At 44.1% G+C, this 115,343-nt stretch carries 105 protein-coding genes, 1 tRNA gene and 1 pseudogene (1 of these 107 cut by a window edge); 63 read left to right on the forward strand and 44 right to left on the reverse strand.

Annotation, left to right across the window (positions count from 1 at the left end; genetic code table 11):
* Positions 1 to 274: 274 nt before the first annotated feature.
* Positions 275 to 727, reverse strand: a complete 453-nt coding sequence (locus GMES_RS10735; protein WP_006992702.1) for an Lrp/AsnC family transcriptional regulator — start codon at positions 725 to 727, stop codon at positions 275 to 277.
* A 117-nt stretch (positions 728 to 844) separates the two neighbouring features.
* Here GMES_RS10735 and GMES_RS10740 point away from each other — a divergent pair, with 117 nt between their 5' ends.
* A complete protein-coding gene (locus GMES_RS10740; RefSeq protein WP_006992703.1) occupies positions 845 to 1,438 on the forward strand; it encodes a LysE family translocator in 594 nt (197 codons plus the stop codon).
* Positions 1,439 to 1,573: 135 nt separating this feature from the next.
* On the opposite strand, the gene GMES_RS10745 is transcribed toward GMES_RS10740, so the two are convergent.
* The 4 genes from GMES_RS10745 to GMES_RS10760 all read right to left on the reverse strand — a co-directional run bounded on the left by GMES_RS10745 (position 1,574) and on the right by GMES_RS10760 (position 6,053).
* On the reverse strand, positions 1,574 to 1,912 hold the full coding sequence (locus GMES_RS10745; protein WP_006992704.1) for an FKBP-type peptidyl-prolyl cis-trans isomerase: 339 nt from the start codon (positions 1,910 to 1,912) through the stop codon (positions 1,574 to 1,576).
* Positions 1,913 to 2,096: 184 nt separating this feature from the next.
* Positions 2,097 to 2,552, reverse strand: coding sequence for a hypothetical protein (locus tag GMES_RS10750; protein ID WP_006992705.1), 456 nt, complete (start codon positions 2,550 to 2,552; stop codon positions 2,097 to 2,099).
* Positions 2,553 to 2,868: 316 nt separating this feature from the next.
* The gene (locus tag GMES_RS10755; RefSeq protein WP_006992706.1) at positions 2,869 to 3,390 is read right to left on the reverse strand and encodes a hypothetical protein; all 522 of its coding nucleotides are present in this window, start codon (positions 3,388 to 3,390) and stop codon (positions 2,869 to 2,871) included.
* Complete coding sequence (locus GMES_RS10760) at positions 3,378 to 6,053, reverse strand: reprolysin-like metallopeptidase (protein ID WP_006992707.1); 2,676 nt, start codon at positions 6,051 to 6,053, stop codon at positions 3,378 to 3,380. Before GMES_RS10760 ends, GMES_RS10755 begins: the two co-directional genes overlap by 13 nt.
* Before the next feature lie 466 nt (positions 6,054 to 6,519).
* Between GMES_RS10760 and GMES_RS10765 the strand changes: the two genes are divergently transcribed.
* Complete coding sequence (locus GMES_RS10765) at positions 6,520 to 7,209, forward strand: DUF2982 domain-containing protein (RefSeq protein ID WP_006992709.1); 690 nt, start codon at positions 6,520 to 6,522, stop codon at positions 7,207 to 7,209.
* A 39-nt stretch (positions 7,210 to 7,248) separates the two neighbouring features.
* On the opposite strand, the gene GMES_RS10770 is transcribed toward GMES_RS10765, so the two are convergent.
* Positions 7,249 to 10,353, reverse strand: a complete 3,105-nt coding sequence (locus tag GMES_RS10770) for a hybrid sensor histidine kinase/response regulator (RefSeq protein ID WP_006992710.1) — start codon at positions 10,351 to 10,353, stop codon at positions 7,249 to 7,251.
* 192 nt (positions 10,354 to 10,545) lie between these two features.
* On the opposite strand from GMES_RS10770, the gene GMES_RS10775 reads away from it, so the two are divergent.
* The 4 genes from GMES_RS10775 to GMES_RS10790 all read left to right on the forward strand — a co-directional run bounded on the left by GMES_RS10775 (position 10,546) and on the right by GMES_RS10790 (position 16,910).
* Entirely contained in the window at positions 10,546 to 11,661 is a 1,116-nt protein-coding gene (locus GMES_RS10775) for a PQQ-dependent sugar dehydrogenase (protein WP_006992711.1), read from the forward strand.
* 82 nt (positions 11,662 to 11,743) lie between these two features.
* The gene (parC, locus tag GMES_RS10780; protein WP_006992712.1) at positions 11,744 to 14,056 is read left to right on the forward strand and encodes a DNA topoisomerase IV subunit A; all 2,313 of its coding nucleotides are present in this window, start codon (positions 11,744 to 11,746) and stop codon (positions 14,054 to 14,056) included.
* 62 nt (positions 14,057 to 14,118) lie between these two features.
* Positions 14,119 to 15,783 (forward strand): carboxylesterase/lipase family protein, encoded by a 1,665-nt coding sequence (locus tag GMES_RS10785; protein ID WP_006992713.1) that lies wholly within the window; start codon positions 14,119 to 14,121, stop codon positions 15,781 to 15,783.
* Between the two features lie 8 nt (positions 15,784 to 15,791).
* Positions 15,792 to 16,910: a M14 family metallopeptidase gene (locus GMES_RS10790; RefSeq protein WP_006992714.1), complete on the forward strand. Its 1,119-nt coding sequence runs from the start codon at positions 15,792 to 15,794 to the stop codon at positions 16,908 to 16,910.
* A 50-nt stretch (positions 16,911 to 16,960) separates the two neighbouring features.
* Here the strand turns inward: GMES_RS10790 and GMES_RS10795 are convergent, their stop codons facing one another.
* Together GMES_RS10795 and GMES_RS10800 are read right to left on the reverse strand one after the other, a co-directional pair.
* Positions 16,961 to 17,440, reverse strand: coding sequence for an Lrp/AsnC family transcriptional regulator (locus GMES_RS10795; protein ID WP_039987215.1), 480 nt, complete (start codon positions 17,438 to 17,440; stop codon positions 16,961 to 16,963).
* Between the two features lie 235 nt (positions 17,441 to 17,675).
* Positions 17,676 to 18,974 carry a peptidoglycan DD-metalloendopeptidase family protein gene (locus tag GMES_RS10800; protein WP_006992716.1) on the reverse strand — a complete coding sequence of 433 codons (1,299 nt, stop codon included), beginning with the start codon at positions 18,972 to 18,974 and terminating at the stop codon, positions 17,676 to 17,678.
* A 210-nt stretch (positions 18,975 to 19,184) separates the two neighbouring features.
* Between GMES_RS10800 and tyrS the strand changes: the two genes are divergently transcribed.
* On the forward strand, positions 19,185 to 20,384 hold the full coding sequence (gene tyrS / locus GMES_RS10805; protein WP_006992717.1) for a tyrosine--tRNA ligase: 1,200 nt from the start codon (positions 19,185 to 19,187) through the stop codon (positions 20,382 to 20,384).
* Between the two features lie 43 nt (positions 20,385 to 20,427).
* Here the strand turns inward: tyrS and GMES_RS10810 are convergent, their stop codons facing one another.
* The 6 genes from GMES_RS10810 to GMES_RS10835 form a co-directional block, all read right to left on the reverse strand.
* Positions 20,428 to 20,844 carry a DUF2721 domain-containing protein gene (locus GMES_RS10810; RefSeq protein ID WP_006992718.1) on the reverse strand — a complete coding sequence of 139 codons (417 nt, stop codon included), beginning with the start codon at positions 20,842 to 20,844 and terminating at the stop codon, positions 20,428 to 20,430.
* Between the two features lie 81 nt (positions 20,845 to 20,925).
* The gene (locus GMES_RS10815; RefSeq protein WP_006992719.1) at positions 20,926 to 21,369 is read right to left on the reverse strand and encodes a hypothetical protein; all 444 of its coding nucleotides are present in this window, start codon (positions 21,367 to 21,369) and stop codon (positions 20,926 to 20,928) included.
* A gap of 178 nt (positions 21,370 to 21,547) precedes the next feature.
* Entirely contained in the window at positions 21,548 to 22,513 is a 966-nt protein-coding gene (locus GMES_RS10820; protein WP_006992720.1) for a cobalamin biosynthesis protein CobD/CbiB, read from the reverse strand.
* A gap of 12 nt (positions 22,514 to 22,525) precedes the next feature.
* Complete coding sequence (locus GMES_RS10825; protein WP_006992721.1) at positions 22,526 to 23,233, reverse strand: 5'-methylthioadenosine/adenosylhomocysteine nucleosidase; 708 nt, start codon at positions 23,231 to 23,233, stop codon at positions 22,526 to 22,528.
* Positions 23,234 to 23,505: 272 nt separating this feature from the next.
* The gene (locus tag GMES_RS10830) at positions 23,506 to 24,672 is read right to left on the reverse strand and encodes a DcaP family trimeric outer membrane transporter (RefSeq protein WP_006992723.1); all 1,167 of its coding nucleotides are present in this window, start codon (positions 24,670 to 24,672) and stop codon (positions 23,506 to 23,508) included.
* A gap of 182 nt (positions 24,673 to 24,854) precedes the next feature.
* Positions 24,855 to 25,370, reverse strand: coding sequence for a hypothetical protein (locus GMES_RS10835; protein ID WP_039987218.1), 516 nt, complete (start codon positions 25,368 to 25,370; stop codon positions 24,855 to 24,857).
* Between the two features lies 1 nt (position 25,371).
* Between GMES_RS10835 and acs the strand changes: the two genes are divergently transcribed.
* On the forward strand, positions 25,372 to 27,312 hold the full coding sequence (gene acs, locus GMES_RS10840) for an acetate--CoA ligase (protein ID WP_006992725.1): 1,941 nt from the start codon (positions 25,372 to 25,374) through the stop codon (positions 27,310 to 27,312).
* A 20-nt stretch (positions 27,313 to 27,332) separates the two neighbouring features.
* Positions 27,333 to 27,992 (forward strand): response regulator transcription factor, encoded by a 660-nt coding sequence (locus GMES_RS10845; RefSeq protein WP_039987219.1) that lies wholly within the window; start codon positions 27,333 to 27,335, stop codon positions 27,990 to 27,992.
* Here GMES_RS10845 and GMES_RS10850 read toward each other — a convergent pair.
* Positions 27,940 to 31,377 carry a PAS domain-containing hybrid sensor histidine kinase/response regulator gene (locus tag GMES_RS10850; RefSeq protein ID WP_006992726.1) on the reverse strand — a complete coding sequence of 1,146 codons (3,438 nt, stop codon included), beginning with the start codon at positions 31,375 to 31,377 and terminating at the stop codon, positions 27,940 to 27,942. The genes GMES_RS10845 and GMES_RS10850 overlap by 53 nt on opposite strands.
* Before the next feature lie 181 nt (positions 31,378 to 31,558).
* Between GMES_RS10850 and GMES_RS10855 the strand changes: the two genes are divergently transcribed.
* The 7 genes and pseudogenes from GMES_RS10855 to GMES_RS10885 all read left to right on the forward strand — a co-directional run bounded on the left by GMES_RS10855 (position 31,559) and on the right by GMES_RS10885 (position 40,821).
* Complete coding sequence (locus GMES_RS10855) at positions 31,559 to 31,825, forward strand: DUF4212 domain-containing protein (protein WP_006992727.1); 267 nt, start codon at positions 31,559 to 31,561, stop codon at positions 31,823 to 31,825.
* 10 nt (positions 31,826 to 31,835) lie between these two features.
* Complete coding sequence (locus GMES_RS10860) at positions 31,836 to 33,557, forward strand: sodium:solute symporter family protein (protein ID WP_006992728.1); 1,722 nt, start codon at positions 31,836 to 31,838, stop codon at positions 33,555 to 33,557.
* 195 nt (positions 33,558 to 33,752) lie between these two features.
* Positions 33,753 to 34,889, forward strand: a complete 1,137-nt coding sequence (locus GMES_RS10865; protein WP_006992729.1) for an FIST signal transduction protein — start codon at positions 33,753 to 33,755, stop codon at positions 34,887 to 34,889.
* A 144-nt stretch (positions 34,890 to 35,033) separates the two neighbouring features.
* Positions 35,034 to 36,773: pseudogene (locus GMES_RS10870) on the forward strand (putative bifunctional diguanylate cyclase/phosphodiesterase).
* Between the two features lie 177 nt (positions 36,774 to 36,950).
* On the forward strand, positions 36,951 to 38,786 hold the full coding sequence (locus tag GMES_RS10875) for a DUF294 nucleotidyltransferase-like domain-containing protein (RefSeq protein ID WP_006992731.1): 1,836 nt from the start codon (positions 36,951 to 36,953) through the stop codon (positions 38,784 to 38,786).
* 32 nt (positions 38,787 to 38,818) lie between these two features.
* Complete coding sequence (locus GMES_RS10880; protein ID WP_006992732.1) at positions 38,819 to 39,493, forward strand: exonuclease domain-containing protein; 675 nt, start codon at positions 38,819 to 38,821, stop codon at positions 39,491 to 39,493.
* Between the two features lie 149 nt (positions 39,494 to 39,642).
* Positions 39,643 to 40,821, forward strand: a complete 1,179-nt coding sequence (locus GMES_RS10885; RefSeq protein ID WP_006992733.1) for a tetratricopeptide repeat protein — start codon at positions 39,643 to 39,645, stop codon at positions 40,819 to 40,821.
* Between the two features lie 60 nt (positions 40,822 to 40,881).
* On the opposite strand, the gene GMES_RS10890 is transcribed toward GMES_RS10885, so the two are convergent.
* From GMES_RS10890 to GMES_RS10910, 5 genes are all read right to left on the reverse strand, one after another.
* Complete coding sequence (locus tag GMES_RS10890; protein ID WP_006992734.1) at positions 40,882 to 41,721, reverse strand: 2OG-Fe(II) oxygenase family protein; 840 nt, start codon at positions 41,719 to 41,721, stop codon at positions 40,882 to 40,884.
* 66 nt (positions 41,722 to 41,787) lie between these two features.
* Positions 41,788 to 42,996 carry a NupC/NupG family nucleoside CNT transporter gene (locus GMES_RS10895; protein WP_006992735.1) on the reverse strand — a complete coding sequence of 403 codons (1,209 nt, stop codon included), beginning with the start codon at positions 42,994 to 42,996 and terminating at the stop codon, positions 41,788 to 41,790.
* A gap of 45 nt (positions 42,997 to 43,041) precedes the next feature.
* Positions 43,042 to 43,665 carry a uridine kinase gene (udk, locus tag GMES_RS10900; RefSeq protein ID WP_006992736.1) on the reverse strand — a complete coding sequence of 208 codons (624 nt, stop codon included), beginning with the start codon at positions 43,663 to 43,665 and terminating at the stop codon, positions 43,042 to 43,044.
* A gap of 363 nt (positions 43,666 to 44,028) precedes the next feature.
* Positions 44,029 to 44,964, reverse strand: coding sequence for a hypothetical protein (locus GMES_RS10905; protein ID WP_006992737.1), 936 nt, complete (start codon positions 44,962 to 44,964; stop codon positions 44,029 to 44,031).
* Positions 44,954 to 45,853: a PhnD/SsuA/transferrin family substrate-binding protein gene (locus GMES_RS10910; protein ID WP_226990286.1), complete on the reverse strand. Its 900-nt coding sequence runs from the start codon at positions 45,851 to 45,853 to the stop codon at positions 44,954 to 44,956. Before GMES_RS10910 ends, GMES_RS10905 begins: the two co-directional genes overlap by 11 nt.
* Positions 45,854 to 46,240: 387 nt before the next feature.
* On the opposite strand from GMES_RS10910, the gene GMES_RS10915 reads away from it, so the two are divergent.
* On the forward strand, positions 46,241 to 49,405 hold the full coding sequence (locus GMES_RS10915; RefSeq protein ID WP_006992739.1) for a TonB-dependent receptor: 3,165 nt from the start codon (positions 46,241 to 46,243) through the stop codon (positions 49,403 to 49,405).
* A gap of 70 nt (positions 49,406 to 49,475) precedes the next feature.
* Complete coding sequence (locus GMES_RS10920) at positions 49,476 to 50,651, forward strand: endonuclease/exonuclease/phosphatase family protein (protein WP_006992740.1); 1,176 nt, start codon at positions 49,476 to 49,478, stop codon at positions 50,649 to 50,651.
* Between the two features lie 115 nt (positions 50,652 to 50,766).
* Here GMES_RS10920 and argR read toward each other — a convergent pair whose 3' ends face one another.
* Positions 50,767 to 51,231, reverse strand: coding sequence for a transcriptional regulator ArgR (gene argR / locus GMES_RS10925; protein WP_006992741.1), 465 nt, complete (start codon positions 51,229 to 51,231; stop codon positions 50,767 to 50,769).
* A 165-nt stretch (positions 51,232 to 51,396) separates the two neighbouring features.
* Here argR and mdh point away from each other — a divergent pair, with 165 nt between their 5' ends.
* Entirely contained in the window at positions 51,397 to 52,332 is a 936-nt protein-coding gene (mdh, locus tag GMES_RS10930) for a malate dehydrogenase (protein WP_006992742.1), read from the forward strand.
* Positions 52,333 to 52,425: 93 nt separating this feature from the next.
* Here mdh and GMES_RS10935 read toward each other — a convergent pair whose 3' ends face one another.
* Complete coding sequence (locus tag GMES_RS10935) at positions 52,426 to 53,031, reverse strand: DUF2726 domain-containing protein (RefSeq protein ID WP_006992743.1); 606 nt, start codon at positions 53,029 to 53,031, stop codon at positions 52,426 to 52,428.
* A gap of 227 nt (positions 53,032 to 53,258) precedes the next feature.
* On the reverse strand, positions 53,259 to 53,651 hold the full coding sequence (locus GMES_RS10940) for a hypothetical protein (RefSeq protein WP_033186557.1): 393 nt from the start codon (positions 53,649 to 53,651) through the stop codon (positions 53,259 to 53,261).
* A 119-nt stretch (positions 53,652 to 53,770) separates the two neighbouring features.
* On the opposite strand from GMES_RS10940, the gene GMES_RS10945 reads away from it, so the two are divergent.
* Positions 53,771 to 54,292: a DUF2937 family protein gene (locus GMES_RS10945; RefSeq protein WP_006992745.1), complete on the forward strand. Its 522-nt coding sequence runs from the start codon at positions 53,771 to 53,773 to the stop codon at positions 54,290 to 54,292.
* A 149-nt stretch (positions 54,293 to 54,441) separates the two neighbouring features.
* On the opposite strand, the gene GMES_RS10950 is transcribed toward GMES_RS10945, so the two are convergent.
* The 3 genes from GMES_RS10950 to GMES_RS10960 all read right to left on the reverse strand — a co-directional run bounded on the left by GMES_RS10950 (position 54,442) and on the right by GMES_RS10960 (position 57,003).
* The gene (locus GMES_RS10950; RefSeq protein WP_006992746.1) at positions 54,442 to 55,506 is read right to left on the reverse strand and encodes an EF-hand domain-containing protein; all 1,065 of its coding nucleotides are present in this window, start codon (positions 55,504 to 55,506) and stop codon (positions 54,442 to 54,444) included.
* 339 nt (positions 55,507 to 55,845) lie between these two features.
* Positions 55,846 to 56,190: an iron-sulfur cluster insertion protein ErpA gene (gene erpA, locus GMES_RS10955; RefSeq protein WP_006992748.1), complete on the reverse strand. Its 345-nt coding sequence runs from the start codon at positions 56,188 to 56,190 to the stop codon at positions 55,846 to 55,848.
* A 114-nt stretch (positions 56,191 to 56,304) separates the two neighbouring features.
* Entirely contained in the window at positions 56,305 to 57,003 is a 699-nt protein-coding gene (locus GMES_RS10960; RefSeq protein ID WP_006992749.1) for a DUF6776 family protein, read from the reverse strand.
* A gap of 112 nt (positions 57,004 to 57,115) precedes the next feature.
* Here GMES_RS10960 and GMES_RS10965 point away from each other — a divergent pair, with 112 nt between their 5' ends.
* From GMES_RS10965 to GMES_RS10980, 5 genes are all read left to right on the forward strand, one after another.
* A complete protein-coding gene (locus GMES_RS10965; protein WP_006992750.1) occupies positions 57,116 to 58,795 on the forward strand; it encodes a chloride channel protein in 1,680 nt (559 codons plus the stop codon).
* Between the two features lie 39 nt (positions 58,796 to 58,834).
* On the forward strand, positions 58,835 to 59,263 hold the full coding sequence (locus GMES_RS10970) for a CopD family protein (RefSeq protein ID WP_006992751.1): 429 nt from the start codon (positions 58,835 to 58,837) through the stop codon (positions 59,261 to 59,263).
* A 230-nt stretch (positions 59,264 to 59,493) separates the two neighbouring features.
* The gene (locus GMES_RS22680) at positions 59,494 to 59,670 is read left to right on the forward strand and encodes a hypothetical protein (RefSeq protein WP_006992752.1); all 177 of its coding nucleotides are present in this window, start codon (positions 59,494 to 59,496) and stop codon (positions 59,668 to 59,670) included.
* A 196-nt stretch (positions 59,671 to 59,866) separates the two neighbouring features.
* Positions 59,867 to 60,421 (forward strand): GTP cyclohydrolase I FolE, encoded by a 555-nt coding sequence (gene folE / locus GMES_RS10975; RefSeq protein WP_006992753.1) that lies wholly within the window; start codon positions 59,867 to 59,869, stop codon positions 60,419 to 60,421.
* 230 nt (positions 60,422 to 60,651) lie between these two features.
* Entirely contained in the window at positions 60,652 to 61,641 is a 990-nt protein-coding gene (locus GMES_RS10980; protein ID WP_153811075.1) for a 5'-methylthioadenosine/S-adenosylhomocysteine nucleosidase family protein, read from the forward strand.
* Positions 61,642 to 61,715: 74 nt separating this feature from the next.
* On the opposite strand, the gene GMES_RS10985 is transcribed toward GMES_RS10980, so the two are convergent.
* Positions 61,716 to 62,450 carry a YebC/PmpR family DNA-binding transcriptional regulator gene (locus GMES_RS10985; RefSeq protein ID WP_006992755.1) on the reverse strand — a complete coding sequence of 245 codons (735 nt, stop codon included), beginning with the start codon at positions 62,448 to 62,450 and terminating at the stop codon, positions 61,716 to 61,718.
* Positions 62,451 to 62,558: 108 nt separating this feature from the next.
* On the reverse strand, positions 62,559 to 63,665 hold the full coding sequence (gene zapE / locus GMES_RS10990) for a cell division protein ZapE (protein ID WP_006992756.1): 1,107 nt from the start codon (positions 63,663 to 63,665) through the stop codon (positions 62,559 to 62,561).
* A gap of 243 nt (positions 63,666 to 63,908) precedes the next feature.
* Between zapE and GMES_RS10995 the strand changes: the two genes are divergently transcribed.
* The 3 genes from GMES_RS10995 (at position 63,909) to GMES_RS11005 (ending at position 66,977) form a co-directional block, all read left to right on the forward strand.
* Complete coding sequence (locus GMES_RS10995; protein WP_006992757.1) at positions 63,909 to 64,349, forward strand: ZapG family protein; 441 nt, start codon at positions 63,909 to 63,911, stop codon at positions 64,347 to 64,349.
* Between the two features lie 93 nt (positions 64,350 to 64,442).
* Positions 64,443 to 65,813, forward strand: a complete 1,371-nt coding sequence (locus GMES_RS11000) for a DegQ family serine endoprotease (RefSeq protein ID WP_006992758.1) — start codon at positions 64,443 to 64,445, stop codon at positions 65,811 to 65,813.
* A gap of 102 nt (positions 65,814 to 65,915) precedes the next feature.
* Positions 65,916 to 66,977, forward strand: coding sequence for a trypsin-like peptidase domain-containing protein (locus tag GMES_RS11005; RefSeq protein ID WP_006992759.1), 1,062 nt, complete (start codon positions 65,916 to 65,918; stop codon positions 66,975 to 66,977).
* Between the two features lie 91 nt (positions 66,978 to 67,068).
* Here GMES_RS11005 and murA read toward each other — a convergent pair whose 3' ends face one another.
* From murA to GMES_RS11040, 7 genes are all read right to left on the reverse strand, one after another.
* Positions 67,069 to 68,328 carry a UDP-N-acetylglucosamine 1-carboxyvinyltransferase gene (gene murA / locus GMES_RS11010; protein ID WP_006992760.1) on the reverse strand — a complete coding sequence of 420 codons (1,260 nt, stop codon included), beginning with the start codon at positions 68,326 to 68,328 and terminating at the stop codon, positions 67,069 to 67,071.
* 69 nt (positions 68,329 to 68,397) lie between these two features.
* Positions 68,398 to 68,655, reverse strand: coding sequence for a BolA family protein (locus GMES_RS11015; protein ID WP_006992761.1), 258 nt, complete (start codon positions 68,653 to 68,655; stop codon positions 68,398 to 68,400).
* A 27-nt stretch (positions 68,656 to 68,682) separates the two neighbouring features.
* Entirely contained in the window at positions 68,683 to 69,015 is a 333-nt protein-coding gene (locus tag GMES_RS11020) for an STAS domain-containing protein (protein ID WP_039987226.1), read from the reverse strand.
* Positions 69,016 to 69,657 carry an MlaC/ttg2D family ABC transporter substrate-binding protein gene (locus tag GMES_RS11025; protein WP_006992763.1) on the reverse strand — a complete coding sequence of 214 codons (642 nt, stop codon included), beginning with the start codon at positions 69,655 to 69,657 and terminating at the stop codon, positions 69,016 to 69,018.
* Between the two features lie 31 nt (positions 69,658 to 69,688).
* On the reverse strand, positions 69,689 to 70,153 hold the full coding sequence (gene mlaD / locus GMES_RS11030; RefSeq protein WP_006992764.1) for an outer membrane lipid asymmetry maintenance protein MlaD: 465 nt from the start codon (positions 70,151 to 70,153) through the stop codon (positions 69,689 to 69,691).
* Between the two features lie 13 nt (positions 70,154 to 70,166).
* Entirely contained in the window at positions 70,167 to 70,946 is a 780-nt protein-coding gene (gene mlaE, locus GMES_RS11035; RefSeq protein WP_006992765.1) for a lipid asymmetry maintenance ABC transporter permease subunit MlaE, read from the reverse strand.
* Positions 70,947 to 71,744 carry an ATP-binding cassette domain-containing protein gene (locus GMES_RS11040; protein ID WP_006992766.1) on the reverse strand — a complete coding sequence of 266 codons (798 nt, stop codon included), beginning with the start codon at positions 71,742 to 71,744 and terminating at the stop codon, positions 70,947 to 70,949.
* 320 nt (positions 71,745 to 72,064) lie between these two features.
* Here GMES_RS11040 and GMES_RS11045 point away from each other — a divergent pair, with 320 nt between their 5' ends.
* The 11 genes from GMES_RS11045 (at position 72,065) to GMES_RS11095 (ending at position 79,917) form a co-directional block, all read left to right on the forward strand.
* Positions 72,065 to 73,027, forward strand: a complete 963-nt coding sequence (locus GMES_RS11045) for a calcium/sodium antiporter (protein WP_033186546.1) — start codon at positions 72,065 to 72,067, stop codon at positions 73,025 to 73,027.
* A gap of 6 nt (positions 73,028 to 73,033) precedes the next feature.
* A complete protein-coding gene (locus tag GMES_RS11050) occupies positions 73,034 to 74,005 on the forward strand; it encodes a KpsF/GutQ family sugar-phosphate isomerase (RefSeq protein WP_006992769.1) in 972 nt (323 codons plus the stop codon).
* The gene (gene kdsC / locus GMES_RS11055) at positions 74,005 to 74,559 is read left to right on the forward strand and encodes a 3-deoxy-manno-octulosonate-8-phosphatase KdsC (RefSeq protein WP_006992770.1); all 555 of its coding nucleotides are present in this window, start codon (positions 74,005 to 74,007) and stop codon (positions 74,557 to 74,559) included. The genes GMES_RS11050 and kdsC overlap by 1 nt, the downstream gene beginning before the upstream one ends.
* Positions 74,556 to 75,119: an LPS export ABC transporter periplasmic protein LptC gene (gene lptC / locus GMES_RS11060; RefSeq protein WP_006992771.1), complete on the forward strand. Its 564-nt coding sequence runs from the start codon at positions 74,556 to 74,558 to the stop codon at positions 75,117 to 75,119. Before kdsC ends, lptC begins: the two co-directional genes overlap by 4 nt.
* Before the next feature lie 40 nt (positions 75,120 to 75,159).
* Positions 75,160 to 75,681 (forward strand): lipopolysaccharide transport periplasmic protein LptA, encoded by a 522-nt coding sequence (gene lptA / locus GMES_RS11065; protein WP_006992772.1) that lies wholly within the window; start codon positions 75,160 to 75,162, stop codon positions 75,679 to 75,681.
* On the forward strand, positions 75,681 to 76,406 hold the full coding sequence (lptB, locus tag GMES_RS11070) for an LPS export ABC transporter ATP-binding protein (protein WP_006992773.1): 726 nt from the start codon (positions 75,681 to 75,683) through the stop codon (positions 76,404 to 76,406). The genes lptA and lptB overlap by 1 nt, the downstream gene beginning before the upstream one ends.
* Positions 76,407 to 76,528: 122 nt before the next feature.
* Entirely contained in the window at positions 76,529 to 78,022 is a 1,494-nt protein-coding gene (locus tag GMES_RS11075) for an RNA polymerase factor sigma-54 (protein ID WP_006992774.1), read from the forward strand.
* A 25-nt stretch (positions 78,023 to 78,047) separates the two neighbouring features.
* Positions 78,048 to 78,335 carry a ribosome hibernation promoting factor gene (gene hpf / locus GMES_RS11080; protein WP_006992775.1) on the forward strand — a complete coding sequence of 96 codons (288 nt, stop codon included), beginning with the start codon at positions 78,048 to 78,050 and terminating at the stop codon, positions 78,333 to 78,335.
* A 15-nt stretch (positions 78,336 to 78,350) separates the two neighbouring features.
* Positions 78,351 to 78,794 (forward strand): PTS IIA-like nitrogen regulatory protein PtsN, encoded by a 444-nt coding sequence (gene ptsN / locus GMES_RS11085; protein ID WP_006992776.1) that lies wholly within the window; start codon positions 78,351 to 78,353, stop codon positions 78,792 to 78,794.
* 2 nt (positions 78,795 to 78,796) lie between these two features.
* Entirely contained in the window at positions 78,797 to 79,642 is an 846-nt protein-coding gene (rapZ, locus tag GMES_RS11090) for an RNase adapter RapZ (protein WP_006992777.1), read from the forward strand.
* Positions 79,639 to 79,917 carry an HPr family phosphocarrier protein gene (locus GMES_RS11095; RefSeq protein WP_006992778.1) on the forward strand — a complete coding sequence of 93 codons (279 nt, stop codon included), beginning with the start codon at positions 79,639 to 79,641 and terminating at the stop codon, positions 79,915 to 79,917. Before rapZ ends, GMES_RS11095 begins: the two co-directional genes overlap by 4 nt.
* A 108-nt stretch (positions 79,918 to 80,025) precedes the next feature.
* On the opposite strand, the gene GMES_RS11100 is transcribed toward GMES_RS11095, so the two are convergent.
* From GMES_RS11100 to GMES_RS11120, 5 genes are all read right to left on the reverse strand, one after another.
* The gene (locus GMES_RS11100) at positions 80,026 to 80,796 is read right to left on the reverse strand and encodes a DNA/RNA non-specific endonuclease (protein WP_006992779.1); all 771 of its coding nucleotides are present in this window, start codon (positions 80,794 to 80,796) and stop codon (positions 80,026 to 80,028) included.
* 136 nt (positions 80,797 to 80,932) lie between these two features.
* Positions 80,933 to 81,772: an FAD:protein FMN transferase gene (locus GMES_RS11105; RefSeq protein WP_006992780.1), complete on the reverse strand. Its 840-nt coding sequence runs from the start codon at positions 81,770 to 81,772 to the stop codon at positions 80,933 to 80,935.
* A 145-nt stretch (positions 81,773 to 81,917) separates the two neighbouring features.
* The gene (locus GMES_RS11110) at positions 81,918 to 83,216 is read right to left on the reverse strand and encodes a DUF3570 domain-containing protein (RefSeq protein WP_006992781.1); all 1,299 of its coding nucleotides are present in this window, start codon (positions 83,214 to 83,216) and stop codon (positions 81,918 to 81,920) included.
* Positions 83,207 to 83,446: a DUF4266 domain-containing protein gene (locus GMES_RS11115; protein WP_006992782.1), complete on the reverse strand. Its 240-nt coding sequence runs from the start codon at positions 83,444 to 83,446 to the stop codon at positions 83,207 to 83,209. The genes GMES_RS11110 and GMES_RS11115 overlap by 10 nt, the downstream gene beginning before the upstream one ends.
* 4 nt (positions 83,447 to 83,450) lie before the next feature.
* Positions 83,451 to 83,933, reverse strand: coding sequence for a TlpA disulfide reductase family protein (locus GMES_RS11120; protein ID WP_006992783.1), 483 nt, complete (start codon positions 83,931 to 83,933; stop codon positions 83,451 to 83,453).
* 260 nt (positions 83,934 to 84,193) lie between these two features.
* Here GMES_RS11120 and GMES_RS11125 point away from each other — a divergent pair, with 260 nt between their 5' ends.
* Positions 84,194 to 85,315: a M28 family metallopeptidase gene (locus GMES_RS11125; RefSeq protein ID WP_006992784.1), complete on the forward strand. Its 1,122-nt coding sequence runs from the start codon at positions 84,194 to 84,196 to the stop codon at positions 85,313 to 85,315.
* A gap of 90 nt (positions 85,316 to 85,405) precedes the next feature.
* Here the strand turns inward: GMES_RS11125 and GMES_RS11130 are convergent, their stop codons facing one another.
* Positions 85,406 to 85,981, reverse strand: coding sequence for a GbsR/MarR family transcriptional regulator (locus GMES_RS11130; protein WP_006992785.1), 576 nt, complete (start codon positions 85,979 to 85,981; stop codon positions 85,406 to 85,408).
* 419 nt (positions 85,982 to 86,400) lie between these two features.
* Between GMES_RS11130 and GMES_RS11135 the strand changes: the two genes are divergently transcribed.
* The 3 genes from GMES_RS11135 to GMES_RS11145 all read left to right on the forward strand — a co-directional run bounded on the left by GMES_RS11135 (position 86,401) and on the right by GMES_RS11145 (position 88,041).
* On the forward strand, positions 86,401 to 86,964 hold the full coding sequence (locus GMES_RS11135; protein ID WP_006992787.1) for a lipocalin family protein: 564 nt from the start codon (positions 86,401 to 86,403) through the stop codon (positions 86,962 to 86,964).
* 91 nt (positions 86,965 to 87,055) lie between these two features.
* A complete protein-coding gene (locus tag GMES_RS11140) occupies positions 87,056 to 87,577 on the forward strand; it encodes a ParB N-terminal domain-containing protein (RefSeq protein WP_006992788.1) in 522 nt (173 codons plus the stop codon).
* A 125-nt stretch (positions 87,578 to 87,702) separates the two neighbouring features.
* Positions 87,703 to 88,041 carry a zinc ribbon domain-containing protein YjdM gene (locus tag GMES_RS11145; protein ID WP_006992790.1) on the forward strand — a complete coding sequence of 113 codons (339 nt, stop codon included), beginning with the start codon at positions 87,703 to 87,705 and terminating at the stop codon, positions 88,039 to 88,041.
* 71 nt (positions 88,042 to 88,112) lie between these two features.
* On the opposite strand, the gene GMES_RS11150 is transcribed toward GMES_RS11145, so the two are convergent.
* On the reverse strand, positions 88,113 to 89,867 hold the full coding sequence (locus tag GMES_RS11150) for a bifunctional lysophospholipid acyltransferase family protein/GNAT family N-acetyltransferase (protein ID WP_006992791.1): 1,755 nt from the start codon (positions 89,865 to 89,867) through the stop codon (positions 88,113 to 88,115).
* A gap of 188 nt (positions 89,868 to 90,055) precedes the next feature.
* On the opposite strand from GMES_RS11150, the gene pyrC reads away from it, so the two are divergent.
* The 5 genes from pyrC to dbpA all read left to right on the forward strand — a co-directional run bounded on the left by pyrC (position 90,056) and on the right by dbpA (position 94,993).
* Entirely contained in the window at positions 90,056 to 91,090 is a 1,035-nt protein-coding gene (gene pyrC / locus GMES_RS11155; protein WP_006992792.1) for a dihydroorotase, read from the forward strand.
* Positions 91,091 to 91,131: 41 nt separating this feature from the next.
* Positions 91,132 to 91,914, forward strand: a complete 783-nt coding sequence (locus GMES_RS11160) for a substrate-binding periplasmic protein (RefSeq protein WP_226990287.1) — start codon at positions 91,132 to 91,134, stop codon at positions 91,912 to 91,914.
* Between the two features lie 188 nt (positions 91,915 to 92,102).
* Positions 92,103 to 92,831 (forward strand): substrate-binding periplasmic protein, encoded by a 729-nt coding sequence (locus GMES_RS11165; protein ID WP_006992794.1) that lies wholly within the window; start codon positions 92,103 to 92,105, stop codon positions 92,829 to 92,831.
* A 64-nt stretch (positions 92,832 to 92,895) separates the two neighbouring features.
* Positions 92,896 to 93,585 (forward strand): crotonase/enoyl-CoA hydratase family protein, encoded by a 690-nt coding sequence (locus GMES_RS11170; RefSeq protein WP_006992795.1) that lies wholly within the window; start codon positions 92,896 to 92,898, stop codon positions 93,583 to 93,585.
* A gap of 28 nt (positions 93,586 to 93,613) precedes the next feature.
* The gene (gene dbpA / locus GMES_RS11175; protein WP_006992796.1) at positions 93,614 to 94,993 is read left to right on the forward strand and encodes an ATP-dependent RNA helicase DbpA; all 1,380 of its coding nucleotides are present in this window, start codon (positions 93,614 to 93,616) and stop codon (positions 94,991 to 94,993) included.
* An 81-nt stretch (positions 94,994 to 95,074) separates the two neighbouring features.
* Here dbpA and GMES_RS11180 read toward each other — a convergent pair whose 3' ends face one another.
* On the reverse strand, positions 95,075 to 95,413 hold the full coding sequence (locus GMES_RS11180; protein ID WP_006992797.1) for a PilZ domain-containing protein: 339 nt from the start codon (positions 95,411 to 95,413) through the stop codon (positions 95,075 to 95,077).
* Positions 95,414 to 95,562: 149 nt separating this feature from the next.
* The gene (locus GMES_RS11185) at positions 95,563 to 96,351 is read right to left on the reverse strand and encodes a class I SAM-dependent methyltransferase (protein WP_006992798.1); all 789 of its coding nucleotides are present in this window, start codon (positions 96,349 to 96,351) and stop codon (positions 95,563 to 95,565) included.
* 277 nt (positions 96,352 to 96,628) lie between these two features.
* Between GMES_RS11185 and GMES_RS11190 the strand changes: the two genes are divergently transcribed.
* The 15 genes from GMES_RS11190 to GMES_RS11260 form a co-directional block, all read left to right on the forward strand.
* Positions 96,629 to 97,249: an RraA family protein gene (locus GMES_RS11190; RefSeq protein ID WP_006992799.1), complete on the forward strand. Its 621-nt coding sequence runs from the start codon at positions 96,629 to 96,631 to the stop codon at positions 97,247 to 97,249.
* A gap of 22 nt (positions 97,250 to 97,271) precedes the next feature.
* Positions 97,272 to 99,113 carry an ABC transporter ATP-binding protein gene (locus tag GMES_RS11195; protein WP_006992800.1) on the forward strand — a complete coding sequence of 614 codons (1,842 nt, stop codon included), beginning with the start codon at positions 97,272 to 97,274 and terminating at the stop codon, positions 99,111 to 99,113.
* Between the two features lie 200 nt (positions 99,114 to 99,313).
* A tRNA-Trp gene (locus GMES_RS11200) sits at positions 99,314 to 99,390 on the forward strand.
* Positions 99,391 to 99,645: 255 nt separating this feature from the next.
* Positions 99,646 to 100,023, forward strand: a complete 378-nt coding sequence (secE, locus tag GMES_RS11205; protein WP_006992801.1) for a preprotein translocase subunit SecE — start codon at positions 99,646 to 99,648, stop codon at positions 100,021 to 100,023.
* Positions 100,024 to 100,025: 2 nt separating this feature from the next.
* Complete coding sequence (gene nusG, locus GMES_RS11210; protein WP_006992802.1) at positions 100,026 to 100,598, forward strand: transcription termination/antitermination protein NusG; 573 nt, start codon at positions 100,026 to 100,028, stop codon at positions 100,596 to 100,598.
* A 284-nt stretch (positions 100,599 to 100,882) separates the two neighbouring features.
* Positions 100,883 to 101,311, forward strand: a complete 429-nt coding sequence (gene rplK / locus GMES_RS11215; RefSeq protein ID WP_006992803.1) for a 50S ribosomal protein L11 — start codon at positions 100,883 to 100,885, stop codon at positions 101,309 to 101,311.
* Between the two features lie 3 nt (positions 101,312 to 101,314).
* The gene (rplA, locus tag GMES_RS11220; RefSeq protein ID WP_006992804.1) at positions 101,315 to 102,016 is read left to right on the forward strand and encodes a 50S ribosomal protein L1; all 702 of its coding nucleotides are present in this window, start codon (positions 101,315 to 101,317) and stop codon (positions 102,014 to 102,016) included.
* A gap of 364 nt (positions 102,017 to 102,380) precedes the next feature.
* Positions 102,381 to 102,899, forward strand: a complete 519-nt coding sequence (gene rplJ, locus GMES_RS11225; protein WP_006992805.1) for a 50S ribosomal protein L10 — start codon at positions 102,381 to 102,383, stop codon at positions 102,897 to 102,899.
* Positions 102,900 to 102,954: 55 nt separating this feature from the next.
* Positions 102,955 to 103,326: a 50S ribosomal protein L7/L12 gene (rplL, locus tag GMES_RS11230; RefSeq protein WP_006992806.1), complete on the forward strand. Its 372-nt coding sequence runs from the start codon at positions 102,955 to 102,957 to the stop codon at positions 103,324 to 103,326.
* Between the two features lie 277 nt (positions 103,327 to 103,603).
* The gene (rpoB, locus tag GMES_RS11235; protein WP_006992807.1) at positions 103,604 to 107,632 is read left to right on the forward strand and encodes a DNA-directed RNA polymerase subunit beta; all 4,029 of its coding nucleotides are present in this window, start codon (positions 103,604 to 103,606) and stop codon (positions 107,630 to 107,632) included.
* Between the two features lie 90 nt (positions 107,633 to 107,722).
* Positions 107,723 to 111,910 carry a DNA-directed RNA polymerase subunit beta' gene (gene rpoC, locus GMES_RS11240; RefSeq protein ID WP_006992808.1) on the forward strand — a complete coding sequence of 1,396 codons (4,188 nt, stop codon included), beginning with the start codon at positions 107,723 to 107,725 and terminating at the stop codon, positions 111,908 to 111,910.
* Between the two features lie 209 nt (positions 111,911 to 112,119).
* On the forward strand, positions 112,120 to 112,494 hold the full coding sequence (gene rpsL / locus GMES_RS11245) for a 30S ribosomal protein S12 (protein ID WP_006992809.1): 375 nt from the start codon (positions 112,120 to 112,122) through the stop codon (positions 112,492 to 112,494).
* A 76-nt stretch (positions 112,495 to 112,570) separates the two neighbouring features.
* Positions 112,571 to 113,041 carry a 30S ribosomal protein S7 gene (gene rpsG / locus GMES_RS11250; RefSeq protein WP_011573499.1) on the forward strand — a complete coding sequence of 157 codons (471 nt, stop codon included), beginning with the start codon at positions 112,571 to 112,573 and terminating at the stop codon, positions 113,039 to 113,041.
* Between the two features lie 12 nt (positions 113,042 to 113,053).
* A complete protein-coding gene (fusA, locus tag GMES_RS11255) occupies positions 113,054 to 115,159 on the forward strand; it encodes an elongation factor G (RefSeq protein ID WP_006992811.1) in 2,106 nt (701 codons plus the stop codon).
* A 63-nt stretch (positions 115,160 to 115,222) separates the two neighbouring features.
* The coding region annotated (locus tag GMES_RS11260) for a GTP-binding protein (protein ID WP_039987240.1) crosses the window boundary (this coding region is incomplete at its 3' end): on the forward strand, positions 115,223 to 115,343 show 121 of its 270 nt. 149 nt of the annotated region lie beyond the right edge of the window.

Raw genomic sequence — 115,343 nt, forward strand, 5'->3', positions numbered from 1 at the left:
AACGCAGCGCTTATTAATACTAATTATTTGCTGTAATTGGTATAAGCGTTATATCACTGCAAAACTATTGTTTCACGCTAAGTTAAGGCGGGTATTTCGAAACTACGCAAACGCCAATTTATACGCTTACTCATGCTTGTAAGTGTACAATACTACCCTAGAACATAGCGTGCAAAGCTTCCATCAATTTAGGCCATTTTACGTGTTAATTGATAAGCCTACCTTACCCGCTGTTGTTGTTATACCTGCCGCCAATATGAACGAAACGATTAAACTAGGCGCGCTGATCTTTTGGCGAGTCCATAACAACATGAGTGGTGATGGTACTGACTTGAGGCAAAGTGCCCAGAATATCAGTGTGGAAGGATTTGTAAGTTTTCAAATTGGTTGTTTCTACGCGTAAAATGTACTCGAAAGAGCCTGTGACATTGTGGCACTCTTTTACCTCGTCAGCGCTTGCGATCGCCTGCTCAAAAGCATCTTGTGAGCCCTTAGTGTGTTTCCCCAAGCCAACCGTAACGTACGCGATAAAGCCGTTGCCGAGTAGTTCACTGTCTAAAATAGCGCGATAGCCTTTGATCACACCGCTATTTTCAAGCTCTTGTACTCGGCGTAAACACGCCGAGGCGGACAGGCCAATTTTGTCTGCAAGCTCAGTATTAGCGATCCTTCCTTGCTGGCTAAGTTCATGCAATATTCGTTCGTTATACTTATCTTTTGGATTCATTTGTTGTGCTCTTGCATGGTTTTACGCTGTTTATAGCGCAGTAATTTCAGTCATATCTCTTTATAATTGCACAATTAGCTTTTCGGTAAAACTACCTCTAATAGGGACCAAAATTTAATGACGTTTGACATTCTCACCGCGCTTATGCTATTTGCACTTGTATCTTCAATTACGCCCGGGCCGAACAACTTAATGTTGATGGCATCAGGCGCCAACTATGGCGTTAAGCGTTCACTGCCTCATATGTTCGGTGTGTCACTGGGATTTACCTTAATGGTGGCGCTGGTAGGGTTAGGGATCATGCAACTATTTGATATGTTTCCTGTTACTTACCAAATTTTAAAAGTGTTGAGTGTCACTTATTTGCTCTACTTAGCTTATAAAATTGCCACGGCTTCGAACGCTAAACAGAACAATACAACTGATGCAAAGCCGATGACCTTTTTTCAAGCGGTGCTGTTCCAATGGGTGAACCCCAAAGCGTGGACGATGGCATTAACGGCTATTAGCGTATATGCACCATCGAAAAGCGTGCTAGCTGTAGTGATGGTTTCAAGTGTTTTTGGTGCGGTGAACTTCCCCTGCATTAGCACCTGGACAATTTTAGGCCAAAAAATACAAGGCTTTTTGACGGATGATAAGCGCCTTAGGGTGTTCAACTTCACTATGGCAGGTCTGTTGGTAATATCTCTTTATCCTATATTTTTATGATCATGGCTAATACAGAGTCATACCAAATCTAGGAAATAATTAACCACTAAACGAAGGCTATTATTAATTGGAATTAAAATTAAAATTAAAATTGGAAATGGTATTAAATCGTACTTGCCAAACTTCTGGTAAAGATTAGTCTCGGGTCAACACTTCGAGTAATTCAATTTCGAACGTCAAATCTGAGTTGGGCGGGATCATGTTACCTATTTTACGTTCACCGTAGGCAAGAGATGCAGGCACCCAAAGCTTACGTTTACCGCCTTCTTTCATACCTGTTAAGCCGAGTACCCAACCTTGTATCACACGTTTATTGCTTAACACGACCTGAAAAGGTGCATTGTTTTTATGGGATGAGTCGAACTCAGTGCCATCTTCTAAGAAGCCGCGATAATGCGTCGTGATGAGCGCACCGCGCTGGGCTGCCTTTCCACTACCTTCGACCAAATCTTCAATTTTTACATCCTGTTGCACGTCTATTACTCGCTCTATGTGAAATAAGTGGGGATTCTAAAGGACCGGCGACAGTGAATTAATCAATTGCCAGTGCTGTGAACAATAATAGAGGGAAAGTTGGCGCAAAAGAAGGGTTGGCTAGCGAGCGAGCTCAGCTTCACTAGCCATAACACGTTATCCACATCTGATGAGTGGCTGGGGATTACTTGAGATCCAACTCTTGATATTGGCTGGAACTGAGCGTTTTACGCATGGTTTCTCGCTCGCCAAACTCTTTATCTGATTTGCGCTCGTTGGTTGACATCATTTCTTCTATTTTCTTTTGAAACGCTTCGTACTCTGCAGTCTTGATATAGTCTTTATACTCAACCACTAAAATCAAGTCAGGTTCGCCTTCTCGTGCATGGTTGTTTGCCAAAACATGATAATCCACCACATGGCCTTCTTTTTTAGCAAACTCGTAAACATCCTTCCAACTTCCCGCCAAATGATCCATATAATTTTCAAATTGCCCCGGCAAAATTCTGATGCCATGGGCTTCCCATACAGTTCCATATGAGTAGCTAGATTCTTGAGCTACTACTGTGGTTGAAATACCGAATGCCAGTATGCCGCTCATCAAGATGCGAGTAAGTGCTACCAATTTTGTATTATTCATATTGTTTGTCCTTTTTGATATCACCTCACCCTGAGGTGATTTGGTATTAACGTTCGCCGAAAGCACGCAAGCGAATCAGTAAAACGTCGGCGCATAAAATCACAGAGCCGTTAACAAGAGGAGAAATACAGTGAACCTATATTTGCTGCTCATACAGCATGTAGCGGTATGAATGATATGTCGCGCTTCGAAAAAGTTTACGCGGCATTGTATTTTTAGGGGGAAATTGAGCTGTTTTTGAGCAACTTTTGAGGTGGTGGTGAGCTACCAAGCAATTCGCTTAGTCGGCTAATTACTTCACTATTGATTGCGTATTTTAGGGTAAGAAGCAGGCTGCTACAATTTTCTCATTGTATATTACCGCGTAGTCATGTGCTTTTGAGCGCAGTGATGTTTGCTCACCGACGCGAAGCGTATCTCCTGTGCCTTTTAAGGTACGATAGCCACACTGTTGCTGAATTCGAGCCAGAGGATGCACGGCTAAATCAACACCAGGTACGGATATAGCGCGCCCTGCGAAAGCTAATAGCCGCAGATCGCCCTCGTAGATGGCCTGCTTGGCGTCTTTGAGCGGATCTGCATCTGTTACCCAGCTCAGGGGATGTACATCTATTTTCACATTACTCTGGCTTGAAGGTGTATCGGCTTGAGCCGTAGATACGCCAAATGCATTCTTGGCTTCGGTGTTGGCTGCGGGCGCAATCTCGCTGGCTGTACGCCCAGCTAGGCTATTTTCCCGCGTATCTGTACTGCCAAAACAAGCGCATGCAGTGAGGTTTGTTAGCCCAATCAACATGATAGGACTAAGCACTGAAAGGCGTTTAATTAACAAGCGCATTTTGCTGACTTACGTGAACGTCTGCCTATGAACATCAGCATACTCACCAAACCAAGCCATACGTAACCAAATGAGCCAGCGCCACCAGAGCCACTGTCTGCCGTTGGCGCAGTAGTCGTGGGAGTTGCTGTAACCGTTAGCGTTAGGGTTGCACTGTCGGTGGCAATGCCATCGCTTACAATATAGGTCAGGCTTTCATTGCCTGAAAACCCACTAGCTGGTTGATAACTTATTTGGTTGCCACTAATGCTAACAGTCCCTGAGCCAGTGTAACTTACGTCGCTGATACTTAGGTTGTCGCCATCGATATCAGTATCATTATTTAGCACACTGATAAGCGTGGCAGCGCTATCCTGCTCAACGGTTTGGCTGTCATCGCTGGCTTGTGGATCATCATTGACCGGGTTAACACTCAGCACCAAAGGGAAAGCACCTGAGTCTTCGATACCGTCATTGACAGTGACCGAGACCGACAGCTCGCCGCTAAAGTTCGCATCAGGCACTATGGTCACACCATCTTCAATACTGTAATTACTGCCTGCTTGCAACGCTAAGGTGAAGTTATCTGGGTAGCTAGAGTCTGGGTCAGTGACTTGTAAGGCAGTTAACGTCAGGGTAAGTGTGTCGTCTTCATTGACGCTTAATACAGACTGGCCATCAATTACAGGGGCGACATTTGAACCACCTTGAGTAATCTCAAAGTTGGCAGGGTTTATAGCGTAAAAGACGTTATCCACACAGCTGACTTTTATACGTGCTCTGGTGGTGTTGGTGTTTGGTGAAAATACCACTTGTTCGCCATCATTGGGGGTGTCGCTTATAAGAATACTGTCAAAAGTATTATCACCGTCTAAATCTGCTGTGATGTGCACCGAGGGGCAACTAATCGGTGCACTTTGTGTACTGGCGGTATTCCAGGTAATGGTTTGAAGGGCATTGCCTTGCCAAACACTGGTCGCGGTGGGCTGTGTTACAGCAAATGCGGTGCCCGTATTTGTGACACTCAGCATAACGTCAGCAGTGTCTACACCGCCTCTATTGTCTTTTACCGTAACGCGAAAGTTTAGTTCTCGATCGGTTGTAGGGTAAGCCTCACCAAAACTAACGGTATTATCTAGCACATCCTCTAAAGCAGGGAAATAACGATAACTCTCACTGACTGCAGAGTACGAGCGAAACAGTGGATTCGCGCCATTATCGCTGCGCATTTCGCTGGCGGTTGCCGTTCCGCCCGTGTCGCCACCGGCATCAATTTGCTCCCAGGTATAGGTTAGTGTTTCATCATCAGTTGCTTGTGCATCGAGTATAAATGGCGTGTTGGCTGGAATAGTGTAATTTGTTGAGGCCAAGGAGACTTGTGGCGCAGCATTGTTCAAACTGACTGTGGTGCCGCAAAGACGGCCGCGTCCAGTCTCAACATAGTCTCGTATTTGTTCCACTGAGCCCGCGTGAAAAAAAGGTGAACTGGTGTTTTGTAAATTCTGAGTGCCGCATATACCTGCGTACGACATAATTGTAGAGCCACTGCCTGGCTCAAATGCGCTCGAACTGCTGCGTTGCTCTTCATCACAGGAGTCAAAATCTTGCGCGTTAAAAGAGTGTTCGGCGTCCAGTTGGTGGCCCAGTTCATGGATCACCAAATCAATGTAAAAGCGCTCCCCTTGGGGGGAAGTATTGCCAGTATACCCTCTGGCTTTGTGGGTACTCAAACAAACTACGCCAACGAAGGCTAGACCGCCTGGGTTAGTGGCAAGCAAATGCCCTATATCATAATTGCTAGAGCCTACGGCATCATCAACGACTTGTTGATTGGTATCTAAATCTTCGTTTGCATCACTGTTGGTAAAGGGGTCGGTAGCGGCATCTGTGTAAATAATGTCTTCGTTATCAATCAGCTCAAACTGTATGGCGGTATCTACCAGTAAAATCTGATTCACTCGGTTGACCAAGGTGATCATTTCTGCCACGGCGTCGGCTTTTGTTCCACCTACTGCTTGAGTGTATTCACCGGTCGCACTGAGGGCTAATCGGTAGGTGGTTAAAGTATCGCCTGTGGTTTTCTGGGCGGTGGTTAAATCGGTAATGCTTTTTTCTTGTGCTGAAAGGGTGTCAATGGAATCATCCATCCCCTGTGGTAGCAGGCTTTCGCCGTCAGAATCCAGGTAATAATAGCTAACATATTGTTCGTCGTTTTTTTCGTAAACTGGGCTTAATAATGCCCATTGGCCATTTTGACGAAATATACCCGTTAGCCCTTTATGAGTCAGGCTGAAACGCCCAACATTTAGCGGAGCATTCACTTGCACCGCGTCATAGGACATAAATCGAGGGTAGCGCGCAGCTAAATCATCAGACATCACGCGGGAAGGCGTGAGCGTAAAGTCAGCAAAAGTACCATCTGGTAAAGGCAGCGCTAAGGTGATAGCGGCGGTTTTATCTGAGAAACGCTGTTGCAATGACTCGCTGGCAAGGGACTGATAGTTACCTTTAACCACGGCAACTTTTGCCGTGTTGTTCCCAGTGCTAAATTTAGCTTGGGCTGAAGCTACCCACAAAGATTCAGCAGCGGCGCTGCCAGCGCTAAGTGCACCGATGCCAGAGGCGGCGATAAGTAACATACGTTGGGCAAATTTACTGAAATTGTATTTGTTTACTACCTGCATAAAACAACCTTGAACAATTGACTGCTTTCGGGGAGCGTCCCGATTAAGCTAAGCGGCCAGCTTAAAATTAAAGAACAGTCTGATCCTTGCTTGTTCTACTTCACTTGATACCGACACGACAAAAACGTCAAGCCTGAACAGTGACACGAGCCTTATTCTAGTGATAAATCGTGAAACTTGTATCACAAATCTTGAGTTTTACTGGCTGAACAGAGTATGAATTAGCAAATAGCGTATTTTACCGACACGGGAATCAGGTAGAATATCACTATTCTACCGACCTCATCGCCCCGAGCAATAAAGCTTATGCCAACAGAAAAGCGTGATGCGCGACCAACAAAAGTCAACTATTTCGGTATGTTAAAAACAGATTGTCCAAAATGTATGCGCATGCGCTATATCATTCTGTGGGGCATACTGATGGCTATGATGTACTTCTGGTTTTGGGGTTAAATAAAGGAACAAAATGCAAGATGTAATACAGATCCGCGCTTCTGCGAAACGTAATGTTCTCACCACTAGTTTGTTTGGTGTTGCCGGCATTTTTGTGGCCGCTGCTATTTTTGCTTGGCTGCCTGAGGCATTCTTTTTAGCCGGTGTGTTTGTGACGAGTGCTTCAATAGTGGCATTGTTAATTGCGTGGTTTAAGTTTCGTGAGCCTATTTTCAGCTTAGAGTTATCCCATGATTCTATTTGTTACCAGCATCGAAAAGGACAATGGCATGTGAGTTGGCACAATATTCAACGTATTGATGTCCCTCGCGCGCATCGAGACTTAGCACTTGAAGATTTAAGCTTAGTGGGCATAAAACTTAAAGATTATCGGCCTTTTTTAACCACTACACCGATCAAGTTGATGATCCATTTGTTGATGGAGCAGCGTTCTTTACTGTTACTAGGAGATAAAGCTGACAGTGCCTCAGGACTGAGTTTCAGTGCCAACCTTGTAGAGGACGATAAACACAAGTTACCTGATGGAACTGTGCTTACCGGCACGCAAGCCATGCTAGCTAATCGAATGACCAAGTTGCGTGAGCGATTAGGTTACGACTTGTATATCAACGTGTCTGAGCTTGACCGCAGTGAGCAAGAGTTCGTGCGGCTATTGCGTGAATGCCAAGAGTTTGTTCAAAACCAACAGAAGCAAGATGCTTAGTATTGGCTAACATATTGACATCATCAGGGATGAATATGACTAATCCCTGATGCTGTGTTTGATGACATCCTTTTGTTTCAACAGGGCTTTAACATCGTTAATCAGTCTGGCCAAAGACGAGGGCACCTTATCAAATTGTTCTCGCTTCAATTGGCTCTCTAATTCTGAGCAACTACTATGCAACGCTACCGCACCGGTATAGCAACATACCCCGTGCAGTGCATGCACAACTTGTTGCAGTTCATTATGTTCAAGGTGCGCTTGCAGTCGTTCAAATTTGCTTTCAAAAGAAGGAAGCTGCTCTATGAATTGTTTAAACAGGTCTCTGGCCGCGTCAGCATTTTGGTTGGCGCGTTTGAGTGCCAAGGGCCAATTAAACACTACTACGTGTTCTTTTTCTTCCTCCCCTTGATGACACCAACGATTAATCAAGTCAACTAGGTCCGAAAGGTCGAGAGGTTTCGGCAAGTAATCATCCATACCACTATTTAACAGCCGCTGCTGTTCTTCCTTAAACGCGTGGGCCGTTACTGCAATAATAGGTGTACCGAAATTAAGATTCGTTTCTCGAATTAATTTGGTTGCTTGTAAGCCATCCATATTAGGCATTTGCACATCCATCAATATCAGATCAAATTCGCTTTCCTTGCATAAATTGACCGCATCTTGGCCACTGAACGCGAGTTTAAGCTCAAGGCGTGATGGTTTAAGCCAAGTGCTTAACAAGCGCAGATTCATTTCCATATCATCCACCGCCAGTACAGTAACTGCAGGCAATTCTTGCAGGCGCTTTTGCAACTCATTAACCGGTGCTTGTGTGGGCTTGTGCATAATTTCTTTCAGCTTGCCTGGAGTCAGAGGTAAACGTAGTTGAGGGGAGAATTGCCCAGTAAACTGAGAAAAACGACAACAAGAATCCTCGCCTGAGCACAACAACACCTTACGTTTGGCCACGATATTGCTAGCGCTCGAAAAAGCCTGTTCATTGGTTGCTTGATTATGCGGGTGTATGCAAAAGATCACGCAATCAAATGCTTGTGTGCAGGTTTGTAAGAAAGTAACCGAGTCGACACTCGTTACTCGCGCCCCAAGGGACTTAAGTAATTTACTGGCGGTGAATCGCGCGTTGGGGTAAGGCTCATACAGTAATACCGTTTGATCTTGCCAGTCACTTTTTGGCGAAATACTGGGTTTAGTGTTTAAAATATTCATGCGAACCGTGACATTGAAGGTACTGCCTTGACCTGGGGAGCTTTGTAGCGACAATTGCCCGTGCATTAATTTGACTAACTCTTTGCAGATAACCAAACCTAGCCCAGTGCCTTGGTAAGAGCGATTCAGCGCATCATCAACCTGCGAAAACGCGGTAAACAGTTTGCGCTTATCTTCTCGGCTAATACCAATACCCGTGTCTTCAATTTTAATGGTTAACTCAAAAATACCGTGCTCTAGCACCTTACCCGATGCCGCTAAGCCAATGTGTCCGGTATCGGTAAATTTAAGGGCGTTGCCCAATAAATTATTCAGTATTTGACGGATCCTATAGCTGTCACCTATCAGCTTGAGCGGCAATGGTTCGATGTCGTAAACAAACTCAAGGCCTTTGAGATGAGCGGATTTAGCCATCACGCCTATCATTTCTTCGAGTAACTCGTTTATTGAAAACGGGTGACTGTTAATTTGAAGCTTGCCCGCCTCAATTTTCGATACATCCAGCACATCGTTAACTATGGTCATTAAATTATCAGCGGCAGCATTGATAATATTAATTTGGTCGCGTTTATCGGTAGAGAAGTCACCTTGTTGCAACTCTTTACTAAAACCAAGAATGGCGTTTAATGGAGTTCTTATTTCGTGACTCATGTTAGCCAAAAACTGAGACTTTACATTGCTTGCAGCGACCGCTTCTTTTCGAGCAATGTCCAGACGTACGTTTTGTTCTTCTACTAATTCGATGTTATTGCGTAAATCATTGGTGGCTTGCTGTACTTCAAGTTCTAACTGGTGACGGCTTTTATCCATTAACGCCAACGAAAATAATGCGGATTCAAAGAACACACCGAACTGAAAGCAATAGGTGGTGAAGAAATTAGAAGGCAACATATCCACCAAGCTAAACATACCAATCAATGCGCATGTGGCTAAAATACTCCATGCGAAAATAAAATAGCGTGCGGCATAAAACTGATTTGAGTAGCTTTCAAACCCTGCATAGGTGTAGCAACTAATGGCCAACATACTGACCACATACACAGCGGCATTTTGCCAAACGGGAGGGAATAAGTTGACCAAAGAGCACAAGCCCATCACAGCCAGAAGGCCAATACTGACTTTTATGAAAGGAAGTGTTCTAGGGGCGGTGTCTTTGGCCTCCAAAAACACTAAGGTAAACACCCCAGAGCCAATGCCAATCATGACAAAAATGATATCTGTGTGCATGTCAAACCAATGGGATAGTGCTTGAGGAAGCATCATACTAGCGTGACCCCCCCACACGAATTGCCAAACAATAACCGTGCAGATATACCCGACATAAGCTAATAGACTAGACTCACGCAGGGCAAAATAGACCACCAAATTGTAAATGGCTAAAATGATCAAGCCACCGTAAAACAACCCCCACAACAAGCTATCATAAAAGCTCTGCATTTCATGTGAAGTACTAGATTTGATGCTAATGGGCGCGACTAAGCTGCTATGCTGGCTCTGCAAACGCACAAACAGCTCAACGGTTTGCGCATAGGGCAATTCGACTTTCATCATAGGTAAGCGATAGTGAGTTTTCACGCCGAGCTTACCTTGAAAACTTGAAGCAATAATTTGCCCATCTTGTATCAGGTACATATCAACATTATCTAGCTGCGAAAACGCTACACTGACCACCCATTTGTCTGTGGTTGTGACATTACTCAAGGTGGTGTAGAGCCATACACCATGTTCGGAAAAACCATAATTAGGGTTGCCGCCTGAGTGCCAAACGAACTGGGATAGCATGTCTCGCGCTTGGGTCACACTTAGCTCTATGCCGTCTTCTTGCATAACGCTAATGGATGAAGACAGGCTAACTTCTTGATCTTTAGAGATAAGTTGCACAAGGCTTTCGGCTTGTTGGGCATTGCCGATTGACACTCCCCACAAGGCCATCAGGCAAACCAATAGGGCCAGCCAAAGCTGCGTAGGGTGTTTTAAAAAGTCGTAAAGCCTCAAAGTGTCTCCTGCACAGCTAGAATTAACTCAAAGGCCCGTCGAAAATATTTTGCTAATTGGCGACAATCTTTGTAGTTAACATAGATATCTTTATAATTGTTATGTTCTTACCATCACTGGAAATAATCTATGATACTTCGTCGTTTGATTCTACTTTCTTTTGTCAGTTTTGCTGGCATAGCTAAGCCCTTACCGTTAGAAAAGCTCTCTCTACCTACTGGGTACAGCATTGAAATCTACGCCTCAGATGTAAAAAATGCTCGGCAGATGGCGCTTAGTGATAATGGCATTTTATTTGTTGGTAGCCGAGACAGTGGGCTTTTAACTGCTGTTGTGGATAAAGACCAGGACGGTAACGTGGACGAGGTACTGCAAATTGCCAAAGATTTAACCATGCCGTCAGGGCTCACCATTAAAGATGGTGATTTATATGTAGCAGAGGTCAGCCGTATTCTGAAATACGCCAATATTGAGCAGAATTTCCGCGAATTACCTGAGCCTGAAGTGGTCATTGATGGCTTGCCTGATAAAAAGCATCATGGCTGGAAGAATATTGATTTTGGGCCAGATGATTGGTTGTACGTTCCTGTTGGCGCGCCATGTAATATATGTGAAACCAATGGCGGTGATAAGTTTGATAACCCTGAATTTGCCTCGATTTTAAAATACAACTTAAAAACCAAAGAGCGAGTCTGGGTCGCAAAAGGGGTAAGAAATAGCGTGGGTTTTGACTGGCACCCGCAAACTAACCAAATGTGGTTTAGCGATAATGGCCGCGACATGATGGGAGATGATATTCCACCGTGTGAAATCAATAGAGTTGATGAGATGGGTGCTCACTATGGATACCCTTATTACCACGGTGGCACCATAGCCGATCCTGAGTTTGGCACAGGCAAAAATGCTGCAGACTATGTTGCACCCGCATTGAATTTGGGCGCGCATGTTGCGCCATTAGGTATCCATTTCTATCACGGCGATATGTTTCCCGCAGATACCCAAAACAACTTATTTGTGGCTGAACACGGTTCATGGAACCGAAGTAAAAAGTCTGGCTACAAAGTTATGCGAGCGATATTGAAAGATAACGATATTGTTGAATATCAACCTTTCATTGAAGGCTGGTTGCAAGCGGATGAAACATCGTGGGGGCGCCCTGTTGCTATGCTCACCATGCCAGATGGTAGCTTGTTGGTATCCGATGATTTCGCGAATGTTATTTATAGGGTAACCTACCAGAAGTAATCCACTTTTTACGTTTAAAGCGGGAGCGAAAATGTTGGTTTTCGCTCCCCAACAATAATAACAGCGGCCGATATAGCACACTATGAGTCAAGAAATCATTATCAATAAAGACGGTATCGAACAGCTTCCGATGCGTCAATTCACCGAAGAGTCTTACCTCAATTATTCCATGTACGTCATCATGGATCGGGCATTACCCCATATCGGCGACGGCTTAAAGCCAGTGCAGCGGCGTATTGTGTACGCCATGTCAGAACTTGGCTTGAGCAACAACGCAAAGTATAAAAAGTCGGCGCGTACAGTGGGTGACGTATTAGGTAAATTTCATCCCCACGGTGATTCAGCCTGTTATGAGGCTATGGTATTGATGGCGCAGCCATTTTCTTATCGCTATCCGCTGGTGGATGGTCAAGGTAACTGGGGGGCGCCAGACGACCCTAAATCATTTGCTGCCATGCGTTACACCGAATCTCGGTTGTCTAAGTTTAGCGAGGTGTTGTTGACCGAACTTGGGCAAGGTACGGTTGATTGGCAACCTAACTTTGATGGCACGCTAGATGAGCCCAAAATATTACCAGCACGCTTACCGCATATTTTGCTCAATGGTATTACCGGCATCGCGGTCGGTATGGCCACTGATATTCCGCCACATAATGTACGGGAAGTCGCCAATGCCTGTGCCCACTTATTGGATAATAGCAAAGCGGAATTACACGAATTATTGGAGTTCGTACAGGGGCCTGATTACCCAACTGATGCTGAAATAATCACCCCACAAAGCGACATTCGTAAAATGTACGAAACCGGTCGTGGCTCAATTAAAATGCGCGCTGTGTATTATGAAGAAGCTGGCGATATTATTATTACGGCGTTGCCACATCAAGCCTCTGGCGGCAAAGTATTAGAACAGATCGCTGCCCAGATGCAGGCTAAAAAACTGCCTATGGTCAGTGATTTACGTGATGAGTCGGACCACGAAAATCCAACCCGTTTATTGATCACACCGCGCTCAAATCGCGTCGACGTTGAGCAATTAATGCAGCATCTGTTTGCCACTACAGATTTGGAGAAAAATTACCGCGTTAATATCAACATGATTGGCTTAGATGGTCGTCCTCAGGTTAAAGACTTGCGCATGATTTTGTCTGAATGGTTGGTATTTAGAAAAGACACGGTTGTTAGGCGTCTGCAGTATCGTTTAGATAAAGTATTGGCGCGCTTGCATATTTTAGAAGGCTTGATGATTGCCTTTCTAAATATTGACGAAGTTATTCGTATCATTCGTTATGAGGACAAGCCGAAGCTCGTCCTGATGGACACCTTCTCGCTATCAGATATTCAAGCGGAAGCTATTCTTGAGTTGAAGCTACGTCATTTAGCCAAGCTTGAAGAAATGAAAATCAAAGGCGAGCAAGATGAACTGGCCAAAGAGCGTGACGAGCTGCAACTTATCTTAGGGTCTGATCGCCGCCTTAAAACACTGATCAAAAAAGAAATTTTAGCTGCAGCAGAAATGTACGGTGATGATAGGCGCTCACCGATTATTGAACGTTCTGAGTCAAAAGCCTTGACCGAAAAGGAGCTTATTCCATCAGAAGCGGTCACCGTTGTACTGTCAGAAAAAGGTTGGGCTCGTTGCGCTAAAGGCCATGATGTAGACGTGGTCGGGTTGAGTTACAAGGCCGGGGATAAGTACCTCGCCAGCAGCAAAGGGCGAAGTAACCAACAAGCCGTGTTTATGGATACCTCCGGGCGGGCCTTTTCCTGTGATGCCCATTTACTGCCCTCAGCCCGAAGCCAAGGTGAGCCCATAACAGGACGCTTTAGTATCGTCAGTGGTGAGAGCGTTGAGCACGTGCTGATGGGACAAGACGAGCAGCAATATCTGATTGCCTCTGATGCGGGCTACGGATTTGTTGGCAAATTTGCCGACATGATAAGTAAAAACCGAGCTGGGAAAGCCTATATTTCTTTACCTAAAGCCGCCAAAATTATTGCACCTCAAGCAGTGCACGACTTATCCAGTGATTGGTGTTTAGCGATTTCCAATGAAGGGCGCATGTTAATGTTCCCGTTACGTGACTTACCCAGCTTAGGAAAAGGCAAAGGGAATAAAATTATCAGTATCCCTTCGGCTAAATCACAAGCTCGGGAAGAGTTCGTCAAGGTGCTCGCTGTCGTCCCTCAAGGTGCCAATGTAAAAGTACTGGCGGGCAAACGCGGTATGACATTGACCGCTGACGACTTAACTCATTACCAAGGTGAGCGAGGGCGCCGGGGCAACAAACTTCCCAGAGGCTTACAACGTGTCGATGGTATTGAAGTTGAAGCGGGTACCGGTGTTAGCGACCAAGCTGACGATACCGGTGAGTTACCTAACGAGCCATCTCTATAATCCTGCTCGATCGGCTATAGATTTCTTCTATAGCCGATGGTTATTTTCTAAAAGGAATGTTCATGCAGTTTGTCTTAGTCGCTTTCGCTTTATTCATCAGTTCTTTCCCGGTCTTAGCAGAGAAAATCACTACCCAATATGGCTCGCTATTGGGTCAAAAAAACAATAATTCTCAAATTTTTTCCTTTAAAGGGATCCCATTTGCTGCGCCGCCGGTTGGTGAGCTTCGTTGGCAGCCGCCCCAAGCGGTTAGGGCATGGCAAGGTGTGAGAGACGCGACAACATTCGCCCCTCGTGCAATGCAAAATCCCATCTATAGTGATATGCAGTTTCGCTCACAAGAGGTGAGCGAAGACAGCTTGTACCTGAACGTGTGGACACCGAAAACGAGTCAAAGCGCAAAATTGCCCGTGCTACTGTATTTTCATGGCGGTGGCTTCATTGCAGGCAGTGGCGATGAAAAGCGTTACAACGGCGCTTCTATGGCACAAAAAGGCATAGTGGTCGTTACGGCGAATTATCGTCTTGGTGTATTTGGCTTTTTCGCCCATGAAGGTTTATCTAAACAGACAGATTATCATGGCTCGGGCAATTACGGATTGATGGACCAACAAGCAGCGCTTAAATGGGTGGCCGAGAATATTCAACAGTTCGGGGGCGATCCTAAGCGTATAACGATTGCAGGGGAGTCTGCAGGCTCGATTTCCGTTTCGGCACTTATGGTGGCACCTTCGGCAAAACCATATATCGCTGGTGCAATCGGTGAAAGCGGCTCGATTGTTGGACCACCCCTTGACCCGTTAACACTCAAAGATGCCGAACAGTACGGTCAGAAAGTGGCAACGATTGCACTTAAAAATACCCCTGAGCAAAACGTAAGCGTTCCTGAAGAGCGCATTGCGGCGCTAAGAAGGATGCCTGCTCGAACGCTGCTAGATAAGGTCACAAAAGGCGGTTTCATCTATTTTAAACCAAATGTAGATGGCGCCTTCTTCCCTGAATCACCTGATTTGTTATATGCCAATGGGGCACAAGCAAAAGTGCCTTTGCTGCTTGGGGATAACTCGCAAGAAGGCGGCTATCAGCAGATCATGGTTGATGGGCCACCCACTGTTGAGCATTATCTTGATAAAATAAAACGCCTGTACCCAGATGATTTTAAGAAGGTGCTCGGCCTCTACTCTGGCAAGAATAGTGCGCAAGTTATTGCATCTGCGCAGGCGCTAGCCAGTGATCGTTTCATGGGTATAGCAACCTACAACTGGGCTTATCAAAATGTTAAGACCAATACCGCTCCAAGCTTTTACTATTTTTATGACCATATTCGACCCCCGATGATTGGAGCGAAGAAAGCCCTGCCAGTGAATAAACCAAGAGGTGCTGTGCACTCTGCTGAAATTGAATACGCCTTAGGTAACTTAGATGCCAATCCATTATACGAATGGCAAGACGCGGATTATCAAGTTTCAGAGATTATGCAGCAATATTTTGCTAATTTTATCAAAACAGGTGTGCCTAATGGTTCTGACGGCGCCGCTCGTGCTTTGCCTCTTTGGCCACAATTTAGCCAACATAAACGCATGGTGTTAAAGGCGCAGCCTGAAGTTGAAGACGTTGGTTACCTGCAAGAGCGACATGCTTTCCATCGTCGTTATTTCTTTGAAAAAGCCCAACTCGAAAAAGACAGCCTTAATAACATCATTGAAAAAAGTAGCGCACCACAGTGAGTTCGTCCGTGAGCAATCAATTTAAAAAAGAATACATAGTGGTGGCGCAAAATGCGTCTGGGCGGAACATGAACGTGCCTCTGTATCGCTTTATTGGCCAAGAACCAGGCCCTAAGGTGTACATTCAAAGCTCGATTCATGGTGCTGAAGTACAGGGAAATGTGGTGATCTACCACCTTATTCAACTGTTAAAAAAAATGCCTATTCGGGGCGAAGTGATACTTGTTCCCAATTGTAATCCGGTTGGCACCAATATAAAGGCGGGAGAATACACCTTAGGGCGCTTTGACCCTGTAAACGGTACGAATTGGAATCGCGGCTATTTTTACGATGCGAGTTTGATTGAAGATTTCGCACAAACAGTGCGAAACGACGAGCCCATCTCTCAAATTAAACAGCGCTTTCGTCAGCAAATTAAGCATATTTTGGCATCCAAACTGGAAGAACCATGGGGTATCGGGCTAGCACAACGGCTGAATTTGAAATTACAACAACTCGCCTTTGATGCCGATTTTGTGCTGGATTTACATAACGGGCCTGTTTCTACGCGGCACATTTATGTGCCAGAGTATGCTCAAAAATCGGCAAGTTTGTTCAATATTCCTCATGTTATTTTGATCCCGAATAAATTTGCTGGAGCCTTGGATGAAGCAACGTTTTGCCCCTGGTGGACGCTGCAAGACTTGGTTAGTCAGAAGCGTCAGCAGGATGTCGATTTTGGGGTTGAAGCCTTTACGTTGGAAATGGGCAGCCAGGAGGTGATTAATTTTTCTGAGGGAGAGTATGATGCAAACAGCATTTTATCTTACCTCAATGGGAAAGGCTGTTTATTACAAAGTGATATTCACCCAGAAACAATGCGCCGAGTGGCCACCTATTTGAAGAACTATAAGGTCTTATATACTCAGCAGGGCGGTATGGTGGAGTATTTAGCCAAGCCAGGTGAAGTAGTGAAGAAAGGCCAGCCGTTAGCTAAGTTACTCAATGTGGATGAGCTCGATACCGAAAATGCAACTGAATTGGTGGTGGCACAATGTGATTTGATCCCCATTTTGCACTTTCCTTCAGCTTCGATTTTGAGCGGCACTCAGTTGTACAAATGCTTTACCCACTACTTTGAGCTTTAGAACTGTAAATGAGTTGTATGAAGCGCATAGGTGCTGATGACACGTCACATTTAAAACTGAGGGAGCTTTTGAGAGCATCGGTGCTCGTAAACTAACGCGCTTTCAACATGGTTCACTTCCGGCCTAGCGGTAAGCTGGTTGAACACGAAATCTCGCAAATGACTAGAGTCAGTCACGGTAACGTGCAATAAAAAATCGATGTTACCGCCCATATGAAACACACTGAGCACTTCGGGGTGAGGCAATAAATCAGCAACAAAGTCATCTACCGCTAAACGATTATGATCAGACAATCGAATCGAAATCATCGCTTGTATATGACCACCTAAGGCATTCAAATCTACCTGTAACGATGCGCCTTGAATAATCTCATCTGCTTGTAAGCGCTTGATGCGCTCAAGACAAGATGAAGGCGCTAAGCCCACCCGTTTGGCTATTTCTTTATTGGTGGTACGAGCATCTTGGTACAAGGATGCAAGAATATCCAAATCTATGCTGTCTAGGGGCCGGCTATTTTTCTTAGGCATCATATGCTCTCTATGGATAGGTACAATAAATAACGAGTTTCGCTACGTGAATAGCGTCAGGCTTCGCATAGGTCAATTGGATAAAAGAGTGTCAGAACGTATGGTAAGAGCGGCATCAATGCCATCAATACTGGTGCCATACATTAGCCCAATAAATAGCTTAGGAATGGGTTCCTATTGATTTGATTTTTGACGTGCCTAGCAGACACAATATGACGGCTAGGCAAATACATTACTACTAATTCATCGCCAGCATAATGCGCTTGCTATTACTCAGTAACTCAAGTTGCTCTTTTGCCACGAGTTCGAATGCGCTGCGCTCTTTCTTGGCGATGGGTAGTGCTTTTGGCAAAGAAACGGTTCTAGGGTTGCGATGTACGCCATCCACTAAAAATTCGTAGTGTAAATGCGGGCCAGAAGCTAACCCCGTGGAGCCAACAGTGCCGATAACATCGCCCTGCTTAACGGTTTGGCCCACTTTGACTTTACGCTTGGTAAAGTGCAAATATTTGGTTACGTACTTTTCACCGTGTTGAATGAAAACGTGATTACCATTGTATTTATCGTAGGATGAGCGGATCACCTTACCATCGCCAGCGGCCATTACAGGGGTGCCGCGATTTGCTGCGTAATCTACGCCGCGGTGGGCTTTCCAGCGTTTTTGAACTGGGTGGAAGCGACGTTTTGTGAAACTAGAGCTGATGTATTTAAAACTAACCGGTGCGCGTAAAAAACTTTTTCGCATACTACGCCCTTCTGGGGTGTAGTAATTGCCATCAGAGTAACGGATAGCGGTAAAGGTGTTACCACCGTTGGTAAATTCAGCTGAAACGATATCACCATATTCCACGAATTCACCGTCTATGTATTTTTCTTCAAAGACAACATTAAAGTTATCACCTTGGCGAATTTCCAAGGCAAAATCGATATCCCAGCCGAATATTGCCGCCAAGCTCATGATTTGGCTTTCAGATAGGTGGGCTTTTACACCGGCATTCCAAAAACTGCTGTTGATCTCGCCTTGCGCGTAATTCAAGCGCGTATCAACATTTTGTTTATCAACCCGAGCGGTGAGTTGATTCTTTTCATCTGGGTGAATAAGTAATGTGTCAGTATTTGAAAACGCATAACTCAAGCCAGCAAATTCGCCGTTTTTATCTACTTGAAGTGAAACGAGTTGACCAGGGCGGATTTTTAACAGCATTTTGGCGAGTTCGCCAGCACTGCTCACATTATAAGTGTCGCGAGCGGTCAGACCGGCGCGCTTGAAAATCTTGGCCAGCGTATCGCCGCGCTTAACTTGATAAGTGCTCCATTCAACGTCGTCGCTAACGTGTTCTTCACTGCTAGCCGATAAATGATCTGTGCTAATAGGCAGTTCGTAGCGTTTACCTATCTCTAATAGAGCGGCTTCGGTGTTACGGGAAGCGCTGGCACGATCTGATGGGAATAAGGCAAGAATAAGCACGATAGACGCGAGGGAAGCAACCGCCCACTTATGTGCTTTAGGTAATTGTGAAAAGGCTTTTTTTACCACAGGAAAATTCAACTCATACAACTGATAAGTGTGCAGAATATAATGATTGAACGGGATTTTCTAGAGGAAGGTCGTTTTTTGTACATCTTTAGTATTATATGAGTGTAAGAATCCATTGATTAATCCTTATACGCCCTTTCAATACCAGACGCTGCAACGTAAAATAATCGATTAAATTTATTCGTATTATCATTTTTATAAGGGTTTAAAATGGCAGATTGGCAAAGCGCATTTGCTGAGCTTCAGCGTGGTGCTGAAGAAATATTGTTGGAAGAAGAACTGATTGCCAAGCTAAAAGAAGGCAAACCGTTAAAAATCAAAGCAGGCTTTGATCCTACAGCGCCAGATTTACACCTAGGCCACACGGTTTTAATCAATAAACTGCGGTCATTTCAGCAGCTTGGGCACGAAGTTATTTTTCTCATCGGTGATTTCACCGGAATGATTGGCGACCCAACAGGCAAAAATGTTACCCGTAAGCCACTGACCCGAGAAGACGTATTGGCGAATGCTGAAACTTACAAAGAGCAAGTATTCAAAATTCTTGATCCGGCTAAAACAACGATCCGTTTTAATTCAGAGTGGATGGAAGGCCTAGGTGCCTCTGGCATGATCAAATTAGCCTCAAGCCAAACAGTGGCACGTATGCTAGAACGTGATGACTTTAAAAAGCGTTATGCCAACGGTCAACCCATCGCTATTCATGAATTTTTGTACCCGCTGGTTCAAGGCTGGGATTCTGTTGCCCTTGAGTCTGATGTTGAATTAGGCGGAACGGATCAGCGCTTCAACCTATTGATGGGCCGTGAATTGCAAAAAGGGCAGGCGCAACGACCGCAAACTGTTTTGATGATGCCCTTGCTTGAAGGTTTAGACGGCGTACAGAAGATGTCTAAGTCCCTTGGTAACTATATTGGTATCACTGATTCGCCAAGCGATATGTTTGGTAAAATCATGTCGATTTCAGATGATTTGATGTGGCGTTACTATGACTTACTTAGCTTTAAAGCCATTGAAGAAATTTCGCTTTACAAAGAACAAGTCGCTGGGGGCACGAACCCGAGAGACATAAAAATTGCGCTGGCTAAGGAAATTATTGCGCGCTTCCACGATGAAGCCGCAGCAGAAGCCGCTCACTATGAGTTTATTCAACGCTTTCAGAAAAATGCCATCCCAGATGAGATGCCTGAGTTTACTTTTGAGGCAGGTACAGAAGGTATGGCTGTTGCCAATTTGCTTAAAGAGGCCGCTTTAGTGGCATCGACTTCAGAAGCTATGCGCATGATTAAACAAGGTGCGGTTAAAATGGACGGTGAAAAAGTGGCTGATCAAAAAGCGATTTTCAACTCGTTACAAGAAGCGGTTTTCCAAGTGGGCAAACGCAAATTTGCACGAGTGACGCTAAGCTAAGCACAATAAGCGGTTTGCCCATATGATGAGTGAGCCGCTTTTCTTAAGGTTTTTCACGAGAAGGTTTACGCTTTTTCCTGTCTAGATTGAAGTGACTCAAATGTAAATCTAGCGCTTCTACCGAAATATTAATCTCTCTCACCGACAAGCCCAGCGAATAAAGCAACAGTACCAAGCTGCCTGCGAATATAGTACTGCCTACCGTTTGATACTCAGCGTAAATCGCTAGCATGGATAACACGCACAGAAAAAAGCTAAAGGCGCCAAATTCTTGCATGCGTTTAATCAGTTGAATACGAGTACGTAAATTATTAATTTGAGCATGGGTATTCTCTTGATCTTGCGTAGGGTCGAGGTTTCGGATTGTGCTGGCTAATGTCAAAAATCGATTGGTGTAAGCCAATAATAACAACGAAATTGCCGGAAAGAGCATCGCTGGGGTGGTCAAAGTGATGGTCATAATTAAGAAGTGTGTCTAGCCGCTAAAACGTATATTTATTATGCCACAGTTTACCGTTGCGCCCACTGAGTGAAAACGTAATTACTTTTTTTGACTGTTAGCGACAGCGCTATATTGCTTCAATTCTTTGCTTAACTGAGAGAAAGCGCTTTGCTGGCTACTAAACATGCGCTCTTCAAGGGCGGCAGTGAGACCGGCTTTTTGCCGAATCGTCTTCAATTGAGATATGCCCACAGCAGACGTCAAACAATACGCATCACCAATACAGTTATTTTTTACGCTCATAACAAAGCACTCGAGTAAGAATTGTTCTGCTTGCGGGGTCGCGGCAAGATGCAATTGAGCATTACCTAGATAGGCCCAAGGTTTTCCATTAAAATCGCTAACAATTTTGCTTAATGTTGCAAGGTAGCGTTGAGCAATTTGATCGCAGCAAGCACCATTGAACGTGCACATCACGATATTACTTGAAACCTTAAATGAATAACTGCCTGACGCTGTGGAATACGAAAATTTTGGGGTCATATACAACTCGAACTATGTTTGCGCGAAAAAGCTATTAAACGTAAATTTGATAAAACGGCTGGTCTAGTTAATCAGGCAGAATATAGCATGTGAGGGTAATTAGTTATACGGGCATGTGCACAATAATACTCGAAGGTAACCACTTCCAATGGCCAAATTCGCCGTATGGATCACCTTTCTAAACGGTGACGCGATATAGGCCCACGGCAATACATAAGCACAGTACCCAAAAAGCGAATTTACATAAAACAATGTGGTTTGAAATGCGCTTTATGTCAATGGTGTCAGCTTGGCGTTTTCCCCCACATTTTGTGGAACGTTTTTTAGTGTTTTCATAGATAGCAGGGCCACTGAGCTCTATACCCAGTGCACCTCCGTGCAAAGCGAGTAATGCCTGATGGGCGCTGCTAGAACGAGGCAAAGCGCGCCACGCGCTAATGGCACCGGTGACACTGCCCATTAATGTAAATAGAAATGAGGTTACACGTAGAGGAACCCACTGCACAACGAGAAGCGCCTTGGCACAAGGTTGACCGAAGTAGGTGAATTGAGTGAATTTGGTATTCCAGCAATGAGAAAATTCATACACTAGGCGATAACACAGTGCCGTAACCGGCCCGAACAAAAGAAACAACACTGCCGTACACAAATACTGTTGATGAAAACGCAGGGTAATACTCTCAATGGTGGCTTTCACTAAGCCCACTTGTGAAAGAAGCTCAGTTTCTCGCAGCACCATAGGTTTTAAGGTCTGTCTGGCAAGGGTTTTCTTCCCGGACTGCAAAGCAGAATGCACTTTTTTACCGCGAGTCATTATAGGCTGAAACTGCAAGGCGACGAGCAATAACATGCCGTCAAAGAAGAGCGGGAATTCAGCCATGCTGATAAAAATAGCTAATATGACTGCAATCGGGCTTATCAACACCAATGGCGCTAATGTTCCTGATATACGCAATTGTAGCGGGGCCCTATCGGCAGAAGGGTTAACCTTGTCAGCCATTCTAGTGGCGACAAGTTTGGCAAAAAAAAGGGGGTGATAGCGCTCAGGCCAATGTAATAGCATTTCAACTAAAATCACCACGCCCAGCACCCAAATGGGTTGCAGCACGGGTGATTGCAAGAACACATCGATATCGCTTGGCAAGGTAAATGTGACTTATTTAGTTTGGTTTGGCAGCACAGTGATCATTTCCATCACCAGCATGGCTGAGTGCTTTGCTGCCCGCTCTAAGTATGTTTGAAAGGATACGGTCGAAGCTTTGCCTGCAATATCTGACAAAGAGCGGATCACCAAAAACGGCACGTTAAGCAAGTGACAGGTTTGGCCTATCGCGACGCCTTCCATTTCTGCAGCGGCGATAGCGGGGAAATCGCTGCGTAGTTTAGCGGCTGCTTCGTCGCTGCCGATAAAAGCGTCACCAGTACAAATTAGCCCGCGCTTAGTCTTGGCTTCACCTAAAGTGATTGCGGATTTCTCGGCAGCTTCAATTAGTGCTGCATCACATAGATAGGTTTCTGGCATACCAGCACATTGGCCTAGAGCATAACCAAAGTGGGTCAAATCGGCGTCATGGTGTACAAGTTCATTAGCGATCACGATATCACCTATGCTCAATGCTTGGTCAAACCCGCCCGCAGAGCCGGTATTGACCACGAAATCTGGAGCAAATTTATCCACGACTATAGTCGTGGCAACTGCAGCTGCAACTTTGCCAATGCCACATTTAACTAACACGACGTCGGCACCTTTTAACTGGCCAGTGTAAAGGGTTAAATGCGCATGTTGATGTTCAACAAGCCCACTGATTGATTCTTTTAGAAGGGTAATCTCTTCATCCATGGCGCCTAAAATGGCAATTTTCATATGTAGTTCTTCTCACTTGAATAATGAGCGCAGTTTATTACGGATGGCATCAAGATGAAACTAGAGGTATTTATAATCAAAGATAAACAGTCACCAGAGATAAATACGAATACGCCGAGGGTGACGTAAAAAAGCGCCATCCTTAGAGACTGTTTGTCTAAACAAAGAGCGTCTAAGGTAGCGCAAGCAAGAGGCAAGTTGGGATTTGCCTCTCTTTCAAACGGGAATAACCGTTTTAGCCAAGCAGACGTGCATGACCGTTTTAATTAAGTTTAAAATGCATACTTTGCTGAAAACTGTAAGCGACTCATATCGCCGTCTGCATCTGACTCGAGGGTTTTCTTGGCGTAGGCGTACTCGGCCCCAAAGGTCAGCTCGGGCGAAGGGGAGTAGAGAATATTAGCTCTGGCACTGTAGGTTTCCTTAATTACACTTAAGCCCGTTAAATCAGTATCGTTATCTGCGCTGAACATGGCGTAGCTGAAGGTACTGCGCCACTGAGGATCCCAAAAGTGACGATAAGCTACAGTGAAACCACGAACATCGATAGTATCGAGCTCATTATTTCCATCCAATACCGCACTGTTAACGGCATTTAAAGCGATATAGCGACCTAGGCCGCTACCGATATTCGCCATTACGCGCAAATCATCTTCACCGAAATTAATCTTACTGGTGATGCTAAGCCCATAACCAACCTCATCTGTATCAATATCACTGCCATTTTGTTTTTCGACATAAGAGAGTTGACGCACTAAGCCGGCAAATGACACATGTCCCCAGGATTGATTTAACGTGTAACGAGCCGCTAAATCAGGCACTGAATTGTCATCAGCGACAATACGACCACTACCGCCAAAAGGTGTCACTGTGGTTTCCGGGTTTTCCAGGGCAACTTCAAAGGCTCCCGATGTGTATCTCACCATGGTTTGTCGCGCGAAGATGGTGCCGTCAGTTACCCCAATGAAATCCAAAGATTCGGGTAGCGTTTTAACGTCTTGAAATGTGGACCAAGTTTGGCCAATCAACCAGTTGTTGTACTTTATAAAAGCATGGCGAATTCTGGGCTCATATGAATTACTGATCCGCTCGTTGCCATCAGGCGTGGTATGAAAATCAAATTCAAGTACACCGGTGATTTTTTCGTCGTTACTCAATAGGGTATTGGTGGTGAAGCGAAAGCGAGATTGTTTAATATGGGCATCAAATTGTGCGCTTTCTTTTTCCCCACCTGTTGGTGTCAGACTTGGGATGTAGAAATCTCGCCCAATCGTACCTGAGGGTAATGTCCCATCGCTATATTGACTCACCATGGCATCTGCTTTGACGTAACCGCTGAAACCAAATGTGGTTTTATCTAACGGGTTAGCAAGAGAAGTAAATGACACGGTGGAGCATGCTAAAGCTAAACTTGTGAGTGATATGCGTTTTATGTTCATTTGTCTGTCCGTTTAGTCGCTATTTACGCTATCTACTCTGGGACATGTTCAAAAAAACGGCTATAAGCTCATGGTCTATGATACCAAGGTCTTAACATTGTTTACTTTAATTTAACCTCTTATTTGCTTCGTGCAGCTTATCGTGTAATTCAACTTGGAATTAACTCAATTAGGCGCAACCGTTATACTTTAAACTGGCCGACTAGCCCTTCTAGCTCGGCCGTTTTTTGACGTAAACTTTCCGCCGTTTTACCATTTTTAACCGCAATACTACTGAGCTCTGTCGTTTGAATAGCGGCGTTCAGCGCCAGCAAGTTCGTTTGCTCTGCAATGCTTTGGATAACTAATAGCACAGCGCTGATGTTTTCTATGTCATCACCGACTTGTGTGACGACTTCTTCCGTGGCCGACAACTCATTGAGTAGAGGCGATATTTCGTTACAGCTTTGCTCTACACTTTGCATAGCTTGGTGACCATTGTTATCCGCTTCTAGGGCTGCTGAAGCGGTGGCATCAGCGTTAACAGAAATTTGAATCGTTGAATAGAAATAACGGTGATTGTTAAAATATGTCGGTAATTGTATTATTTTGATTGCCCATATGTAACGCAGGGATAAGACCAAGGTCTCATTCCGGTTTGTGTGCTTACGAGTACAGTGCTCAATATTCTTATTTGTGTATTCAGTTTTTGGAGTCATTATGTCGCAACAAATTTATCCCGTTCCAGCACACGCCAAAGAGCATAGCCACCTTACACCTGCCGATTACGCGCGCATGTACGCAGAATCAGTAGAGCAACCTGAAGTATTCTGGGCTGAGCAAGCTAAATCACTTGATTGGATCAAAACCCCGACCAAAATCAAAAACACTTCTTTTGATGCTCATCATGTAAGCATCAAATGGTTTGAAGATGGCGAATTGAATGTGGCATACAACTGTATTGATCGCCACTTAGCCAAAAGAGGTCACGTAACCGCCTTTATCTGGGAAGGTGATGACCCTCACAATCACGACATTATCACTTACCATCGTTTGCACGACGAAGTCGCAAAAATCGCCAACGGTTTACGTAAGCTAGGTGTAGGTAAAGGCGACAGAGTGGCAATTTATATGCCTATGATCCCGCAGGCTGTGTATGCCATGCTGGCATGTGCGCGCATAGGCGCTGTGCACACCGTCATTTTCGGCGGTTTTTCACCTAATGCAATTGCCGACAGAGTGAATAATTGTCAAGCGAAGGTGTTGATTACTGCAGATGAAGGGCTAAGAGCGGGTAAGCATATTCCGTTAAAAGACAATGTAGATAAGGCATTGGCTGAACATGACTGCCCTAGCATGGAGCAAGTTATAGTGTTCAAACATACCGGAAGTCACGTGAGCTGGGGTAAAGATGATGTTTGGTGGCACGACTTAACAGATGATTGTTCTACCGATTGCCCGCCTGAGGTAATGAACGCTGAAGATCCGCTTTTTATCTTGTATACATCCGGCTCTACCGGCCAGCCTAAAGGGGTAGTGCACACCACCGGAGGCTACCTGCTATGGGCATCCATTACCCATAAATACGTTTTTGATTATAAACCAGGCGATATTTACTGGTGTGCAGCCGATGTTGGCTGGGTGACAGGTCATAGTTATATCGTATATGGCCCTCTTGCCAACGGTGCGACCAGTGTTATGTTTGAAGGGGTACCTACTTACCCTGATGTGCGCCGAATAGGGCAAATCGTTGATAAGCACAAGGTGAACATTCTCTACACGGCGCCCACCGCTATTCGTGCGTTAATGGCGCACGGTGATTTTCCTGTTGAGGGGATTAGCGGCGAATCTTTACGTTTACTTGGTTCAGTGGGTGAGCCCATTAACCCAGAGGCATGGCATTGGTATTATACGACTGTTGGTCAGTCACGGTGTCCGATAGTGGATACCTGGTGGCAAACTGAAACGGGTGCTGCAATGTTAACACCTCTACCCAGTATCACGGCGATGAAACCAGGCGCTGCTAGCCACCCATTTTTCGGTGTGCAGCCTGCATTGGTAGACGGCCAAGGCAATGAATTGTCTGGTGCAACAGAAGGTAACTTGATCATTACCGACAGCTGGCCAGGCCAGGCGCGCACTGTTTACGGCGATCACGAACGATTTGTGCAAACCTATTTCACTACTTACCCTGGTACCTATTGCACCGGTGATGGTGCTCGTCGTGATGAAGACGATTACTACTGGATTACAGGACGAGTAGATGATGTACTCAATGTGTCAGGGCATCGCTTAGGCACAGCTGAAATTGAAAGTGCGTTGGTTTCTCACCATGCGGTAGCTGAAGCAGCGGTGGTAGGCTATCCCCATGATTTGAAAGGCCAAGGTATTTATGTATATCTCATGCCCAACGAAGGTGTTGCGGTAACGGATGAGCTTACAAAAGAGGTTTCGAACTGGGTACGTAAAGAACTTAGCCCCATTGCGACACCAGACTTGATACAATGGTCTTCGGGTTTACCAAAAACACGCTCTGGTAAAATTATGCGCCGCATTTTACGCAAAATTGCTGCCAATGAATATGAACAACTCGGTGATACATCTACGTTGGCTGACCCTAGTGTTGTAGAAACACTTATCGAGCAACGATTGAACCGATAAACAATGGATAATTGCCATCTATGATAACGCTACTGGTTGCAGATGATCACCCCCTGTACAGGGATGCTCTACGCGGAGCCTTGACACTGTCGTTCAGCGATTTAACTTTGCTTGAAGCAGCTGATTTAATGCAAACAGTAGCCTTATTAGAAGAGCATAAAGACATTGATTTGTTACTCTTGGATTTACACATGCCAGGCAGTGGCGACTTATTTGGTTTAATACATATTCGAAAGCTATTCCCTGAATTGCCGGTGGCAGTGGTTTCAGGTTTAGAAGACCCGATGATCATCACCAAAGTGATTAATCTAGGCGCCCTAGGTTTTGTGCCAAAGACCACTGGGGCGGCGCAAATCGCTGATGCGGTAACCAGTATGCTAGAAGGTGACATTTGGTTACCCGATAGTTACGCCAGTGATGAAGTGGAATTAGACAATGAATTTGCTGAGCTGGCTGACAATGTGGCCAGCTTAACACCGGCACAATATAAGGTGCTGTGCTACATGCGAGATGGCTTACTAAACAAGCAAATCGCTTACAATCTAGACATAGCAACCGCCACGGTGAAAGCACACGTGACGGCCATATTCAAAAAATTACACATCAATAATCGAACTCAAGCAGTGCTTATTGCCTCACAACTTCAGCTTGAGCCGCCTGCAACAACGCCCTCAACTTAGCCGGTTTCACGGGTTTAGATAAATAACCACAACCTTGCTCTTTGCAGCGTTGCACTAACTCAGGTTCAATATTAGCGGTAATCAATATCGCTGGAACATGATTGGCGTGAATATGGGATATACGCTCTCTTAACTGCTCAATAAGCTGTAGTCCGTCTATGTCGCTGCTCAACTGAAAATCCATTAATATCACATCTGGCACAAAGTGCACTAGGGATGCCAAGGCAGCGTTAGGGGTTTGCTCACAGTGAGAAACCACTTTCCATTTCACCAGTAACGACTGTAATGCATCAAGGTTCTGACTTTGATCGTCGACACAAAGCACTTTTAAGTCATGAAACCCTACCTTATTTATTTGTACTGGGCTGTTTGTTTCAATAGGCCGACTAGGGGGCAATTGAATACTGAAGCGACTACCACGGTTTATACGCGAAGCCACCGTTAAATTAGCATCCAGAATACTGGCAAGTCTTTGTACAACGCCTAGCCCCAATCCCACGCCTTGTTGTTGATGGCCTGAGACACGATAAAAATCGCCAAATATCTTATCTAATTGATCTGGCGCAATGCCAGAACCCGTGTCAAACACGTCGAACGCTACATTTTCGCCCTTTGTTCTAACAGAGACTAATACGCCTCCAGTCTGGGTATATTTCAGTGCATTGGAAACAAAGTTCTGCATAATGCGATAAAGGTACGTACGATCGGTTTTTACCCACACATCAGCCACCCGGGAACGCAGTTGCAAACCTTTATGTTCTGCAATGAGTTCAAATTCAGCGATAAGCGGTTGCAGCACATCACGCACGTTAATCGCTTTGTATTCGGGCTTTAACTCACCTTGGTCAATGCGGGCAATATCTAAGAGCGTGGCGATGAGTGCCTCACTGGCCTGAATGCTATTGGATAGCTTGCCAACGGTTTCCATTGCGTCGTCATTTAGCTTAGCTTCTTCTAACGCACCAAGGTATAACTTAGCCGCATTTAACGGTTGCAAGATGTCGTGACTGGCAAGGGCTAAAAAGCGCGTTTTGCTGGCGTTAGCCTGCTCAGCTACTTTGCGCGCACTGACCAATTGGGTTTCAGCGTCGGCCCGGCGCTGTATTTCCAAACGCAACTCAGCATTAATGGTTTGCACTTCTTGACTGCGTTTTTGTATTCGATTTTCTAAATCGATATTCGCTTCTTTTAAGGCGTGTTGGGTTTCAATGTGCTCTGTAACATCGTTAAAACTGGTCACAAAGCCGCCACCAGGTAACGGAGTGCCTATCATTTCTAGCGTTCGGCCGTCACTACGCTGACGTAAAAAGCGGTGACTGGTGCCTTTGCGCATATGCTCAAGTCGCTTTTGCACTAAAAGCTCAACTTCGCCTGCGCCGCACTCGCCGCGCTGGGCATTGTATCGAACAAGATCTTCTACAGGTCGGCCCACGCGGATCATATTTGCTGGGTAGCTAAAAAGCGCTAAGTAGCTTTTATTCCACGCGACCAAATTTAAATCTCGGTCAATGACGCTTATTCCTTGTTCGAGACTTTCTAATGAAGCGACCAAGGCGCTCATATTAAATTGGATTGCCTGGGTGGTATCGTCAAAAAAGTTAACGACTTCTTCGAAATTCAACTTTTTACCACTTATGGCGCTGTCTACTAACGCTTTTGCAGAAGAAGCGCCTATGACACCGCCAAGGGCTCGTTCGCTAAAAAGTACAAACTCCTCGGTGGCAGACTCCGCAGGATTAAGAATATGGCCGTTGCGTTGTTGGTAATCACTGAGCAATTGCTTACAACGTTTTTCCCCTAAAAAGGTGCTTAATAACGTGTGTAAGTCTTCAACTGTGGTGTGGGTACGAGGCGCGTTGTGATGTTTTGATTTGTCATCCGTGGTGGTGACAAAGGCTTCCGCTTGAATACGGTCGATTAAGCGAACATCTGCCACATAGGAAAACAACACATAAGCAAAGGTGTTGGCGAGCAAGCTATAAATAGCGACCGCGTTAATGGTGTCGTTAAGTATCAGATTTTGCCCTGCGTCATTTAGCAATGGCAGCATTAACCACAATATCCATGAGCCAATGCCGGCCATTAGGCCTGCGTAAACCCCTTGAGCGTGGCCTCGTTTCCAATATAAACCGCCGACAATGGCGGGTAACAACTGTATGACCAGAGAAAATGCGATCAGCCCAATAGAGGCAAGCGTGCGACTGTCAGTCATTTGTTGATAATATAAATAGGCCAAAGACAAAATAGCAGCGATAACCAAACGGCGAATAAGCAGAATGCGTTTAGTGAAATTAGGCGGTACCCCTGCGCCGCGATGCTCCGCTAACAAATTTGGCAAAATCACATCGTTGGTCAACATGGTGCTCAGGGTGAGGGTAGCCACAATTATCATAGCCGTGGCAGCAGATAGGCCACCTACAAATACCAGTACTTGCAATAACATGTTGCCGCTATTCATTGCCATGCCTAGTACATATGTATCTGGCTCTTGGCTGGTAAAGCGAAACATGTCATCTCCTGCCGCAGAAATGATCGGGATAAGGATCGCGATACACAATAAGTATAGGGGGAATAACCAACGAGCGGTCTTCAAATGACTTAATTTCAAGTTATCTACAATAGCGACGTGAAACTGGCGAGGTAGACATACGACTGCGCCGGCTGCCATAAGGGTTTGCGCAACAAATGAGAATGACCATAAATTACTTAGCGCGTTGGCAGTAGTGAACTCTTGCAGTAATGGAGTATCGGAATGCTGTGAATATGTCAGATACCCAAAACTAGCCACGGCAATCAAAGCGCATAATTTAATCACAGATTCAAAGGAAATCGCCACCATCAATCCGCGCCGGTACTCAGTCACATCTGTGTGCTGAGTACCGAAATAAATAGAGAACAAAGCAATAAACGTGGTGGCACCCAGCACAACCAATTCAGCGTGAGTCTGGCCTGATACCATTAAAAATGCTGAGCCAACGGCTTTTAATTGCAAAGCGATATACGGAACAATAGCTAACAGCGCTATTAAGGTGACGAGTAAGGCGATGGTTTGACGCTTACCGTAACGGGACGAAATGAAATCGGCAATCGTAGTAATGTGCTGACGTTTACTTACCGCAATCAGTTTGCGCAAGAAGCGATACCCGAACAAATACAACAATATAGGGCCTAAAAAGATAGGCAAATAATCCCACGTATCTCTTGATGCCTCGCCAACAGAGCCAAAAAAAGTCCATGCGGTACAGTAAATTGCCAATGCGAGCGAATAAATTGCAGGGTGTGAGCTTATACGCTTGGCTAGAGGGCTTTTCCCGTCCCCCCATTTGGCTACCCAAAATAATCCCATCAAATAGACGATGGCTAATACCATCCAACCTAAAGCCATACATTTTCCTAATAAAAGTGACGCTCGTTAAAACTTATTCTGCAACCACAGGCTACGATTCATAAGGACTGTAGCACAGGTCGCCGTATTTAATTAACCCGTAAGACCATGGTCTCATTCCGTCTTGTAAAACATGAGTCTACAGTTATTTACATCTTATTAACCTTGGATGAAAAACAAGATGGCATTTAAAAACGAAGAAGATAAAAAAGCATACTGGCGGGAAAATCTCGCTCTTATGACAAAACTACTAGTTGTTTGGTTTGTCGTGTCCTTTGGTTTCGGAATTTTATTGGTGGATTTACTCGACCAAATTCAAGTGTTCGGTTTTAAGCTGGGCTTTTGGTTTGCGCAGCAAGGAGCAATCTACGTATTTGTCGCGTTGATATTTATCTACATGTACAAAATGAATCAACTCGATAAGCGCTACGGCGTCGACGAAGAATAGGAGCGTTAAGATGGATGTTCAAGTACTCACATTTTTAATCGTAGGGGCTTCTTTTGCTCTGTATATCGCTATTGCGATTTGGGCTCGCGCTGGGTCAACACAGGAATTCTATGTGGCTGGTGGTGGTGTTCACCCTATAGCAAACGGCATGGCAACAGCCGCTGACTGGATGTCAGCCGCATCGTTTATATCAATGGCTGGTTTAATCTCATTTATGGGTTACGACGGGGCTGTATATCTACTTGGCTGGACTGGAGGGTACGTACTATTAGCCCTTTGTCTAGCGCCATATTTACGTAAGTTTGGTAAGTTTACGGTTCCGGATTTCATCGGTGATCGTTACTACTCACAAACCGCGCGTACAGTGGCTGTTATATGCGCCATATTTGTTTGCTTTACCTATGTGGCAGGTCAAATGCGCGGCGTAGGTGTGGTGTTTAGTCGCTTCCTTGAGGTCGACATCGTCACAGGTGTAGTAATTGGTATGGCGATTGTGTTTTTCTACACCGTGCTAGGTGGTATGAAAGGCATTACTTACACTCAAGTCGCGCAGTACTGTGTGCTTATTTTCGCTTACTTAGTGCCTGCTGTATTTATCTCCATTATGGTCACGGGCCATGTATTACCGCAGACAGGCTTTGGTGCTAGTTTAGCCGATGGGTCCGGGGTGTATCTGCTGGAAAAGCTAGATGGACTCTCGACGCAACTCGGATTCAACGAGTACACCTCCGGTACTAAGGGCACCTTCGATGTATTTTGCATCACGGCAGCACTCATGGTCGGTACTGCAGGTCTGCCCCACGTAATAGTACGCTTCTTTACAGTACCTAAAGTACGTGATGCGCGTAAGAGCGCAGGCTGGGCTTTACTGTTCATCGCTATTTTGTATACCACGGCCCCCTCTATTGCCGCATTTGCGCGAGTTAATATGATTGAGACCATCAATGGACCAACCGTCAGCGAGCAAGCGCCTACAGGCACGCCATATAGCGAAGCCCCTAGTTGGATAACGAACTGGGAAAAAACCGGGCTTATTAGCTGGGATGACAAAAACCAAGATGGCAAAATGTTTTACTCAGGTGATGAGCGAAACGAGATGCAAGTGGATCGTGACATCATGGTGATGGCTAACCCTGAAATAGCCAATTTACCGGCATGGGTCATTGCGTTGGTCGCTGCAGGTGGTATTGCTGCCGCATTATCAACCTCCGCCGGGCTGTTATTGGTTATTTCTACGTCTGTGTCACACGATTTGCTTAAACGCAACCTGATGCCCAATATCACGGATAAGAAAGAGCTATTTTATGCGCGCTTGGCAGCAGGAGTAGCGATTGTTATTGCGGGATACTTTGGAGTCAATCCCCCTGGATTTGTGGCGCAGGTGGTCGCGTTTGCATTCGGCTTAGCAGCTTCGTCATTCTTCCCTGCCATCATAATGGGAATATTTATGAAGCGTATGAATGACAAAGGTGCGGTTTCTGGCATGTTAGCGGGGATTGGCTTCACCGCAGCGTACATTATTTACTTTAAGTTTGTTAACCCTGCGGCGAATGTGTCAGAGAACTGGTGGTTTGGTGTTTCACCTGAAGGAATAGGTGCAATTGGTATGTTGGTGAACTTCGCAGTGGCGTTATTAGTATTCAAAATGACGAAGGAAGCGCCACAAGAGATTCAACAGTTAGTAGAGGATATTCGTTATCCTAAAGGTGCTGGAGATGCAACTGCACATTAATTGCTAAGAACTACCATTCGAAAAGGAATGAAATATCCTTTTACTACAATAGCGCCCACCTCGTTGGGCGCTTTTTTATGTGAGCCTCAATAAAGAAAAATAACGGAATTTCGTTGCTGGTAATTTAGGCGCTATTAGCTATTATTGTCTGCATATCAAACGTTTAACAATCTCGTTGAGGTATTAGGGAAATGGATGGCAGTTTTCAGTGATGTGCAATTTACCCCAAACGTTACGGTTCAAGCATTAGCGGATAGCATTGCTAAATTGATGTTGTCACAGCCAAAGGGAATTATGATCCTGTGCAGCGCAGAGGCGGCATCTTGGGGAGACGATTTTAAGCAGTATGTGGGCACATTAGATGTGCCCATTTTCGGCGGGATATTTCCAGGTCTTATCCTCGACTCACGCTTTGAACCCCGCGGTATTTTAGTGGTCGGTTTGCGCACCAATATTCGTATTTGTGTCATTGAAAATGTTTCAACTTGTGCGCCACTGTCGTCAAATATGGCGTATATGTCTCAGTCTGTGAATTCCGTGATGATATTGACTGATGCGCTATCAAGGCAGATTGATGGTTATCTGCAACATGTACTGGGATTTCTTCCAGAAGATTGCAGTGTTTTTGGAGGTGGAGCAGGTACGCTTGAATTTAAGGCGCAACCTTGCCTTTTTAGCGCCGCTGGTATGCATCAAGATGCGATGATTTTGGTCGAAATGTCTACTCAATGGGATATAGCGGTTGGACACGGTTGGGAAATACTAGCAGGTCCTTATCTGGCTAACAGTACTGATGATAACTGTGTGTTGGAGTTAAACTTTGAGCCTGCTGTGCAGCTGTACGAGCGAGTCGTACAAGAGCATAGTAAGCTGAGGTTTGACGAGCACGACTTTTTTGACATAGCGAAATCATTTCCATTAGGGTTGGCTAGACTGGACGATTCGGTGCTTATACGCGATCCCCTTAAATTACAAGGTTCAGGACTGATTTGTGCAGGCGATGTGCCTGAAAATACCATGTTATACATCATGTCTGGGGAAGCTGATAAGTTGATAGAAGCGGCTAGCGGCGCAGTAAAAAGAACGATTTCATTCCACAAAGATGAGCAGGGAGTAAGCGATTGCTTCTTATTTGATTGCGTGAGTAGGCAACTGTTTCTGCAAAATCTATTTTCGAATGAATTGGACTTGATTCATCGAGAAATAAACCCTCCACATCGCACTGTAGGTGCGCTGGTGCTCGGTGAAATAGAATTAGACCAAAGCGGCATTTTAAGTTTGCACAACAAAACCGCTGTTGCGGCGCTAGCGAAAATTAAAAGCCATGAATAAGGCCAAAATTCACAATAAATTCTACGCTAAGTGGTTTCCTTTGTCTGGGATGTGTGAATGAGTGAAATGACTCGCACCTTACAGATTATTTCTATTCAGCACGAGCTTGCCATGAGCATCGGGTTGGATCTCAATCTAGATAAGATGCTTCAGCTATTTCTTGATAGAGCTAAGAAACGTCTAAGTTTGCGCAGCGCAGTCGTATTTAAAGAAGCGCCGCGCTCAAGAAATGATTCAGACATTCTCTGCTACCCCTATAATCATCGCCCAGATGATACAAATGATTGGTTAACTGAGCAGGTATACGAATTCAGCCAGCTCAACGTGCAAAACGTCTGCCGCCAGCGCGGTGATAGTTATTATTATCTGTTTAAAATCCCTAAATTTGGTGCAATCAGTTTCGAACGTAAACGAACACCTATTGATGACATCGTTCTCAACGCGCTATCGCCGCTATTTAGTCGCTTGGCGGTGAGTTGCCAAGCTTGCCTAGAGCATCAAAATTTGGTGGATGAAATTACTAATCGTAAGGCAGTAGAAGAGCAGCTTAGGCTGCAAACTTATCAGGACGTTTTGACTGGCTTACCTAACCGAAAAATGCTTAATATCAACTTACAAAGCTTATTAACGAATGCACAGCAACATGGTCAATATGGTGCCGTATTTTTTATTGACTTAGACCGTTTCAAGTTAATAAACGATACCCTAGGGCATTCTGTTGGTGATGAATTGCTGATTAATATCACAAGTAAATTAAAAGCATGTATTCGCCGTGATGATACCTTAGCTAGAGTCGGAGGGGATGAGTTTATCTTACTGCTTGGCGACATAGGGCAGACGGAACAAAGCGCAGTAGGTAAGGCTACAAAAGTAGCGGATAAAATGCTTGGCCTCACTCGGGATAGTATTGAGCTGTCCCGTTGTGCGGTGTTTACCAGTTTCAGTATCGGCATAGCCTTGTTTCCATCTCCTGAACTCAACGTCAATAAATCGATTGCCGATCAGGCCAAGCAACTCATAAAACACGCCGATATTGCCATGTACAAAATTAAACACACTAGCCGAAATGATTATCTTTTCTATCGTCACGAATTACAGGTTATGTCGACTTTTCGCTCTGAGGTAGAGCAGCGTCTACATGTGGCTTTACGTGAAGAAGCATTCGAGTTGTACTTTCAGCCTATGGTTAATGTGGCGGGTGCGATTGTGGCCGCAGAGGGATTGCTGCGCTGGCATGATGAAAAACTTGGCTGGGTTGGGCCTCAGGAATTTATTCCCGTGGCAGAGGAATGCGGGTTGATTGTAGAAATAGGTCAATGGGTATTGCGCCAAACCTGTCTATTGATTTCACAACACCTTGATTGGTTTGCTGAAGGAAAGCTGCGCTACATTAGTATCAATATTAGTCCGCGCCAGTTTAGCCAACCCCACTTTGTTGCTCAAGTGTTGGAGATAATTGAGGAGTTCACCTTCCCCCATTAGTATCTACGCTTGGAAATAACGGAAGGCGTTGCAATGGAAAACATTAACAGCGCCATTTACATTATGAACGCGTTAATTGTGCATGAGCTGTTTTTCATGCTGGACGACTTTGGTAGTGGTTATTCGTCGCTGTCTTATTTACATCAATTGCCACTAAAGTCGGTGAAAATAGACCGTAGTTTTGTTTCGAAAATAGATCAAAACACGGATAACCAAGTTATCGTTGAGGCAATAATTTATATCTCTCAGCATTTTTCTTTAGAATGTGTTGTCGAAGGATTAGAAACATCAGAAGAGTACACTTACTTTCATGAAAAAGATGTTGCTGCTATTCAAGGGTTTCACTTCTTTAAACCCCTGCCAAGGGGCGCTTTCGTTACGTTATTATCCTCCCTTGGTTAACTGTCATTCGTATCTGATTACAATCAAGGTAACAGTGCTTTGTGGTATTGTCTTATTATTCTGAGCACGCTTTTCTTAATTTAAAAACGGCGTACTGTGTGCTTTTTCGCTTTGTATCCTGCAACCATTATTTGGTTGCGGTGCACCCACTAGCGTTAACTTAATTTTGGAGCTGGCATGAACCATATCCCCCAACATATCTTAGAGTTTTTGCGCGATTCAGCTCCCTTTGAAGTGCTTGATGAGCATGAAATGAATAGATTGGCGCAGTCCATTACGGTTGCTTACTTTAGTCAAGAAGATGCGCCTAATATTCTTAAACAGCAGCAAGGGGGATTATTTCTTATCTACAGTGGGCAATATTCAGTTAAGGACTCCGCTGAATCAGAACGCCACTTGAGTGATGGGGATTATTTCGGTTGTGACAACTTATGGCAAAAACAGTCGAATAAAATAGCAGTCACTGTCGATAGCCCTGGATTAGTATATTGCATCCCAAAAAAGAGTTTCGCCCAATGTGTTTCCACCCATCCAAGTATTGGAGTCTTTTTTCGAAATTATACCTCTGAACAAATTTATAGTGACCAGGTAGATGACTCAAAATCTATGTGGCTTTATAAGCCGATAAGCGAAGTGATTTCTGATGGGATTGTAAGCGAAGATATTAACAGCTCAATTTTGCAAGGGGTGCAAGTAATGTCAAAAAGCGGCGTTTCTTCTCTTGTCATCACGGATAACCAATTACTCGTTGGCATATTAACTGACCGAGATATACGAAATCGTGTGGTGGCGCAGCAAACCGACGTGAACCTTGCGGTTAGTGAAATAATGACGCGAGATCCAGTGAAAATTAGCGATCAGCGAACGTTATTCGATGCTCTATGCGTCATGACAGAGCACAATGTGCACCATTTACCTGTTGTGGATAAAAGTAGCGGCGTTCCTCTTGGGATGTTGACCGCGAGCGATATGATACGTCATCAAAGAGGCAATGTGCTTTTCGTTATTAACGAGTTAACTAAAGCGCCGTCTTTGTACGAATTGACAAGACTTTCATGGCAACTGCCGCATTATTTTTCGAAACACGCTAAACGTCTTGGCGACTTTGATATAGCTGGCAAGGTATTGTCTCAGGCAACGGATATTATGACGCGAAAGCTCATTGGCTTTTATCAGCAGCAACATGGTGAAGCGCCGATGGAATTTTGCTGGCTTGTTTACGGCTCTCAAGCGCGTGAAGACCAGACCATGGGATCTGATCAGGACAATGGATTACTGTTCGCCACAGAGCCAAACCCTGAGCAATCTGCCTATTTTGCTGATATGGCTGAGTATGTATGCCGGGGACTAGATAAATGCGGTATTAAACTGTGCACGGGAAACATTATGGCCAGCAACCCAGCACTGCGTATGTCAATAAAGCAAGCCGTGCAGCAAGCACAAAGTTGGGTACGAGAGCCGAGTCCAGAAGCCATTTTAAACTGCAATATATTTCTTGATGTACGCGCAGTGGCAGGAAATCGGTTTTTGCTTTCCCAATTACATGTGGAGCGAAAGGAGTTACTTAAACAATCGAGGTTTATTGCCGCGCTTACGCGTCACGCCAGCGATGGGCATGTTCCTTTGTCTATGTTTCAGAAATTTGTATATAAAAAAGGCTTACCTAAAAAAGACTGCATCGATATGAAAAATAGTGGGGTGGCGATCATCAATAACCTTGTGAGAATTTACTCTTTGGCCAATGGTCTAACCATGCCGTCCATTCCCCATAGATTAGAGGGGCTGCTGTCACACGCTGGGTTGTCGAGTAAAGACGTTAAAAATTTGCGCGATATATGGCTGTTTCTTAATCGCCTGCGGTGGCGTCATCAAATTCAAAACAAGGTGACTGACAACTATGTTTCGATCAGTGATTTGTCGTCTATCGAGAAATATCAATTGAAAGAGGCAATGCGCGTTATCCGAAGAACACAGCAAGCCGCGGTGTTTAAATTTGCCGGTGGTTTAGGTTAACGCATTCTGAGTATGCCCAGAGAGAAAGACTGATGTTTAAAAAACTAAAAAAGTGGTTTGCACCTAAGCCACCTATCCCAGAAGCTTGGTTAACCATGCCACTGGCTGATATTCCTTTTTTATGTATTGATTTAGAGCTCACGTCTCTTGATTTGAATGACACTAAAATACTATCAATAGGGTGGGTTGAAGGTCAGGGCAAGCAAATTTCTCTGCAAAGTTGTTACTATCAGGTGATATCAACAACAGCATCGTTAAATCAAAGCCCCGTCATCCACGGTTTAACCGCTGATCATATTGCCCAAGGGCAACCGTTACGTATCGCGTTGGAAGCGTTAAGACAATTTGCCAGTAGCCATGTATGGGTATTCCATTGTACCAATCTTGATATGACGGTGTTAAACGGTGTATTTAAGAAGTTGAATATCCCTCTCCCCACAGTTGTTACGCTGGACACATTGCGTTTTGGACTGTATCAACTCACGAAGAATTTACGTCCGCCCCCGCCAAATGCCGTGGTGCTACCCGTGTGTCGCGCGCGCTATAATTTGCCGGCGGTACCAGCGCACAATGCTTTAGACGATGCGATGGCCACTTTGGAATTACTCTTTGCGCAAATTCAAAAGTTTGCGCCTAAAAATACCGATACCCTAAAAGCATTGGTGGTGACTGACGCACTCCAAGTCTTTCCTGCGTCTACCGATTGAGCGAGTAATTTAGAACAGTACTGATTGTATTTTCTAAAAAATTCCCGTTAAACTTTTGTTAATAGATTGTTACTTATTTTTTCTCTTTGTTATAGCTTATTGCTGCCTTTTTAACTAAATTTAAAGGAGAAGCAAAGAGGAGAAGTCTCGTGAATTATCTTACGAAGCAGCATTCATTCTGGTTAACGCTACTATTTTTGTTTGGTTTAACGGCTTGCCAAAGCGCCCCAACAGTACAAGATGTATCTGGCCCTATTTTAAATGATGATGCCTTTCCTTTGGCGAAAGACGTCCATATCGAATCTGAAAAAGACATTTTTCGTCTAGATAAGGAAGCGCGAAACTATGTAAAACGCACAGTAGGGCACATAGACGATCCTATAGAACGGACGGAAACGCTGGCGCGCAGCATATTTAAACGGTTGAGCTTTGATTTACTCTATCGTGGCGATGCTAATACGACGGCCAATGAAACCTTTCACAACCGAGCAGCAAATTGCCTTTCTTTGTCAATTATGACTTACGCATTAGCCAATGAGGCTGATTTAAGCGTTCGTTTTCAAGATGTGCAGATCCCAGAGTATTGGACTCGCAGAGACGGTATTAGCTTGCTAAATGGGCATATAAACTTACAGATAATACCTAGGCCGCGAAGTGCTAATTCATATTATTTTTACAAACGTGGTTACCAAATTGATTTTGATCCGCAAGCGTTGAGGCAGCATTTCCCAAAAACACAGTTAACAAAACAACAAGTAATCGCCATGTTTTATAATAATAAAGGCGCGGATGCCCTATTATCCAATGATAGAGACCGAGCATACGCGTATTTCGCAGCGGCGCTGAAAGTTGAACCAAATTTCGATTCGGCGTTAGTAAACCTAGGCTTTTTGTATCGAGTTTCAGAGCTATACACTTTGTCTGAAAGAGCGTATTTGAAAGCACTAGCGTCATCACCTGATAACTTGACCGCCTGGGAAAACTTAGCGTATTTGTATAACTATTCTAATAAAATGCAGCAGGCTCAGGAGATCCTTGCGCGAGTTGAAAGCAAGCGTTTGCGAAACCCTTTTTATCACCTCGATTTAGGCCGACGTGAGTTTGACCAAGGAGATTTGCAGGGAGCGCTAGCGCATTTTAATCGCGCATTAGCGATTGATAACGATCGTCATGAAATCTTCTTTGCATTAGCCAGAACATATCATGCAATGGGGCAGAAGACGCAAAGTGAGCGCTACTTGAAGAAGGCCAAACGCACCACTAAAAACCTACAAGAGAAAGAGTTATACCAAGGGAAGCTGGACCTTCTTTCTCGTTCATCAATATAATTTTAGGCCAAAAAAACCTACTTCATATTGAAGTAGGTTTTTGGTATCTCTATGATTTATCTAGGCTACGCCTAATTCTCGCAATCGCTCTGCTAAGTAGGTTTTGGCTGTGTGACGTTCAGACAAGACAACTTCTGGGCGAGGGTGTAAGAATAAGGGCAGTGAAATTCGCGATTTAGTTTGATCTGCACCTTGAGGGTTAATCACCCGGTGAGACGTAGATGGAAAGTAGCCACCGGATGCTTCTTGAAGCATATCACCGATATTCACAATCAAAGTCCCGAAGTCACAGGGGACATCAATCCACTCGTCGCCAGTTCCTTTCACTTGCAATCCAGGCTCATTCGCTGAGGGGAGTATCGTCAAAAGGTTGATGTCTTCATGTGCGGCGGCACGAATAGCATCCGGCTCTTCGCTTCCTGTAATTGGCGGATAGTGCAAAACACGCAGCAATGTTTGATCACTGTCTACTGCCATGCCAGAAAGTGGTTCGCTGTAATGCGCAGCTACATCGGTTGGTGAATATTTCTCAACCCAACCGAGTAACTCAGATGCTAGATTGTTGGCTGCTTGATAATAGTCTTGTAATTCTTGCTTTAAGTCAGGAGGGCATTTTCCCCAAGGATAATAATGAAAGTATTCTTTAATATCTTTCTTTTTAAACCCTTTTGCGGTTTCTGAAACCTTGGTTGAAAAAAAGCCATCGTGACTTTGGTTATCAAACGCGTAGTGCAGTTTGTCATCAGAATTAAAAAACGCCTGCCAGTTCTTATAGATACTGGTTACCGTTGATTGTTCAATAGGGTGGTTCTTTAGCACCCCAAAGCCGGTTTGGCGCAGTGATTCAACGAACTTTTTGTCCGCGTCTGGTGCTGTGTAATCGACGGCGAGCAATTGCATAATAATCTTTCCTGTCTTTAAGTGTGAATGGATTGCCAACCTTGGCAGTCATTCCTTTATCAATTTCTATAAGCTGAGATACAGGCCAGCTAAGGCGGCACTCATTAAGTTTGCGAGAGTGGCGGCCAACACTGCTTTTAGGCCCATTTGCGCGATTTCTTTACGTCGGCCTGGTGCTAATGCTCCAATGCCACCCATTAAAATAGCGATGGATGAGAAGTTAGCGAAGCCGCACAACGAGAAAATAACAATAGCTTGGGTACCCGGCGATAAGTCGGCTTGGTATTTCAGAAAGTCTACGTAAGCGACAAATTCGTTCACCACCATTTTCTGCCCGATAAAACTACCAGCGAGATTGGCTTCATCCCACGGTACGCCTAAGGCCCATGCGAGAGGCTGGAAAACATACCCGAGAATGACTTCAAAGCTTAGATTTTCGACCCCTACAAGACCGCCGGCCCACCCGATAAGGCCATTTAATAATGCGATTAATGCAATGAAAGCAAGTAACATAGCGCCCACATTTAAAGCGAGATGCATACCCGAGGCTGCACCGCTTGCCGCAGCGTCAAAAATATTAGCGTATTTGTCTTCTTCGTTGTTGACCTCAGTCAACTCGTTTTTAAATTCTTGGGTTTCAGGCATGATGATTTTAGCCATCAACAGGCCGCCCGGTGCCGCCATAAAACTAGCCGCAAGTAGATACTTAATCTCAACACCCATTCCGGCGTAGCCTGCCATGACTGAGCCAGCAATAGACGCTAGCCCACCGACCATAATGGCAAACAGCTCTGAGCGTGTCATATGGGGAATAAAAGGCTTAACGACTAATGGGGCCTCGGTTTGGCCTACAAATATATTAGCAGCAGCCGACATGGATTCTGGACGGCTTGTTTTAAGGGCTATTTGCAAGAACCCGCCGATCAGACGAATGATCCAAGACATCACGCCCAGATGATAAAGCACGGTAATTAATGACGAGAAAAAAACGATAACAGGTAGCACGTTAAAGGCGAAGATAAAGCCAAGTGACTTATTGCCTAATTGGCCAAAAATGAAATCGATGCCTTGCTGGCTATATTCAATTATATTTTTTACATAGACGGTTAAGCCCAGTAAAAATTCTTTCCCTGGGGGGAAGTACAGAACCAAAGCACCAATAATAGCCTGAATAGCAAAAGCGCCACCCACTGTACGCCAGTTTATCGACTTACGATGTGCTGAGAGCAATATCGCAAGTATGAACAGAACAGCTATGCCAATCAAACTGACCATTCTAACTCCTTAATTATTGTTTTTATATCGTCGTTATTTTAATGGCTAAAGTAGCGTCTGCTGGATATGTGATTTAATGACATCCAATGCAATACGATTTTTTCCACCTTGGGTCACAATAACATCAGCAGTAAAACGACTCGGCGCGATAAACTGGTGATACATGGGCTTAACGGTTGATTCATATTGTTTTGCAACCGAATCTAGCGTGCGTCCTCGTTCAGCTATATCTCGCTTCATTCGACGCAATAAGCAAATGTCTAGCGGTGTATCTACGAAAATCTTGATATCAAACAAAGGCTGAAGCTCTTGGTTTGCTAGCAACATGATCCCTTCAATGATAATAACCGGTGCTGACATTAGTTTTTCAGTTTGGGCCAAGCGAGTATGAGTCTTATAACAGTAGTGAGGGTAATCAACTGACTGCCAGTTCTTCAAGGCCTGCAAGTGCTCAACCAATAACTCGTGTTCAAACGCTTTGGGATGATCGTAATTATTCTTTTCACGCTCCTCCATGGGGAGATGGTCTTGGGCGCGATAATAATGATCTTCACGAAGTATTTGCACATGTTTGCCGTCTTCTGAGAATTCTTTAAGTAAGTTTTCAGTAAACAGCGATTTACCCGAGCCAGAAGCACCGGAGATAGCGATAACGAGGGGGGCAGACATACCACTCCGAATTGATAGATGTGAGATTGTCTGAAAGATACCAGCGAACGGTGAAAAAGTCAGTTTTCACAACGTATTTATATAGCAATTTTTATGACAATTCGTAAATCTACACAATGTTAGCCCCTCTGGTTAACATTAACGCAACAAGGTTACGATTTGTTGACCATATGGTCAAGTTTTTGTTGGGTTGAGTTTTATTGTAAAAAAGTGGACCTCATTTTCGACTCAAATGGTATTAAATTGACACAGCAGTACATTTGGATAACACCAATTCCTGAAGGCGTTTTGTAAAATGCGGGAAATAAGCCCTAGGGAGTTTAGGGGGAATATATTTCGTGAATGGCTTACACGTGAGAGAGATTACTTTCCAATAAAGAAGACTTTTTCGGCGCTGATATTAGGCAGCGCGTAATTATGCAATTTAGAGCGAGAGCCTTCACCTTGTGCTTTAGGTGGATAAAACAGCTCCTTTTCTTCTTGATGATCGACGAATATTTCGTCCAAAGCTGAGCGAATCTCACTCAACGTTTTATCTAGGTTGGCTGCAAAATCTGGGCGTTTACGTTTAGTATGTCCTAAATCGATCAAACGATAGAAGTATTTATTCGCCATCTGAATCAACTCTTCAGGTACGTCACTGCTGTTGCTCAAGTTAGCGCTGTTATCTTGTATGCAATAGTCCACAAGGGCCGCATAAAAGCAAAAAGGTTTGTTCGGTAATATTATTGGTGTGGTGCCATCGACATAACTTATGCTCTTGCTTTTTAGATCAATAATTAATTGATGATTCACTGGCGTTTCTAACTCTTTCTGTAAGTCAGCTGTGTTTCTATGAGTTAATCTTAGCCTTTGAATGCACAGGTAACTAAGCAGTGTGGCAAGTATAAGTGGAGCAAGTCCAACGTAATCAGCTATCGAGGTAGTACTAACAGCGTACTGGATGGTGATTTTCTGATCATGAGTTTCTAGGTATGTTTCTCGGCTATCCTCTGCTCTTTGAATATCCGCTTCTACAATTCCTTGTATTGAGATGACATCAATAGGGGAGTGTTGCTCATCAAGTACACTATTCAAATCTGAAATGTAATGACTAACAGAACGTGTGTCAGCCACCGTTTTAAATTTGGGGTTCGCTAAGCGTAATTTGGGTAAGTCGATTGCAATACGTTTTTCAATGTTAGCTAAGAATTGAGCCTGGTTTGATGTCGCTTGGAAATGAACGCCAATAACAAAGGCAAACTGAAAAATTAACCATATGAGGGTAAAAAGGCCAACGTAAATCAGTTTAGTTTTCATGTTCTAGCACTTCATTTGAATTTTTTGGTAACGGGCAGTGATAGGGCACTAGCTCAAGCTGGCGGTAATAGTCTGATTGCGTATTCGTCGATAGAGTCGTCAAGGTATTCTGAATTTCGCAGATTAAATCTGTATTTTGGGTTTCCATCTTCAAATACCACTTACTCCCACTGACCTTCGTTTTTATCGGGGTGATGTAGTTAGCGGAAAAACGCTCAGCGTCTTTGTCTTTCCAAAATGAAGAGATGATATCCACGCTACCTGTTGCAAGAAGGTCGCGCAGTGCCTCATGAGAATTTACATACACAATATCCATATTAGCTTCTGAAATGCCCAGCTCATTCAGTAGTCCTTTAGGTACAATATGCCCCGAGCGGCTGCTAGGGTAGTCCAACAGCCCCAAGCGTTTACCCCATAAATATTGTTTAGTCAGTTTTGGTTTTTCTTTTAAGGAGATTAAATAAGTGGAGTAGTCTTTGTATTGAGCTACAGTTTGGTATCTATAAGTCGTTTCTGCAGCAAAAGCCAACATGACATTTTCTTTGACCAAGGCAAGATCAGCAATTCCTTTACCTACATACTGAATAATTTCTTGCTCGTTGTGGCTCCACTGAACAGTGACATTTCCGTATTGGCGGTTAATCGTCTGGTTACTGCACAAAGACGAAAGGAGCTTGCTAGCCATACCTTGATCGGTTATAAAAACAACAAGATCGTCACTATTTTTTACCGATTGAGTTTGGCAAGTGAGCGACTGCGAAATTAAGTTAGATAAATTTTCACTTTTTATTACGCTTGAATAGACACCTGCATACCAGCTGGCGAGCATAAATATTCCGGATAGGATGGGCAAGGCAATCGCGTTAATCGACAAAATTCTTTTCTGCACTCAAGTTCGGTATTTTTACTTGTTGTACTGATTTGACCAGTTAGTCTTACTTAAAGCAATAGGTAAATTTATTTGAAGGTGGTAAGTTATTGATTTAAAATAATTAATAATAAGAAGTTATGAATGTTGTTGAGGGGTTTTTACTTAGCAAAATTTGTTCACACTGGCTAAGTCAAAGTTTGTCACAAATCGTGTCACCTCATGACGTATAAAAATAAAAGTGACCGTTTACAAAGAAAATAAGAAAGCGGGCAGGGAATTTTTGACCAGTTAGTCAAATTTGTTGGTTACTGGTCAGTGCAGTAATATAAATGCAACATAAAAATAAAATAATAGCGGCATAAAAATTAACACGATTTAATACTCACAAACCTTAGGAAACACACAATGCTAAGAAAAACTAAACTCACCAGCATCGCGCTTGCGGTAGCCATGTCATTAGGCATGTCTTCTGCTGCTCTTGCGCAGGAAACGTCTTCAAGCATAGGCGGTACAGTTCTTTCACAAAGTGGTCAATCAGTATCAAACGCAACAGTTACTATCACAGACACCCGCACAGGGGCTGTGAAAGTGTTGACTACTAACGAAACCGGTCGTTATAACCTTCGTGGTATGCGTGTTGGTGGTCCTTACACCGTAGAAGTGATGGATCAATCAGGCAATAAAACGGTTGAGCAAGGTGTTTTCTTGAATTTAGGCGAAACTAAAAGCCTTAATTTAGATTTAGCCACTCAACAGGAAGAGAACCTTGAAACTATTACAGTAAGCGGCCGCGTAACCAACGCAACCTATGGCGCTTCTGGACCCGTGGCTAACTTTAGTTTATCTGACTTGGAGGCAGCTCCTGCCATTAACCGTGATATCAAAGACTTAGTACGTATCGATCCGCGTATCTACGTAGATGAAGCTTTCGGCGACGGTATTCAGTGTGCCGGTGCTAACTCACGTTTTAACAGTTTGACGGTCGACGGTATCCGTACCAACGATAACTTCGGGTTGAATAGCAATGGTTATCCAACCATTCGAATTCCTTTTTCTTATGACTCGATCGATCAAGTCGCAGTGGAATTAGCACCTTTCGATGTTCAGTACGGTGGTTTTACAGCATGTAACATCAATGCTGTGACTAAGTCTGGTACAAATGAATGGCATGGTGGGGCTTTCTTCGACTATACCAATGACTCTCTTCGTGGTGATCAATTGGAAGGCGAGAAGCTAACGGTAGGCAACTTTAACGAAAAGCGTTACGGTTTCAATGTTGGCGGCGCATTAATCGAAGACAAATTATTCTTCTTCGGTTCATATGAAAAACTTGAAGGGGCGACGTTGTTTGACCGTGGTTCAGCAGACTCAAATCAAGCTGTTCAGGTTGCAGGTGTTTCTCAGGCTCAACTAGACCGAATTGAACAAATAGCTAACGATATCTACGGCTATGATCCGGGTGCATTTACAACTAGCATTCCGGTAGAAGATGAAAAAATCATGCTTAAACTTGATTGGCAGATTAATGCCGATCATCGTGCGTCTCTTGTTTACAACTACAACGATGGTAATACTATCCGTGAATCTGATGGGGATTCTGACGAATATGAGTTTTCTAACCATTATTATGAGCAAGGCGGAAAATTAGAGTCATATGTAGGGTCTTTATACTCTGATTGGTCTGATAATTTCTCAACCGAATTACGTATCGGTACCTCTGACTACGATGCAAATGTAGTTCCTTTAGGCGGAACAGATTTTGGTGAAGTTCAGATTTCTACCGAAAACGACGGTTCTCGTGCAACTGTTTATCTGGGTGCCGATGATTCTCGCCATGCTAACAAGTTGAGTTACAGCACAGATACATTGAAGTTGGCTGGTACCTACACAACAGGTGACCACATTATTACTGGTGGTTATGAGTTTGAAAGTTTAGATGTTTTCAACTTGTTCGTGCAAGAAGCTGAAGGTGAATACCGTTTCGGTTCTATTGATGATTTCGAAGCTGGAACGCCTTTCCGTATCACTTACGAAAATGCTGCTGTAACCAATGACGTTAACGATGCTGCTGCGGCTTTCTCTTACGATATCCATACTGCTTATATCCAAGACGAGTATTACTGGTTAGACCAAGATATGACGATCACCTACGGCCTTCGTTATGACTGGTACTCAAGTGATGATTTGCCGCCTGAAAACCCATTTGTTGAAGAAACATATGGTTTCTCTAATCAGCAAAACTTAGACGGTATTGATTTGCTTCAACCTCGTTTGGGCGTTAACTGGATGTTGACAGAGCAGTTAGAAGTGCGAGGCGGTGTTGGTTTGTATTCGGGTGGTAATCCTAACGTTTGGTTGTCTAACAACTATTCGAACAATGGTGTAATACAAGTAGAGCAGCAAGACCGCTCTGGCACATCTGTATTTGACATGGCGTTCACTGGTGAAGGTCGCCCAATTTATGATATTCCTCAAGACTTGTTTGACGGCGTTGCTAGCGGAACAGCCTCTAACCGTGGCCTTAACTTCCAAGATCCCAACTTTGAAATCCCATCTGAGTGGAAATATGCAATTGGTGGTACATATACGTTCGAAAACGACTATGTATTGATGGTTGACTATTTATATTCTAAGAAGCAAAACGCTGCGATTATCAGTGATGTTTCACGCGTTCTTACTGACCAGACAGCGCCTGACGGACGCCCAATTTACACTAGCAACGGCCGTTCACAAGATTACTTGTTGACCAACGTCGATGGTGATTCAGGTGATTCGACGTCAATTTCATTGGCCTTAAGTAAGACCTTTGATTTCGGTTTAGATGCATCATTTGCTTATGCTTTCACCGAATCAAATGAAGTTAGCCCTATGACTAGCTCTGTAGCGTTCTCGAACTACACAAGTACTGCAGTTTTTGATCCTCAAAACCCTGGCATAGCAACCTCTAACTTTGAAATACCTCATCGCTTCACGCTTCGTTTGTCTTATAAGCATGAATTCTTTGACGGATACAATACTAGCTTCAGCCTTTTCGGAACAGCGAACGAAGGACGTCCTTACAGCTACACGTTTGATAACCAAGATCGAAATGATGGCGATAACTTCCTTAACGATACATTGGGGCAAAGCGACAGCAATGACCGTCAGTTGGTTTATATCCCAACAGTTAATGATGCTAGCGTAATATACGGTGAAGGGTTTGACTTAGATGCATTCAATGCGTTTATTGATGCGGAAGGCCTTACTCGCGGTGAAATCATGGACCGTAATAGCGTTAACAGTGATTGGTGGGTTAAGTTCGACGTTAAAGTTAGCCAAGAATTCGCAGGCTTCTACGAAGGTCATAAAGGAAGTGCCTTCATCGTTATCGAAAATATTGGTAACTTGTTGAATGATGATTGGGGGGTTTTGAAAGAAGCGTCGTTCCCACGTCAACAATCTGTAGTTGATGCTTCAATCAACGACGCAGGTCAATATGTTTATAACGCATTTATTACGCCTGCAGGACAGACTAGAGTGGCTGATGCGTCACTTTGGGAAGTTCGAGCTGGTGTTAAATACACGTTCTAATCATTAATTTGATAATGCTAAGAAGCCGGCTCTTGTAGCCGGCTTTTTTATTGGTGTTGAGGATGTAAATATGCATAGAATTTTTGGGTTATTGGTTTTACTTGTAGGAGTGCCTTTAGTGGCGGAAGCGAAAACAGTGCGGATCGCAACGTTTAACGTGAGTATGGAAGCGAGTAATTACTTGCCTAAAGGAGTAACGCCGACCGGCCAGGAATTGTTTGAAAACTTGCAGAGCGGTGAGAATCAACAGATTAAGAACATTGCTGAGATTATTCAGCGTGTGCGCCCTGATATCATTTTACTAAACGAGTTTGATTACACCTCAGATGATGACAAGGGGGTAAAAGCATTTATCAATCACTATTTGGCCGTCTCTCAGCTAGGCACCAAGAGTATTGATTACCCTTATTACTACACCGCTCCTGTGAATACTGGCGTGCCTTCTGGGGTCGACCTTAACCATAATGGAACGTCCACTGACAATGGTGGCGATACTTTTGCTTTTGGTTTGTATCCAGGGCAATACGGCATGGTTTTGTTAAGCAGATATCCAATTGAAAGTGAGCAGGCAAGAACGTTCCAACAATTCTTGTGGAAGGATATGCCTAATGGGCTACTTAATAGCGTAAAAACTGAAGAGGGGGCAGATTGGTACTCACCTCAGGCAAAAGCCATATTTAGGTTGTCGTCTAAGTCCCACTGGGATGTGCCCATCAGCATCGATGGAAAACTAGTTCATGTTCTAGCAAGTCACCCCACACCACCGGTTTTTGATGGCCCTGAAAACCGAAATGGAAAACGTAATCACGATGAGATTCGTTTTTGGACCGATTACATATCGGGTGGCAAGACCGCCGACTATATTTATGATGATAAACAGCAAAAAGGCGGCCTTAACAAAGATCATTTTGTCGTCTTGGGTGACTTGAATGCCTCCGCTGAAGAAGGCGACGGCCACAAAGATGGCATTGGTTCACTGCTTAAAAATTCAAAGGTGAATAGCCACAACGTTCCTACTAGTGCAGGCGGGGCTGTGCATAGCCCTGAAAACGCTCTGGGAGCGTCTCATACCGCCTTTTGGCGTATGCGGGCTGATTATGTTCTTCCTAGTAAGACGCTAGGTGAGGTAAGCGCTAGTGGCGTATTTTGGCCAACACCGGAAGAGGATAGCTATCGATTGATTAAAAATCGTCAGGCGTCATCTGATCATCGATTGGTGTGGGCAGATGTAGATATATCAAACTAAAAGCGCTCAGCAGTGGCGAGTGCATGTATGAACAAGTGACGATCCTACACTCGTATGCTTACGGATGCAGGGTTGTGATTACTTGGCTATGCGCTATCGCGCTATGCATCATGGCTTATACATTTTCAAATAACGCTTCGACGCGCATGCGGATTTCTTCAATTTGATTGATATCAGACGGTGCAATAAAAATAGTATCGTCGCCTGCAATAGTGCCTAGAACGCCATCTTTTTGACTTAAGGAATCTAGCAATCTAGCAATGAGCTGCGCCGCACCGGGACTTGTACGGATAATGATCATCACATTGTTGTGCACTATATCCAACACCAACTGACGAAGCGGGCTGCGAGCCGTAGGCATGCCTAGCTCTGGAGGTAAACAGTAGACCATGTCTCCTCTGGCATTACGCGTGCGCACTGCACCGAACTTACTGAGCATTCGGGATACTTTGGATTGACTGATATTGTCGAAGTTTTGCGTTTTCAACGCGTCGACAATATCCCCTTGAGAGCCAAAGTTTTCGGCCTTTAAGATATCCTTAAATGCCTTGATGAGTTCTTCTTGCTTATGAGTAGCCATATATTCCTCTATTTATAGTGGCTATTTTGCCTTAGTACTTGAACTTAAGCAATTTGCCCTCACATTCAAATTCGAACATTTTCAGCTCAGCATTTATTTGTTTTTTCGCGGGTCTTGCATTAGTGTTTCGTTCGCGAATTGATTAGCATTCCACAGGAGAGAATTATGAAAGTAGCGGTATTAGGTGCAGCTGGCGGTATAGGCCAAGCATTATCATTGTTGTTAAAAACCCAATTGCCAGCTGGTACAGAGCTAGCCCTTTACGACGTAGCCCCAGTCGTACCTGGCGTTGCGGTTGATTTAAGTCATATCCCTACTGACGTAAAAGTTGAAGGTTTTGGTAAAGACGACCTAGCTAAAGCGTTAACAGGCAGTGACATTGTTCTTATTCCTGCTGGTGTTCCACGTAAGCCGGGTATGGACCGTTCTGATTTGTTCAACATCAACGCTGGTATCGTTAGAAACCTAGTTGACAGTGTTGCGGACAATTGCCCAGAAGCTTGTTTATGCATCATCACTAACCCAGTTAACACCACTGTGGCAATTGCTGCAGAAGCGTTGAAAGCTAAGGGTGTTTACAACAAGAACAAATTGTTCGGTGTAACAACGCTTGACGTTATTCGTGCAGAAACGTTTGTGGGCAATTTACGTGACTTGAACCCTGCTAATGTGCATGTTCCGGTTATCGGTGGTCATTCTGGTACCACTATTCTTCCTCTGCTTTCTCAGGTGGAAGGTGTTGAGTTTACTGATGAAGAAGTCGCTAGTTTGACGACTCGCATTCAAAATGCAGGTACAGAAGTGGTTGAAGCTAAGGCTGGCGGCGGATCAGCTACCTTATCAATGGGTCAAGCTGCTGCTCGTTTCTGTTTGTCGCTTGTTTCTGCAATGCGCGGTGAAAATGTGGTTGAATACACCTATGTCGAAACCAACAGTGATGACGCTCAATTCTTCTCACACCCAGTTCGTTTGGGTAAGAATGGCGTAGAAGAAATTCTACCTTACGGTGAGTTGAGTGACTTCGAGCAAAAAGCAAAAGAGTCAATGCTTGAAGGCCTACGTGGCGACATAAAACTAGGTGTTGAATTCGTTAATAACTAATTCATTTCCCTATAATTGAAAAAACCAGCGGATGCTGGTTTTTTTATATCTGCTATTCAGCAAATCAATACTGCCTAATCGCAATGTCTAGGATTAAGCGGCCATAGGATCTTGTCCTAAGGGCTTAGTCGGGCGTGTGGCGATGTTAGGATCTTTAATTTGACCTGCAGTGCCTGCAACTAAAGGAGTGTTTTTCGAGGCAATGCGTACTGACGCTAATTTGGCATCAATGCACTGGCGTATATCGTGAGCGGTATACCCTGAGCGTACTTTAATGCGCACATGGGGAATACGAGCTGCATCTAATGCGCCGCTGACAAACCAATCCCGTTGCCGTTTGTAGCCGTCTTTGCCATTTTGTGTGGCGTGTACTAAGTCAATAGCCACAACAGGAGTCATATCGGCTTTTGAGCATAAAACAAAATCAAGATGGCGACCGCTGGTGCGACTCAACGCACTTTTACCGGCTTTCTTGCTGGTGCTTTCCCTGGTGGCGACCACGTCAGAAAGTTTAACTCGGCACATTACTCTAAATTGATTGCCCACCGCCTCATCGATAAGAGCCAGAAAGCTGCGCTCTACAGGAGTAAATAAATTAGTCTTCTTTTTAAATGGGAAAGTTAAGCTGGGTTCATTTAATTTCACTGCGCCGATTGCCACTACAATCAATATCATCATTAAGATAATTGCCAATTCCATACCTGCTCCTATGGGCCTGCCAAATTTTTGACAGTTTTCGCCTGTGTTGATGTCTACAGGGGATGTTGCAAAGAGAGTGCCATAGGTCTTATACCGTTCCGCATTAATAAGTGCCCCCTCAAAATACGTCCAGCGGTTTTTGATTAAGGCGTCACAATGGAGTTATGGTTGCTCCCTTTCAAATAGTGAGAACGCAGAGCAAAAGCCGCTGGGGCAATTAATCCCATTTATCTAGGGTTGATAAGTATACCTACTTGACTGCCTGTCTCATCGGGAGAGATAACAATAATTTTGTAATCATTTTGTAGGCGCATAAGAATGCGATTTTGCGACAAACTTTGTGAGATTGGCCCATCAATATGCTGTCGGAATAACGCTATAAGATCATTGGGGGTCTGCTTGCTATGGTAGGTTAGTGATGCTGGAAGCGCATCGGCAAATAAAAGACAAGCACTGGCGTCTGTTGGTATCTCAATCCCATGAAAATCTGTGGGGCAAGTCGTTGGCGCAACACTGTCAACGTCTAAAGAGTGGCTTTGTGCGCTTAAGACGTTCGAGAATACCCCGCTAATAAGTAAGCAAAGCGTGCTGCGCTTAACGACTGCTATTGTATTCGCCATCTAACACCTCGTATAAAGTAACAGCATAATAGATTTTTGATGAATAACTGACAATCTCTGATACCGTATCTTAGGTATGGCATCCTATTTATGCGTATAGCGCGGTTAAAGGAGGGTAAATGAATATTGTTCGAGAGTATTTGCGTTTGGCTGTTTTTGCCATTGGATTACTTTCAGGTGTGCAGATCCCAGCCTTTATTGACCAGTATCAGAAGCGCGTTGACGCTCACTTAATTGAAGCAAAACAAAATTTAGCTGGCTTTAGGCAAACAGCAGAACGCTACTTCAAAGGCGATATGCAAAAATTAATACGCCATTATGAGCAAAGTGAAGATGTGATATTCCGCCAAGATGCTAAGAATGTTCAGCTTATTTTTAACCGTGCAAGCCTGCTGCAAGTTCAATGGGATAATTTAAATAGTGGCGTGGTGCGACGCGCGTATTATTTGGCAACTCAATACAACCCTCAGATTTTACAAGAAACCGTCACTCAATACAGCTATACGGTGCCATTGAACCCTGTAGCGTTAGGGTGGGGGATATGTATCGCATTATTGTTTGCAGCCCTGTTTGATATGATGATAGGTATAAGTGCAAAAACCTGCTCAATGTGTTTTCACGCGGTACGTAAGCGCAGTTAACTTGTAGTTGACGTGAGCGCTCACTTACTCCATAGGATTTGTTTTCATAACAATTGAAGGCCGTAAGTCATAGAGGTAAAGTGAAAGCCGGCTTGCGTGATCACAAACCGACTGAATGCAGTTAATTGCATATATTGAGATAATGGCGTTTAGTCTGATTCATAAGGATAGCGAACGGAATAACGCATGGTTAATTGCTGCCCTTTAACGAAGGTGTCATATTCCTCTTGGCTAATTTTGTCATCGCTGTCTACATCTGCATTATCAAAGTGCTCTGATATTTCTGCATTTTTCGCTTCTTCTTTACTGATGAAGCCATCGGCGTTTGCATCTACTTCAGAAAAGTCCTGCTCTATTGGGGCTGGCTGCTCAGGCGCTTTCAATGCAGGATTACTACGCTCTAAATCCGCGTCGATGGATACATCCGACGAGGCGGCCAAATTTTGCTGTTCTGTTTCACTTTTATCTGAGACTTCATCTTGTAAGCCTTCAACCGCTGAGCTCTCAAGCTCTTTGTTCATTGCATCCGCATTGTGATCGAGTGAGCTTTGGCCTTTGGCGCTTAGCTCTTTGGCGTTATCAAGTGCATTTTGGGCATTCGATTCTGCGTCTTTCATTTTGTTATTTGTGCCTGCACTGGCATTTACGTCATCATGACTATCATGTTCGGTAAGTTGGGTATCAAGCTTTGCATTACTGTTTTGTGCGTTAGCCGAAATCGCATTTTGCTTAGCTTGACTTAATTGCGTGTCGGCCATTTCTTTGGGGTTATCGCTGGCTTCATCCATAGCACTTTTGGCATCGTCCATGGCTTTGTCGGCCGTGTCTATCGAATCTGATGTGTCACCCATAGCAGCGTCAGTGTCAGATGTGGCAAGTTGCTCTTTTGAATCAACGGTGTCGGCGTTTTCGCCTACAACAACTGTATCTGCCAATCCAATGTCCGCTTTGCTGTAGATGCTGGCATAGGTGTTAAATTCTCTCGGGCTTAACTGCCCGTTCGCGTCTTCATCGACTTTGACAAAATAATTCCACACGTTGTCTTTACTGGCTTCACCTTGAGAAATAAAGCCATCTTGATTGGTGTCTAATGTCGCGAAGTTGCTGTGGGTAGCTTGCGCTGTAATTTCTTGAGTCGTCGTATCCTGTTGCGCCGCAAATGCTGAGGTAGCTAATACACTGGTAATAATCGATGCTAAGGTGAGTTTCTTCATAATCAATTCCTTGGTTCATATATCTGCGTATAAAAATAGACAGATGTGACTTTCAAAGAAGAGAATACATAACTCGTGCCACTAAATAATATTATTAATATTCAGTGGGTTACTAACGTTTAACCGTTTCTGTTAACAGTATGTTGCGTAATATTGGAGACACAAAGTGAAAAAAGTTCATCAAGCAAAATTCATCAAGCAAAAATTCATCAAGCATTATGGGAGAAAAAGCATGGGAGAAAAAGCACGGGAGAAAAAGCAGGGAAGAAAATAGTATGGTAAAGCTTTAAAAAGGCACGTGAAACTGCACGTTACAGTCTCACGTTTAGCAAGCGGAGGTTATACGGTAAACGAAGCGCCACAGCCACACGTTGTGGTTGCATTTGGGTTATTGACTAAGAAACGAGAGCCTTCAAGGCCCTCAGTGTAATCAACCTCGCCACCTACTAAGTACTGAAGGCTCATGGGGTCTACCACCAAGGTCACTTGATCCTTGTCTATGGTCGTGTCACCGTCATTCACTTTCTCGTCGAAAGTAAAGCCGTATTGAAAACCTGAACAACCACCGCCGGTAACATAAACGCGTAATTTCAAATTAGGATTTTCTTCTTCCTCGACAAGCGCCTTAACTTTACGTGCGGCGGCGTCGGAGAATTCGATTGGAACTGCTGTTTGCACCGACATAAATTACCTCTGTGTATACAAATAAGTGGATAGGGGATAGCGCGGATCTTAAGATTTTACTGTAAGCGAGCTACATAATGCAGCTATTATCTAATACCTGACTAATCTTATCAACTATTCGCTAGCCGATAGTGACCAATCAAAGGTTTTATTTAGTTCTCCCAGTTTACGTTTGTATTTATAAACATCAGCAGTAATGACCACTTTTTCAGCTAAAAAGTCTGTTGGCAGGGTAAATTCCTGCTCTAGCATTTGAAAGTATTTAAAGCGAAATGCTAGTGGGCCTTGGTCGTTGAGTGAAGTTAACGAATAGCTTTTGGGGTGTCCATTTTCACTGCCATGTATCACTAACTGCACAGTACCATTGAGCGTAGCTTTGATTTTATCTTGCTGTAAAAGCACTAATTTTAAGCGGTAATAGTTTTCGCTTAAGGTTTTCTCGACAGCAAACCCATCAATGGCTAAGCCTGTGGCACTTAACTCAGGGGCCATCACTTGTTGATAAAACCCAAGCTCTTTACGCAAAGACACTTCCCGAGCCAGCGCAAGTTCTGTCTCTTCAGCGAGTTTTCTTTGAGTGGTTGTCGCGATATCTAACTCAACACTCATTACATTTACTTGGCGTGAAAGATCTGCGTTCTCTAGCCTAAGGCTCTCACTACTATTCTTAAGCTGGTTTAGGAGTGTTTGTTGTTCATCACTGAGTTTATAGCCAAAAGAAAAGGCTAAGTAGCCGGTTATTAATAGGATAACCAAACTTAAGGCGTAAAACTGATAAGGGCCGAAACGCTGTTTTAACTCTGTATAATTCACAAACTATTTTACCTCGCCAGCACCATAAACCAGAAATATAAGGTAATTCCTTACATTACAGCGGCTTGTGGTAAGATGCTGCCATTCCCTAACGTATTAATAGCGCTAATATATGTCCCTTAATGCATTTCGACAAGAGCTGGCTACACCGCGCACCTCTATTCAATTGTGTGTATTGGGTATTATTGGCGGTGTTTGCGCTGCATCGGTGATCATATTATTCCGCTTAAGTGTGGAGTGGTTGCAGCTTCTTTATCTTGATGAAGTGAATAATTTCACGACATTATCTGCTCTACAGCGGGCGATCATGCCTGTTATCGGCGTAGTGCTTATTTTATGTGTTGCCTACCTTACTGGATTTAAGCATTACCGAATGGGTATTCCTTTTGTGATCCACCGCGTTAAAAAACGCTTCGGGCATATCCCTTTTCGCACTACGATTAATCAATTTTTCGGTGGTGCATTCGCATTAGCGAGTGGCTTCTCTGTTGGTAGAGAAGGCCCATCGGTGCACTTAGGGGCTGCGGGCAGCAGTTTTTTTGGGCAATGGTTAAAGCTGCCTCACAACAGTATTCGTATCTTGTCGGGATGCGGAATAGCCGCTGGTATATCTGCTTCGTTTAATACGCCTTTTGCTGCCGTCATTTTTGTAATGGAAGTGGTACTGCGCGAATATAAGATCCATATTTTTATCCCTATTATGTTAGCGGCGGCCTGTGGCACCGTGATGACCAGAGCGGTATTTGGTCAAGCGCAAGAGCTCGACTTTATAGAATTTTTTGAATTCAGCCGCTGGATATACCTGTATTTAATTTTGTTTGGAATATTGCTCGGCGCATTAGCGACCCTATTCAATAATGCTTTGATGAAAGTCATGCATATTTTCCAGCGTTTTAACATGATAAAGCGCTTGCTCATTGCCGCTGTGATTACCGGCGTAGTTGGTTACGTACTACCTCAGGCATTAGGAGCGCATTTCTTTTCTGTACATGACATGGTGCTACAGCAGCAAGATGTTGTTTTACTGGTAGCTGTACTTTGCGCTAAGTTTTTTATCACCATTATTGCCATTGGGCTAGGGGTTCCGGGTGGGATCATGGGGCCGGTTTTCGTGCTCGGTATGTTAAGCGGAGCCTTATTGGCCGCGCCTTTGGGACTAGCCGTAGATAACATGGAACAGCTCAGCGGTAGCTTTGCTCTGCTTGGGATGGCCGGTTTGATGACGTCTGTAGTACATGCTCCGCTAGCTGCTTTGTCAGCCGTGATGGAGTTATCCTATAGCCCTGAGCTTATCTTGCCTGCTATTTTAGTAATTGTACCCGCGTATGTGACCTCGACCCAGTTTCTTGGAAACAGCTCTATCTTCATCCGTCAGTTGGATTACCAAAAGTTGCCTTACAGTACGTCATCTGTATTAGAAGCCCTGCAGAAAACCGGTGTGCTCGCGGTGATGGACAAAGAATTTAAACTGTTCAATAACGCCCAGCAACACCATATTTTACAATTTTTAGAGACATCCCCGACTCATCCTGTGGTGCAGCGAAACAGTGTTGAAATTGACGTACAATATTCGTTAGTTCAATACGATATCAGTCTTAGCAGAGAAGAATCATCCTTGGCATTTTATGCCATGCAAGGGGTGTCATTTCAGTCAACGCTGGGCGAAGTCTATGAATTGCTGCAAAGCAGTCGTGAGGGCGCGGTGTATGTTTATGAAAATGAACCAAGCAATATCACAGGTGTGATCACTTGGAACATGTTGCGTAGCTATTTACACAAAGCACAATATTAATATGATGTGCTTTGCCATGAGTATTTGGAGAGTTATCCTATGAGCATTTTATGGCTCAAAGCCTTACACATTTTCTTCATGATCGCTTGGATGGCGGGGATTTTTTATCTGCCTAGATTATTTGTTTATCATGCGCAAACTGATAATCAAGCGGTGCGTGACCAATTTAAGATAATGGAACGAAAATTATGGTTTTTTATCACGCCTTTTGCGTTATTGACTTTGATTTTCGGCTTAAGCTTAATCTATCAATACGGCACGTCGTGGTTTGCCCATTCAGGTTGGCTACATGCAAAATTACTATTGGTGATACTTTTGTACGGCTATCATTTTTACCTTTACCATTTGGTCAAAGTATTTGCCCGAGATGAAAATAAGCATTCCTCACGTTTTTATCGATTTTTAAACGAAGCGCCAGTGCTGATATTGCTAGCCATAGTGTGCTTAGCCGTGGTGAAGTTTATCTAAGGGCTGTAGAGCAAAACCATTAGGTAATAGGACTTTTTGAAAATAAAACGCTTACATGATTAAGATGCTTTATTATAACCTGAAATTTCTGTTCCCAAGAGAGGATGCCTTATTAATTGTGCCACAATTAATTTAATGTAAAGATTTGTAATTAGGCATATATCTAGTTTGCTTTAGTCAACTGATTTGCTAATCTGAAGGAGAAAATCGGAATCAGAGAATGTCATAATATGGATGTTGTGCAGGTAAAATTACAAACCCTTTTGCGCCAGTCTGATCTCGCCTTTGAAGAGTACAAAAAGCACCCTAATTCTGCCGATAGCGCAAAAGCGTATGAAACTGCAAAATTGGCGTTAGATATGTACATTGCGAATATGCGAGTATCAGTTGAACAACGCTTAAAGTAACGTCTTTTAAAAGCCATTATTGCACATCGATATATTCGGAATAAGGAATATGACATTGATGTGACATCAAGCATTTAACCCCCCGCTAAGAAAATGCTATCATCTGGCGATTATATGGCGCCCAAGTATAGCCCTAACCTCAAGTTAACTGCTCTTCAACGTCGCCCGTCTATTTCTAATTACAGAGTCAGATTTAATGTCAGATGATTTAACCCAGCATTACTCGCAAATTCTATCGATCTTAGGTGAAGATACTCAGCGAGGTGGTTTAGTAGATACGCCTAAACGTGCCGCCAAAGCGATGCAGTTTTTGACCGATGGTTACGAGAAAAACCTTAGTGACGTAGTGAATGGCGCTATTTTTGAAGCCGATACAGACGAAATGGTCGTTATTCAAAATATTGAATATTATTCATTGTGCGAACATCATATTTTGCCATTTATTGGCCAGTGCCACATTGCTTATCTTCCACAGGGTAAGGTATTAGGTCTATCTAAGTTTGCTCGCATCGTAGATATGTATGCACGTCGCCTACAGATCCAAGAGGGTTTAACCAAGCAAATAGCGGATGCCATTCAAGAAGTCACTGGCGCGGCGGGTGTCGGCGTGATCATGGAAGGCAAACATATGTGCATGATGATGCGTGGTGTTCAAAAGCAAAACTCGTCTATGGTGACCTCAGTAATGCTAGGTGCGATGCGTAAGTCAGATGCAACACGTAACGAATTTCTTCGTTTGATTGGTAAGTAACACGTTATCAATCTCAAAAAAAGCGCGCCAACCTTAAATCATTAAGTGTTGGCATGCTTTTGTCATACTCACTTCCTCAGCGCATATAAAGCTGCGTAAAATCGTTAAATGCACAGACCGTGTGCTCCAATATGGTGCGTCTGCATCTTTTTTGTATGGAAATTGAAATGACATTGAAAGCTATCCCCTCCTTTTGCCGACTAATGGGCAATATCAAAACCGTGACAGTGATGTGCATTATGCTCACTACTTTCACGGTTGCAGCTAAAAACACCGATCCTTTTAGCGAGTATGGCCCCCGAACATTTGAGGTTGATAACAAATGGACCGCGATCGTTGCAGCGTATGAGCCTGAAATTAAAGCAATTGATGCTGCGATAGCCAAGTTACCTGACGCTAACATCACCAAAACCGTTACTTTCCAGGGCGTAAAGTATCAACTAGGAACATATAAAGGTGAGCCGATAGTTATTTTTACCACTGGAATAAGCGTACCGAATGCCGCAATGACTATGCAAATGGCGCTCGACTATTTTCCGATCGACAGAGTTATAATGATGGGGATAGCTGGGGCGATAAGCAGTGAGTTTACTCCTGGTGACATTGCTGTGCCTGCTAGATGGTATTTTCATGATGAGTCTGTTTACATTAATCCAGACGCTGAGAACGAAGGGCAATTTGTACTACCAGATTATTATGAAAAATCATTAGCATCATTTTTGGATCGTCGTAAGCAAGATCCTCATTCGCCAGCGTATGAAAATTTTGGTTTTATACACCCTGAAGAAATGGCTGTGATTAAAGAGGGCTGGGATAGTCCTCGACAAATGCCATATTTTACCGCCTCCAGTGAACTACTTGATTTAACGAAGAAGGCAATTAAAAAAGTTAGCCCCATTGCTATGCCATCTGGTAAAGCAATAAAGGTTAAGGTAGGCGGAAACGGTGTGACAGGCTCGGTATTTTTAGATAATGCGGAATACCGAAATTGGGTGCGCCGAGTGTTTAACGCTGATGTGTCTGAAATGGAATCCGCCGCTGTTGCACAGGTTTGCTTTGTGAATGACGTTGACTGGGTTGTTATCCGCTCTATTAGTGATTTAGCCGGTGGTCAGCAGGGTAAAAATGTTGAGAACGTATTTGATGGTATTGCATCAGGTACGGGGGCTAAATTGCTGCTAGGCGTATTAGATGAAGTGGTTGCTTTGCCTGTTCAATGAGCGTGTTATGTAGATAATAAAACACCGTCGATTTGACGGTGTTTTTGTAGTTGAAACCAAGACTCAGCTGAGAGTTATTCTTCGTCTTCGCGCTCTACCACAGCGTTGTGATATACGTCTTGCACGTCATCACAATCTTCCAGCATATCCATAAACTTATCAAACGTAGCGACATCTTCGCCTGTTACCGCTGTTTCTGTTTGCGGCACAAAGGTGATTTCATCCGCATCAAATTCAAGTTCTGGGTTGTTATCGGTTAGTGCTGTACGGGTTTTAAAGTATTCGGTGTGAGGGGCAAAAACCGTGACAACGCCATCTTCACATTCCACTTCCGTTACATCAACGTCCGCTTCCATTAAGACTTCTAAGACAGCGTCTTCGTCATCGCCAGGGAAAGAGAACACGGCTTGATGGTCAAACATGTGACTTACTGTACCTGTTACACCTATTTTTGAGTTAGTTTTGGTGAAACAGTTACGCACATCTGTGATAGTTCGGTTGTTATTATCAGTTAGGCAATCAACTATGACCATACAACCGCCTGGGCCAAAGCCTTCATACCGTGCAGGGGTGAAGTCTTCACCTGCACCGCCAGCGGCTTTATCAATTGCTTTGTCAATAACGTGGCTGGGTACTTGGTCCTTTTTTGCTTTATCGATAAGGCGGCGCAATGATAAATTTGCTTGGGGGTCCGTGCCGCCGTTTTTAGCAACCATGTAAATTTCTTTACCGTATTTCGAGTAAACTTTGGTTTTTGCGCCAGCAGTTTTTGCCATCGCTACCTTACGTACTTCAAACTTTCTGCCCATTAATGTTCTCTTTTTTGCTACAAATAAAAGGATATGACTAAGATTTTACCGATAAATACACGCTTTGTACAAACGCCTTACGTTGGCAATTTGTGCCTTGATGCTTATTTAAGGTAAATGCTCAGTCGCTAAATAATCATGTGATTGCATTTCTTTCAATCGACTAAGGCATCGATGAAATTCGAAATTTAATGCGCCTTCTGTGTACAGCTCTTCAAGGGGAACCTCTGCTGACATGATCAACTTCACGTTACGTTCATAAAACTCATCGACCATGGCGATAAAACGTCTGGCAATATCATCCACCGATTTACCCATTTGCTCGACATTCGCCAACAAAATTGAGTGATAACAGCGACTCAACTCCATGTAATCAGTTTGACTACGAGGGCCGTCACATAAAGCGCGAAACTCAAACATGGCTACGCCCTCAGCATGATGCACGGTGGGGATTTTTCGGCCCTTGATGGTAATAGCATCATCGTGCTGGCATTCTTCAGGGGCAAGCTGCGTAAAATAAACTGAAAGGTTATCGTTGGCCGTTTGATCTAGTGGGAAGTGATAAATCTCAGCTTGTTTAAGCGTGCGCAAACGATAGTCGATGCCGCTGTCGACATTTACCACTTCGGTATGTTGGTTTATCAGTGCAATCGCGGGTAAGAAACGCGCCCGTTGTAATCCGTTTCGATAAAGCTCGTTTGGAATGATATTAGACGTTGCTACTAGGACTATTCCTCGTGCAAACATTTCTTCCATCAGCGTACCGAGGATCATGGCATCGGTAATGTCAGACACAAAAAACTCGTCAAAACAGATGACTTTGGCCTCGCTTGCAAACTTCGCGGCAATTATTTTGAGTGGATCAGATTGACCGCCGAGAGATTTCAACTCTTCGTGAACGCGATGCATAAACCGGTGAAAATGCACCCGCATCTTCTTCTCAAATGGCAGGCAGTCGTAAAACGTATCTACTAAGTAGGTTTTACCTCGACCTACGCCACCCCAAAAATATAAGCCTTTTATAGACTGGGCTTTCTCATCCTTACCTAGTACAAATTTAATTTTGGTCCACAGGCTTGGATCTTTGTCTGGCGCTACAAGGTCATCGTAAAGGCGTTGTAACTGTTTAACTGCGTTGGCTTGGGCGGGGTCAGAATGAAAGTCGTCGCGCTGCAAATCTGATTGATATTTTTGCCAAGGGGTTGAAGCTGACATAAGGCGTGTCTTTTCCTTTTACTGAATGACCTTAAAAATCACCAAGCTTATCTTGTTGAGGTATTGAATCGAAATTTAATGACCGCATAAATGCGTGACAGGGGTATAATATCAAAACATGGTATTTTTTTCGCTGTAAGCGCTGCAAAGTTTGTTAAATATAGCTGCTGGCGACTGTAGATTTAAGTGATATTGTGCTTTTCAGGTGTAAGTCGCTTTTACAACCTTATAATTGGAGTAAGTATGGATTGGTTAATAGGTGTAGTTTTGGTGCTGGTCGGCGCGGTGATTGGTTTCTTTGTTGCAAAATATGTCTATTTTGATAAAGAAAAGACTTCGAAAGACGGACAGAAAGAGCAAACATTGAAAGATGTGATGGTTCAGCAGTCTCTGAATCATGTGGCTGAAAGTCGAAAAATTGCAGAGCAACTTGAGAAGCAATGCCAAACACTGACCCAAAATTTAGACAACTATGAGAGTTCTTTATCGCTGTTAAACGCTGACGCACAGAGCAGCAATGTGAGTTTCTTTGGAGAGCATGCATCGCCTTTTTTACAGAATAAAGAACAAAAAGTGACTCGCGAAAAAGACAGTGCTGATGTGCAGCCGTTAGATTTTTCAAACCAGAGCTCTGGTTTGTTCAGTGGCAGCGAAAATGTGCGCCCTGAAAAGCAATCAAAATAACTGAGCAAGACAAGATAGGGAACTTTTCAAAGTGCCATGCAGTCTTTGTTGTGTTTATTTGTGCTAATAAGTCATCCATGGAGTTATCGTTAAATGAGTAAAGTTATTAACCGCACTGCCATTACCAGTTGTGTTTTTGCGGCAAGCTTAATGATTGCCGGTTCAGCAAGCGCTGCCTTACCATTCTTTTCTAGTGATAATGAGCCTGTCACAAGCTTGGCTCCGATGCTGGAAAAGACCACCCCAGGGATCGTGACGATTTCGGTGGAAGGTACGCAGGTTTCGCGTCAGCAAGTGCCAGAAATGTTTCGTCGCTTCTTTGGTGGTAACGGCGAACAGGTACAAGAACGCCCGTTCAAAGGCTTGGGGTCGGGGGTTATTATTGACGCCGACAAAGGGTATGTCGTAACCAATAATCATGTTGTTGAAAATGCAGATGAAATTACGGTTAAGTTAAACGACGGCCGCGAAGTTAAAGCGAAGAAGCTTGGCGCTGATGAGCAAAGTGACATTGCGTTACTGAAAATCGAAACAGATAATCTCAACCTTACCGCCGTGCCGCTAGCAGATTCAGACAAAGTACGTGTTGGTGACTTTGTTGTGGCCATTGGTAATCCCTTTGGTTTAAGCCAAACTGTTACTTCAGGTATTGTAAGCGCGCTAGGCCGGTCAGGATTAAATATCGGCGGCTATGAGAACTTTATCCAAACTGATGCCGCGATCAACAGAGGTAATTCTGGTGGTGCCTTGGTCAGTCTTAATGGTGAGCTTGTTGGTATTAACACTGCTATTTTTGGGCCTAATGGGGGTAACGTAGGCATCGGTTTTGCTATTCCCGCCAACATGATGAAAAGCCTAGTCGATCAAATCATCGAATTTGGCGAAGTCCGTCGTGGCTTGCTGGGTATTTTGGGTCAAGATGTTGACTCGGGTTTAGCGGAAGCCATGAATCTAGATGTGAGCCGCGGTGCGTTCGTTAGTGAAGTAAACGAAGGCTCAGCTGCTGATAAAGGGGGTATCCAAGCGGGTGACATCATTATTGAGATTGAAGGTCGTCCTGTGACAAGCTTCTTAGAGCTACGCGCTAAAATAGGTAGTAAAGGCGCGGGTACTAAGGTCAACCTTACGTTGCTACGTAAAGGTAAAGAGAAAGACGTTCAAGTGACTTTAGGTGATGCAACACAGAGCACAGTGGCCGCTAAAGAGATACACCCAGCCTTAGAAGGCGCGACACTTACCAATGGTAAAACTAAGCAAGGTGTCGATGGCGTAGTTATTTCAGAACTTGTCGCTCGTTCGCCATCATCGCTGATTGGTCTACAGGACGGCGATGTGATTATCGGCGTAAACCGCCACAAAATTGATAATGTAGTCGATTTACGTAACGCGCTAGATGAAGCTAAGGGCGTAATTGCGCTTAATGTTAAGCGCGGTGTATCAACGCTTTACTTGGTAATTCGCTAGTTTTACCAAATTAATAGCAGCCCAAACACTGGGCTGCTATTAACTTTTTCCTTACAGTGTTATTCTTACCCTCTGATAAGTAAGCTTTTATTAGCAGGTCCCTTGAAAGATTCATTCACTTTTTTGCTTAAATCGGCTTTTGTCGGTGCCATCATCTCTGGGGTGATACTCCTTTTGGTGCCTGATCTGCGTCACGGTAGTAGTTTGAACTTGTCGATGTTCAACCCCACACGCCAGACGTCAGACAAGCTTAGTTTTAACCATGCTGTTAATGTTTCTGGCCCCGCCGTAGTCAATATTTACAGTCAATCCATTGAAAGTGGCAGTATTTACAATCGCAGTCAGTCTGTTGAGCGCACAAGCTTAGGCTCAGGCGTTATCATGAGCGAAGACGGGTTGATATTGACGTGTCTGCACGTTATCGCTAATGCCAATAGTATCTTGGTGGGTTTGCAAGATGGTCGTCGCGCAGAAGCGCAAATCATCGGATATGACCCATATACTGATTTAGCCGTGCTAAAAGTTGCCGAAGATAATCTGCATGTTATTCCTCAATTAGACGATCCCGCTACCCGAGTAGGTGATTTAGTGCTGGCGATTGGAAATCCTTATAACTTGGGGCAAACCATCACTCAGGGAGTCGTTAGCCGAGTAGGGCGTAATGGTTTAGCCGCTTACTTTGATTTTATTCAGATGGATGCAGTGCTCAATGAAGGTAATTCAGGTGGCGCGTTAATTGATAGCAACGGCTATTTGATCGGCATTAACAATGCTAACTTTAAAACGCTAGATAGCCAGCGCCGAGTAAAGGAAGTGGACGGCGTATCTTTCGCTATTCCTTATGGCTTAGCGAAAAAAGTCATGGATGAAATAGTAGCAAATGGCCGTGTCACTAGAGGTCAGCTCGGTGTTGGTGCAGCAGAGGTGTATGGCCGCTCTGGTATCCTTATCACTAGTGTCTCTCCCGGTAGTTCAGCAGACAAAGGCGGTATTCGCACAGATGATGTCATGCTCGCTATCAATGGTCAGCCAACGGACAGCGTGACACAAACGCTGGACTTTATTGCTGAAACGAAACCAGGTACTGAACTGCAAGTTGAGGTGAGTCGTGGTGGGCAATTAGTTACGTTAACGGTAGTCGTTGCTGAACTGGGGGCCCAATAGAGTGCGTGCTCAATAGAAGGTTGGGCCGAGAAGCGTTACAAAGCTTGGTTTTCGAAGAAATAACTGTGAAAACCAAGCCTGTATGACTTTTCTACTTAATGCGCTGGATGTTTGCGCCAAGTCCATTTAATTTGGTTTCAATATGTTCGTAGCCGCGATCCAAATGATAAATGCGATCGACTATGGTTTCACCTTCAGCTACAAGACCTGCAATTACTAAACTGGCTGATGCACGTAAATCAGTTGCCATGACCTGCGCACCTTTAAGGCTAGATACCCCATGACAAACTGCGCTATTGGTCTCTAAATCAATTTTAGCACCCATACGCTGTAGTTCAGGCACATGCATAAATCGGTTCTCAAAGATGTTCTCAGTCACCACGCCGGTTCCTTGTGCCACGCAGTTCAGTGCGACAAATTGCGCCTGCATGTCAGTGGGAAAACCAGGGTGTGGAGCGGTCTTTATATTGACGCTTGTAAGCGGATGGCCCTGCATATCAAGCTCTATCCAATCATAACCTGTGGTAATCACTGCGCCCGCCATAACGAGTTTATCAAGCACGGCATCAAGTGTTTCCGGGGCCGCGTTTTCACAGCGGATTTTCCCGCCGGTTACGGCTGCTGCAATCAGAAATGTGCCGGTTTCAATGCGATCAGGTAATACTGCGTAGCGACAACCCTGCAGGCGCTCAACGCCTTGGATGCGGATTTTGTCACTGCCTGCGTGTTTTACCTTTGCACCCATTGCATTCAAACAGTTAGCGAGGTCAACAATTTCAGGCTCTCTGGCAGCGTTTTCCAGCACCGTCTCACCGTCGGCTAAGCAGGCGGCCATCATAAGGTTCTCGGTCGCGCCAACACTGACCATATCCATGAATATGTTGGCACCTTTAAGACGACCATCAACTTTAGCGCGAATATATCCGGCCTCAACATCGATTTTTGCGCCCATTTTCTCTAAACCTTGCAAGTGCAAGTTGACTGGGCGAGCACCTATCGCACAGCCGCCAGGTAATGACACATTTGCTTCACCGTATTTGGCGAGCAAAGGGCCTAATACTAAAATGGATGCGCGCATGGTTTTTACTAAGTCATAAGATGCGTTGCAGTTGTTAATACTGCTCGGGTCGATTTCTACAGAGTGACCAGAAACACGTTTAGCGTCAGCGCCCAACTCAGCCAGTAAGGCTAAGCTAGTATTGATGTCTCTTAGCTCAGGGACATTATCAAAGTAGCAAGTGGTGTCGGCTAAAATACTCGACATTAAAATAGGAAGTGCCGCGTTTTTAGCGCCGGAAATACGCACTGAGCCTTGTAAAGGTTTAGACGCTTTAATGAGTAGTTTGTCCATGGGAGTGCTCTTTTGAATAGTAGGCGAGGATGAATTTAGTGCTTAAAAACGTGAGTGCTGCCTAGCAATTTATTGAGGCATGTTAAGCAGGCGTTCTCTCTTCCACTGTTTTTCTGAGAAGGTCTTAATGGAGATAGCATGCATAGTACCCTGAGCGATAATCTCACTTAATGGGGCATATACAAATTGCTGCTTCTTAACACGACTCATGTCGTCAAATTGATCGCTGACCGCAATAATCTGAAAGTGCGAACCATCACCCGTCACATGGACTTCTGCTAAGCCAAGTTTTTCAATAAGTAATTGTTCTATTTCTGAATTTTGCATAGCTTTCCTAAAATTTAAATTAAGCGGTTATTGTAACGGTAAAAAGCCATCTACGTCGCTTATTTTGGCCAAATTTAATAATGTATCTGGGAGATTGAGTAAACTAAACTCGATATCCTGCTTCTTGGCGTCTCGGATTAGATTAATTAACCACGCCAGACCAGCAGTATCAACTTGGGTTATTTTTTCTAAATTCAACACCAATGGTTTGCTCGTGCGTTTCGCATTCGCAAGTTGTTGAAGGCTATCTGGCCAAAAGCTAGGGATGGTATCTCGATTCAAATTCCCTGAGAGTAAGAAACTCTCAGGGGAAGATGAGTCGTTCACAACCGTCAACTGTGATGAAGTTACATTATTCACTTAGCTTTTCTCTTCTGAATGCTCGAGTGTAATAGGTTGGTTGATTTTCTCTTTCATGATATCAATCACTTTTTGAATACCGTCTTGACGCAATATTGATTCGTACTCACTTTGCTTGCTGGATAACAGGCTAATTCCCTCTGCAACCATGTCGTAGGCCTTCCACTCATTGGTCTTAGTATTTTTACGTAACTTGAATGAAATCTTGATGTCTGGGCGTCCGTCTTCTTTAACCACTGCTCGCACTGTTGCTGTCTTGTCTTCAGGTTCATCGCGCAGCGGTTGAAAGACTACTTCTTGGCCATTGTAATAGGTTAACGCCAGTGCATAAGTAGTAATTAGGTATTGGCGAAATACTTGAATAAATTCAGGGATTTTGTCTTTAGGGACAGTTCTAAAATGCTTACCTAAAACCTTAAGCGCGGCAAAGTTGTAGTCAATATACGGCAGAAGATCCTGCTCAATGATGTCCCTTAGAATTTCTGGGTTTTTCTGTATATCAGCATGCTGATCTTTGATTCTGGCAAAGGTTTCTGATGCAACGTCTTCTAATAATTTGTAAGGGTTAGTCTCTTCTGCAGTGGCAACACTGCTAAAAACTAAAATAAGTGCCGCACTAAATATTCGTGTTAGGTGTTTCATGAGGTATTTTAAGTCCAAAGTTATCAATTAATTAGTCATTTTTACTGAATAGGAACTGGCCAATTAAGTCTTCTAAGACAAGGGCTGACTTGGTATCTGAAATGTAGTCGCCTTCAGCGAGGTCTGCTATTCCATCAATACTAAATCCTGGCTGAAAGCCCACGTATTGCTCACCCAACAAACCCGAGGTTAGGATTGAAACCGAGCTTGTTTCTGGAAACTTGTTATATTCCTGATAAATTTTTAATTCAACAACTGGCGTGTAGCCGTCTGGGTCGAGACTGATACTGTCTACTCTACCGACAGTAACACCACCGACTTTAACCGCTGAGCGAGCCTTGAGGCCGCCAATATTGTCAAATTTGGCATACAGGGTATATGTGTCTGTACCGCTTGACATGCCTTGGTTAACCACCTTAAGCGCAAGCAATAATCCTGCAGCTAAGGTCAATACCACAAACAGTCCAACCATGATTTCTGCTTTGCGTGACGACATTACTTTTCTACTCCTACTCTATACCAAACATTAATGCAGTCAGGATAAAGTCGAGTCCCAGCACTGCTAAAGATGAAAATACCACGGTTTCTGTGGTGGCTTTGCTTATCCCTTCCGAGGTAGGAACCGCATCGTAACCCTTAAATATAGCTATCCAAGTAATCACAAAGGCAAATACGATGGTTTTGATGATGCCGTTTACGACATCTTCGCTCCAGTCGACACTCGATTGCATGATAGACCAATAACTACCTACATCGACGCCTAACCAGTCAACACCGACTAAATGACCACCGAGTATACCTACTGCGCTGAAAATAAGAGCCAACATCGGCATTGAAATAATGCCAGCCCATAAACGCGGCGCAACTACGCGACGAAGTGGGTCTACGGCCATCATTTCTAAACTACTGAGTTGTTCGGTGGCTTTCATCAAGCCGATTTCTGCTGTTAAAGCAGAGCCAGCACGTCCAGCAAATAACAATGCTGTTACAACAGGACCTAATTCGCGCAGCAATGATAGTGCGACCATGGGACCTAAGCTACCTTCGGCGCCATAGTCTACCAATATGGTATAGCCTTGCAGCGCCATAACCATGCCAATGAACAATCCTGATACCACAATGATTAACAGTGACTGAACACCAACCACGTAAATTTGTTTTATTGTTAATGGCGTGTTTTTGACAAATTGAGGTTTGGCAATAATAGCTCCCATCAACATCAAAAAAGCACGCCCAAACGAACCGACTGTGTCGATTGTATTGCGTCCGATACTTGCCAACCACTGCATCTATTTGGCTCCTAGAAACGTTTGTTCAAGATCGTCAGCAGGATAATGAAAAGGCACCGGGCCGTCTGCGTGTCCTTTCAAAAACTGTTGTACAAGTGGCGAGTCGCTCTGCTTTATTTGTTCGGGAGTACCGCTACCGATCACTTTTTTCTCTGCCAATATATAGATGTAATCCGCTATCGTGAGTACTTCAGTGACATCATGGGTCACAACCACACTAGTAAGTTGCAATGAGTCGTTTAACGCTTTTATTAATTTGACTAGCACACCCATCGAAATAGGATCCTGCCCAGCGAATGGCTCATCATACATAATAAGTTCTGGGTCAAGGGCAATCGCGCGGGCCAATGCCGCTCGGCGCGCCATACCACCAGACAACTCCGCTGGCATTAAGTCTGCCGCGCCGCGCAGACCCACCGCTTGCAGCTTCAATAGCACCAAAGTCTTAATCACTGACTCAGACAACTTAGTATGTTCACGTAGCGGAAATGCAATGTTATCGAATACTGTCATATCGGTGAACAACGCACCGCTTTGAAACAACATGCTCATTTGACGCCTAACGGTGAACAAGCGATTTCGTTTCATGCTTTGAATAGACTCGCCCTTAAAGCGAATATCACCGCTGTCGGGTTTTAGTTGCCCGCCCATAAGGCGCAACATAGTGGTTTTACCAATACCACTTGGACCCATAATGGCGGTGGTTTTCCCTTTTACGATGCGCAAGGATATATCATCATAGATAATACGACCGCTTCGCGAGAAGGTCAGGTTGTCTATTTCTAGCAAATTTTCCATTAAGCCTGTTGTCTTCCTATCAGATGAACCAAATACTAATAATATAGGGTTGTGGTAATTGGTGACATTATATGTTTTTTCAAGGGCAAACCTCAAAACCTAAAAGTAACAAGTTATATTCGTATTTTTAGAACGTTATCTAGGCCGCTCAAACTATTAAACATAATGGTGTCAACTAACGTATTACTAAGATGACCTGATGAATGGTTTTTTCGTTCATTTTTAATTAGGTAGCGCTGGTTTATTTGTCACACAATGAATAGGCAAAGGCAGTGCTTTTTGCGACAATTAGATATTGGTATAAAAACAAGTGAGTTTTCGTGATAGTTGAAGCGTTATTATTTTTGTTGTGGTTAGTTGTATTAAGTTGGGGCGCAGATAGATTCGTATTCGGCTCATCTGCGTTAGCGAGAAATATGGGTATTTCGCCCATGATTATCGGCTTAACCATAGTCGCTATGGGGTCTTCAGCGCCAGAAATCATGGTTTCTGCCACTGCATCGCTTAACGGCAACACAGATACGGCCATAGGCAATGCGATAGGCTCTAATATCACTAACATCGCCTTAGTGCTGGGCTTAACCGCTTTACTGAAACCCTTGACGGTAGCCTCGACGACGTTAAAACGTGAAATGCCGGTGATGCTCGGCGTGTCTCTGCTCGCCACTTACTTCTTGGCTGATTTATATTTGTCGCTGAATGAAGGCATAGTGCTGTTTATCTTATTCTTTTTTACCATAGGCGGTTTGGCGTGGATGTCATACCACATGGAAAAGGGCGACCCTTTAGAGCAAGAGACTCACGACGAAGTGCCAGATGGTGTGCCGACAAAAAGCGCGGTGATTTGGTTGTTAGTGGGTTTGGTTTTATTGCCGCTCAGTGCGCATTTCATGGTTGAATCAGCGGTCGAAATAGCTCGCCACTTTGGCCTAAGTGACTTGGTGATTGGTTTGACCATTATTGCCATTGGTACCAGCCTGCCGGAATTGGCTGCCAGCATTGCTGGTGTGCTAAAAGGGGAAGATGATCTCGCCTTAGGTAACATCATTGGCTCGAATATATTCAACATATTGGCAGTCATGGCCATGCCTGGTTTGATATCGCCTGGGGCTGTGGACCCAGATGCAGCAAGTCGAGATATTTACACCATGCTGGGCTTGAGCATTTTGTTGGTCCTGTTTTGTTTCAATATAAGAGGCTCTCGCCGGATTAATCGTTATGAAGCTGTCGCTTTTCTAGGCTGCTTTGTCGCTTATCAATACTTTGTTTTCAACCAAGGTTAGTGCCGCATGAGTCAGCAAGAGTATATTCAGTCAGCCCTGCGAGTGCTTGAAATCGAAGGACAGGCAATTAAGCAGTTATCCCAATATATTGACGACAGTTTTATTGCAGCATGCGAGCTCATGAAAAACTGCAAAGGCAAAGTGGTTGTTTGCGGTATGGGTAAATCTGGTCATATAGGGCATAAGATATCCGCGACGTTAGCGAGTACTGGAACGCCTGCATTTTTCATGCACCCAGGGGAGGCAAATCACGGTGACCTAGGCATGCTTACAGAGCAAGATGTTCTGCTGGCGATTTCTAATTCAGGTGAAACATCTGAGCTGTTGGCGTTATTGCCGGTGGTGAAACGTCGTGGCATTGCCATTATTGCTATGTCGAATAACCCTAGTAGTTCTTTGGGTAAGCATGCCGACGTCAATTTGTGTATTAAGGTTGAAAAAGAGGCCTGTTCATTAGGCCTAGCGCCAACGGCGAGCACCACGGCAACTCTAGTCATGGGAGATGCGCTGGCGGTGGCACTGTTAGATGCTCGAGGCTTCACGCCGGATGATTTTGCACTTTCCCATCCTGGAGGTGCGCTTGGGCGCAAGCTTTTACTTAAGCTTGATGACATCATGTGCCAAGGTGAGCTGATGCCTTTGGTTGGCACTACACAAACCATTAGCCAAGCGCTACTTGAAATATCACGCAAAGGGCTAGGTATGGCGGGTATCGTAGGCGATGACGGGAGTTTGCTGGGTATTTTTACTGACGGTGATTTACGCCGGGTACTGGATGCCAGAGTCGATATCCACACAGTCAGTATTGAAAGTGTTATGACCGCAAATTGCGTCACGGCATCTCAAGAAACCTTAGCTGCTGAGGTATTAAACGTTATGCAGAAACGCAAAATCAGTTCACTTTTTATTGTTGATGACAATCACCAACCGGTTGGTGCTATCAACATGCAAACCTTGTTATCAGCTGGAGTGATATAATGGGCGACATTAATACGTTATATGGTGCTAAGTCATCCTCGTTAATGGACAAGCTTTCCCGCATTAAATTACTGGTTTGTGATGTAGACGGGGTTTTCTCCGACGGTCGCATATACATGGGCAATGACGGCGAAGAATTGAAAGCGTTTCATACCCGTGACGGTTTTGGGGTCAAAGCCTTATTAAACATAGGTGTGCATGTCGCGGTTATTACCGGACGCGAATCAAAAATAGTGCACAAACGTATGTCTGCGTTAGGGGTCGAGCATATTATTCAAGGTTGTGAACAGAAAAACGATGCGCTTTTGGCGTTGCAGCGCCAGTTGAATATAGGTAAAGAAGCTACCGCTTCTATTGGTGATGATATGCCTGATGTAGGAATGTTTACCTTAAGTCACGTCGCCGTTGCGACACACGATGCACATCCGTTTGTTCAGAAACAAGCTTTGTATGTTACTCAAATCAATGGTGGCTTTGGTGCTGTGCGCGAAATTTGCGACCTGATTTTGCATGCCAAAGGTAAATTAAATAAAGTCAGTGGTAGTAGCGTATGAATCGAGTCACCCTCAGCATTGGGTTATTGTTTTTATTAGTCATCGCCATCAACTTACCTGACTGGCTAGCTGACGAGGACTTAATACCGCAAACTGAAACCGAATCTGCTTGGCAACCAAACTACCAAGCTAGTGAAATGTTAAGCACTCTATTTGATAAAGACGGCGGTTTGAGTCATCAGGTCTTTGCTACCAAAATGGAGCACTTTGATTTGCTCGGTTTTACCTTATTCAAAGAGCCTCAATACACTATATTTGTTGAGTCACAGACTGCGCCTTGGCAGGTATCAGCCAAAGACGGCACTTTGTATGAAGACAATCGGATCCAATTAGAGAATAATGTCGAGATACGTAATCAAGATGAGCAAGGATTTGCTCGTAGCATTCGCACGGACTTCATCGAGATAAACTTGATCGATAAAACCATGGAGTCTGACCAACCAGTAAAAATATTTGGTCAGCACTATGTCATCAACAGTAACGGCTTTAAAGCCAATTTAACGACCCAACAATATGAGCTACTTGATCATGTGCAAACCATTTATCAACCTCAGCCTTAGCTTAGTTGCCTTAGCAACATTATCATTTTCCCCATTAAGCATGGCTGGCAAAGAAGATTTCACGCAAGCGATAAAAGTGGACTCAAAGTTCCAGTTTGGGGACGGTAAAACTAAAAAGTCTATCTTTCGAGAAGACGTGCACATCAATCAAGGTAGTTTGAATGTGTATGCCGATGAAGTAGAAGTCGACGCGAGTAAGGGCGAAGGCAACGAAGTTTTCATCGCGACGGGTAGCCCGGCTAAATATTCTCAGCAACAAGAGCAAGGCGGCAGTATTGAGGCATCAGCTAATCGCATAGAATATCGCAGAGATTTACGCACACTAACCTTAGAAGGCGATGCACAGCTGAAGCAGAACAATAGCAGTGTAAAAGGTGAGTCGATTGTGTTTAACATGGAACTTGAGCAAATTGTCGCGCAAGGAGAGGGCGAAAGTAAAAACAGCGGTCGAGTCACGACTATTTTCCAACCAGCCAAGAAATCAGCGAGTAGTAAAAAGCAAACAGACGCGAAAAAGTCCACTGATACAAATGTGAAACCAAAACAGGATGAAACTCCATAATGGCGACGTTAAAAGCCTCGCATTTGGCTAAATCTTATAAATCGCGTCAAGTTGTGCGTGATGTCAGCCTCGAAGTATCCACAGGCCAAATTGTCGGTTTACTTGGGCCAAATGGAGCAGGAAAAACCACCACGTTTTATATGATTGTTGGTTTGGTCCCCTTAGATAAGGGAGAAATAAGTATAGATCAGCAAGATCTTACCCTACAGCCCATGCACATGCGCGCTCGTCTAGGGATTGGCTACTTACCTCAAGAAGCCTCTATTTTTCGGAAACTAACAGTCCATCAAAATTTGATGGCCATCTTGCAGACACGCAAAGAGCTCAGTGCAGAGCAAAGAGAACAGCAAGCGGATTCATTATTAGATGAGTTCAATATCAATCATATCCGTAACAGTGCAGGTATGAGTTTGTCTGGTGGCGAGCGCCGCAGGGTTGAAATAGCGCGAGCGCTTGCAGCTGATCCAGAATTTATTCTGCTCGATGAGCCGTTTGCCGGTGTTGATCCTATTTCAGTTAATGATATTAAAAAAATTATTCAACATTTGCGTGACCGTGGTATTGGTGTTTTGATAACCGACCACAATGTAAGAGAGACGCTCGATGTGTGTGAGAAAGCTTATATTGTCAGTCATGGTGAACTCATCGCTTCTGGCACGGCAGAAGAAGTATTAAGTGATCAACGTGTAAGAGATGTATACCTAGGCGAACAATTCAGGCTATAGTTAAGCTGAAAAAGCCGCTCATTTTATCGAGATTATACTCAGGCGCTTGGTGAGACATTTACAGTCAATCGAATCAACCACAGCATATTTATTAGTTTGCAACGGACAGAATAAAGAAGTAAATGAAACCCTCTTTACAATTAAAATTTAGTCAATCACTCACTATGACGCCACAGTTACAGCAAGCTATTCGTTTGTTGCAACTGTCTACGTTAGATTTACAGCAAGAAATTCAAGAAGCCTTGGATTCGAACCCGCTGTTGGAAATTGAAGAGCCTACGGATCAGGAATCCGGCGATAGTGCGTTAAATGACAATTCCCTCGACCCGTCATCTAAAGATACCAATGAAATAGTTGATACCAGCAGTGACAACTTAGACTCAAGTGAAGCATTCGAGAAAAACGAAATCCCAGAAGACTTACCTACGGATACCACATGGGATGAGTACATCAGCGCTTCTTCTGCTCCTGCATCTAGCATATCAAGTGGTGCCGGCGGTGATGACGAACAAATCTTTCAGGGCGAAACCACAGATAACATTCAAGATCATTTGCTGTGGCAAATGCGTTTAACCCACTTTAGTGATACCGATATCGCGATTGCGACAGCGATTATTGATTCTATCGATGAGTCTGGTTATTTAACCATGAGCGCTGAAGATGTTTTGGCCAGCATGGATGATGAAGAAATAGAGCTCGATGAAGTGGAATGCGTACTTAAGCGTATTCAAATGTTCGACCCAATTGGGTCTGGCTCTCGTACACCACAAGAATGCTTATTAGTGCAATTGCGTCAGTTTGCTCCTGATACACCCTGGTTAGAAGAAGCGAAGACATTGATTGGCGAATATGCCGACCTTTTGGCAAGCAAGGATTACCGCACTTTGATGCGTAAATCTCGCCTTAAAGAGGATGATTTGCGCGAGGTTATGCGTTTACTTAAAACGCTTAATCCACGTCCAGGCAGCGCCTTAATTAAAGGTGAGGCAGAATATGTTATACCTGATGTGTCAGTGAGTAAGAAGAATGGTCGTTGGACAGTAGAACTTAACCCTGACAGTTTACCGAAATTGAACGTCAATCAGCAGTATGCTGCGATGAGTCGTAGTGCAAAAAACACCAGTGACAGTCAATTTATTCGCTCACATATGCAAGAAGCCAAATGGTTTATTAAAAGTGTTGAGAGTCGAAACGATACATTATTAAAAGTGTCAAACTGCATAGTACAGCAGCAAATGGGCTTTTTTGAACATGGGCCTGAGATGATGAAGCCTATGGTACTAAACGATGTAGCCGAAATGGTGGATATGCATGAATCTACAATTTCCCGTGTTACCACCCAAAAGTATATGCATACCCCTAGAGGTATATTTGAGCTGAAATATTTCTTCTCAAGCCATGTTGCAACTGAGACAGGCGGAGAGTGCTCGTCAACGGCGATACGCGCATTGATTAAAAAGCTGGTCGCAGCTGAAAAACCAAGCAAGCCGTTAAGTGACAGCAAGATTGCTCAATTGTTGGCCGATCAAGGTATCATGGTTGCTCGGCGAACAATAGCAAAGTACCGGGAATCTCTGATGATACCCCCGTCGAACCAACGAAAAAGCCTATTGTAGGCTGATTAAAGAAGGAAGAGGCGATATGCAAATTAATATTACTGGTCACCATGTGGATGTAACCGATTCACTAAAAGATTATGTCGATACTAAATTTACCAAGCTCGAGCGACACTTCGATCAGATCAACAATGTTCACGTTATTCTCAATGTAGAAAAGCTCAACCAAAAAGCGGAAGCGACAATACATTTGAATGGGGCAGATGTATTTGCCACCATGGAACACAACGACATGTATGCGGCAATAGATGGCCTAATCGATAAACTCGATCGGCAAGTTATCAAGCATAAAGAAAAAGCTAAACGCCATTAACCCATCAGGTAAATAATGGAAATATCAAATATTCTTCACCCTGACTGCGTCGTATGCGCAGTTCAGGGTTCTAGTAAAAAGCGCATTTTAGAGCTTATTAGTCAATTGGCATCTGAGCATCTTGTTGAAGTAGACCAAGCGACAATTTTATCCAGTTTAGCGGGGCGCGAGAAAATGGGGTGTACGGGTATAGGTGGTGGTATAGCACTACCACATGGCCGTATAAAAGGGTTAGAGTCAGCCCTAGGGGTGCTTGTAACGTGTCAACCACCGGTCCAGTATGACGCCATCGATAACATGCCGGTGGATATCTTCTTTGCTATTTTAGTACCAGAGGAAAAGGCCCAAGAGCACCTACAAACCTTGTCGGCGATAGCCAAAAAATTCGTCGATAAAGACATTTTAAATCGTTTGCGCAGTGCAACCACAGACCAAGAATTATTTCAGGTACTCAGTTAATTATGAAGCTTATTATCATCAGTGGGCGTTCAGGCTCAGGGAAGTCCATAGTCTTACGGTCACTAGAAGATTTAGGCTATTACTGCGTTGATAATATCCCCGTCAACTTATTGCCTACTTTGACCCATACAGTCGCTGACGAGTACGATCAGGTAGCGGTCAGTATTGACGTGCGAAATTTACCCAAAGATCCCAACGAATTGGTGGAAATACTCGACTACTTGCCGTCAACGTGGGAAATGACCATATTGTATTTGGATGCAAGCGATGACGTACTGATTAAGCGTTTCAGTGAAACCCGCCGCTTGCATCCGCTGTCGAAGCAAAACAAATCATTGTCTGGTGCCATTCAAGCAGAAAGCCAGTTATTGGCGCCGATAGCCGAACGTGCAGATTTATATATAGACACAGACCAGCTATCAATTCACCAGCTGGCCGAATTGGTGCGCGAACGCATTTTAGGCAAAAAAAGCTCTCGATTAGTTTTGGTTTTTGAAAGCTTCGGTTTTAAACACGGCATTCCTAAAGATGCGGATTATGTATTTGATGCGCGTTTCTTACCCAACCCTCACTGGGAGCCAGATTTAAAACCACTTACTGGACTTGATTCCCCCGTCGAGATTTTTCTTGGCTCACAGCCCATAGTGACTAAATTTATATGGCAAATTCAGAATCTCATTTCTACTTGGTTGCCACACTTAGAGCGGAATAATCGTAGCTATGTGACAATCGCCATAGGGTGTACTGGCGGTCAGCATCGCTCTGTGTACGTGGTAGAAATGTTAGCCAAAACATTTAGTACCTCGCATCCTGATGTGCAAATACGCCATCGCGAGTTGAACCGATGAGTGAGCGATTAGAGAAAACTCTACTCATAGTGAATAAATTAGGGTTGCATGCCAGAGCTGCGACTCAATTGGTCAAGCTTGCAAATCAATTTGAAGCTGAAGTCACTATTGTTCAGGATGATAAAAGTGCCTCGGCTAGCAGCGTACTAGGCTTAATGATGTTAGAGAGTTGCCAAGGCAAAGAAATTCAAGTGATTTCAGAAGGTAAAGACGCGCAACAAGCGATGGACGCTGTTGAAGAGCTGATTGTCGGCAAATTCAACGAAAGCGAATAATCAGCCAGATTCAATTCAACTTTATCGCGCACTTCAACTTAGACTTTTTCCGCTCATCTGAACGTTCTACTCATTAATCATTTTAGATTGAAACGTGCGGTTGGATTATCAGCAACCCAATTGGCTGCTCAATCCACCTAAACGTGTTTCAACCGCATATTCTTTGCTGCCGGTCATTTCTGGGAATATGTTCAAACCGCTGCGACTTTCTACGTTATCAATCGTGACCTCTTTGCTGCAGTAGTCATCGGCTCTCGCGCTATTTTGCTCCATGACATAGGCGGACGCCCTCACATAACCCGCTTGGTTTATTGTCGCGACAATTTTGAAATAGCCAGAAGGAATAGTGTGACTTTCATCTGCACCGGGAAGCGAAGCAAAAAAGCTTTCATACAACGGGCCTGTTACCACATAAACGGATTCTCCGCTGCGGGCTAAAACGCGTACTGCAGACTCTAATCGGACCCATGGGCCTTGATTTAAATTAGAGCTCTGGGGGGTAATATTTGATAGATAGTTTGTACTGCGCCAATCAGCGGTATTGCTCACACTTGCCAATGGAACTTGGTGTCCGCGATCGGTACGAATAAGAGCGTGAGCATCGTTATAGTCTGCGGTTTCTAGCGTGTACTCGCGCTTTAAATCTGGATCAGAGCGCCAACTGCGTGAACGACTAGGGCCGTCTATCGTTTGCGTGGTCACTTTATATGCGGCCCAATCGGCAAACTTTGTTTGCTGATTATTGCTTATGGTGTAAATGGAGCGCTCAAGTAAGTCATTGCTGTCAGGAGCACCTGTCGGGCAGCCTAAAGAGCTACACACATTGGCGTACCCGGCATTACAGAAAAATGCCAGTATTAATACAAAGTAGGACTTCATTAACGTTACTCGGGTTAAACTCTACACGTACATCAGTGCGTAGATCATACCTCAAGAGCGCAATAAAACCGTTACACTTATATGAAATTATTCAGTTAATTTAATGGCTTAATAATATTGATGAGCAGGAGTCAGTTCACCAATAACACCAATGTTTTTGCTGCTGAGCTTGTAAGAAGTGTTCGGCCTCTGTGCCTTGCAATAATGCCATGGTTGCTAACATGCCGGATTGAATGCAAAAGTCAGTGGCTACGGTCACAGAGCGCGGGGCCCCAGAAACAGGATAACCGGTTTTGGGGCTCAATATATGACTATAGCGAACACCGTTGTGGACAATAAAGCGCCGTGTATCTCCGCTGGTGGCTAACCCTCCGGATGCTATCTTTACTAACGCACTTTTAGCTGAATTATCCTTGGCGTGAGGGCGTTCGATACCTACCTGCCAATACGTTTCATGCTGCCTAGGTTGGGTGACTTGAATATCCCCGCCAAAATTAACCAACACAGAAGTATCGGGTGCCAATTGCATGCACAATTTGGCCGCTGCATCCACAGCATATTCTTTACCAATACCGCCAAAATCTAACTCGAACCCTCTGGGTAGGCGAATTTGTTGCTGAGTAAATTGCACATTCTGCCAGCCAATATATTGCAATACTTCATTGACTTGTTCCGAACGTGGAAATTGCCCTTTTCCGGTGAAATCCCATATCTTTCTTAGCACGCCAGACGTCAGATCAAACATGCCATCGCTTAGTTCGAAACACGTTTGCCCGAAGGCGAGCAATCGATGAGTTTCTTGATCTATCTCGACCCATTTTCCATGACTATTATTCATCTGATGAACTAGGTTGCCAACAATATAGCGACTGTACTTTTGCTCTATCCGTTTCGTTTGCAAGACAACTTCTTGTAGTAAGCGGTTGGCGAGCAATTGATTCGGAGTTTCAATAAGCAATTCACATGGACTGGCCATGCAAAAGAAGTGACCATGATAATAGTCACTTTTAGCTATTAGAGCGGGAGCTTGACTCAAGGTTATCCTACTTAGTTATGCACTGATTTTTGTTGGGTAAATTAGCTATACACCATACGCCAATATACCTTGAGCCAACCTCATATCAAAAGCTATAGCTAACCTGAGCAATAATGGCATCGATACTCGGGTAAAGGTCTAGGCCTTGCAAAGCGCCAGGTTCTTCGAAGCCCGCATTTTTTGGACTCTGCTGATAATATTCCAGCCGAACGGCCCACTCGCGACCATTATCTAAGGCTTGTCCATACTTAAGGCCAATGGTGTACGCGGTCATTTCACCTAGACGATAATCTGCGCTGGCCACTGACGGTAGTAGTGAGCCTTGAATCAAGAATGGCTGATAGAAATCTGCGGCGCTCTGCTGATAATAACGGAAGTGCGGTTGTATGTAGCTGTTATCGGACAACTTCACTCTGAACCTTGAATCTAGTGTATGCGAGTCAATATCCCAGTCATCGGTAGCATAACGATAAGACACATCGGCAATACCGTAATCTGAAGCGTATTTGGTCTGCCAGTAGAAACTTTGTTTGGTGCGCTTATCTGGTCGATTCTCGTGCAAAATATCCTGTGTGACACCTTCAGTGTTGACCACACTTAATAATTTGTACGGGTCAGTGAGGTAACCATCAGCGATAGAATAACTGTAGTTAAATTGCATTAACATACGGCGATTGATCACCTGAGTCACACCCAGAAGTAAATCTACCGTATTTTTATCTTTGCTATCCGTGGCTCTGGTAGCATTAAATGCCGTTTCAAATGCGCTTTCATCGCTAAATTGACCGTTGTTGACCACCATCGGGGAAAGACCGGTCGGCGCTTCGCCAACAGGATCAATGCTGTCGTATTGGTAAGACACACCGGCAGAAAGGGTGGTGTTTTTCTGATTAAAGTCACGGGCCAGGGAGCCATTAACACCCAATGATAAATAATCATACTCTTTTGAGAGATGCACGCCTGTGCTACCTGTTATGTTCTCCCATAGGGGTTGGGTCCACTGGGCACTGAGCTGAACGCGGGTATCTTTAAAGGTATCGTCTAACGGCGTTTCACCAGCATTGACCACGTACTGCCCGTTGCCTGATGGGCGAGTAAAGGTTTGTACGCCTTGTTGGGCTACAGCGCCTGATGCTGAGGCTCCTGTAAGAGTATCGATGGCTATTTTGCCATTGAATATGTGTTCGTCGCCAAAATCTTTCTTGGCGTTAAACACCCCCTCACCTAACTGCACTCTGTCGGTTTCACCGTAGTAGAGTATGGCTGTATCAAACTGCCATTCGTTAGCTTGTGTATTTTCTTGGGCTTGTACAGCTGAATTGAGCAATGCGCAGGCGGCAGCTGCTAGAGACGCGCTGATGTTATTGCTTTTAGTTAGTTGCATCCGCAGCCTCCACCAGCAAAGGAGCGACCACCGCTTGTGGCTTCCTTGCTGAAGTAAATATGATCATCTAACCCTATATCTATCCCCTCGGCATCTAAGGCCATTTCGTCCTTAGCCAATAGATCTCGTTGCCATGGTTTAACCCCTAAATCCGCACAGCCGTTTAGGGTGAAACTTGCCACCAGAGTCGCGGCCAAAATCAGGCGCTTTTTAGTTAATTGAATCAGCATTTTATTACTCCTTCTCGTGTAATAGGGTGACAAGCTGCTGCTCGTAAGCAGATGCTTTTGCATTAAAAAAACCTTTATGGCTAAAGCGAATGCTGCCGTCTCTGGCGACTAAATAACTGCTAGGCATACCGATGAGGTCGTAGCGTTGTGCAATTTCAGCTTCTGGGTCGAGTACGATGGGAAAATTAGCCGGAATTTTCTGCAAAAATGTTGTAACTAGTTGAGGTTCAGTATCTAAATTCACTGCGACAACCACTAAACCCTGTTCAGTATATTTGTGCTGCATGTCGTTCATCCATGGAAAGGATTGGCGGCAGGGTTTACACCATGATGCCCAAAAATCCACATAAACCACTTTGCCCTTAAGATCGCTCAGCTGCACTGCACCAGAGCGCGTCATATAGCTAAAATCTGGAGCTACTGTTGCATAGCCACGGCTGGAATAGCAGGCAAGGTACAAAACGAAAATAGATATGAAAATACGCATATTAAGCCGATAAAATAGTGAGTGAGTGTTAACCATAAAGCGTGAAACTTAAGAAACTCTTAATACGGGGAATTAATCCAGAATAAGCGGTTTGCCATATAGTGAGTTAGCACGACATCGCCGTTGGCTAGCGCTGACAGCTAGTAAAGCGCTGACAGCCAGTAAAGTGCTTACAGCTAGTAAAGTGCCTACAGCTAGTAAAGTGCAGGAGGCATAGTTATTATGCAGGTTGTTGAAACCTAAAGTGAAAATAACATCCAATGAAATCGTCGTTGTATTTTGCGCTTTGCGCCTTGTTTGCAAGCTCGTCCTCTCTACTAGTACACGCTGCGCCTCTATCGACTAAAGATTCAGAGTCCAAGAAATTAATTGCCACAGAGCCGTTGACTCACATTATTGCCCTCGCAGATGACAAGAAGGGTATTGGGGCGAGGCCAGCAGGCTCGAAACAAGAACGCCAAGCTGCGCAGTATATTTTTCAGCAATTACAAAGAATGGGACTTAAGGCCGAGCAACAAACGTTTGCCATTGAGGTAAACGAGACACAGGCTACTTCGATGAATATCAGTGCGGTGATCCCTGGCAAGTCGAAAAAAAGACTAGTAATAGGCGCGCATTTTGATTCCACAGGTGTTGAACAAGGTAGTCTAGGGGCAACGGATAACGCCAGTGGCGTGGCGGTACTGTTGGCAGTAAGCGAACAGTTAGTGCAAATGAGGGGGCTTCCTTATAGCGTTCAAGTGGTATTTTTCGGCAGTGAGGAGATTGGCAAGTTGGGCTCTAACTATTTTGTTCACGCAATGTCTAAAGCTGAGCTGGGCAATATTATCGCGATGCTGAATTTAGACACTGTCATAGGGGGTGATGTGCTGTATGTGCATAGTAGTTCACCCACTGATTTTAGCTGTAAGAAAGTCGAAAACGCCAAGCTAAACACCAGCGGTGTATTTAGAGATGCACTATTGGCTTATGGCGCATCGCAGCCCTCATTACCTGTTCAATTTGAATTACATGAAGATTCTGAAGTATTTGCAGCAGGTCAGACCGGGGATTGGTCAGATCATCAAGCATTCGCCTGCAACAATATCCCTATTGCATATATCGAAGCGACAAATATGGACATTAATGGGCGAGGGGGGAAAGATGGTTACTCTCAATCCATTGAAGCGCAGTTCTGGACATGTTACTCAGGGAAAAAGATAGGCAGCTGTGATCCGGATAAAGAAAAGAAATGGGGGGAAATTTGGCATACTCAATTTGACCGCTTAGACCGACTTTTTCCCGTTTTTAATGCACGTATGATAGATCAGCTTGATGCCAACATCACTCTTATAGTAGGGGCGCTTAACGACCCTGAAACCATGGCGAAGTTGGGCAAATAAGCCGATATAGCAACGAAGATATTGCTTTCAAATCTGGCTTAATTCCAAACCTAATAGAATGAAGAGTTTGAGGAAAATACGAGTGTAACTCTATTCATTATCGGGCTTTCTCTCGGGCGTCTTATTCGTCTTCATTAGCTTGTTCTTCATGTCGATGACTTTGCCTACGCCCGAACCTAATTTCATTAATGTGCCTAAGGTATCTGGGTTCATTTGCTGTAACTCGCTGGTCCATTTACTGATAGTTTCAAGTAAATCGTGTATTTCCTGTAAACGCTGCTGAGCGTATATTTCTTCTTTATTTTCAGGCGTTTCAAGCATAATACCGCGCAGCAAAGTCAGGGTTGGGTCCATTTCTCGTTTACGTCGCTCTTCAAACACACGGTTGGCCATTTCCCAAATAGTACCAGCACTTTGATAATACTCTTTGCGATCTCCTGGAACGTGGTGCTGTTTGATTAATTGCCAAGATTGCAGCTCTTTTAGGCCCATACTGACATTTCCACGGGAAACACTGAGCGCTTCTGCGATTTGGTTTGCGCTCAAGGGCGTTTCACTGATGACCAACAACGCATACATTTGCCCAACGGTACGATTGAAACCCCAGCGGCTGCCCATTTCGCCAAAGTGCATGACGAAGGATTCGATCATAGGGGTCATTTGCATAAAGTATCTTTTATATAGAAGTTTCAGTAATTATTGAAATTTAAACCTGCGTTGATGCTTTGTCAAACATCTTTGTCACTGGGTAAGGGGCTCATCACAAACGCTATTTTCTACTATTGGGGCAGATTTGGTGCTTCTACCGCCAGTTTTTTTGCCGTAAATTAAATCGAATTACCTAATAGTTCAGTATGATACTTAGGGTGTGTTAAGCATTGAGGATTGAAATTTTTTCAATCTATCCTAGAAAGGATCCTTCGGGCAGCACGTGTTTGGCATTTATGCTGCGTTATCGTCTATTTATTGGGAATAATCGAACTACTTAGACTCTGGCGTGTATAAACACATTGAGCTGCAAAGTTAAGCTACAAAGATAATCACACCCTTGTTGAGTGATAAGTTAATTTTATAAGGACACAATTATGCAATTAAAATCGTCATTGCTTACCTTCCTCAGGGTGCTGGCAAAGTCAGGGGGCAGGTCAGCGATTCTTTCGTTTGCTGTGCTGCTAAGTGCTTGTACTTCTTTACCTGAGGGTATTAAACCGGTGAGAGATTTTGAGTTGCAACGTTATCTTGGTAAGTGGTACGAAATAGCACGCCATGATCACTCATTTGAACGGGGTTTGGAACAAGTGACAGCACAATACAGTTTGCTAGATGATGGCGGTGTGAAAGTCATTAATCGTGGTTACAACCCAGAAGAGCAGGAGTGGGACGAAGCCATTGGCAAAGCTTACTTCGTGGGCGAGCAAAACATCGGTCATTTGAAGGTGTCTTTTTTTGGACCTTTTTATGCAAGTTATGTGATCTTTTCGTTAGACAATGATAACTACGGTTATGCGATGATCACTGGACCCAACAGAGATTACTTTTGGATCTTGGCCCGTCAACCTGAGCTTGAGGATGATGTGCTGCAAAGCTTGCTGACTAAGGCACGTGATGCGGGCTTTGATACTGAAAAGTTAATTTTCGTCAACCAGTGAAAGCAATGGCTAAGCGATTAATATTTTTTTGAAATGTTCGTCTCCTAGGCAGGGTCTTTTACCAATAGATACATGAAGTAACAGGAACCCTATGCTTAGCGACAATCAGGCACTTAATAGTCACTTAGAGACAGTAGAACAAGCAAAAACGTTTTTAAAACATATCTCATATCATGCCTACCAGCGCGTCATGGCGCCCCATGTGGTTAGCAGTGCTGGCGCTCATATGCGACATGTGATTGACCATTATTTGGCGCTCAAGCAAGGAATAGAAAAGGGGGTTGTGGATTATAACTTACGCCATCGTGAGTCTGATGTGGCCCATTCAACTGCTTCGGCCTTACAAGCGTGGGATAGAATTGAGCATTGGTTATTAGATGTCTATCAATCTGATATGCATGAAAAGCTCATAGTACTGAATGAAACTTCAGTCGAGCAAACGTATGTGAATGAGGTTAACTCTACCTTGGGTCGCGAATTGGTTTTTGTATCCAGTCACGCCATTCACCACTTTTCGCTTCTTGCCATTATTACATCGCTGCAAGGGCAAACTACTCATGCGCTTTTTGGGGTGGCTCCCTCAACAGCAACCTACCAAAGAGCACAGGCTTAAGTCGACAGTAAATTTGGCGTTTTTATATTTTTTGTGGATAATAGCGCCAAATTTGGCTTGGTTATCTATGAAACGTATATTGTTTTTAGGTTCAAGCTTGGCATTAGTGAATAAAGGAACGCACCATGAGTGGCTTACCAAATTGTACTGCGTGTAACTCTGAATACACCTATGAAGACGGAAATATGTATGTTTGCCCTGAGTGCGGACATGAGTGGGCACAGGGCGAAGACGCGTCTGAGGATGATACACCAGTTATCCGTGATTCAAACGGTAATACACTTGTAGACGGTGACACTGTGACAGTCATCAAAGATCTGAAGGTAAAAGGCTCATCGTTGGTGGTGAAAGTGGGCACTAAAGTTAAAAATATTCGTTTGGTTGATGGCGATCACGACATCGACTGCAAAATTGATGGTGTTGGTGCAATGAAGCTTAAGTCCGAGTTTGTGAAAAAAGTATGATCCCCTCGCTTTCACTTTGATGAATGATTGGTAGCGCCAGATTGATAACCAGGCGCTATCATTTCTCCCTTTTATTGACTTTCTTGATGGCATTTATACGTCTCCCAGCCATCTCCTAAATACAGCCTGCCTAATTTTTCTGGTGCTTTAGCAAGCTCAACGCTGAGTAACAAACCTGGGGTATGGTTAAAGTTGCTGTCTATCCCCAAGCAATGAAATTTAGCGCTAAGCTTTTGATAGTGCTTGAGCAGAATGGGGATGTCTTTACCATCACTTTCAATACCTGCTAGCAGACTGGTTAAGTGTTTTTCCAATGGATACTGCTTAGCAAAGTCAGCTATTTCGGGTGATACAGAAAAGCCCAATTGAGTGCGGGCTTTTGCGCTACGCGTCGGCGTGACCAAAGCATGCTCAATGAGACTGACACTGCGCGGGTCGTACAACTTGCTTAATGAAACCGTGCCATACAAAGTACGATATTGAGGAAATTGACAAACAAAACGCCCTATTCCCCGCCAAAGTAGTAACAAGCCCTGAAAGCTGTTTTGGTATTCTGGGATCAAAAAAGAGCGCCCCATTTCTAAACAAGGCGCTTGGCGGTTTATGAAATCAGCTGAGAAGTTAAACATTGCACTTAAATAGAAAGGGTCAATATCTAACGAGGCATTTGCCAATAAACGGTCCGACTGACCCATTCGATAGGCGCCGATAATTCGGCCTAAATCACGCTCAACAATGAATAAATGGGTGTAGGTTTTGTCAAAATCATCTGTATCTAAAGGGTTTCCGCTACCTTCATCATGTTGGCGAAAAACCAATTCACGTAATCTGGCTATTTCTTTGACGGTTTGCGGTATTTGCTCATAGTAGGCGTAGTACACATCTAAATTGCGATAACTCAGTAAGATTTGATTTTCATCAAGCTGGGCAAGCTCAGTGTTGATGACAGAGCCCGGCACTTGAGATATCAAAGGTTGCAGTGCAGCTACGTTAGATGCTGGCCAAGCGTGTCGCCAATTCGGATCTTGGGCGTAACTTTGAATACGTTGCAGCGCTGTCAATTCGATATCATTAGTATTTGCGGCAAAAGCGTTAGCGGGGACGCAAGTCGCCGCAGATATTTTAATGCTCGTATCGCGTTTATTCAGTAACTCTCTGGGAAGCATAAGCATTCTCAGGCGGTAGTACACTCTCCCAAGACGGTAAAACAGTGGGCTATTTTCGCCACTTACAAACAGTGCTAAATACTGGGCCCCCGTGCGAGTTACTAAGCTGGCAACAATACGATTCCATTGATGCTCACTAATGCGTTTTTTGTCCGCTTGATAGTAAGACACTCGCCCTGCAGGGAAAATCAGTAACGCGCCACCTTGCTTCACGTGGCGCAAGCTTTCACGCAAGGAGGGGGCGTTTTTAGGATCCCGTTCAGAAAGCGGGTTAGTGAAAATAAAGTAGTCTTTAAGCTCAGTGAAAAGGGCTAGACCTTGATTGGCTAATACTTTCAGATCAGGACGAACCTGGCCTACAACGTAAGCCAAAATAACCCCCTCAATTCCGCCAAAGGGGTGATTGCTGGCGATAACAAGTGGACCGTCTCGAGGGATTTTTTGTTGTAAAACGTCAGTACCATCTGTTGTTACATTGAGCGCATCAAGTAGTGCTCTGGCGAATGCTTCTTTGTTCAAGCCAGTTAAATGATGTTCGCGATATAAATTATCCAAACGATGAATAGCCAGTAGTTTGTCCAACAAACTCATTACACCGTTCAAAATGGCAGTTTGTTTTTCTTGGGGGACAAGATTAAGTAAGGTAATGGCTGTGGTCATGGGCGGTCCGAGGTCAATAGCTTAGGGCTGCGACACGTTTTACGTGCACTGGTTTTAGTACTAGACCGTTATCATGAGGTTTATTATTCAGCGACATTAGGAATATCTTGGCTATTATATCCAAGCGTAAATTGCGGCATACTATGTACGAACAATGACCTAACACATTATGACTTAAGGCTATAAAAATGCAGCAAATCACTTTGACCCAGCCAGACGATTGGCATTTACATTTTCGCGATAATGATATGTTGCTAGAGACAGTGCCTGCCACTGCAAGAACTTTCAAACGCGCTATCGTCATGCCTAATTTGGTTCCGCCGGTGGTGAATGCTGAACTGGCAAGTGCCTATAAAAAGCGTATTTTAGCGGCGCGCCCTCAGGGCAGTGATTTTGAACCCTTGATGACGCTTTTTTTGACTAACACCACCTCTATTGAAGATATTCGAACAGCGAAAAAAGCCGGTGTGGTTGCGGCTAAATTATATCCAGCAGGCGCGACGACCAATTCTGATGCGGCTGTGAAGGGCATTGAGGCCTTGTTTCCTGTTTTTGCTGAAATGGCCGAGCAGGGTATGTTGCTACTTATTCACGGTGAAGTGACCGAAAGTCACGTCGATATTTTCGACCGTGAAAAATTGTTCATTGAACAATTTTTGGTGAAAATTGTGGATCAGTTTCCACAATTAAAAGTGGTGCTTGAGCACATTACGACCAGTGATGCAGTGGACTTCGTAAGTGCCAGTTCGCACAATGTCGCGGCGACTATTACCCCTCAGCATTTATTGCTTAATCGTAACGACTTGTTGGTGGGCGGGGTGAGACCACATAATTTCTGTTTACCTGTGCTTAAGCGCAGTACCCACCAACAAGCGTTGCGAAAAGCAGTTGCGACAGGTTCAAGTAAGTTCTTTTTAGGAACGGATTCAGCGCCTCACCAAAAAAGCGCGAAGGAATCAGCATGTGGCTGTGCGGGCTGCTACAGTGCGTGGAGCGCTCTAGAACTGTACGCTCAGGTGTTTGAGGAATTAGGCGCTTTGGATAAACTAGAAGGGTTCGCGAGTCACCATGGAGCCGATTTTTATGGTTTAGCGCGTAACACCAAGCAAGTGACACTGGTAAAAGAGGAGTGGACTATTCCTGAAGTGATTACCTTGCCCAATGGCGAGCCTATCGTGCCATTTTTTGCAGGGCAAACCGTTAATTGGACGCTCAAAGCGTAATGCACATTCGCCGGGCGCTCACCACTGCTTGGATAGGATTCATGTTGTTTTCTACTGTTGGCGGTAAAGCGTTTGCTCAAGAAAGTACTTCAGAACCCGCATTTTGGGTTTTGACATCATTGGAGCCGCCCTTCAGTTTGCGAAATGACAAAGGGCAACTCGAAGGGTACTTGATTGAGGTGGTCAACGGTATTCTTGCTGAAGCGCATATCGAACAAGAAATTCTATCTGCGCCTTGGGAGCGCTTAATTCAAGAAGCGCAGAGCAAACCTAATGTATTAGTATTCCCGCTAGCACGCACTCCAGACCGAGAAGACGACTACCACTGGGTTTTGCCTCTTACAGCAAATATCTACGGTGTGCTTGGCGAGATTGATCATAAAGGTCTTGTGAAGCAAAAGACTGACTTAAACAAGGTGTCACCTATCGGAGTGCTGAAAAGTGACTTCCGGCATAAGGTACTTCTAAAAGAAAATATTAAAGGTGTGATGCCTTTTGATGACTATAGCTCGGCGGTTTCTCAACTTCTAACAGGAAAACTGAAATCGCTATTTTTTTCAGATGCGGGGTTACGCTATTATTGTTTTAAACAAAATGCGGATTGCTCGCATATCAAATTGCTTTATGAATATGAAACTCTGACAAGTTATATTGCCTTATCTAAGGGGACTGATACTCAGCATATTGGTAGGTTGACTGAAGCAGCAACCCGTTTTTTACGTAGTCCTAAATTCGCGCAAATTCAACAACGTTGGTTATCAGATTTACAGGCTCAGGGGCCGTTCAAATTACATGTCGATCACGGCGTGCTCAATCTTTGGTAGTTGATACCATATCGTTTATATTTCGAGTTGATTAGCTGCAATTAATTAAAGTGATAGCCCTTGCACTTACATCTTATTACACTGAGGACTCATAAATTATTCATGCATCAGAACGAGGTTGATTATCATGTGCCAGAGCATACGCAGTGTTTCGTAAACTAGTCTTAATTTTTTGTATATTTTGGCTTGTGGCTCATGAGACCAATGCTCAACCCAGCGATGAAGAGCTAGTGTTAGCACTGATATATGCGGAGGGACCGCCATTTTATAGCTTTGATGAAAACACCCAGCTCTCAAGCGGCTTGTTGATAAATATAATGCAGCGTCTTGCCCAATCACTCAATCGCGATTTGCGTTATCTACCCACTGCGCGAAATAAAATAGAACACGATATTTTCAATCATAAAGCCGATGTGGCTTTCTTAGCTCCCCAGTGGCTGGACTCTCCGGAGAAACTACTCTTCAGCGACCCTGTTTACAGTTATCAGCACGCCTTTTACGGGTTATTTGCGCCAAAAGAGGGGCAAGAACTTGCGGATGCGGTGAAGGGCAGAAGTGTCTGTTTACGAGAAAATTATCGCTACCTCGAATTAGAACCTTGGCTTAAAAGTGGCGTGTTATCCCCTGTGTATGTTTCGAGCCACTCTAGGTTATTTGAGATGTTGCAACTCGCTCGTTGCGATTTGATTTATACCAATACGTTTAGAGCAGGTTGGACGCTAAGCGCGAATCATTATGATAAGGCTGTTTTTCGACTGGGGACGGTGGGCTTAACCGATGACATTAAGTTGGCGTTTTCACCCCATTGGAAAGGCAAAATCGCGCAGGTTAACGCTACGCTCGCCCAAATGCGTAAATCCGGTGAATTGCAAAATATTATCGATAAAAATATGAGCCCAACAGGCAATAGCCAATGAGTTTAATAATTTAAATCAACGTTTTAGAGCATAAAAACAATAACAAATACACGAAAGGACAACTATGACTGAATTAGTGCAATACCAGTGTGAAAACAACGTAGCAACGATAACGTTAAGTAACGGTAAGGTGAATGCGTTTTCTCACACTATGATCGATCAGCTCAATGGCGCGCTTGATAGAGCTTCAGCGGATGAAGCCGTGGTGGTCATCAAAGGCCAACCAGGCATGTTCTCTGCAGGGTACGATTTAAGCGTGATGCAGGAAAGTATGGAAGCCGCAATGAAATTAGTTGAGAAAGGTTCGACGTTGACGCGTAGAATGCTCTCTTTTGAATATCCTATCATTGCAGCCTGTACTGGGCATGCAGTCGCTAAAGGCGCATTTGTACTATTAGCGTCAGATTATCGTATTGGGATTCAAGGTAAGTTTAAAATTGGTTTAAACGAAGTTGCCATTGGCATGACTATGCATCAGGCTGGTTTAGAATTAGCGCGTGGACGATTAGCGCCAGTGTTCTTTAATCGTTCGGTCATACTGGCTGAAATGGTATCAGTTGATGACGCCGTAACCGCTGGTTTCTTAGATGTAGCGGTAGCACCTGAAGCGTTTGAGCAAACCGTCGCCGCTACTGCGCAAGCGATGACCAAATTAAACATGAAAGCCCATAAACAAACTAAGTTAAAAGCCCGAGCCGGACTGTTAGACGCGCTAGACAAAGCGATTGAAGTTGACCGTGGTTCGAGTCTTTAACGATTAAAGACATAAATGAGAGAATGTAGTGAGTAAGGAATTTTCCTCCCTAGGGCTAGAACCAGCCTTGTTAGATAATTTGCAAAGTATGGGGTTCAGTCAAATGACTGAAATCCAGGCCGGTACACTACCTGCTATTTTAGAGGGGCGTGATGTAGTGGCTAAAGCCAAAACTGGAAGTGGTAAAACCGCTGCTTTTGGCTTGGCTTTATTGCACAATTTAGACGTGAAGCGCTTTCGTGTTCAAGCACTAGTGATGTGTCCTACGCGAGAGTTAGCGGAGCAAGTTGCTCTAGAAATCCGCCGTCTAGGGCGCGGTATTCACAATATTAAAGTGTTGACGCTGTGTGGTGGTACGCCTATGGGGCCCCAAATTGGCTCACTGGAACACGGTGCACATATTATCGTTGGCACACCTGGGCGTATAATGGACCATCTTTACAAACGCCGCTTGGATTTATCGGAGGTCAATACGCTGGTATTGGATGAAGCAGACCGTATGCTTGATATGGGCTTTGAAGATGAAATGGATGCCGTTATCAAAAGTGTGCCCGAGCAGCGTCAAACCTTGCTGTTTTCTGCGACCTACCCAGATTCAATCGCCGCGATCAGTGGCCAGGTGCAGAAGAACCCATTAGAAGTCACCGTTGAATCAACTCATGATACGGACTCTATCCAACAGGTCTTCTTTGAAGTTGAAGATGCTCATCGTACTAAAGCAGTAGCAGCGCTATTAAGTCACTATCAACCTGAATCAGCAATTGTGTTTTGCAATACCAAAATTGCCTGTCAGGAAGTCGCTGACGAACTGCAGTCATTGGGCGTGTCAGTGTTAGCTTTGCACGGCGATTTAGAGCAGCGAGAGCGTAACCAAGTGCTGGTGCGTTTCGCAAACAAGAGTGTTTCTGTGCTGGTGGCAACGGATGTAGCTTCACGGGGCTTAGACATTAAAGAAGTTAACGCTGTGATTAGTTACCACATTACGCCCGACCCAGAAGTGCATATTCATCGCATAGGCCGCACAGGCCGAGCTGAATCAAAAGGGGTTGCGCTAACGCTTGTTGCGCCAGATGAAATGGCCAGGGCAAACGCTATTGAAGATTACCAAAAAGCGAAATTGAAATGGACGGGCATTCAAGCCATGCGTTTTCATGCTAACCGCCTTATTCAGCCTCAGTACAGCACGTTATGTGTTGATGGTGGTAAGAAAGCCAAGCTTAGGCCGGGTGACTTACTTGGGGCTTTGACCAAAGAAGCGGAGATCCCTGGGGATGATATTGGTAAGATCCATATCACTGAGTTCCACGCCTACGTAGCAGTAAAAACTCGCAGTGTTAAGCGGGCCATGCGCCAATTAGGTGAAGGTAAAATCAAAGGGAAAAAGTTTAAAGTGCGTAAGTTTAACTAAATCATTACAATGTTTTGAATATAAAAAAGGCGATGAGTGATTCACTCATCGCCTTTTTTGAATCAGTTTTAACCCCGTGCTTTAACTCGAAAACACTCTACTCCTATGCTTATTAGGCATCTTTTTATGCAGCATTTGTCTGAACTCATTAGAATCATAAGCAAACAAGACTCCAATACCTTCTTGACTGCAATGGGTTATCAAACCTTTTTGCAGTAACAGCGCGTCATTTTGTTGCTCGTCGGTAAAATATAACTCTATAAAATCATCCGGACGGAGTTCAGGATGTGGCATTTCAATAAACGCGCCGAAAGGACTTATGTTACGGGTACAGGTTTCGCCCATTTCTTTTCCCATATGGCGAACTTTCACTTCAAGGGCTAAGGGGGCTCGGTTACTCGTGCGGTGATTCAAGGACATTCAAACCTCTCTTTTTGACGTTGTGTAACAGGCCTTGTAAGTATACAAAATATACAACAGACGTCATGCTTTTTCGGGATTAAAATTGACCTTGAACAATATAGCGATTATTCAACTGATTTATATATACCTAAGGGCATACCCTAAACTTATCGCTTAGCGAATTTATATACGAAACGATCTGTTTTACCGCGTACGCTGGGATCAAAAACCAGTTTACTTAATTCATCATGTGGGTTGCGCAAATAGAAAGCCTCCTCAATAAGTTTAAAACCAGCTTCTTGCATTTGGAATTTGACAATAGCCGGGTCGATTCGGTGTAAGTTGTTTGCAGCTTCGTAGCCTGAGCCAGGATGTGCGGCGTGATCTATAATGACAAATTTGCCGTCGTCTCTCATGGCATCTTTAATAGTTTTCAGCGCCGCTTTGTAGTCGACAATATCGTCACGTAAAATGACTTCTTTACCATTTTGCTGACTATGGGTAAAAAACAGATCATGGTAATTTAAAGCGGTAAATACTAAATCTAGGCTGTTGTTAGGAATCGTCATTTGAACAATAGGCATATTGTCGAAATGCACTAAATTACTTAGCCTATTGTTTGCAGTTCTTTTGTTAAGCCCTTTTTCCGCAAATCGCCATATCACTTCGTCGTTTTGCACATAGACTTTGCCTTTTTCACCTACCGCTTTTGAAAACAGCTCACTGTACCAACCGTCCCCAGCAAAAAAATCTAGAACATGTTGTCCTTCGCCAACCCCAGAAAAAGCCAGTATTTTCTCAGGTTGCCGAGGCACATTACGAGCGATATCTTCCGCTGGCCGGGATGGCGAAGAAAGCAAAGCACTTATTTTTTCATTTGTAAGGGGGGGGGTGCCAGAGCAATTGCGCTGGTAAACATGAAGGCTGCAAACAGAGGGAGGTGTATTTTGGGGCACATTAAAAGTCCTTAATATATGAAAATAATCCACTATGGATGTCGCTGATATTGGCAATTTTTGGATGCTAGCATTACGTAAACGAGATACTATTTAGTAGGGAACCGATTGAGGTTTTAAGAATTTCAAAATTTTTCATAAAGCATGCAATAAACCATCAATATACCGCTGACCACAAAGAGCAAATATATATGACGTTTAGTGTTTCTAATCATTGCTCTGACGGTATTGAGTAATTTCCAACTAATTTTGGTAAGTAAAATATAGGGTGATATATATGTTAACCATGGCGGATTTTGTAAAAGTGTCTCCCTGTGAGTATTCAGAAGGGTTAGGGCGAGAACAGTTTGTAGATGGCGCTATTCGAGAGTTATGGCCGCAGATGCCTAGAATTGCTGGGCCAGCATTTACAGTTAAATGTGCGAAGGGTGATCATCTTAGTCTACATGCCGCTATATACCGTGCAGCACCAGGAGACATCATAGTCGTTGAAGCGGATCCTGAGTTTGCCAGTGCTGGGGGAAATGTATGTGCTGTCGCTCAGCAGCGCGGGATTGCGGGCTTTGTCATAGATGGTGTCATCCGCGATTTAGGCGAGGTACGTGATCTGCAATTTCCCGTTTATGCTCGTGGTGTTATTCCAGTGCCGGCTAAAAAAGAGCAAATTCTGCCTTTTAATCAACCTATTAACTGTGGCGGTGTGCGCGTCTGTGCTGGGGATATAGTCGTTGCTGACGAAGAGGGGATCGTGGTTATTCCCAAGGCGTTGGCCGAAGAAGCTTATCGACTGGGTAAAGAAAGAACAGACAAAGACGCAGCAATGTCATTAAGCGAATGGCGTCGAGCTCATGAAGCCAAAATTGAAGCGACCCTCAAGGCTTTAGGCTTCCAAGATTAATTTAAGTAAATAAGTAGTTGATATGTTTTCATTTTTTGAACGGTTAGTAGAGCCGTTCCCACAGAATATGCCTGAGCAACCTCCAGAAGGCTTGGTGGCGTTTTGTCGTTATTACTCCAAAGGTATGTGGCCGGCTATTTTTGCAGTATCGATTCTTGCAGCAGCTATCGCCATGTTAGAAGTGTCGTTATTTGGGTTTGTTGGGCAGTTAGTCGATTGGCTAGCGACTAAGGATCCTGACACTTTCTTAGCCCAAGAAAAAAGTAGCTTGATATGGATGGGAGCCGTGGTACTGGTGATTTTGCCTAGCTGCGTAGCGCTGCAATCACTGATTAACCACCAAACACTCATGGGTAATTACCCCATGCGCATTCGTTGGCAAGCACACCGGTATTTGATTGGCCAAAGTATCAGCTTTTTCCAAAATGAATTTGCCGGTCGCATCGCCACGAAAGTCATGCAAACTGCGTTGTCGGTTCGTCAGTCGGTTATGCAGCTACTTAATTTATTGGTGTATATCAGTGTCTACTTTCTCAGTATCGTGGTCATGGTGTTTAGCATTGATTGGCGATTGAGTTTACCTTTACTCCTTTGGTTGTGCATATACATAGGTGTTCTACGTTACTTTGTGCCGCGATTAAAACGAGTTGCTCAGCGCCAAGCTGATGCACGCAGTGTGATGACCGGGAGAATAGTCGATAGTTATAGCAATATTGCCACTGTTAAGCTTTTCTCGCACACCAGCCGTGAAGCCGATTATGCCTATGAGGGTATGAATGGTTTCTTACAAACGGTTCATCCGCAAATGCGTTTGGTTACCTTACTTAACACCTGTGTGTGGTTCAGTAATGCACTGTTAGTATTCTCTATCAGCGCTTTAGCTATGTACCTTTGGTTAGAAAAAGTTGTGACGCCAGGGGATATCGCCATTGCTATTACGTTGTGCCTTCGCTTAAACGGCATGTCTCAATGGATCATGTGGGAAGTATCATCCCTTTTTGAAAATATCGGTACAGTACAAGACGGGATCAATACCTTGTCTAAACCGACGGCGGTTAAAGACATTGATAATGCGCCGCCTCTTACCGTCAGTGGTGGGGCGATTACCTTTTCAGATGTGACATTTAATTACCCTGGACCTAAAAATAGACAGATAGAGGTATTCAACAACCTTAATATCGATATAAAACCCGGTGAAAAAGTTGGGTTAGTTGGTCGCTCGGGTGCGGGTAAATCAACCTTAGTTAACTTGTTACTGCGCTTCTTTGATGTGCAAAGCGGCAAGATATTGATCGACGGCCAAGACGTGAGCGAAATTAGCCAGGAGAGCTTACGTTCTCATATCAGTATGGTTACCCAAGATACATCGCTGCTACATCGCTCTGTGCGCGACAATATTTTATATGGTCGGTTAGGCGCCAGTGAAGAAGAAATGTTGGCTGCTGCGAAACAAGCCGAATCCCATGAATTTATTCAAAATCTATCCGATTTACATGGGCAAACAGGTTACGATGCACAAGTTGGCGAGCGTGGCGTTAAGTTATCGGGGGGGCAGCGCCAACGTATCGCCATCGCGCGAGTAATGCTTAAAGATGCCCCCATTCTTATTCTGGATGAGGCTACGTCGGCTTTAGATTCTGAAGTAGAAGCCGCTATACAAGAGTGTCTCAACAAGGTAATGGAAAATAAAACGGTTTTAGCCATTGCCCACAGATTGTCGACTATCGCGCAAATGGATCGATTATTAGTGTTGGATGAAGGTCGTATAATTGAGTCGGGTACACATAATGAGCTATTGGCGCACAATGGTATTTACGCCAAGTTATGGGCCCATCAAACCGGTGGTTTTATTGGTGTTGAGTAAAGACCAGGATAAAGCATACATTCACTGTACGCTTTATCCTCGTTTTCACCTTGTATAACACCGACTAATAAGTATAATACGCCTCCCTCCTTATTAGTGATTCTAAATTTTTCCACAAAAATCTAAGACGTCATAAGGATGGTGTAAGTAAATTTAATCACTCAATTACGTGATAAATGAGTGATTAAAAGTAGTATTTTAGGGGTGTAGTTCCAATTGGTAGAACAGCGGTCTCCAAAACCGATGGCTGGGGGTTCGAATCCCTCCACCCCTGCCAAATTAGGTTAAAGTTCAGAGGCGTAAAACTGCAGCTGAATAGTAAAAATGTAGAAGGTAGAGGGACGAGAACGCCCACGGGTTTGACAAGTCGTCTGGAACGATTTGAACCGCGTCAGCGCCGCTTGCGGTCAGTTACAAGGATGTAACTGAGATCATCCCTCCACCCCTGCCACTTTTGGCATTGAAACTAAGTGTATAGGCAGACGTTTGCAGCATTGATGACGTCGCGATTAAGTTAGTATTAGGTAATAGCATGAGCGAAAAAGCGGAAAATAGTTCAAACCCATTAGACTTAGTTAAATGGCTAGTTGTTTTGGTTTTGTTAGGTGGTGCGGTTGCAGCAAATTCCATCTATGAAGATATATCAGTACTTTATCGCGCACTTGGTGTAGTCGCAGCTGTCCTTGTTGCCGGTTTTATTGCCGCTTCAACGGAAAAAGGTAGCAGCTTTCTGACCTTCGCTAAAGATGCCCGCACAGAAGTACGAAAAGTTGTTTGGCCCACCCGCCAAGAAGCAACGCAGACGACAATTATTGTTTTAGTTGCTACAGCCTTCATGTCACTAGTACTGTGGGGCCTTGACCTCATTATCGTACAATTAGTTTCTTTTATCACCGGCTTAGGAATTTAATCATGTCAGAAATTACAGAAAATGCGGACGTGCCAGAGAAGTCAGATAAAAAGTGGTATGTCGTTCAGGCGTTCTCTCAATATGAAGGGCGTGTGAAAAAGACACTTCTTGAATATATCAAAATGCACGAAATGGAAGATTCTTTCGGAGAGATACTTGTTCCTACCGAAGAAGTCATCGAAATGCGTTCTGGCCAACAACGTAAGAGTGAGCGTAAGTTCTTCCCAGGTTACGTATTGGTGCAAATGGATATGAACGAGGATTCATGGCACTTAGTGAAAAGTGTTCCTCGTGTACTTGGTTTCATCGGTGGTACATCTGACCGCCCAGCGCCTATCACCACAAAAGAAGCTAATGCTATTTTGAATCGCCTTGAAGAAGGCGTTGATAAGCCAAAACCAAAAACATTGTTCGAGCCAGGCGAAGTGGTACGTGTTACCGATGGTCCTTTTGCTGACTTTAATGGTGTGGTTGAAGAAGTCGATTATGAAAAGAGCCGCTTAAAAGTATCGGTGCTTATTTTTGGTCGTTCAACACCAGTCGAATTAGAATTCGGCCAAGTCGAGAAGGGATAATTTAAATTCTTTAGGTGCACTGCACCGCCTGAATTATCGGCAAACTCTCGGATGACGTCGAAAAAATAAAAAGAAAGATGTCCAAACGACATCTTTTTTGATTTTAAACCGAAAATTATTCAGTTTATGCTTTCGTCATAAATTGGATAAAGTTCGTACATAATGGTTGCGCAGGCTTAGTAGTTAGTCTATACTTCGCGGCCCTTTTTGTTGAACGGGAAGCCAATTAAGCAAGCATTCTCAGTGTTTGCGAGGCGTCTGACCCATTAATTGAGAGTATTATCATGGCTAAAAAAGTCACAGGCATTATCAAGTTACAGGTTGCGGCTGGTGCTGCTAACCCAAGTCCGCCAGTTGGTCCAGCATTGGGTCAAAAAGGCGTTAACATCATGGAATTCTGTAAAGCATTCAACGCTAAAACAGGTGACATGGAAAAAGGTTCTCCCGTTCCAGTAGAAATTACTGTTTACGAAGACCGTTCTTTCACATTCGAAACCAAGACATCACCTGCCTCTTACATGCTTAAGAAAGCGGCTGGTATCAAAAGTGGTTCTGGTCGTCCTAACACTGAAAAAGTGGGTAAAGTGACTCTTGCGCAACTAGAAGAAATTGCTAAAGCGAAAGAACCAGATCTAACTGCAGCTGATTTAGAAGCAGCTGTTCGCACCATCGCTGGCTCTGCACGCAGCATGGGCTTGGTAGTAGAGGGATAAGAAATGGCTAAATTAACTAAACGCGCTCGTCTTGTACGTGACAAAGTAGAAGCGACGAAAGAATATGATTTCAATGAAGCCGTTGCTTTGTTGAAAGAGCTTGCTACCGCAAAATTCGCTGAAAGTGTTGATGTTGCTGTAAATCTTGGCATTGACGCACGTAAATCTGATCAAAACGTTCGTGGCGCAACTGTGCTTCCTAACGGTACTGGTAAAGAAGTACGTGTTGCTGTTTTCACTCAAGGTGCAAACGCTGAAGCAGCTAAAGAAGCTGGTGCTGACATCGTTGGTATGGAAGACCTAGCTGAGCAAGTTAAGAAAGGCGAAATGAACTTTGACGTAGTTGTTGCATCTCCTGATGCAATGCGCGTTGTAGGTATGTTAGGCCAAATCTTAGGCCCACGTGGTTTAATGCCTAACCCTAAAACGGGTACAGTAACACCAGACGTGGCTACAGCGGTTAAGAATGCTAAAGCTGGTCAGGTACGTTACCGCAACGACAAGAATGGTATCATTCATGCCAGCATCGGTAAGATTGCTTTTGAAAGCAACCAAATCGAAGAAAACTTAGCTGCTCTAATTGAAGCTGTTAAGAAAGCTAAGCCTTCATCGGCTAAAGGCGTATACATTAAGAAAATCAGCTTAAGCACTACTATGGGCGCGGGTATTACCATCGACCAAGCTAGTTTAACAGCAGCAAGCTAATTTTAGCCTTAGTTTAGCTAAGGCACTTGTAAGTAGTTGAATTTTTAACTACTTATTCTCTCTAGAAAGGTATGGGTTGGAGTCATTGTTTTTATTAACACGTGACTCCCGTCCAAGACCGCAGGCGTAAAGCAGTAACTGAAGTAAGAGAGCAGTTACACAGATTGCAAAATCTTAAATGCTTTACTTAAAACAATAGCCTGCGCAGACGGTGATTTCGACTCAGACTCTCTGGGATTAACGAACACCGTAGAGCGGTAGAATATTTAGCCTGAATTAATCAAGTTAAGCGTTCTATCAATCTGTGAATCCTGAAAAGTGTTATTACGTAATAGGCTTTTCAGACTTAAAGAAGGTGAACACAGTGGCACTAGGCTTAGCAGCAAAGAAAGAGATCGTCGCAGAAGTTAGCGACATGGCATCTCAAGCTCTATCCGTTGCCGTTGCTGAATACCGTGGTATGGAAGTTTCAGAACTAACTGAACTTCGTGTTAAAGCTCGTGAGCAAGGCGTATATCTAAAAGTTGTTAGAAATACCCTAGCTAAGCGCGCTTTGGCCGAAACTAAGTTCTCTGATTTGGAAAGTGCCTTAACTGGTCCGTTAATTTACGGATTTTCGATTGAAGCACCAGGCGGTGCGGCGCGTCTTTTTAAAGACTTTGCTAAAACGAATGCCAAGTTAAACGTAACTGCCCTTTCTATTGGTAGTGGTCTATTGGGTCCTGAGAAGTTGGACGCAGTAGCTGCATTGCCTACCCGCGACGAAGCGCTTGCGAGATTGCTTGCAACCTTCAAAGCACCTGTTGGGAAGTTCGTTCAAACTGTTAACGAAATTCCTTCCAAGTTTGTGCGCGTATTGGCAGCGATCAAAGAAACCAAATAATTTGGTTCCTTTGTACATATAATTTTTTAATCATTAAACCCAGGAGTTTAGAGAAATGGCTCTAACCAAAGAAGATATTTTAAACGCAATTGCTGAAATGCCAGTAATGGACCTTGTTGAGCTTATCGAAGCTGCAGAAGAAAAATTCGGTGTAACAGCGACTGCTGCTGTTGCTGCCGCTGCTCCTGCTGCTGGCGGTGAAGCTGCTGCAGAACAAACTGAATTCGATGTTGTTTTGACATCTTTCGGTGGTAACAAAGTTGCTGTAATCAAAGCGGTACGTGGCGCAACTGGTCTTGGCTTGAAAGAAGCTAAAGAAGTAGTTGAAGCTGCACCGAAAGCGATTAAAGAAGGCGTTGCTAAAGAAGAAGCTGAAGAACTTAAGAAGACGCTTGAAGAAGCTGGCGCTGAAGTTGAGCTTAAGTAATCTGTCTAACGACAGGTTACTAGCCTGAAAAGGCTTAGGCTGGTGATTTTATAATCACCAGCCTTTTTGCGCTGTAGGATAAAGTATTTTCATCCTTTAAAATTTATTCTATTTGTTAGCGCAAATTACATTTAAACCTAAATAAAACCAATAAGTTAAGTAAGCCTCTTAATGACTTTGGTAAACGGTTAAAGTGTAAAATAAAGGGTGCTGGAAGTTTGCTTTATAGAAAATCTATTTAGCAAGTTGGGTCAAAAATCGGCAGGCTGAGGAACCCATGGTTTACTCTTATAGCGAAAAGAAACGTATCCGTAAGGATTTTGGCAAACGCCCACAGGTATTGGAAATACCGTATCTACTTTCAATCCAGCTAGATTCTTTTAAAAAGTTTATTGACCTTGACGTCGATGGTCAGCATGGACTGGAAGCAGCATTTCGATCAGTTTTCCCAATAAAAAGTTACTCTGGTAACGCAGAATTACAGTACGTAAGTTACCGTTTAGGTGAGCCCGTATTTGACGTAAAAGAATGTCAAATCCGTGGTGTAACCTTTTCAGCGCCTTTGCGTGTTAAATTGCGTTTAGTGTTGTTCGATCGTGAAGCAGCACCAGGCACAGTAAAAGACATCAAAGAGCAAGAAGTTTACATGGGCGAAATTCCGCTCATGACTGAAAATGGAACTTTCGTCATTAACGGTACTGAGCGAGTCATCGTATCTCAGTTACACCGTTCGCCAGGCGTATTCTTTGATCACGATAAAGGTAAAACTCACTCATCAGGTAAAGTGTTATATAACGCGCGCGTTATTCCTTACCGTGGTTCGTGGTTAGACTTTGAATTTGACCCTAAAGATAACCTTTATGTTCGTATCGATAGACGCCGCAAATTGCCCGCGACTATTATGCTACGTGCATTAGAAATTCCTACCGAAGAAATTCTTGGTATGTTCTTCGAGAAGAACCAAGTACGTATCGACGGTAATCGTTTCATGTCTGATATCGTGCCAGATCGCCTTCGTGGTGAAACTGCGCAATTCGATATTTTAGACTCGGATGGCAATGTGCTTGTAGAAGCAGGCCGTCGTATTTCAGCTCGTCATACCCGTGCCCTTGAAAAAGCCGGTATCGTTGAACTTGAAGTACCAGCTGAATACTTAGTTGGCCGTGTATTCGCGTGTGATTACGTGGATCAAGAAACCGGTGAACTTGTTGTTGCTGCAAACGATCTATTAACACTTGAAAATGTTCTGGCACTTAAAGAAGCCGGATATACAACGTTTGAAACTTTGTATATTAACGAACTTGATCACGGTGCTTATATCTCTGACACCTTGCGTATTGATAGCTCAACTAATCGCCTAGAAGCGTTGGTTGAAATTTATCGCATGATGCGTCCTGGTGAGCCACCAACGAAAGACGCAGCAGAAACGTTATTTACTAACTTGTTCTTCTCCGAGGATCGTTACGATTTATCTTCTGTTGGACGTATGAAGTTCAACCGTCGTTTAGGTCGTGAAACATCTATCGGTGCTGGCACATTAGACAAAGACGACATCGTTGACGTAATGAAGCAACTGATCACTATTCGTGACGGTAAAGACGACGTTGATGATATCGATCACTTGGGTAACCGTCGTATTCGTTCTGTTGGCGAAATGGCCGAGAACCAATTCCGTGTTGGCCTAGTTCGTGTTGAACGTGCCGTTAAGGAACGCTTGAGCTTAGGTGATTTAGACGCTGTTATGCCGCAAGACCTTATTAATGCGAAGCCTATTTCGGCTGCGGTTAAAGAGTTCTTTGGCTCTAGCCAGTTGTCACAGTTTATGGATCAGAACAACCCGTTGTCTGAAGTAACCCATAAACGTCGTATTTCAGCCCTAGGCCCGGGTGGTCTTACACGTGAACGTGCAGGCTTTGAAGTACGAGATGTACATCCGACTCACTATGGTCGTGTATGTCCTATCGAAACACCTGAGGGACCAAACATCGGTTTGATCAACTCGTTGGCGAGTTTTGCTCGTACCAATGATTTTGGTTTCCTAGAAACACCATATCGTAAAATTGTTGACGGTGTAGTGACTGACGAAATCGATTACTTATCAGCAATCGAAGAAGGTCAATTCTCAATCGCACAGGCTAACGTTGTGCTTGATGAATCTGGTCGTCTTGCTGATGACTTGATCCCTTGTCGTCACCGCGGTGAAACTACATTGAAAGAAAGCTCTGAGATCACCTACATGGATGTTTCTCCGCAGCAAATCGTTTCAATCGCTGCCAGTATCATCCCGTTCCTAGAACACGATGATGCTAACCGAGCTTTGATGGGTGCTAACATGCAACGTCAAGCAGTACCAACGCTTATCGCTGATAAGCCACTTGTTGGTACCGGTATGGAAAAAACAGTTGCAGTTGATTCTGGTGTAACAGTTGTTGCTAAACGCGGTGGTCGTGTCGACTACGTAGATGCAAGTCGTATTGTTATTAAAGTTAATGAAGAAGAAACTGTTGCCGGCGAAGCGGGCATCGATATCTACAACTTAACTAAGTACACCCGTTCTAACCAGAACACCTGTATCAATCAGCGTCCTACTTGTAACGTTGGCGAGCCAATTGTTGCGGGTGACGTATTAGCCGATGGTCCATCTACTGATTTAGGTGAATTAGCGCTAGGGCAAAACATGCGTATCGCATTCATGCCTTGGAACGGTTATAACTTCGAAGATTCAATCTTGATCTCTGAGCGTGTTGCTATGGAAGATCGTTTCACCACAATTCATATTCAAGAATTGAGCTGTGTGGCACGTGATACCAAGTTAGGGCCAGAGGAAATCAGTTCTGATATTCCAAACGTAGGTGAATCTGCGCTGGGTAAATTGGATGAATCTGGTGTTGTTTATATCGGTGCTGAAGTGAAAGGTGGCGACATTTTAGTGGGTAAAGTAACCCCTAAAGGTGAAACGCAGCTAACACCTGAAGAGAAACTTTTACGAGCTATCTTCGGTGAAAAAGCATCTGACGTTAAAGATACTTCATTGCGCGTGCCTAACAGCGTTCGCGGTACTGTAATTGATGTACAAGTATTTACTCGCGATGGCGTAGAAAAAGATAAGCGTGCACTTGAAATTGAAGGCATGCAGTTGCGTCAAGTGAAGAAAGATTTATCAGATGAATTCAATATTCTTGCTGATGGTATCTTCGCTCGTGCTAAAAACTTGTTGATTAAATCAGGCATCGAAGAGTCTCGTTTAGAGTCTGCTCAACGCGAAAAATGGTTCGACCTAACGCTAACAGATGAAGACGCTCAAACTGAGCTTGATCAAATCGCTGAGCAGTTTGTTGAAATCAAAGCTGATTTTGATAAGAAGTTCGAAATCAAGCGACGCAAGATCACTCAAGGCGATGATCTTCAACCAGGCGTTCTTAAAATCGTTAAGGTTTACTTGGCTGTTAAACGTCAAATTCAACCTGGTGATAAGATGGCTGGTCGTCATGGTAACAAGGGTGTTATTTCAACAATTAAACCAGTTGAAGACATGCCTTACGATGTTAACGGCACGCCAGTAGATATCGTATTGAACCCATTGGGTGTACCGTCACGTATGAACATCGGTCAGATCCTTGAGACTCACTTAGGTATGGCTGCTCATGGTATAGGCGTGAAAATCGACCGCATGCTAAAAGAGCACGAAGAGATGGCCAAATTACGTAGCTTCCTTAAAGAGGTCTACGGTGCTGGTACAACTCACCAAGAAGTGGATCTTGATAGCTTCAGTGATGACGAAATTACCCGTCTCGCAGATAACTTGCGTAAGGGTGTGCCTATGGCAACGCCTGTGTTTGATGGTGCTACTGAGGCAGAAATTAAACATATGCTTACGCTTGCTGATCTTCCTGAAAGTGGACAAATCGCTTTGTTTGACGGTCGTACCGGACGTGAATTTGAACGTCCAGTAACAGTTGGCTACATGTACATGTTGAAACTTAACCACTTGGTTGATGACAAAATGCATGCTCGTTCAACTGGCTCGTACAGCTTGGTTACACAGCAGCCGTTGGGTGGTAAAGCTCAATTCGGTGGTCAGCGCTTCGGAGAGATGGAAGTATGGGCACTGGAAGCATACGGTGCCGCTTACACCTTGCAAGAAATGTTGACAGTTAAATCTGATGATGTGAATGGTCGTACTAAGATGTATAAAAACATCGTTGATGGTGATCATCGCATGGAACCTGGTATGCCAGAATCATTCAACGTATTGTTGAAAGAGATTCGCTCACTAGGTATCAACATCGAGCTGGAAGAGCAATAAGCCGCGTCTGCAGAGCTTATAGACAGGATAGTCTGATGGGTGTGAATCCATCCATCAGGCTTTTTCAACTGACTCCGCTGGGAGAGTAATGTGAAAGACTTATTAAAGTTTCTTAAACAACAACACAAGTCCGAAGAGTTCGATAATATTCGAATCGGTCTTGCGTCACCTGACATGATCCGTTCATGGTCTTTTGGTGAAGTTAAGAAGCCAGAAACCATTAACTACCGTACTTTCAAGCCTGAGCGTGATGGCTTGTTCTGTGCGCGTATTTTTGGACCGGTTAAAGACTACGAGTGTTTGTGTGGCAAATACAAGCGCCTTAAGCACCGTGGTGTTATATGTGAAAAATGTGGCGTTGAAGTAACGTTAACCAAAGTACGCCGTGAGCGTATGGGCCACATTGAACTGGCAAGCCCAGTTGCACATATTTGGTTCCTTAAATCATTACCGTCACGTATCGGTTTGATGCTTGATATGACACTTCGTGATATCGAACGTGTGCTTTACTTTGAGTCATATGTTGTTGCCGAGCCTGGCATGACAACGCTTGAGCGCAGCCAACTTCTTTCTGAAGAAGAATATCTTGATGCGCTTGAAGAGCACGGTGACGAGTTTGAAGCAAAAATGGGTGCCGAAGCGGTTTTCGAATTGCTTAAAGCCCTAGACGTTGATGCTGATGTTGCTGCTATGCGCGAAGAATTGCCTAGCATTAACTCTGAGACACGTCGTAAAAAAATCACTAAGCGCTTGAAGCTACTTGAATCGTTCCAATTGTCTGGTAACAAGCCAGAGTGGATGATCCTTACTGTTCTTCCGGTATTACCACCTGACTTACGTCCTCTGGTACCGCTAGATGGTGGTCGTTTTGCAACATCTGATTTGAACGATCTGTATCGTCGAGTGATTAACCGTAACAACCGTTTGAAGCGTCTTCTAGACCTTGCTGCACCTGATATTATCGTGCGCAACGAAAAACGTATGTTACAAGAAGCGGTTGATGCCCTGTTAGATAACGGCCGTCGTGGTCGTGCTATCACAGGCTCAAATAAGCGTCCTCTTAAATCTTTGGCTGACATGATCAAAGGTAAGCAAGGTCGTTTCCGTCAAAACTTATTGGGTAAACGTGTAGATTACTCTGGTCGTTCGGTTATCACCGTTGGTCCGACTCTACGTTTACATCAGTGTGGTCTTCCTAAGAAGATGGCACTTGAGCTATTCAAACCGTTCATCTATGGAAAATTAGAAGGACGTGGTTTAGCGACAACCATTAAAGCAGCTAAAAAATTAGTTGAACGTGAAGATCCGGAAGTATGGGACGTTCTAGACGAAGTTATTCGTGAACACCCAGTATTGCTTAACCGTGCGCCTACACTTCACAGATTGGGTATCCAGGCGTTTGAGCCAACCCTTATTGAAGGTAAAGCGATCCAATTGCACCCATTAGTATGTGCGGCGTACAACGCTGACTTCGATGGTGACCAAATGGCGGTACACGTTCCGTTGACTATCGAAGCACAGCTAGAAGCACGTGCGTTAATGATGTCAACCAACAACATTCTATCACCAGCCAATGGTGAGCCTATCATCGTTCCTTCACAGGATGTTGTAATGGGCTTGTACTATATGACACGTGACCGTGTTAATGGTTTAGGTGAAGGCATGATGTTCATGAACCCGGATGAAGCTGAAAAAGCGTATCGTACGGGTAATGCAGAACTTCACGCTCGCGTTAAAGTACGTATCACTGAGTATGACGTAGCAGAAGACGGTTCTAAGACAGAGAAAGTAACGTTAACAGATACTACTGTTGGTCGTGCAATCTTGTCTTTGGTATTACCAAAAGGCTTGCCTTTTGAGTTAATCAACCAAGCCATGGGTAAGAAGATGATTTCTCGCCTATTGAACGCTTGTTACCGTACGCTAGGTCTGAAAGATACTGTTATCGCAGCTGACCAAATCATGTATACCGGTTTCCACTACGCGATGATCGCGGGTGCGTCTGTTGGTATCGATGACATGGTTATCCCTGATGCGAAGAAAGACATCATTGAAGGTGCTGAAGCTGAAGTACGTGAAATCCAAGAGCAATTCCAGTCTGGTCTTGTTACTGCCGGTGAGCGCTACAACAAGGTTATCGATATCTGGTCTAACGCTAACGAAAAAGTAGCGAAAGCCATGATGGAAAATCTATCAATCGAAACGGTTGAGAACCGTGACGGTGAGATGGAAGACCAAGCATCATTCAACTCAGTATTTATGATGGCTGACTCTGGTGCTCGTGGTAGTGCGGCGCAGATTCGTCAGTTGGCGGGTATGCGTGGTCTGATGGCTAAACCAGACGGTTCAATCATCGAAACGCCAATCACTGCTAACTTCCGCGAAGGTCTAAACGTACTTCAGTACTTTATATCTACTCACGGTGCGCGTAAAGGTTTGGCCGATACGGCATTGAAAACCGCTAACTCGGGTTACTTGACTCGTCGTTTGGTGGATGTTGCACAAGATTTGGTTATCAATAACGAAGATTGTGGCACAGTCGAAGGTGTTAAAATGACACCGCTAATCGAAGGTGGTGACGTAGTTGAGCCGCTTCGTGAGCGTGTACTAGGTCGTACCGTTGCCGAAGACGTGTTGAAGCCTGGTACTAATGAAATTCTAGTAGAACGTAACGTGCTACTGGATGAAGCATTGGTTGATATGCTTGAGTCTAACTCGGTTGATCAAATTCAAGTTCGCTCGGTTATTACCTGTGAAAATGACTTTGGTGTATGTGCTAAGTGTTACGGTCGTGACCTTGCACGTGGTCACATGGTTGGTCACGGTGAAGCGGTTGGTGTTATTGCAGCACAATCAATCGGTGAGCCTGGTACACAGTTAACCATGCGTACGTTCCACATCGGTGGTGCGGCATCACGAGCATCAGCAGAGAACAGCGTACAGGTCAAAACCACAGGTACACTGAAGCTACAAAATGCTAAGTTCGTTCGCAACACAGACGACAAAGTGGTTATCGTTTCTCGTTCAACTGAAATCACTATTATTGATGATCAAGGTCGTGAGAAAGAGCGTTATAAAGTGCCTTACGGTGCTATCTTAACCACAGATGATAATGCGACAGTCACTAGTGGCGAAGTCGTTGCTAACTGGGACCCGCATTCGCATCCAATCGTTACTGAGCGTCAAGCTAAGATCAGCTTTGCTGACATCGATGACAGTAACACCGAAATGCAACAGGATGAGTTAACAGGTCTTACACGTATCGTTGTAAATGACCTATCTAAGGCGAATGCTAAAGAGCCTAAGCTAATCCTTGAAAGTGATGAGCATGGTTTACAAGAAATTCGTTTACCGAGTTTCACCACGATTGAAGCCACTGACGGTATGCAGGCTAAGCCTGGTGATGTGTTAGCACGTATTCCTCAGGAAAGCTCGAAGACACGTGATATTACCGGTGGTCTTCCACGGGTTGCTGACTTGTTCGAAGCACGTAAACCTAAAGAGCCAGCTATTTTAGCGGAAGTCTCAGGTACCATTGGTTGGGGTAAAGAAACCAAAGGTAAGAAACGTCTTGTTATCACGCCGAAAGACGCTGATGCATACGAAGAGATGATCCCTAAATGGCGTCAACTTAACGTATTCGAAGGTGAAAACGTTGAGAAGGGTGAAGTTATTGCGGATGGCCCTGAGTCACCACATGACATCTTACGCTTACGTGGTATTAGCGCTGTTTCTAACTATATCGTTAATGAAGTACAAGAAGTTTATCGCCTTCAAGGGGTAAAAATTAACGATAAGCACATTGAAGTAGTTATTCGTCAAATGCTACGTAAGTGTATGATCACTTATGCAGGCGACAGTAACTTCCTTGAAGGTGAGCAAGTAGAAGTATCTAACGTGAAAATCGCTAACCGTGAATTGGAAAAGCAAGGCAAAATCCCTGCTCAGTACGAAACACAGTTATTGGGAATCACAAAAGCATCGTTGTCCACTGAGTCATTTATCTCAGCGGCATCTTTCCAAGAAACCACTCGTGTACTTACCGAAGCTGCTGTGCAAGGTAAAGAAGATGAGTTACGTGGCTTGAAAGAGAACGTTATTGTAGGTCGTTTGATACCAGCCGGTACAGGTTTCGCGTATCACCAAAAACGAACTGCAAGAAAACTAGCAGAGCGTCAGGCAGTTGAAGAACTATCTGTGTCTGCAGCAGATGCTGAGCAAGCCTTAACTGAAGCACTTAATGCTGAAGTCATGGATACGCCATCATCTGATGAGTAAAAAATAAGATCATTTGTTAACCCAGATGGTATGGACGCCAATTTAGGCCTTAATCGGTCTTTATTGGCGTTCTCACTTGACAGGTCAAACTTTGGTCATTAGACTTCCGCGACCCGAAATTTGGTAACAGATATTGGGCCGCGGATTTTTCGCGTTTTATATCCTATGTAAGGATATTCTCAGTCGTAATTTTAACCAGGAGCTAGTTAATGGCAACAGTTAACCAGTTAGTGCGCAAGCCACGCCAAAAGCCCGATGCGAAGAGCAACGTAGCGGCATTGCAGGCCTGTCCACAACGCCGTGGTGTATGTACTCGTGTATATACCACCACTCCAAAGAAGCCAAACTCTGCATTGCGTAAAGTTTGTCGTGTTCGTTTGACCAACGGTTTTGAAGTTTCTTCATACATCGGTGGTGAAGGCCATAACCTACAAGAGCACAGTGTTGTTCTTATCCGTGGTGGTCGTGTTAAAGATTTACCAGGTGTTCGTTACCACACTGTTCGCGGTACATTAGACTGCGCAGGCGTAAGTTCACGTAAACAGGCCCGTTCTAAGTACGGCGCAAAAAGGCCTAAGTCTTAACGGTTCTCCGTTAGTAAGGCCAAACTAAAGTATTAATTGAGTTTTGGGATATTCCTGAATTCTACGGAGAATTAAGATGCCAAGAAGAAGAGTTGTAGGTCAACGCAAAATCCTACCGGATCCTAAGTTCGGATCGCAGTTACTTGCAAAATTTATGAACGTTGTCATGTTAGATGGCAAAAAATCGACTGCTGAAAAAATCGTTTACGGTGCACTCGACATTGTTGCTGATAAAGCTGGCAAGTCTCACCTAGAAATTTTCGAAGACGCTTTGGACAACATCCGTCCTACGGTAGAAGTTAAATCTCGCCGTGTGGGTGGTTCTACGTACCAAGTACCAGTAGAAGTTCGTCCTGTTCGTCGTAATGCCCTAGGTATGCGCTGGTTAGTTGACGCTGCTCGTAAACGTGGTGAAAAATCAATGGCTCAACGCCTTGCAGCTGAAATGCTCGACGCTGCTGAAAACAAAGGTTCTGCGGTTAAGAAACGTGAAGACGTTCACCGTATGGCTGAAGCCAACAAAGCATTCGCTCACTACCGCTGGTAATAAGAGAAAGCTATGGCTCGTAAAACGCCTATCAATCGCTACCGTAACATTGGTATCGTGGCTCACGTCGACGCGGGTAAAACCACGACGACGGAACGTGTTCTATTCTACACCGGTTTGTCTCATAAAATCGGTGAAGTCCATGATGGCGCTGCCACCATGGACTGGATGGAACAAGAACAAGAGCGCGGTATCACTATTACCTCGGCGGCTACGACCTGCTTTTGGGCAGGTATGGATAAGCAATACGACCAACATCGCATCAACATCATAGACACGCCTGGACACGTTGACTTCACGATTGAAGTTGAACGGTCTTTGCGGGTCCTTGATGGTGCCGTTGTCGTATTTTGTGGTTCTTCCGGTGTAGAACCTCAATCAGAAACGGTCTGGCGTCAAGCTGACAAATATCACGTCCCTCGGGTCGTGTTTGTTAATAAGATGGACAGAGCCGGTGCAGATTTTGAACGAGTGGTTGGGCAAATTCGCAAACGACTCGGTGCTACCTGTGTTCCTATTCACCTCAATATCGGTTCAGAAGAGAACTTCAGAGGTGTTATCGATTTGATAAAGATGAAAGCCATCAATTGGAATGAATCTGATCAAGGCATGACATTTACCTATGAAGGTATCCCTGCTGAATTGCAAGACAGAGCAGAAGCGCTACGTACTGAACTTGTAGAAGCCGCCGCAGAAGCCAGTGACGAATTGATGGACAAGTACTTGGAAGGCGAAGAGCTGACCGAAGAAGAAATCAAGCTCGCCTTGCGCCAGCGTACAATTAATAATGAAATTGTACTCGCTACTTGTGGTTCTGCTTTCAAGAATAAAGGCGTACAAGCGGTTTTGGATGCAGTAATTGAATTCTTACCTGCACCCGTAGATGTACCAGCTATCACTGGTGTGTTAGATGATAAAGATGAAACTGAAGCGACTCGTCCAGCAGATGACGATGCTCCGTTTGCAGCTTTAGCATTTAAAATCGCTACAGACCCATTCGTGGGCACTTTAACATTTTTCCGTTGTTACTCTGGTGTTGTTAACACTGGTGACAGCGTATATAACCCTGTTAAAGCTAAGCGCGAGCGATTTGGTCGTATCGTGCAAATGCACGCGAAAGATCGCGAGGAACTCAAAGAAGTTCGAGCTGGCGACATTGCTGCGGCAATAGGCCTTAAAGATGTGACGACAGGTGATACCTTGTGTGATCCTAACCATATCATTACGCTCGAGCGGATGGACTTCCCTGAGCCTGTTATTTCTATTGCAGTTGAGCCTCGCTCACAAGCCGATCAAGAAAAAATGGCCTTAGCGTTAGGTAAACTAGCGGCTGAAGATCCATCATTTAAAGTTAATACTGACGAAGAGTCAGGACAAACAATCATATCTGGGATGGGTGAACTTCATCTTGATATCATTGTAGATCGCATGAGACGTGAATTTAGCGTCGAATGCAATGTAGGTAAACCTCAAGTTGCTTACCGCGAGACCATCCGTGGCAAAGTCGACGTTGAAGGTAAGTTTGTTCGTCAATCAGGTGGCCGTGGTCAATTTGGTCATGTTTGGCTGACAATCGAGCCTAATGAAGAAGGGGCTGGGTACGAATTTATTAACAATATAGTCGGTGGTGCAATTCCGAAAGAATTCATTCCTTCAGTTGATAAAGGTATCCATGAACAGATGCAAAATGGTGTGCTTGCAGGTTATCCGGTACTTGATGTAAAGGTAACTTTGTTCGATGGTTCATATCATGATGTTGACTCTTCTGAAATGGCGTTTAAAATCGCTGGTTCAATGGGTTTTAGAAAGGGCGCTGCTGAGGCAAAACCTGTATTGCTTGAACCCACAATGAAAGTTGAAGTTACCACCCCAGAAGACTGGATGGGTGATGTTGTTGGTGATTTGAATCGCCGACGCGGTGTGATAGAAGGTATGGAAGACGGTGTCGCTGGGATCAAGATTGTTCTTGCAAAAGTGCCATTATCAGAAATGTTTGGATATTCCACTGACTTGCGTTCAGCTACGCAAGGAAGAGCATCATATTCAATGGAATTTTTTAATTATTCAGAAGCGCCTAATAATGTTGCGAAAGCGATTATTGACGCTCGTCAATCTTAATAAAGGTCTGGTCCGGTTTACTACATTAGTAGGGCCGGGTTTTTAACTTAGGAAATTTGTAAAATGGCAAAAGCAAAGTTTGAACGTACTAAACCCCATGTAAACGTTGGCACAATCGGCCACGTTGACCACGGTAAAACTACACTTACAGCAGCAATTACTACTGTACTAGCAAAAACGTACG

Origin of the sequence: Paraglaciecola mesophila KMM 241 (genome assembly GCF_000315015.1) — a bacterium.
GTDB lineage: Bacteria > Pseudomonadota > Gammaproteobacteria > Enterobacterales > Alteromonadaceae > Paraglaciecola > Paraglaciecola mesophila.

Bases quoted from the DNA above. Each gene is read 5' to 3' on its own strand.
- rpoB (WP_006992807.1), top strand. From the start codon at position 103,604: ATGGTTTACTCTTATAGCGAAAAGAAACGTATCCGTAAGGATTTTGGC.
- mlaD (WP_006992764.1), bottom strand. From the start codon at position 70,153: ATGTCGTCACGCAAAGCAGAAATCATGGTTGGACTGTTTGTGGTATTG.
- fusA (WP_006992811.1), top strand. From the start codon at position 113,054: ATGGCTCGTAAAACGCCTATCAATCGCTACCGTAACATTGGTATCGTG.
- GMES_RS11050 (WP_006992769.1), top strand. From the start codon at position 73,034: ATGAGTCAGCAAGAGTATATTCAGTCAGCCCTGCGAGTGCTTGAAATC.
- GMES_RS11190 (WP_006992799.1), top strand. From the start codon at position 96,629: ATGTTAACCATGGCGGATTTTGTAAAAGTGTCTCCCTGTGAGTATTCA.
- rpsL (WP_006992809.1), top strand. From the start codon at position 112,120: ATGGCAACAGTTAACCAGTTAGTGCGCAAGCCACGCCAAAAGCCCGAT.
- GMES_RS11000 (WP_006992758.1), top strand. From the start codon at position 64,443: ATGAGTAAAGTTATTAACCGCACTGCCATTACCAGTTGTGTTTTTGCG.
- udk (WP_006992736.1), bottom strand. From the start codon at position 43,665: ATGTCTGCCCCCCTCGTTATCGCTATCTCCGGTGCTTCTGGCTCGGGT.
- secE (WP_006992801.1), top strand. From the start codon at position 99,646: ATGAGCGAAAAAGCGGAAAATAGTTCAAACCCATTAGACTTAGTTAAA.
- GMES_RS10755 (WP_006992706.1), bottom strand. From the start codon at position 3,390: ATGCGCTTGTTAATTAAACGCCTTTCAGTGCTTAGTCCTATCATGTTG.
- GMES_RS11135 (WP_006992787.1), top strand. From the start codon at position 86,401: ATGCAATTAAAATCGTCATTGCTTACCTTCCTCAGGGTGCTGGCAAAG.
- tyrS (WP_006992717.1), top strand. From the start codon at position 19,185: ATGGCAGATTGGCAAAGCGCATTTGCTGAGCTTCAGCGTGGTGCTGAA.
- lptB (WP_006992773.1), top strand. From the start codon at position 75,681: ATGGCGACGTTAAAAGCCTCGCATTTGGCTAAATCTTATAAATCGCGT.
- GMES_RS10845 (WP_039987219.1), top strand. From the start codon at position 27,333: ATGATAACGCTACTGGTTGCAGATGATCACCCCCTGTACAGGGATGCT.
- GMES_RS10940 (WP_033186557.1), bottom strand. From the start codon at position 53,651: ATGGCGAATACAATAGCAGTCGTTAAGCGCAGCACGCTTTGCTTACTT.
- GMES_RS10785 (WP_006992713.1), top strand. From the start codon at position 14,119: ATGCAGTTTGTCTTAGTCGCTTTCGCTTTATTCATCAGTTCTTTCCCG.
- GMES_RS11170 (WP_006992795.1), top strand. From the start codon at position 92,896: ATGACTGAATTAGTGCAATACCAGTGTGAAAACAACGTAGCAACGATA.
- GMES_RS11115 (WP_006992782.1), bottom strand. From the start codon at position 83,446: ATGCTGATTCAATTAACTAAAAAGCGCCTGATTTTGGCCGCGACTCTG.
- GMES_RS10875 (WP_006992731.1), top strand. From the start codon at position 36,951: ATGAACCATATCCCCCAACATATCTTAGAGTTTTTGCGCGATTCAGCT.
- erpA (WP_006992748.1), bottom strand. From the start codon at position 56,190: ATGTCGGTGCAAACAGCAGTTCCAATCGAATTCTCCGACGCCGCCGCA.
- GMES_RS11105 (WP_006992780.1), bottom strand. From the start codon at position 81,772: ATGGCCAGTCCATGTGAATTGCTTATTGAAACTCCGAATCAATTGCTC.
- GMES_RS11125 (WP_006992784.1), top strand. From the start codon at position 84,194: ATGAAATCGTCGTTGTATTTTGCGCTTTGCGCCTTGTTTGCAAGCTCG.
- GMES_RS10850 (WP_006992726.1), bottom strand. From the start codon at position 31,377: ATGGCTTTAGGTTGGATGGTATTAGCCATCGTCTATTTGATGGGATTA.
- GMES_RS11160 (WP_226990287.1), top strand. From the start codon at position 91,132: ATGTTGTTTTCTACTGTTGGCGGTAAAGCGTTTGCTCAAGAAAGTACT.
- GMES_RS11100 (WP_006992779.1), bottom strand. From the start codon at position 80,796: ATGAAGTCCTACTTTGTATTAATACTGGCATTTTTCTGTAATGCCGGG.
- GMES_RS10740 (WP_006992703.1), top strand. From the start codon at position 845: ATGACGTTTGACATTCTCACCGCGCTTATGCTATTTGCACTTGTATCT.
- acs (WP_006992725.1), top strand. From the start codon at position 25,372: ATGTCGCAACAAATTTATCCCGTTCCAGCACACGCCAAAGAGCATAGC.
- GMES_RS11095 (WP_006992778.1), top strand. From the start codon at position 79,639: ATGAGTGAGCGATTAGAGAAAACTCTACTCATAGTGAATAAATTAGGG.
- GMES_RS10935 (WP_006992743.1), bottom strand. From the start codon at position 53,031: ATGGAATTGGCAATTATCTTAATGATGATATTGATTGTAGTGGCAATC.
- GMES_RS11040 (WP_006992766.1), bottom strand. From the start codon at position 71,744: ATGGAAAATTTGCTAGAAATAGACAACCTGACCTTCTCGCGAAGCGGT.
- pyrC (WP_006992792.1), top strand. From the start codon at position 90,056: ATGCAGCAAATCACTTTGACCCAGCCAGACGATTGGCATTTACATTTT.
- GMES_RS10895 (WP_006992735.1), bottom strand. From the start codon at position 42,996: ATGGTCAGTTTGATTGGCATAGCTGTTCTGTTCATACTTGCGATATTG.
- GMES_RS10815 (WP_006992719.1), bottom strand. From the start codon at position 21,369: ATGACCCCAAAATTTTCGTATTCCACAGCGTCAGGCAGTTATTCATTT.
- parC (WP_006992712.1), top strand. From the start codon at position 11,744: ATGAGTCAAGAAATCATTATCAATAAAGACGGTATCGAACAGCTTCCG.
- GMES_RS10760 (WP_006992707.1), bottom strand. From the start codon at position 6,053: ATGCAGGTAGTAAACAAATACAATTTCAGTAAATTTGCCCAACGTATG.
- GMES_RS10765 (WP_006992709.1), top strand. From the start codon at position 6,520: ATGCAAGATGTAATACAGATCCGCGCTTCTGCGAAACGTAATGTTCTC.
- GMES_RS10880 (WP_006992732.1), top strand. From the start codon at position 38,819: ATGTTTAAAAAACTAAAAAAGTGGTTTGCACCTAAGCCACCTATCCCA.
- GMES_RS11130 (WP_006992785.1), bottom strand. From the start codon at position 85,981: ATGCAAATGACCCCTATGATCGAATCCTTCGTCATGCACTTTGGCGAA.
- GMES_RS10985 (WP_006992755.1), bottom strand. From the start codon at position 62,450: ATGGGCAGAAAGTTTGAAGTACGTAAGGTAGCGATGGCAAAAACTGCT.
- GMES_RS10950 (WP_006992746.1), bottom strand. From the start codon at position 55,506: ATGAAGAAACTCACCTTAGCATCGATTATTACCAGTGTATTAGCTACC.
- GMES_RS10965 (WP_006992750.1), top strand. From the start codon at position 57,116: ATGTCCCTTAATGCATTTCGACAAGAGCTGGCTACACCGCGCACCTCT.
- GMES_RS10890 (WP_006992734.1), bottom strand. From the start codon at position 41,721: ATGCAATTGCTCGCCGTCGATTACACAGCACCAGACGCGGACAAAAAG.
- GMES_RS10855 (WP_006992727.1), top strand. From the start codon at position 31,559: ATGGCATTTAAAAACGAAGAAGATAAAAAAGCATACTGGCGGGAAAAT.
- GMES_RS11110 (WP_006992781.1), bottom strand. From the start codon at position 83,216: ATGCAACTAACTAAAAGCAATAACATCAGCGCGTCTCTAGCAGCTGCC.
- GMES_RS11150 (WP_006992791.1), bottom strand. From the start codon at position 89,867: ATGACCACAGCCATTACCTTACTTAATCTTGTCCCCCAAGAAAAACAA.
- folE (WP_006992753.1), top strand. From the start codon at position 59,867: ATGTCAGATGATTTAACCCAGCATTACTCGCAAATTCTATCGATCTTA.
- GMES_RS10920 (WP_006992740.1), top strand. From the start codon at position 49,476: ATGCATAGAATTTTTGGGTTATTGGTTTTACTTGTAGGAGTGCCTTTA.
- GMES_RS11195 (WP_006992800.1), top strand. From the start codon at position 97,272: ATGTTTTCATTTTTTGAACGGTTAGTAGAGCCGTTCCCACAGAATATG.
- GMES_RS11120 (WP_006992783.1), bottom strand. From the start codon at position 83,933: ATGCGTATTTTCATATCTATTTTCGTTTTGTACCTTGCCTGCTATTCC.
- GMES_RS11015 (WP_006992761.1), bottom strand. From the start codon at position 68,655: ATGCAAAATTCAGAAATAGAACAATTACTTATTGAAAAACTTGGCTTA.
- GMES_RS10915 (WP_006992739.1), top strand. From the start codon at position 46,241: ATGCTAAGAAAAACTAAACTCACCAGCATCGCGCTTGCGGTAGCCATG.
- rapZ (WP_006992777.1), top strand. From the start codon at position 78,797: ATGAAGCTTATTATCATCAGTGGGCGTTCAGGCTCAGGGAAGTCCATA.
- GMES_RS10980 (WP_153811075.1), top strand. From the start codon at position 60,652: ATGTGCATTATGCTCACTACTTTCACGGTTGCAGCTAAAAACACCGAT.
- GMES_RS10995 (WP_006992757.1), top strand. From the start codon at position 63,909: ATGGATTGGTTAATAGGTGTAGTTTTGGTGCTGGTCGGCGCGGTGATT.
- GMES_RS22680 (WP_006992752.1), top strand. From the start codon at position 59,494: ATGGATGTTGTGCAGGTAAAATTACAAACCCTTTTGCGCCAGTCTGAT.
- mdh (WP_006992742.1), top strand. From the start codon at position 51,397: ATGAAAGTAGCGGTATTAGGTGCAGCTGGCGGTATAGGCCAAGCATTA.
- GMES_RS11075 (WP_006992774.1), top strand. From the start codon at position 76,529: ATGAAACCCTCTTTACAATTAAAATTTAGTCAATCACTCACTATGACG.
- murA (WP_006992760.1), bottom strand. From the start codon at position 68,328: ATGGACAAACTACTCATTAAAGCGTCTAAACCTTTACAAGGCTCAGTG.
- GMES_RS10835 (WP_039987218.1), bottom strand. From the start codon at position 25,370: ATGACTCCAAAAACTGAATACACAAATAAGAATATTGAGCACTGTACT.
- GMES_RS11025 (WP_006992763.1), bottom strand. From the start codon at position 69,657: ATGAAACACCTAACACGAATATTTAGTGCGGCACTTATTTTAGTTTTT.
- argR (WP_006992741.1), bottom strand. From the start codon at position 51,231: ATGGCTACTCATAAGCAAGAAGAACTCATCAAGGCATTTAAGGATATC.
- GMES_RS11140 (WP_006992788.1), top strand. From the start codon at position 87,056: ATGCTTAGCGACAATCAGGCACTTAATAGTCACTTAGAGACAGTAGAA.
- nusG (WP_006992802.1), top strand. From the start codon at position 100,026: ATGTCAGAAATTACAGAAAATGCGGACGTGCCAGAGAAGTCAGATAAA.
- GMES_RS10945 (WP_006992745.1), top strand. From the start codon at position 53,771: ATGAATATTGTTCGAGAGTATTTGCGTTTGGCTGTTTTTGCCATTGGA.
- GMES_RS10905 (WP_006992737.1), bottom strand. From the start codon at position 44,964: ATGAAAACTAAACTGATTTACGTTGGCCTTTTTACCCTCATATGGTTA.
- GMES_RS10795 (WP_039987215.1), bottom strand. From the start codon at position 17,440: ATGATGCCTAAGAAAAATAGCCGGCCCCTAGACAGCATAGATTTGGAT.
- GMES_RS11180 (WP_006992797.1), bottom strand. From the start codon at position 95,413: ATGTCCTTGAATCACCGCACGAGTAACCGAGCCCCCTTAGCCCTTGAA.
- GMES_RS10970 (WP_006992751.1), top strand. From the start codon at position 58,835: ATGAGCATTTTATGGCTCAAAGCCTTACACATTTTCTTCATGATCGCT.
- GMES_RS11145 (WP_006992790.1), top strand. From the start codon at position 87,703: ATGAGTGGCTTACCAAATTGTACTGCGTGTAACTCTGAATACACCTAT.
- GMES_RS10735 (WP_006992702.1), bottom strand. From the start codon at position 727: ATGAATCCAAAAGATAAGTATAACGAACGAATATTGCATGAACTTAGC.
- ptsN (WP_006992776.1), top strand. From the start codon at position 78,351: ATGGAAATATCAAATATTCTTCACCCTGACTGCGTCGTATGCGCAGTT.
- zapE (WP_006992756.1), bottom strand. From the start codon at position 63,665: ATGTCAGCTTCAACCCCTTGGCAAAAATATCAATCAGATTTGCAGCGC.
- GMES_RS10860 (WP_006992728.1), top strand. From the start codon at position 31,836: ATGGATGTTCAAGTACTCACATTTTTAATCGTAGGGGCTTCTTTTGCT.
- rplA (WP_006992804.1), top strand. From the start codon at position 101,315: ATGGCTAAATTAACTAAACGCGCTCGTCTTGTACGTGACAAAGTAGAA.
- lptA (WP_006992772.1), top strand. From the start codon at position 75,160: ATGGCTGGCAAAGAAGATTTCACGCAAGCGATAAAAGTGGACTCAAAG.
- rplL (WP_006992806.1), top strand. From the start codon at position 102,955: ATGGCTCTAACCAAAGAAGATATTTTAAACGCAATTGCTGAAATGCCA.
- GMES_RS10865 (WP_006992729.1), top strand. From the start codon at position 33,753: ATGGCAGTTTTCAGTGATGTGCAATTTACCCCAAACGTTACGGTTCAA.
- lptC (WP_006992771.1), top strand. From the start codon at position 74,556: ATGAATCGAGTCACCCTCAGCATTGGGTTATTGTTTTTATTAGTCATC.
- kdsC (WP_006992770.1), top strand. From the start codon at position 74,005: ATGGGCGACATTAATACGTTATATGGTGCTAAGTCATCCTCGTTAATG.
- hpf (WP_006992775.1), top strand. From the start codon at position 78,048: ATGCAAATTAATATTACTGGTCACCATGTGGATGTAACCGATTCACTA.
- GMES_RS10750 (WP_006992705.1), bottom strand. From the start codon at position 2,552: ATGAATAATACAAAATTGGTAGCACTTACTCGCATCTTGATGAGCGGC.
- rplK (WP_006992803.1), top strand. From the start codon at position 100,883: ATGGCTAAAAAAGTCACAGGCATTATCAAGTTACAGGTTGCGGCTGGT.
- GMES_RS10810 (WP_006992718.1), bottom strand. From the start codon at position 20,844: ATGACCATCACTTTGACCACCCCAGCGATGCTCTTTCCGGCAATTTCG.
- mlaE (WP_006992765.1), bottom strand. From the start codon at position 70,946: ATGCAGTGGTTGGCAAGTATCGGACGCAATACAATCGACACAGTCGGT.
- GMES_RS10775 (WP_006992711.1), top strand. From the start codon at position 10,546: ATGATACTTCGTCGTTTGATTCTACTTTCTTTTGTCAGTTTTGCTGGC.
- GMES_RS10830 (WP_006992723.1), bottom strand. From the start codon at position 24,672: ATGAACATAAAACGCATATCACTCACAAGTTTAGCTTTAGCATGCTCC.
- GMES_RS10770 (WP_006992710.1), bottom strand. From the start codon at position 10,353: ATGGCCTTGTGGGGAGTGTCAATCGGCAATGCCCAACAAGCCGAAAGC.
- rpsG (WP_011573499.1), top strand. From the start codon at position 112,571: ATGCCAAGAAGAAGAGTTGTAGGTCAACGCAAAATCCTACCGGATCCT.
- GMES_RS10825 (WP_006992721.1), bottom strand. From the start codon at position 23,233: ATGAAAATTGCCATTTTAGGCGCCATGGATGAAGAGATTACCCTTCTA.